Origin of the sequence: Collimonas sp. OK307, assembly GCF_900113705.1 — a bacterium.
Classification (GTDB): Bacteria; Pseudomonadota; Gammaproteobacteria; order Burkholderiales; family Burkholderiaceae_D; genus Collimonas.
This window is the reverse complement of the sequence record NZ_FOQI01000001.1, coordinates 401,348-516,690: the sequence shown is the minus strand read 5'-3', so window position 1 is coordinate 516,690 and position 115,343 is coordinate 401,348. Positions and strand designations below refer to the sequence as shown.

Sequence of the window (115,343 nt, the reverse complement as noted above, 5' to 3'; positions counted from 1 at the left end):
TGAATGTGGTGATGACCGACACCGGGCATTTCATCGAAGTGCAAGGTACGGCGGAAGGCGTTGCTTTCGACCGGCCTACCTTGAATAGCTTGCTGGATCTCGCACAAGGCGGGATCGGCGAGTTGATCCAGTTGCAAAAACAAGCCTTGGGCATGGCTGAATAAAAATGGTGCGCGGGCACGTTCTTGTGTCCGCGCTACCCCCTCATCTTCGATGGCGCGTGCGTAAGCGATATAATCCTGCCTATGTATATCGATTCCCACTGCCATATCAACTTCCCCGAGCTGTCCGCCAGGATGCCGGAAGTACTCGCCAAGATGGCGCAAAACCAGGTTACCCATGCATTGTGCGTATCGGTCGACCTGCCCGATTTTCCGCAAGTGCTGGAGCTGGCCAAGACCTATCCGCATATCTATGCTTCAGTCGGGGTGCACCCTGACTATGAAGATACGCCGGAACCTAGCGTCGACGATCTGATTCGTCTTTCCGATCATCCGAAAATCATCGCCATCGGTGAAACCGGCCTTGATTATTACCGTTTGCAAGGCGACCTGGAGTGGCAGCGCGAGCGTTTCCGCCGCCACATCCGGGCTTCGCGCGCGACCGGCAAGCCTTTGATCATCCACACCCGCGCCGCCTCGGCAGATACTATCCGCATCATGCAGGAAGAGGGCGCCGGCACCGATGCCGGCGGCGCCGGCGGCGTGATGCATTGTTTTACCGAATCGCTGGAAGTGGCCGAGGCGGCAATGGCGATGGGGTTCTATATTTCGTTTTCCGGCATCGTCACCTTCAAGAGCGCCAAGGAGTTGCAGGCCGTGGCGCTGGCGGTGCCATTGAGCAGCACCTTGATTGAGACCGATTCGCCGTATCTGGCGCCGGTGCCGCATCGCGGCAAGATGAACGAGCCTGGCTGGGTCATGCACGTCGGCGAATTCCTGGCTAATTTAAAGGGTGTGCCGGCGACGCAAGTGGCGCAGCAAACCACCGATAATTTCTTCAATTTGTTCAAACTGGCAAAGGATCAGGCGCATGCCTAACTTATTTAATCGCGCGGTCAATCACATGAACGCGCATTCGCAGTTTTCAGCATTTGTGTTACTGCTGTTGGCGCTGGCTTGTTTGCCGTCCGTGAGTTTTGCGGCTAGTGACAGCAAAACCGCCGACGCCTATGCCAAGGCAGTCCAGCTGGATGACGAGCGTGGCATGAAGAAACTTCTGGCGGCCGGCGTCGATCCGAATCTGATAGCGCAAAAGCAGCGTGGCGAAACCGGTTTGATGCTGGCCGTGCATGAGGATTCGAAGAAAGTGTTTGCGGTTCTGCTCAATGCGCATGGTATCGATCTCAACCTGCGATCGCGCAACGGCGACACCGCTTTGATGATTGCTTCTTACAAGGGCGATGTGGCGGCAGTCAAGGCTTTGCTGGACAAGGAGGCGGAGCCCAACAACACCGGCTGGACGGCGCTGCACTATGCCGCCGCGGTCGGTAATGATGAAATCGTGCAGATGCTGCTGGATGCCTCGGCCTACATCGACGCCGGCTCACCCAACAACACGACGCCGATCATGATGGCTGCGCGTGCCGGCAAAATCCAGACAGTCAAGCTGCTGCTCGATAGCGGCGCCGATGTCACCTTGAAAAACGATGTCGGCATGACAGCGATCGACCTCGCCAGAAAATTCGATCACAACGATATCGCCGACGGCTTGACGAGTCGCCTCAAGCAGGCCGGCAAGCTTTAACTTGATTTAACTTAAGTCAGGATGTGCGGCCCCACATCCTTGATATCTTTAGTGCCGGTCAGCGCCATGCTGACATCGAGTTCCTGCTGCAGGATCTGCAGCATCTTGGTGACGCCGGCTTCGCCCATTGCACCCAGGCTGTACAGGAAAGCACGGCCGATCATGGTGCCCTTGGCGCCCAGCGCGACCGCTTTCAGCACGTCCTGGCCGCTGCGGATGCCGCCGTCGAACCAGACTTCAATCTGATCGCCTACCGCATCGACAATCGCCGGCAGCGCCGAGATCGACGACACCGCGCCATCCAGTTGCCGCCCGCCGTGATTGCTGACGACGATAGCGTCGGCGCCGGTGGTGGCGGCGATCTTGGCGTCCTCGATATCCAGAATCCCTTTCAGAATCAGCTTGCCGCCCCATTGTTCCTTGATCCAGGCGATGTCGTCCCAGTTCAGGGTCGGGTCGAACTGGCTGGCAGTCCATTTGCTGAGGGTCATGATGCCGTCGGCGCCGGAGACGTGGCCGGCCAGATTGCCGAATGACTTGCGGCCGCCCAGGGCGCGCATGGCCCAGCCGGGTTTGCTGGCGAGATCGATCAGGTTGGCCAGGGTCATTTTCGGCGGCACCGACATACCGTTTTTCAGATCCTTGTGGCGTTGGCCGAGGATTTGCAGATCCAGCGTCAGCACCAGCGCCGAACATTTGGCCGCCTTGGCGCGCTCGATCAGCGATTTGATAAAACCACGGTCGCGCATCACGTACAGTTGAAACCAGAACGGCTTGGTGGTGACGCTGGCGACATCTTCGATAGAGCAGATGCTCATGGTCGACAGCGTGAACGGGATGCCGAATTTCTCGGCGGCGATGGCCCCCAGCATTTCACCGTTGGCCCATTGCATGCCGGTCAGGCCGGTAGGGGCGATGGCCACCGGCATCGTCACATCGTGGCCGATCATGGTGCTGCGGGTTGAGCGTTGATCGACGTTGATGGCAACCCGCTGGCGCAAATGCAGCGCGGCGAGGTCGCTGCTGTTGGCGCGGTAGGTCGATTCGGTATACGAGCCGCTGTCGGCATAGTCGTAAAATGCTTTTGGTACACGTTTCTTGGCCAGCAGCCGCAGGTCTTCAACGCAGGTAATCACAGGCATAGGATTCTCTTGGTGACTTGTATGGCGCTATATTAGATGAAAAGAATGCCGCCATAGTAGAAATCAATTGATGTCTGGCATGAATCGTTTTCAACCCATTTTCAACCCGTTTTCAACCCAAACGCTCAGCGGAGTTGGGCCAGCAGTTCCCGTGCCGCCAGCTTGCCGCTGCGTACCGCCGACTCCAGCGTCGCCGGATAGTCGCTGGCGGTGTAGTCGCCGGCCAGCATCAGCTTGTCCAGTCCGCTATCGTTGGCTGGCCGAACCAGTCCCGGGGTGCAGGCGAAGGTGGCGCGCTTTTCGGAAATGACCTTGGTCCAGGAAGGCGCTGCCAGTTGTGGTTGCTTGAAGGTTGCGGCCAGTTGTGCGGCGACGGCTTTTGCCAATTCTTCGTGGCCAGCTTGGATAGCTGCGGACGAGGCGCTGATGACTACCGCCAGCAAGCCAGCCTGAGTCGGATCGAGCTGACCGCGATCGAACACGAACTGACCCCAGGCTGCTGTGTTGCCAACATTTTTACCAGCATTTTCCGGGTCGTCCAGCAAAGCGAAGAAAGGCCGCGGCAGGCGCGTGTCGCTGGCATATTGCAGATAACAGGTGGTAATCGGTTCGTACTCAAAACTGCGTAAAGTGGCGAGAAGTGAGGCATCGGCACTGCCATCCAGCAGCGTGGCCGCGGTTTCCGGCGGTGTGGCGATCACGACGGCATCGAAATCCAGATTGGCGTCGTTGCCCTGTAGTTGCCATTGTTCGCCGTTGCGGCGCAATTGCCTGATGCTGCAGCCGGACTCGACATTACCGCCGCGCTCCTCGATGAATGCTGCGGCCCTTTGCGGAAACAGGCTGCTCAGGTCCAGCCGCGGCAGCAACATGTCCGATGCGCGTCTGCGGGCGCCGAGGCTATCGCGCAGCACCGCCAGGAAAACTTGCGCCGAGGCGTGCTCCGGCCTGGTGTTCAGTGCTGCGATGCACAGCGGCCGCCACATCAACCGGATCAAACGGTCAGTCTGGTCGAAGCGTTCCAGCAAGGTGCTGACGCTGCAATCGTCGTGCAACTGCCAGCCCATCCAGCGCGCCGCTGAAGAAAATCGCGCAAGCGCCAGTTTGTCCTGGCGCTCCAGGCCCCGTGCGCGCCAGAGGGCAAACAGCAGATGCAAAGGCGCCGGCAGACGCGGTGCGGTAAAGGTCATGCCGCCGCTATCGGCGGGGTAGCACATTTGCAAGGGCAGGCGCAGCATGGCGCTGGCCGGGTCGATGCCGACCTTGCGCATCATTTGCAGGGTTTGGCTGTATGCACCGAGCAGGATGTGCTGGCCGTTGTCCAGCGCGATCTCATTGATGTCGACCCGCCGCGCACGGCCGCCGAGTTGTCGGCTCGCTTCAAACAAGGTTACCTGATGACCAGCCTGCGTCAGCTCGACGGCGGCAGTGCAACCGGCCCAGCCGGCGCCGATGACGGCGATATGTTGTGCTTCTGCAGCCATTTTCAGAAAGAAGAAAAGACGGACGGCGACGTCAGGTCAGCCACGTACATAGGTTTTCCATGCCAGCCACAATTTGCGGATGGGTGTCAGTGAGATGCGTTGATTCAATACATGGAAACCGTCGCGCTCGATCTCGTTCAGCAAGGCCCGATAGATGGCGGCCATCATCAAGCCCGGCCGCTGTGCTCGCCGGTCTTGCCTGGGCAGCAAGGCAAATGCATCGTCATAGGCTTGCTGCGCGCGCGCCACCTGGAACCGCATCAGGTTGACAAAATTCTCGCTATAGCGCGCGTTCAGGATATCGGCAGCGGTGACGCCGAACTGCTGCAACTCATTGACCGGCAGGTAGATGCGGCCCTTGCGGCCATCTTCGCCGACGTCGCGGATGATGTTGGTCAGCTGGAATGCGAGACCGAGTTTTTCGGCAAACTGCAGCGTCTGCGGCTGGCTCACGCCAAAGATGCTGGCCGACAGGATGCCGACCACGCCGGCCACATGCCAGCAATATTGCTTCAAGCCCGGATAGTCCAGATAACGGGTCTGGTTCAGATCCATCTCCATGCCATCGATGATGGCTTGCAGGTGTTTGCCGTCCAATCCGTAAGTTTGCAGATGCGGTTGCAAAGCCTGGGTCACCGGATGGGATGGATTGCCGGCCAGCATGGCTGCGATTTCTTTGCGCCACCACATCAATTTGGTGCGCGCCACGCTTTCGTCGGTGCAGTCGTCGACTGTATCGTCGACCTCGCGGCAGAAAGCATACAGCGCCGTGATGGCGCGTCGCCGCTCTGCCGGCAAGAACAGAAAGCTGTAATAAAAACTGGATCCGCTCTGAGCGGCCTTTTGCTGGCAGTAATCGTCTGGGGACATGGATATGGGGAGCGGCTTAAAAACAATTTGCCCGAAGTATACGTAAGAACACGGATTGTTTGCTGATTTTTAGTATTTTCATTGATGCAGACTGTGATCCGGGCGACCGCGGCTCTCTATCGCATGCGCAAGGCACGCCAGAGCAACAGGCACCAGTCGCCTTTGTCCAGTTTCGGACGGTGACGGAACATGTCGTAGTCAACCGTTTCCAGCATCTCCAGGATGCGCAAGCCGCCCTGTATCACCAGCCGCAATTCCCAGCCGATCCGGCCAGGCAGCCTCAGCGCCAGAGCCTGGGCGCCGGTCATCATGTTGCGCGCGCGTTGCACCTCGAACTGCATCAGGCGGCGCCAGGCGTGATCCACCGTGCCGCTGGCCAGTTGTGCTTGCGACACGCCGAACCGCTGCAGGTCTTCCAGCGGCAGGTAAATCCGCGCCTTTTGCCAATCGATAGCGACGTCTTGCCAAAAATTAATCAATTGCAATGCCGAACAAATGTCGTCCGAATCGCGCAGGTTCTGTTCGGTGGCCGCGCCATACAGATGCAACATCAGGGTGCCGACCGGATTGGCGGAGCGTCGGCAGTAATCGAGCAAATCGGTGAACCGGCTGTAGCGGGTAGTGACCACGTCCTGCTTGAAGGCGGACAGCAAGTCACGGAATGGCGCCAGCGGCAGCCGGTATTCAACAATCACTTGTTCCAGGGTTTGAAACAACGGGCTTTCTGCGGCTTGCTTATGTTCTATTCTGTCTAAAGCTGCTTCGTAGGAGTGCAGTTCGCGCAGGCGCTGGTCGGCGCTGGCGTCGCCTTCGTCAGCGATATCGTCCGCGCTACGGGCAAATGCGTAGATGGCTTTGACTGCAGGACGCAAGCGGGCTGGCAGGAGCAGGGAAGCAACGGGAAAATTTTCGTAATGATTGATAGACATTAAGGCATTAGTTAAGAAACTTGGGACAGCAAGAAGATGGTGAAAGATAGAAAAAAAGCGGAGATATTTTATCAAAAGAACATTTTTTTCCTCTTGTTGTCAGATCCAAAAAAAGCTTTGGGCAAACTTGATCCGGCGCAATTATAATAACTGACTTAAAAGTTATTAACGTGCGGTCTGTAGCAACAATGCTGCCCAGAATAGTAAAGGAAAAACCGTGTTGACCCAGATAAATCCGCGTCCGGTTGCAGCGATCCCAGCGCTCATGCGCTCTCCAGGCTTGTTGCTTATTTGCACATTACTGCTGGGAGCTTGTTCCAAACACGTCGAAAAGGTTGAAGACATCCGCCCGGTGCGGGTGGTGGTGCTGAATCCAGCCAATGCCGACGTCACCTCAGAGTTTCCGGGCACCGTGCAAGCCCGTTATGAGTCGCAACTCGGGTTCCGCGTGGCGGGCAAGATTATTGCGCGGCAGGTCGATGTCGGCACCGTCGTCAAACGCGGCCAGGTGCTGATGCGGCTGGATCCGAAAGATCTGCAGCTGGCGCAAGCACAGTCGGTGGCTGCAGTTACCTCGGCTACCAGCAATCGCGATACGGCCAGGGCCGACTTGAAGCGTTACCAGGATCTGCGTGACAAGAATTTCGTCAGCCAGGCCGCATTGGATGCGAAAGAGTCGCAGTTCAAGGCAGCGCAAGCCACTTACGATCAGGCTGAGGCTGCATTAAAGACGCAATCGAACCAGATCGCTTACGCCACTCTGGAGTCGGACGTGGACGGTGTGGTCACTGCCATCAATGCCGAGGCGGGGCAGGTAGTTGCTGCAGGCACGCCGGTGGTTAGCGTGGCGCGTCAGGGAGCGAAGGAGGTGGTGGTGGGTGCTCCCGAAAACCAGGTCGACAAATTGCGCGGCAGCCACGACGTGCAAGTGCGCCTGTGGGCCGATCCCAAGCAAGTAATTCAAGGCACGGTACGCGAGGTATCGCCGATTGCCGATCCGGCAACCCGCACTTACGCTATCAAGATTGCGATCCCTGACGATACGCCTAACGTGAAGCTGGGAATGACGGCTTATGCCAGCTTCATCAGCAAGACCAGCGACGATGCGATCAAGGTTCCGTTGACGGCGCTTTTGCGGGTGCAGGACCATAGCGCGGTATGGGTGGTCGATGGTGGCGCAGTGCGCCAGGTGGTGGTGCAAGTTACCGGGCAGCATGGCAATGAGGTGTGGATTCAAGGCGCGCTGCGTGCTGGCCAGCAGATGGTTACCGCCGGCGTCAACCAGCTGAAGCCGGGACAAAAAGTCACTATTCTGAATGCGCCGGAAGGTAGTCTGCCTGCGCCTGAGAGCGTACCGAACCAGCCATTGGCGTCGAATGACGCATCGGTTTCCACCCCAGCGGGCGGAGCGGCCCGATGAGCGATGGCAAAAAGACCGGTTTCAATCTGTCGCGCTGGGCGCTGGAACACATACCGCTGACACGTTACCTGATGGTGGTGCTGGTGATCGGCGGCATCCTCAGTTATGGCCGCCTGGGGCAGGATGAAGATCCGCCGTTTACCTTCCGCGCGATGGTGGTGTCGGCTCAGTGGCCCGGCGCCACCGCCTTGCAGATGGCCGACCAGGTGACGGACAAGCTGGAAAAGAAGCTGCAGGAAACGCCGCACGTCGATACCATCCGCAGTTATTCCAAACCGGGCGAAACGCTGATCATCCTGCAGTTGCAGGAATCGGCCACGCCCAAGGAAACGGTCGATGCCTGGTATCAGGTGCGCAAGAAGATCAACGACATCAAGCTGACCCTGCCGCAAGGCGTGCTGGGGCCTTTCTTCAATGATGAGTTCGGTGAAACCTATAGCTCGATTTTTGCGGTCTCGGGCGATGGTTTCAACTATGCCGACGTCAAGGATTACGCCGATTTCGTCCGCCAGCAATTGCTGACCTTGCCGTCGGTTGCCAAGGTGGATTTGTTCGGCGTCCAGGATGAAAAAATATTCATCGAATTTTCGCAGAAAAAATTCTCGCAGCTGGGGATTACCGTACAAGACATCGTCAACCAGCTGAGCGCGCAAAATGCCTTGCAGTCGACCGGCGTGCTGGCGACTGCCACCGATAATCTGCAGATCCGCGTGAGCGGCGCGCTGGCATCTCCCAAGGATTTGGAAAACCTGCAGTTGCGGGCCAATAACACGACCTTCAGACTGGGCGATTTTGCCGTAGTCAAGCGAGAATACCAGGATCCGCCGCAGACCAAGATGCGCTTCAACGGCAAGGAAGTGATCGGGCTCGGCGTGTCGATGGAGAAGGGTGGCGACATTATCGAGCTCGGCAAGGATATGGAAAAGATCACGGCCCAGATCAAGGCCAAGCTGCCGGTCGGCATCGATCTGGAGCGGGTCTCGAACCAGCCGAAGATCGTCGCGGAATCCGTCAACGAATTCCTGAAGACACTGATGGAAGCGGTCTTGATCGTGCTGGCGGTGAGTTTCCTGTCGCTCGGTTTTCATACCAAGCCGTTCCGCATTGACGTGCGGCCCGGGCTGGTGGTGGCGTTGACGATTCCTTTGGTGCTGGCGATCACTTTCCTGTTCATGAATATCTTCAGCATCGATTTGCATAAGATCTCGCTGGGAGCGCTGATCATCGCCCTGGGTTTGCTGGTCGACGACGCCATCATCGCGGTGGAAATGATGGTGCGCAAGATGGAGGAGGGTTTGTCGCGCCTGGAAGCGGCGACCTTTGCCTATACCTCGACCGCGATGCCGATGCTGACCGGAACGCTGATCACCGCGGCTGGTTTCCTGCCTATCGGCCTGGCTAAATCGGCGGCGGGTGAATATACCTTTTCAATGTTCTCGGTGAATGCGCTGGCCTTGCTGATCTCGTGGCTGGTGGCGGTGCTGTTTACGCCGTATATCGGCTATCTGCTGTTGAAAGTGAAACCGGCAGCCGGCGCCGACGGTCATCACGAGTTGTTCAATACACCGTTCTATACGCGCGTCAGGAATGCGGTTAACTGGTGTGTCGAATGGCGCAAGACCACCATCGCCTTGACGCTGATGGTATTCACCCTAGGTGTGTTCGGTTTCAAATTCATCGAAGAACAGTTTTTCCCCGATTCCAGCCGGCCCGAGCTGATGGTCGAACTGTGGTTGCCGGAGGGTTCGTCTTTCGCCGCAACCGAAGCCCAGGCCAAGAAGTTTGAAGCTTTCATCCATGCCGCACCCGAGCTGGAAAGCATGACCACCTATGTCGGCAGCGGCAGCCCGCGCTTTTATCTGCCGCTGGACCAGATCCTGCCGCAAACCAATGTGGCGCAACTGGTGTTGCTGACCAAGAACCTGGCGGCGCGCGATGCCCTGCGCCTGAGAATTACCGAGGCATTCAAACATGGCTTCCCGGAGGTGAGAGGCCGCGTCAAATTACTTCCCAGCGGCCCGCCGGTGCCGTATGCGGTGCAATTCCGCGTCAGCGGCACCGACGCCGCCAAGGTCAGGACAATTGCCGATCAGGTCAAGAACGTCATGAATAGCAATCCGAATCTTGTCGGCCTGAATGACAACTGGAATGAGTCGGTCAAGGTGCTGCGGGTCGACCTCGACCAGGACAAGCTGCGCGCCCTCGGCATCGGTTCGCAAACTGTGATGCAGACCGTAAACACCTTGTTGACCGGCACCGCCATCGGCCAATATCGCGAGCACGATCGTTTGATCGACATCGTGGTACGGCAGCCGCTGGATGAGCGGGCCACCATCGACGCCTTGAACCAGGCCAACGTGCCGACCGCCAGCGGCAAGTCGGTGCCGCTGGCGCAAATCGCCACCGTCAAGCTGGTGTGGGAACCTGGCGTTGTGTGGCGCGAATGGCGCAATTGGGCTATCACGGTGCAAGCCGATGTGATCGATGGCGTGCAAGGACCGACTGTCACCGACCAGATCAATCCGCAGCTCGACAAGATACGGGCGCAGTTGCCGCCGGGGTATGTGATTGACGTCGCCGGCGCGGCCCATGACAGCGGCAAGGCGCAGGCGTCAATTGCCGCCAACGTGCCGCTGGTGATCTTCATCATCTTCACGTTGCTGATGCTGCAACTGCATAGCTTTTCACGTTCCTTGCTGGTATTCCTGACCGGACCGTTGGGTATTGCTGGTGCGGCGGTGGCGCTGCTGCTGTTGCAGCGGCCGTTCGGGTTTGTTGCGCAGTTGGGAGTGATCGCACTGTTCGGCATGATCATCCGCAATTCGGTGATCCTGATCGACCAGATCGAACACGATATCGCCAACGGCGTGGCGCCGTGGAATGCGATTGTCGAAGCGGCGGTGCGCCGTTGCCGGCCGATCATGCTGACCGCGGCGGCGGCGGTGCTGGCCATGATTCCCTTGTCGCGCTCAGTGTTCTGGGGGCCGATGGCGGTTGCGATCATGGGTGGCCTGATTGTTGCGACCGGCTTGACCCTGCTGTTTTTGCCGGCTTTGTATGCGGCTTGGTTCAGGGTTAAAAAGCCGGAGTAAAAATCACGCATTGGCTGCAGCAATTCAATCGTAAAGCGCAACAGTAGATATTTTCAAAGACCGCCCCTCCGGCGGTCTTTGCATTTTTACGTCTTGACGATGCGATTTTATTTGCCAGAAATTACAAAAAATATCAGCTGTCGATTGTTATTGTTTGCACAATTGTTTTTATTGCATCACGATGCTTCTTATGCAATAGTCGACCATGCCCGAGCCGGAGATGCTGACGAAAGTGCGCTCCGTATTCGGCAAATATAAAAATTAATGGAGACAGCAATGACAAGCGACTTCACTTCTGAGAGTGCAGGTGGCACATCTGCGACTACGCCCGTAAATTCACTACGGCGTAGAAAATTCCTGGCCGGCGGCGGCCTGGCGATGTTGGGAGGTTCTTCCCTCGGGGGTCTGCTTGCGGGTATCTCCCCGCAAGCTGCTGCGGAAAGCACGGCTAAACCCGTTAATCTGATTAAACGCGTTGATCCGCCCTCTGACATTGTCGCACTGGATGCGGTAGCGCTGTCGGCGGCTATCAAAGCGCGGCAAGTTTCTTGCCGTGAAACCATGCAAGCCTATCTCAAGCAGGTAGAGCGACTTAATCCCAAGGTCAATGCGATCGTCTCCCTGCAGGATGGCGATGCCTTGCTCAAACAAGCCGATCGATGTGATCAGCAATTGGCGCGCGGTCAATATCTGGGATGGATGCATGGCATGCCGCACGCCGTCAAAGATCTGGCGGCAACAGCCGGTATCCGTACTACTTTCGGTTCGCCGCTGTTCAAAGACAATGTCCCGCAACACGATGATATTTTTGTTGAGCGGATCAAGCGCCAGGGCGCCATTATTATCGGCAAAACCAATACCCCTGAATTCGGCTTGGGATCCAACACCGACAATCCCGATTTCGGCATTACCAAAAATGCCTATGACCAAAGCAAGATCGCTGGCGGCAGCAGCGGCGGCGCAGCTGTTGCGCTGGCACTGCAAATGGTGCCGGTGGCCGATGGCAGCGACATGATGGGATCATTGCGCAACCCTGCGGCATTCAACAACATTTATGGTTTTCGCCCGACTGTCGGCGTGGTGCCTTCAGGGCCGCAACCGGAATTATTCCTGGGACAGCTGGCAACCAATGGCCCGATGGGCCGTACCGTCGCAGACCTGGCCATGTTGTTGTCTACCCAGGCCGGCTACGATGCCAGGGCGCCGCTTTCGGTCCGGGAAAATCCAGCGCGTTTTGCAGAGCCGTTAAAGCACGACTTTCGCGGCACACGAGTGGGTTGGCTGGGCGATCTGAACGGTTATTTGCCGATGGAAACTGGCGTAATGGAACTGTGCAGTACTTCCTTCGCATCGTTTGAATCGATAGGTTGCAAAGTCGATGAAGCCAGGCTTGATTTTGCGCCGGAACGTATTTGGGAAATGTGGCTGACTTTGCGTCATGCGTCGCTTGCAGGCAGTCTCGGCGACAGTTATTTGAATCCTGCAAAACGCGCTTTGATGAAGCCGGAACTGATCTGGGAAATTGAAGGGGGCATGAAATTGCCTGTTACGGCCTTTTATAAAGCATCCGCTGCGCGAAGCGCCTTGTATGACGCCTTCAACAACATGTTCACACATTTCGATTTTGTGCTGCTGCCGACGGCCCAGGTATTTCCATTTTCCGTGAATGCGCATTGGCCTGACAAAATTGCCGGAAAAAATATGGATACTTACCATCGCTGGATGGAAGTGGTCATACCTGCATCGTTATCGGGTAGTCCCGCCATCAGTGTGCCGGTTGGTTTCGGTGTGCAAGGTTTGCCGATGGGCGTTCAAATCATCGGGAGGCGGGGTGCCGATCTGGCGGTATTGCAGTTGGCCCATGCATATGAACAGGCCACGCAATGGGTGCAACGCCGGCCACCTGCATTATTAAAAACCTGAGCAGAAAACTGCGCCAGCAATTTATCCCTGAGGTCCCTACGGAACCCTCATTCACGGCTCTACCTGCGCGAGTGCGGGGAAGGGCTATGAATATATAAACAGACGTTGCAAGAACGGAGGCAGCATCATGATTATCTATGGCGTGGCGGTACTCGCTATTTGCACTTTAATCGGTCAGTTTGCTGGGAGTCTTCTTGGCGTCTTGCTGGGAGTGCAGGCTAACGTCGGTGGTGTCGGCTTTGCGATGATATTACTGTTGGTGGCTACGGATTATCTGCAACGCGCAAAAAAAATGCCGGCAATCTCAGCGCAAGGCATTACTTTTTGGACCGCGATGTACATCCCTGTAGTGGTGGCGATGGCCGCGCAGCAAAATGTGGTTGCTGCGTTGAAAGGAGGGCCTGCGGCGATATTGGCCGGGGTGCTGGCCGTGGCGGTGAGTTTTGCGCTGATTCCGGTGATTGATCGTATCGGTAAAGCCAAATATGTCGTGGCCGACGCAGCTGAACAACCTGTCGGCCAAAATGAAAAGGAAGCGACATGAGCGAGGTGTTGACGAATTTATTGGCTAAAAATGGCTTGTTGACTGCCTTTGCAGTGATCGGGCTGACAATGTGGGTTTCTTATTTCTTGTCTGCGCGACTAACCCGCGGTCAGTTACACGGCTCGGCACTGGCGATCATCATAGGTCTGTTGCTGGCTTATATAGGCGGTGTCGCTACCGGCGGCAAGCAAGGTCTTATCGATCTCAAACCATTTAGCGGGATCGGCTTGATGGGGGGCGCCATGATGCGTGATTTTGCGATTGTTTCGACCGCCTACGGCGCCACGCTGAGCGATATGCGACGCTGCGGCCTGAGTGGCCTCATTTCACTCCTGGTCGGGGTATTCATGTCTTTTATCGTCGGCGCGGGAGTGGCTTACGCATTCGGTTACACCGATGCCGTCAGCATGACCACTATTGGCGCCGGCGCGGTAACTTATATTGTCGGCCCGGTCACAGGCGCTGCAATTGGCGCAAGTTCTGAAGTCATTGTGCTCAGCATCGCGGCTGGCCTGGTCAAATCTGTATTGGTGATGGTTGTTACGCCTTTTGTAAGCAAATACATCGGCCTGGACAATCCACGCACAGCCATGATTTTCGGCGGCATGATGGGGACTACCAGCGGTGTTTGCGGTGCGTTGGCTGCGGTCGATCCCAAGCTTGTGCCTTATGGTGCGATGACATCGACTTTTTATACGGGATTAGGTTGTCTGCTTGGTCCTTCGCTGCTGTTTTTTGCTACCAAAGCGCTGATGGCGCAATAAACTGAATAACGAGGGGTAAGTGAGTCGAAAATTGCTCTAGCCTATCGCCATATCGGACGGCTTGCAGTAGAATAGCGGGCTGTCCAATCTTGCTGAGCGGGATTGGACTGTATTTGATGGAAATGCGACCGTGGCGAAATTGGTAGACGCAACAGGTTTAGGTCCTGTCGAGAGCAATCTTGTGGAGGTTCGAGTCCTCTCGGTCGCACCAGCTCTGCCAATGTTATTGATTATTGGCGGCCAGCTGAATATGGAAGAACCCTCTGATGAGGGTTTTTTTACGCCTGCAATTTTTCCCCTTGAGTGCTTCGAGCAATCGCTCGAATTTTTGTTCTAATTTCCCCTGCAATAGCCGGCGGCAAATGGGCTCTCCGGCATACAATCAATCGTAATTTCTTTCCTGGAATAAATATGCGTACAAAATCCCTGGTGTTGATCGTATCGCTTGGTTTGGGTTTGGGGCTGGCAGCAATTACGATGGGCTCGGTACAGGCGGCGTCGGAGCAGGTGGGCGAGGTGAGCACCGCGTTTCGCTGGGTCGGGCGCAATGACCGGGTAGTGGTTGAGGCTTACGACGATCCCAAGGTGCAAGGGGTTACGTGCTATGTGTCGCGGGCTCGTACCGGCGGCGTCAAGGGTACGGTAGGATTGGCCGAAGACCGGGCCGAGGCTTCGATAGCCTGCCGCCAGGTCGCCGCCACAGTCCAGTTCGGCGCCAAGCTGCCGCTGCAGGAAGACGTGTTTACCGAACGCATGTCGGTGCTGTTCAAGCGCCTGCATATTGTGCGGTTGGTTGATCCCAAGCGTAATACACTAGTGTATCTGACCTATTCGGATAAATTGGTCGACGGCAGCCCGCAAAACAGCGTCACGGCGGTGCCGGTGCCGGCCAGCAATCCGATTCCGCTCAAATAGGCAGGCTCGATATATTGCCATTCATGGCGCTGTTAATAGTGTTATTTATAGCGCTATTGCGGCTCAGGAGTGATGCGTTTTGGCGCAACGGGCTGTTTTACGTATAGAATATCGGACTTTAGCGCGGCTGGGTTGGGGTTGAAATGATAACATTTCATCGCTTTACGCCCTATTTGCCTTAGCCGCACCACGGAATTTTTAATTTTTGGACGATCCACATGGCAACTGCAGTCGAAACTCTGGATAAACTTGAACGCCGCCTTACCCTCACTATCGCTCTGAGCGAAGTGCAAACCGAAGTCGAAAAGCGCCTGAAAGTTCGCGCCCGCACAGCAAAAGCGCCTGGCTTCCGCCCAGGTAAAGTGCCGATGAAGATGGTCGCTGCACAGTATGGCTATCAGGTCGAAACCGAAGTGCTGAACGACAAGGTCGGCAATGCTTTCAACACCGCTGCCAACGAAAACAACCTGCGCGTTGCCGGTTACCCGAAGATCGAGCCAAAGAATAGCGAAGGCGTAGCCGAAGGCACGCTGGCATTCGACGCTACTTTCGAAATCTATCCTGAAGTCAAGATCGGTGATCTGACCAGCGTTGAAGTCGAAAAGACCAAGGCTGAAGTCAGCGACGCTGAAATCGATAAAACCATCGATATCCTGCGCAAGCAACGCGTGCACTATCACGTCAAGGGCGAGCAAGGCGCGCACGGCGATGGCGGCAGCGATCTGACAGCCAAGAACGGCGACCGCGTGACGGTCGACTTCGTCGGCAAGATCGACGGCGTTGAATTCCAAGGCGGCAAAGCTGACGATTACGCTTACGTACTGGGCGAAGGCCGCATGTTGCCTGAGTTCGAAAACGCGACTATCGGTTTGAAAGTCGGCGAAGCCAAGACTTTCGAACTGGCTTTCCCTGCGGATTACCACGGCAAGGATGTAGCCGGCAAGACTGCAGAATTCACGATCACGCTGAAGAAGCTGGAATGGGCGCACCTCCCGGAAGTTGATGCCGAGTTTGCAAAAACCCTGGGCATCGAAGACGGCGACCTGGCAAAAATGCGCGCTGACATCAAGCTGAACCTCGAGCGCGAAGTCGGTTCCCGTGTCAAGGCCAAGAACAAAGACAGCGTCATGGATGCACTGATCAAGGTCAGCGACCTGGATGTCCCGAAAGCACTGGTCGAGCAAGACGTCGAGCGTCTGGTCGAAATGACTCGCCAGGATATGGCGCAGCGTGGCATGAAGGTCAACGACATGCCGTTCCCGCCAGAGCTGTTCACAGCCCAGGCTGAGCGTCGCGTTCGCCTGGGTCTGATCCTGGCTGAAGTGGTCAAGGAAAACAAACTGCAGGCAACTCCTGAACAAGTTAAGGCCCAGGTTGAAGATTTCGCCCAAAGCTACGAAGACCCACAACAAGTCCTGAAATATTATTTCAGCGATCGCCGCCGCCTGGCAGAGGTCGAAGCCCTTGTTTTGGAAGAAAACGTCGTTAACTACGTGTTGGGCAAATCGAAAGTGACTGAAAAAGCGGTCGCGTTCGATGAATTGATGAGCAACAACGGGCAACAGGCTTAATCGAGCCGCACTTTAGCCGCAGCCTAGCTGTACTTCGGCTGAATTCCAGGTTCAGACATCACGTCTGGACCTGTTCGGTGGATTGATTAAGTTTTGAGCGCTCTCCATAAGGAAAAATATGACAGGCTTTAATCGTAATTCGGCACTGGATACTGACATGCTTGGCATGGTGCCTATCGTGATTGAGCAGAGTGGCCGCGGCGAGCGATCCTATGATATTTATTCGCGTTTGCTGCGTGAGCGCGTGATTTTCCTGGTGGGTCCGGTCAACGACCAGACCGCCAACCTGATCGTGGCGCAATTGCTGTTCCTGGAAAGTGAAAATCCTGACAAGGATATTTCCTTGTACATCAATTCTCCTGGCGGTTCGGTATCTGCCGGCATGGCGATTTTCGATACCATGCAGTTCATCAAGCCGGATGTTTCGACTTTGTGTACCGGTATGGCAGCTTCGATGGGTGCATTCCTGTTGGCGGCTGGCGCCAAGGGCAAGCGTTTCTCGCTGCCTAACTCGCGCATCATGATTCACCAGCCGTTGGGCGGCGCTCAAGGGCAGGCTTCGGATATCGAAATCCAGGCACGCGAAATCCTGTATTTGCGCGAGCGCCTGAACGGTATCCTGGCTGACAAGACCGGCAGGACCATTGAGCAGATCAGCAAGGATACGGATCGGGATAATTTCATGTCTGCGGATGCAGCTGTGGAATATGGCCTGATTGATAAAGTCCTGGCGACACGCGCTTGATTGCTAAGTAATTGATGGAATGCTAGGCGCCCGGCCCCAAAGGTACGGGCGTTTTGCTTTTCAAAAAACGCCCGGGCGTGACGGATTTGGATTTCGCGGGTAATATAAAATCGTTACTGTGATTCCATACCGGATTTCAATACTGGATATCCGTGCAACAAATCAATGCTGCGGCCCACCCTCTAAAGTTTTAATTAAAGTCTGCCTTTTATGTCTGATAAAAAATCTTCCAGCGGCGAAAAACTGCTTTATTGTTCCTTCTGCGGCAAAAGCCAGCATGAAGTGAAAAAACTCATCGCCGGGCCGTCGGTATTCATTTGTGATGAATGTATCGATCTCTGTAATGACATCATTACCGATGAAGCCTCGAACGTCGAGACGCTGGATGGTCAAAAATCGGAGCTGCCGATACCGCAAGAGATTTGCGAACTGCTCGATCAATACGTGATCGGCCAGGAGCCTGCAAAGCGGATTTTGTCGGTGGCGGTGTACAACCACTACAAGCGCCTTAAGCATCTCGGTAAGAAGGACGACATCGAACTGGCAAAAAGCAATATTTTGCTGGTCGGCCCAACCGGCTCCGGTAAAACCTTGCTGGCGCAGACGTTGGCGCGCATGTTGAACGTGCCGTTCGTGATCGCCGACGCTACTACTTTGACCGAAGCCGGTTATGTCGGTGAAGACGTTGAAAACATCATTCAGAAATTGCTGCAAAATTGCAATTATGAAGTCGAGAAAGCGCAACGAGGCATCGTCTATATCGATGAAATCGACAAGATTTCCCGTAAGTCCGATAACCCGTCGATTACCCGCGATGTATCGGGTGAGGGCGTGCAACAGGCTTTGCTGAAGCTGATCGAAGGCACCATGGCTTCGGTGCCGCCACAAGGCGGGCGCAAACATCCTAACCAGGATTTCGTGCAAATCGACACCACCAATATACTGTTCATTTGCGGCGGCGCTTTTGATGGCCTGGCCAAGATCATTTCCGAGCGTTCGGAAAAGAGCGGGATCGGCTTTTCGGCGAATGTGAAGAGCCAGAGCCAGCGCACCTCCAGCGAAGTGTTGCTGGATGCCGAGCCAGAGGATTTGACGCGTTTCGGTTTGATTCCGGAGCTGGTCGGCCGTTTGCCGGTGATTGCAACGCTGGCCGAGTTGAATGAAGAAGCGCTGATCGAGATCCTGATCGCGCCGAAGAACGCGCTGGTCAAGCAATACTCGAAATTGCTGCAAATGGAAGGCGCTGAGCTGGAAATCCGGCCTGCCGCGCTACAAGCCATCGCCAAACGAGCGTTGGCGCGTAAAACCGGCGCCCGTGGCTTGCGTTCGATCCTGGAGCATGTATTGCTCGACGTAATGTACGACTTGCCAAGCCAGCAAAATGTCGCCAAGGTCGTGGTTGATGAAAATACCGTCAACAACGGTGCTAAACCATTGTTGATTTACCATGATCAGCCTAAGGTATCCGGCGCGAAATAATAAGTCTTCTTAAAAATTCGTCATTCCCGCATGCGTGGGGATGACGAGGACGCCTAGTCGGGGACGCCTGGCCGCCAAATTCAGGCAAATTTGTAAAACCATGTAAAAAGCAGGGGTTTAAGCAGGTTTTTGACCTAAAAGTAGTACAATTTAGCAAAATATACGATTTGGCTTCAATCGCAAAGCCACCCGAAGTTAACTTCGCGTGTGGCTTTTTTATTGGCCATCGCAAATGCATCGCAAGCGCATTACCAATAGAAGTGGTGATTTATTGTTGAAACCGGGGCTTGTGTTTCGGCCACTCGTGCCAACATCATTAATAAGTTTTTTTGATAGGGCTCACCATGACGACTTCTACATTTACTGAACAAACTCAGTTACCTCTGTTGCCTTTACGGGATGTCGTGGTATTCCCGCATATGGTGATTCCACTGTTCGTCGGCCGCCCGAAATCGATCAAGGCTCTTGAAGCCGCGATGGAGCAGGGCAAGAGCATCATGCTCGCGGCTCAGAAAGCCGCAGCCAAGGATGAACCGTCGCCGGACGATATTTATGAAATCGGCTGCGTTGCCAACATCTTGCAAATGTTGAAATTGCCTGATGGCACGGTCAAAGTGCTGGTGGAAGGGGCGCAACGTGCCCGTATTCATCACATCAGCGAACTCGACACGCATTTTGTCGCCGATCTGACACCGGTTGAATCCGAGTTGGGCGATGAGGCTGAGGTGGAAGCGATGCGTCGCGCCATCGTTCAGCAATTCGACCAGTACGTCAAACTGAACAAGAAAATCCCGCCGGAGATCCTGACTTCGCTGTCCGGCATCGATGATGCCGGCCGCCTGGCCGATACCATTGCCGCGCACTTGCCGCTGAAACTTGAGCAAAAGCAGGTAATCCTGGAGATTTTCAATATCGCCAAGCGTTACGAGCACCTGCTGGGTCAGCTCGAAGGCGAGCTGGATATCCTGCAAGTTGAAAAACGCATCCGCGGCCGCGTCAAACGCCAGATGGAAAAATCGCAGCGCGAATACTATCTGAACGAGCAGGTCAAGGCGATCCAGAAAGAATTGGGTGAAGGCGAAGAAGGCGCGGATCTGGAAGAGCTGGAAAAGAAGATCCTGTCCGCCAAGATGCCTAAGGAAGCGCTGGAAAAGGCGCAAAGCGAACTGAAGAAGCTGAAACTGATGTCGCCGATGTCGGCCGAAGCGACGGTGGTGCGTAACTACATCGATACGCTGGTCGCTTTGCCGTGGAAGAAAAAATCCAAGGTCAACAATGAACTGGGTAATGCGGAAAAAGTCCTGGAAGGCGATCACTACGGCCTTGATAAGGTTAAAGAACGCATCCTGGAATATCTTGCCGTGCAACAGCGCGTCGACAAACTGAAAGCGCCGATCCTGTGTTTCGTCGGTCCTCCGGGCGTGGGTAAAACCTCGCTGGGTCAATCGATCGCCCGTGCCACCAACCGTAAATTCGTGCGGATGGCCTTGGGTGGCGTGCGCGACGAAGCTGAGATCCGCGGTCATCGCCGTACCTACATCGGCTCCATGCCAGGCAAGATTTTGCAGAGCCTGTCCAAGGTCGGGGTGCGCAATCCGCTGTTCCTGCTGGATGAGATCGACAAGCTAGGCATGGATTTCCGTGGCGATCCGTCATCGGCCTTGCTGGAAGTGCTTGATCCTGAGCAAAACCACACGTTCTCGGATCATTACATCGAAGTCGATTTCGATTTGTCGGATGTGATGTTCGTGGCGACTTCGAATTCTTTCAACATTCCACCAGCGTTGCTGGACCGGATGGAAGTGATTCGTTTGTCCGGCTACACCGAAGACGAGAAGACCAATATCGCGCTGCGTTACCTGCTGCCTAAACAAATCAAGAACAATGGTTTGAAGGTCGAGGAAATCAGCCTTGCTGAAGGTGCAATTCGCGACATCATTCGTTACTACACGCGTGAAGCCGGGGTGCGTTCGCTTGAGCGGGAAATCTCGAAAATCTGCCGCAAGGTAGTGAAGTTGCTGCTGTTGAAGAAGCAAGAGAAGAAAGTGGCGGTCACTTCCAAGAACATCGATAAATTCCTCGGTGTGCGGCGCTTCGACTACGGTGTGGCCGAAAAGGAAAATCAAATCGGCCAGGTGGTCGGTCTGGCGTGGACTGAAGTGGGCGGCGAATTGCTGACCATCGAAGCTGTCAAAATGCCAGGTAAGGGTGCAATCATTCGTACCGGCACCTTGGGCGATGTGATGAAGGAATCGATCGAGGCAGCACGCACTGTCATGCGCAGCCGCGCCGCGAAGCTGGGCATCAAGGGTGAGGCGTTCGAAAAGAGCGATATCCATATCCACGTGCCCGAGGGCGCGACACCAAAAGACGGTCCGTCGGCCGGTGTCGGAATGACTACCGCCCTGGTCTCGATCTTTACCGGGATTCCGGTGCGTGCCGATGTCGCCATGACTGGCGAAATCACGTTGCGCGGCGAAGTCTTGCCGATCGGCGGCTTGAAAGAGAAGCTGTTGGCGGCACATCGCGGCGGCATCAAGACGGTATTGATTCCAGAGCAGAATGTGAAGGACCTGGCCGAGATTCCGGACAACGTCAAGAACAAGCTGGAAATCGTACCGGTGCGCTGGATCGACAAGGTATTGGAGGTCGCTCTGGAGCGGCAGCCGGTGCCGTTGACAGAAGAGGAAGCCATACTGGATGCGACGGTCGCCAAGAGTAGCGAGAAGGCCGATCCCAGTGTAGTCAAGCATTAAGTTGACACTAAGCTGGCAGGTTGTCCGCTTAAGCTGTTGAATCCACAGGCTTAATTTTGGTTGTTTAAAAAAGCGCTCGCAAGAGCGCTTTTTTTATATGCGCGTGCATTTAATGTTGAATTTAATATCGAATATATCAAGTTTGTGAAATCAGGTTAAACCCCGCCATATCGCCCGCAAACCGCTTGACACAAGGCTTTGCGGCTTGTTTAATATGTCCTTGCAGATTTTTTTTCGCACTCCGTCTGCGATGATTTTCCGAAAAAATGCTGGAACATCCACCATCTCGAATTTCAATCCATGTGAGGGGATCTAAGTGAATAAAACCGAATTAATCGATCACATCGCCAAGTCGGCAGATATCTCCAAGGCCGCGTCGGCACGCGCATTGGACGCTGTGGTCGCCGCAGTTAAAACCACTTTGAAGAAGAGCGGCTCCGTGACACTGGTTGGTTTTGGCACGTTCTCGGTGAGCAAACGTGCAGCGCGTACCGGTCGTAATCCACGTACCGGAGAGGCAATTAAAATCAAGGCAGCGAAAGTTCCTAAATTTAAGCCTGGCAAAGCGTTGAAAGATGCTGTAAACTAGCGTCTTTTGGCGTGGTGACAAACGCCAAATGTTTGACTGGCTAATCTGTCGTGTTTTATTCGGGTGGTTTTTGTTGATCCAGGTAAATCCGGCAACGAGGGTGCTTAGCTCAGTTGGTAGAGCGGCGCCCTTACAAGGCGTAGGTCGGGAGTTCGAGCCTCTCAGCACCCACCAACAACAGTCAGGCAGAAAAAACGAATTTTAAATGGGTTCATGAAACCGTAGGTTTTTTGAAGTCAGCTTAGATTTGTGAGTAGTTTTAGGAGTGGTAGTTCAGCTGGTTAGAATACCGGCCTGTCACGCCGGGGGTCGCGGGTTCGAGTCCCGTCCACTCCGCCAAAATACGAAAAAGGCGAACGAGAGTTCGCCTTTTTTCTTATGTCCATCTGGTTTGTATTGCAGCCTTACTTGATCTCGATTGGCCGACCATGTTTGAATTTGTCCGTACCCACCAGCGCTTGATGCAATTCCTGTTGCTGCTGTTGATCATCCCTTCGTTTGCTTTAGTCGGGCTGCAGAGTTATAGCAGTTTTGGCGATGGCGCCAACACGGTGGCGAAAGTCGCCGGCCAGCCGATCAGCCAGCAGGATCTGGACGCTGCCCTGCGCCAGCAAATGGATAGCATGCGCCAGGCGTTCGGCGATCGCTTCGACCCGAAGATGCTGGAAACACCCGAAGCCAAGCAAGGCGTACTGGATAACCTGATCTCGCAACGTGTGTTGGCCGCGACCGTCAACAGTGAGCACCTGTCCGTCTCCGATCAAAGCTTGCAACAAGCGATTCTCTCTGTGCCGGCATTGCAGGGCGCTGATGGCAAGTTCGATAACGAACGATACAAGTCTTTGCTGGCGGCACAAGGCATGGCGCCGACCATGTACGAGGCCCGTCTGCGTCAGGACATGGCTATGCAGCAATTGAATGGCGCGGTGCAAGCTACTGCATTTACACCTAAAACCGTCGCCACGCGCTTGTCTGATATCAACGATCAGGAACGTGACGTGCAGGAATTGCTGTTCAAGACTGCCGACTATGCCGCGCAGGTGAAAGTCACTGACGCCATGCTGCAGGACTATTACACCAAGAACGCCAAGGAATTCGAGATTCCAGAGCAAATCAAGGCAGACTATGTGCTGCTCGACAGTGCCGCGATTGCCGCGCAAGTGACGGTCAGCGATGCCGACATCAAATCCTATTACGATCAGAACCTGAGCCGTTACACAACGCCGGAAGAACGCCGCGCCAGCCATATCCTGATTTCGGTAAAGAAGGATGCACCGGCGGCCGAGCAGGCTGCGGCCAAAGCCAAGGCTGAGGGCTTGCTGGCAGAAGTGCGCAAGAATCCTGCTGATTTTGCCAAGATAGCCAAGGCTAACTCGCAAGATACTGCATCCGCTGAAATGGGCGGCGATCTCGGTTATTTCGGTAGCGGCATGATGGTCAAGCCGTTCGACGATGCCGCCAGCAAGCTGAAGCAGGGCGAGATCAGCGGTCTGGTGCAATCCGATTTCGGTTACCACATTATCGAACTGACCGGCATCAAGGTGGCTCAGGTCAAGCCGCTGGAAGAGGTCAAGGCGGATATCGGCGCGGAAATCAAGAAACAACTGGCGGCGCGCAAATTCACTGAAATGGCTGAGGCCTTCAGCAATACGGTATATGAGCAGGGTGATAGCCTGAAGGCAGTCGCTGACAAGCTGCATCTGCAAATTCAATCGGCAGCGAATCTGGGCCGCCAGCCGAATCCAGCCGTTGCAGCTACCGTTCCATACAACAATCAAAAATTCCTGACTGCGCTGTATTCAGACGAATCGCTGAAGAACAAGCACAATACCGAAGCGGTCGAAGTTGCGCCGAATACGTTTATCGCCGGCCATGTAGTTGAATACAAGCCAGTCACGAAACGTTCGTTTGAAGAAGTCCAGGCGATCATCCGCGACAAGGTTACCCGCACCGAAGAAGCCGCACTAGCCAAGAAGGCCGGCGAAGAAAAGCTGGCAGCTTTGAAGGCGCAAGACAATGCTAGTGGTTTTGGTGCAGCGCAAACTGTATCGCGCGCCAAGAACCAAGGTGTCGATCCGTTGGCATTCGAGGCGGTAATGAAGGCCGGTACCACTAAATTGCCAGCCTATGTCGGCGTGACACTGCCGCAGCAGGGTTATGTGCTGTATCGCATAGCCAAGGTCGGTCAGCCGGCAACCCAGGATCAGGCGCGTCGCGTCGCCGAGCAGCAGCAAATCACCGGCGTCCTGGCGAAGCAGGAAATGCTGGCTTATGTGGATGTGCTGAAAGAGAAAGCCAAGGTCAAGATCTTGAAGCCTGTGGCGGTTACGCCGGTTGATGGCGACGGTAAGTAAGACTGATTTGACTAAAGTGATTTGATTAAGCCGGATTGAAAAAAAAGCCCATTCAATGCAAGTTGAATGGGCTTTTTCTATATTTATGTGTAATAGATTAGACTTGGCCGGACATTTTTTGTGTGAGTCTTTGTCCGGAAACGACCGAGGCTGTGTGAAAACGCATCCGGTTAGTAAACTATTTCTCGATACAAGCGTCAAATCGATATTGCATATTTGACCGAGGCTTCGATGAAACGCTTTGTCCAGGGAACGGATCGCACGCAAAGCAATCTGCTACCAGAGCAGCTCGAGGATTACGTCAGTGAAGATAACCCAGTCCGAGTCATCGATGTCTTTGTCGATTCGCTTGATCTTGGATCGCTTGGCTTTGGCGGCGCGAAGCCAGCTCAGACCGGACGGCCGTCTTATCATCCCAGCGTGCTGCTGAAGATTTATATCTACGGTTATCTCAACCGTGTCCAGTCAAGCCGGCGCCTGGAACGCGAAGCACAACGCAACATCGAGGTCATGTGGTTGACGACTCGCCTGACGCCGGACTTCAAGACCATTGCCGACTTCCGCAAGAACAACGGTCCAGCGATCAGCAAGGTCTGTCGTCAATTTGTTCTGATGTGCCGCAATCTCGATCTGTTTGCCAATACCGATATCGCCATCGATGGCAGCAAGTTCAAAGCGGTCAACAATCGCGATAAGAACTTTACTGACAGGAAGCTTCAGGCACGAATCGAGCAACTCGAAGCCAACATTGCACGTTACCTCGAAGAGCTTGACCGTGCCGACCGTCAGCCGGAGTTAGTGCCTGAGGCCAGAGTCTCGCATCTGAAGGAAAAAATTGCCTCCATCAAGAAGCAGATCGAAGGATTCAACGAGATCAACAAGCAGCTGCAGCAGACGCCAGATAAGCAAATATCTCTGACAGATCCGGATGCCAGATCCATGGCCACGAGTGGCCGTGGCACAGGCATGGTGGGCTACAACGTCCAGACGGCGGTCGATACCAGAAACCATCTGATCGTGTCGCATGAGGTGACCAATGTCGGGCATGACCGAACGCAGCTGGCGTCGATGGCGGCACAAGCGCAAAACGCAATCGGAAAGCAAGATTTGACTGTGGTCGCGGACCGCGGTTATTTCAGCGGAGCGGAAATTCTCGCATGCGAGAAGCTTGGCGTGACGCCGCTGGTACCGAAACCTCTGACTTCGGGCAACCGGGCACAAGGCCTCTTCGATAAAACGGATTTCATTTATCTGGCGCAAAGCGACGAGTACCAGTGTCCGGCCGGACAACGAGCTATCTGGCGTTTCACAACAATCGAACACGGGTTGCGGTGGCATAAATATTGGTCGTCTGCCTGCCCGGCATGCCCAATCAAGGCGCAATGTACTACCGGCACCAATCGGCGTATCGCCCGTTGGGAACACGAGGATGTACTTGAGCGAATGCAGCGGCGCTTAAATGTCTGGCCCAATCCTGCCCGCTTACGCAGGCAGACCGTCGAGCATCCATTTGGCACACTCAAGGCATGGATGGGTGCAACTCACTTCCTGACCAGGTCACTCCCACGGGTGAGTACTGAAATGAGCTTGCACGTACTGGCTTACAATCTGAAGCGGATCATGGCAATACTGGGCACTCAGCGGTTGATTGCAGCAATGAGGGCCTGAGGGCCTTTTTGCATCTCTACGAGATACTGTTCCGGCTAATTGAACAGGCCTGTCGCAGCCGTTAAACATCTTTTTTTGTCGCCGTGCTCCGTGCTAATGTCTTACGTGCGGGTTCGTTTCTAAATTGGATCGAAGACGGACGCGCTCACCTGAGAAATGATTTTGCGTTTTAACACAGCCTCGACCCTGAAGAGCCATTCGATCTTCGACTCCGTGAAGGGCAGCTATCTGAGGTGGAGTTGTCTCTCCCCCTGCTCTTCGTGATCTTCGGCTTGTCGGCCATAACAGGGGTCAACTCACGAAACGGAAAAAATCGTACGTCAAGCTCACCCGGCTGTTGTGCAAGCCCACACAGTGACTAATTTGACAACAAACACCTCGCACCTACCTCAACCAATAGGCATGGGCGGATTTACCGGAGCCTTGACCTCACGCAAAACAAATGACGTGTAGACTTCTTTCACGCTCGGCAAGCCGTTGATGTGAGCCTCGGCAAATGCCCCGAACGCGGCGAGATCTTCGGCTACGACCATTAATTGATGGTCGTAGCGGCCTGATATGCGATGACAGGCGAGCACTTGGGGTATTGCTAGAACGGCCCGTTCGAAAGCCTGCAGGTGTTCCGTATCTTTTTTATCCAGGGAGATATGAACGAATGCAGTTACTTGATAGCCGAGCTTTTCCGAGTCCAATCTCGCGTGATATCCGCGAATCACCCCCTCCTCTTCCAGTCGCTTTACCCTACGCCAGCATGGCGAAGGAGTGAGCGATACGCGCTCAGCCAGATCTGCACTGGAAAGACGCGCGTCTTCCTGCAACGCTTCAAGGATCTTCCTGTCGGTTCGATCCAAATTCACTTTTGATGTAATCATTGCGCATTTCAAAAATAGGCGAAATATTTATTGCGTAGATACCTGAACTGCAGCAATGAATATAGCAAATTTTTTCCATCCAATCTAGATACAATTTGTGCATTGGCTAGCTAAGCCAAACAATAACGGAGCTATACGATGCGACAAAATTGGATAAAACAAAGTCTTCACGCCCGCAAGGCGTCTGTTGGTTGCTGGTTAACGCTGGCCAGTCCTGCGGTAGCCGAGGCTATTTCTCACTGTGGTTTTGACTGGCTGTTGATTGATGCAGAACATGCGCCAAACGACATAAGCGACATCACAGCGCAACTACGTGCGGTCGACGCCGCGCGCGCCAACGGGGCAAACGTTAATGCTGCTGTGCGGGTACAGGCCAATGATCCTGTTCTGGTCAAGCGCGCCATGGATTGCGGAGCGCAAACCATCTTTTTCCCGACCATCGAAACAGTGGAAGAGGCGACAGCAGCCATTGCCTCGACACGATTTCCACACAACGGTAATGGTGGCTTGCGTGGAATTGCTGGTTTGGTAAGAGCGGCGCGATATGGGCTTGATCCGGAATACACCAGCAACGCGAACCAGGAAGCATGTGCTGTCCTGCAGATCGAAACGGCCAAGGGTCTTCGCAATGTTGAAGGAATCGCCGCGCTGACTGGCACGGATTGTCTCTTTATCGGCCCAGCCGATCTATCTGCCAGTCTCGGCCATCTCGGGCAATCGAATCATCCGGAGGTTCTGGAGGCAGTTGAGCATATCTTGACCGTCTGCAAGCAAGCGGGCAAAGCTGCAGGCATTTTCGCCGCAAGCGCCGAAGAAGCCGCACAGTATCGGGATCGCGGATTTTCATTGATCTCTTTGCATTCTGATGTTGCTTGGCTGACCCGTGGCGCCAAGAATGCAATCGCTGACTACGAAGGTGCCGCTATATGAGTGATTACACTACAAACATCGCTATAGATGCACATGCGCGCGCCGCAGTACGAAGTTTGCGCGCATCAAAAATTCGCGAAGTGGCCAATGCGGGGATGGGTAACAACAATGTGCTTGCATTTTGGTTTGGCGAACCTGATGAACCGACGCTGAAAGAGGTCAGATCCGTCGCGATCGAAAGTCTTCATGCTGGAGATACTTTTTATGTTCAAACACTGGGCTTGCCCAGCTTGCGGGAACGCATTGCCGACTATGTAAGCACTTTTCACAAGCAACGCACGATCAACAACATTGCAGTCACCAGTTCGGGGATGTCTGCTCTGATGTTAGCGGTGCAGGCTTTGGTAGGTCATGGGGATCGAGTGGTGGCGGTAACACCGTTATGGCCCAACCTGGTGGAGATACCGAAGATCCTTGGCGCTCAAGTGACAACGGTCAGTCTCGGATTTGACAGTCGTGGCTGGCATCTCGATCTGGATAAGCTGCTGGACGCACTCACGCCCGGCACAAAGGTACTGATGATCAATTCGCCAAACAACCCTACGGGTTGGTCGATGTCGGCAGACGATCAGCGCGTCGTGCTTGCCCATTGCCGCAAGCACGGCATCTGGATCATTTCCGATGACGTCTACGAACGCTACTACTTTGATGGAGCGTGCGCGCCATCATTTATGGACATGGCGGATCCACGGGAAAGGGTTGTTAGCTGCAATTCTTTCTCAAAGACATGGCTCATGACAGGGTGGCGAATCGGCTGGATTGTTGCCCCCACTACGTTGCTTGGTGATATAGGAAATTTGATTGAGTACAACACGTCTTGTGCGCCAGCATTCGTCCAGCATGCGGCGGAATATGCGATGGTCAATGGGGAGGAATCCGTGAAACGCACTGTGGATAGGCTGAGAAATGCGCGTGATCACCTAGCATCCGGATTGTCTCGTATACCAAGGGTGCAAAATGCCCCAGTGCCAGCAGGCGCCATGTATTCATTCCTCAAAATTGATGGTGTTGACGACAGCCTTCAGTTTTGCAAAAGACTCGTTAGCGAGGCCGGACTGGGCTTGGCTCCGGGTATCGCTTTTGGCCCTGAAGGAGAGGGCTATTTACGGTGGTGCTTTGCCAGCAGTCACGAGCGATTGGACGAAGGGGTGAGACGTCTCTCCGCTTTTCTCAACAGATCGAGCTTGACCTGACAAGTCTCTTGATTAGCGAGGCTGACTTCCAACGCCAAGGCCGACGGACGATAAAGGCCTGAACGTCAACTGACTGAGATAAAGCAGGCCTTCATTTCACTGATTTCAGCGACGAGCCAATGACCGCAGGTGGCCGTTTTGAGCCGGTCGCGACAGGCTCAATTCAACCCGAGGCGGCCGCTCGACGGGGCGGAAAGCCAGATGTCAGCTGGATCACTCGCGACAGGTGTCAAGTAATCTGGCCACCCGAAATCCAAGATCATCTATTGCAAATGTCGGATGACTACGGCGACGATTCGTAGCAAGGCAGCCTCTTTCGGCATCAGACCAGCCGCCGCCACGAAACACACGATACGAACCATAGACCTCTGGATCGTATTGATCCGAACACCACTCCCAAACATTGCCGAGCGTGTCGTAAATTCCCCATTGGTTTGCTTGTTTTTGGCCGACGTCATGCGTGCGACCCTCGGAGTTTTCCCGATACCAGGCGATGTCATCAAGATTGCCATATCTCGGACCATTGCTTCCCGCACGGCATGCATATTCCCATTCTGCTTCGGTGGGCAGACGATAACCGCTGCTATGTGGGACGGGAGTGGCGCCCGTGCCGTCGTCATGCATGTCGTAACACTCTGAAAGACCCGCCACCTTTGAAAGCAAATTACAGAATTTGGCAGCATCATTCCACGAGACGTTTTCAACCGGGCATTGTGTTGTGGCTGGCGACAATGGCTGTCGCCCAGTCAGCGCGGCATATTCTGCCTGAGTTACAGGATAGCGACCGATTGCAAAACGTTGGAGCTCAACGCTCCATGTACGGCTGATCCTGTCGTCTCGCAATGCAATGACGCCAGAAGGAATTTGCACCATTTGAACGTCTGGCAATTCAGATTTCTGTTCCATTTTTCGATAAGGATGAGAGCAGACTCTTCAGGAAAATTCAGATATTACTATTATTTGCCGGCGCAACTGTCGATTGACAACGATTGGCCGGTTGCGGCCAATCGTATGACGGGTCGATCTGGATTTGACTTGGCACCTCATGTCAGGTCAAGTTTGAGCATTAGCCTGGAAGGTGTGGCCGTTGTTTAGCAGGGCGATGCTGCCCGGCTTGTAGTGGAGTGTAAAGTCTCGGGCAGCAACACGCTTGGCGCTTGTCTCGGATAAGGCGATCGGCGATTGCCGTTGACCTGAGCGGCAAGCGGCGTTTTCCGGAACGCCGTCGGGACAGTCAATTTTTGGGATGACGGTCAAATTTCGTGCAGCAAAAGTAACTGGGAGCTCAGCCCTTGCTAGTCTGGCGTGGTCCAACGCTATTTCGCGAGCAGTGGCTTTAATCCCGACCAGACGTTGTTTAGCATCACCGGATGCGCCTGGGCAACAGGGTGAATTCGATCTGCCTGAAACAACTCCGGTTTGTCGGCGATGCCGTCGAGCAGGAACGGCACCAGCGGCACCTTGGTTTGTTTTGCCACAGTCGCATACAGTGAAAAGAATTTCTCGGTGTAGTCTCTGCCGTAATTCGGTGGAATCCGCATGCCCACCAGCAGGACTTTTGACTTGGCCTGTTGCGCAGCGCCGATCATCGCCCGCAGGTTGCTTTCGGTTGCGCTCAGTTGCAAACCGCGCAAGGCGTCATTGGCGCCCAGCTCGATGATGACGATATCCGGCCGCTGCTGCAGGAGTGCCGGCAAACGCGTCTTGCCGCCGCTGCTGGTTTCGCCGCTGATGCTGGCATTGGTGATGGCGGTGTCGAATTTTTCCGCCTTCAGGCGCTGCTGCAACAGGGCAACCCAGCCGCTGCCGCGTGCCAGTCCGTACTCGGCCGAAAGACTATCGCCTAACACGAGTATCGATTTTGATGCAGAATAGGCATTGTTCGCCCATACTAGACCGATCAGGCCAAACAATAAGGTCGCCAGCCGCAAGCTGCGAATGACTTTGCTACGCAAGCCTCCGATCAAAGTCTGAAAACCTGTCCCCATTCCGGAGTCGATAATCTGCATGCAACAATCCTCTTCTGTTAATTCTGCAACGGTAATTTCCAAAGCCCCGGCCATCGACGTGCAACGTTTGACCAAACGCGTTGCCGACGCCAGCGGCGAGCTGCTGATCCTCGATGATATCAACTTTAACGTCCAGGGCGGTACCACGCTGGCAATTGTCGGCGCCTCGGGGTCTGGCAAGTCGACCTTGCTGGGCTTGCTGGCGGGGCTGGATACACCTTCCTCCGGCACCGTGCATATTGACGGCAGCGATATTTTTGCCCTGGATGAAGACGGGCGGGCAGGTTTGCGTAAAGACAAGCTCGGCTTCGTATTCCAGTCCTTCCAGCTGCTGAGCCATTTGAGCGCGCTGGAGAACGTCATGTTACCGCTAGAACTGCGGGGCGATAAAGACGCCAGGGAAAAAGCGCAAGCCAAGCTGGAACGGGTTGGCCTGGCGACACGTTTGCAACATTATCCGAAATATTTATCCGGCGGCGAACAGCAGCGGGTCGCATTGGCTCGCGCATTCGTGACCGAACCGCCGCTCTTGTTTGCCGACGAACCTACCGGCAGCCTCGATGCCGCTACCGGCGATGCCGTGATTCAACTGATGTTCGACTTGAACCAGGAGCGAGGTTCAACCTTGGTTCTGGTGACGCACGACACCTCGATTGCCATGCAATGCCGCCAGACCATCACGATCGCCGCCGGCCGCCTGCTGCGGCCAGGCGATACAAGTGCTGCGGATGCACAGATATTTCAGTAAGCCTGACAAGGGTTTCAACTAAGTTTGAAGTGTCAGCGAATAAATTGGAGGGAAGTACATGTCGGCTTGGCTTTCGGTAACAAAGGCGGTGCTTCCGTATGTGAGCGATATTATTTCGGTCGCGGTGCCGGTGTTTACCCGTCGCAAAGGAAATACGGAAGAGAGCCAGATTCAGATTTTGCAACAACAGGTGAGCGAGCTGCAGGTTGCATCGCTGCAGAATGTCGGCGACATCAAGGCGCTCGCCGAACAGTTGGAAACCGCGTTGCCATTGCTGGAGCAGGAAACCCAACGGGTCGACGCCAAACTGCGGCGCGCCAATCTCCTGTGCGGGCTTGCGCTCGGCGTCGGCGTGCTGGCCCTGGTGGTTGCGTTGATAGCTTTGTTGAGCAAGTGAAGCGTATAAGATAGGACGAAGAATATGGATCGCTTGCAGTCAATGCGGGTTTTTGCGAAGGTGGTCGAGCAGGGTAGTTTTGTTGCTGCGGCCCAGGTGCTGGATATGTCGAATGCGGTGGTGACGCGCCTGGTCGCCGATCTGGAAAACCACCTGGGGATCCGCCTGCTGCACCGGTCGACGCGCCGCATGGCCTTGACCGAGCCGGGCCAGGCCTACCTGGAGCGTGTACGGCAGATCCTGGATGAAATCGACGAGGCGGAAGCCGCGGCCTCGGTGCTGTCGGCCAATCCGGCGGGCACGCTGCACATCTATTCGCAGATCGGCTTCGGCCAGACCCAGCTGGCGCGCTTGCTGCCTCTTTATTCCAAACAGTATCCCGATGTCCAGCTGGATGTGACGCTGTCGGATCGTACCGTCGATCTGATCGAAGAGGGTTTTGACGTCGGTATTTTTTCGGTCAGCCAGAAATTCGACGCCAGCATGGTGGCGCGTCAACTGGGCATTGCGGAGGTACTGTTATGCGCTTCGCCAGGCTACATTGCGGAACATGGCGTGCCTCAGGCGCCAGAGGACCTTGCGCAGCATTCCTGCCTCAATTTCTCCCTGGAGCATGTACGCCATCACTGGACTTTCCAGTCGCCGCAAGGTACCTCGGTGATTCCTATCACCAGCAAAGTGATGTCGAACAATACCGACCTGCTGCGGCACTGCCTGTTGGCGGGGATGGGGATCGCCATGCGCAGTTCCTATACGCTCGGCGACGATATGGTGGCAGGGCGCGTGGTGCGGGTGCTGCCGGACTATCAGATCAACAAGGTGGCGGTGCACCTGGTGTATCCGAGCCGACGGTTGTTGTCGGCCAAGGTACGTAGTTTCGTCGACTTCATGATGGCGCAATTTCCGCATCCCGATTGCGATCCATGGCTGGCATCTTAACCGGCTATCCACGTAGGGCGGTCACCTGCGCCCACGCGTAAATTAGACGCCGGTCAGCCGCCGCAACAAATTGCCTTCCTGCTGCCACTGCCGGCGCTCCGGGGTGCTCTGAGCTTCGGCCTGCAGCTCCGCCGCGCTTTTTTCCATTTGCGCCAGCAGGATTCTTTCGGCCAGGTGCAAATCCATTTCTACCGGCGCCAGGAAAGCCACGACGTCACCGCGCTGTATCAGCAGGGTCGGAAAATTGTCGACGTCAAGGTCGCCGATCAGGTCGGCCTGGTCCTCTATATCGATCCAGGTGAACTGCGCTTGCGGGTGGCGTTGCGCCAGCGCCGTGAAGTTCGCGAAATACTCCCGGCAGCTGCCGCACCAGGCCGCGCAAAGGCAAGCAACCACCCAGCCATCGTTGGACAGGGTAGCGGCAAGTTCTTGGTGGTTGTCGTTGTTGAGAGTCAGGATCAGCATTGGCGATATTTTACAGCGAGAGCGCAAAATTCTGCTGGAATACCCGTGGTTTTGGGGATCTTGGGGCGTTTGTGCCGCGTCTGCACTGCGTTTGTCATTATTTAGCGCTGATTTGACCTGTGCCAATCAGGCAGAGTGCAGCCGAAGCAGCGTCCGGCGCGGTAAAATACGGCCTATGCAGACCATTCTTGCCATCGAAACATCTACCGAACTGGCTTCCGCCGCCTTATTGCGCGACGGCCAGGTGATCACCCGCGAATCGGCGGGCGTCCAAACCCATTCTCTTGCCATTCTCCCAATGGTGCAAAGCTTGCTGGCCGAGGCTGGCATCAGCCTGGCGCAATGCGATGCGCTGGCTTTCGGCGTTGGCCCAGGCTCCTTCACCGGCGTGCGCACTGCCTGCGGCATCGTGCAAGGGCTGGCATTCGGCGCCGATTTGCCTGTGTTGCCAGTGGTGACGCTGGCCGCCATGGCGCAAGCTTGCCGTGACCACAGCGGCGCCGGTGAAGTGCTGGCGATACTGGATGCGCGCATGGGCGAGGTCTATTGGGCGCAATACCGGTTTGCCGATAAGCTCTGGCAGGTGATCGTCGAGCCGACTTTATCTGCTCCGGAGCAGGTATCGCCCCTGGTCACAGAAAACGGCGTGCTGCAAGCCTGCGGCAATGGCCTGGCCGCATATGCAGAGGCATTTGCGCCGACGTCATTCGCTGCCGGCGGCTTGCCGGCCGTGATGCCGAACGCACGCCAGATCGCTCAGCTGGGCAGCGTTGCGCTGGCTCAGGGGCTGGGTTTAAGCGCGGTGGAAGCGCAACCTTTGTATTTGCGTAACAAGGTAGCTCTTACCACTGCCGAGCGCGCCGCCAAGGTGAATCCATGAGTGCGAATGTACAGTCAGCGCCCAATTTGTTGCGGCCGCTGTCATTTGCCGCCATGCGTATCGAAGACCTGGATGAAGTGGTGTCGATCGAAAAGAGTGTGTATTCCCATCCCTGGACCCGCGGCAATTTTATCGATTCGATCCAGAGTGGATATCAGTGCTGGGTATTGCGAGATGCCGGCCAGACTCTGTTGGGTTATTTTTTCGTGATGCAGGCGCTGGATGAGGCGCATCTGCTGAATATCAGCGTGCATGGGGATATGCATGGACGCGGCATCGGCAAGATGCTGCTGGATAAAGTCTGCCTCCTGGCGCATCAGCAAAAGATGCAATCGATATTGCTGGAAGTGCGGCCTTCGAATACGCGCGCGATTGTTATCTATCAGCGCTATGGTTTTGTCGAAATCGGCCGGCGTCGGGACTATTATCCGGCGGCTGGCGACAAGCGCGAAGAAGCCATTGTGATGAGGTTGGCCTTATGAGCGAGGTGAGCAGGCGCAGCGTTTTTCTCGACGAGATCGGCCTCGGTCCGCTATGGCTGCGGCGCGACGGCGGTTTACCCGATGCAGAGCAGATCGAGGTAGAAGGGCAGGTAGAGGCAGCGCCACAACAGGCGCTCGCGTCGGCAGTTGAAATGCCTGTTGCAGAGTCGCAGGTTGAAGCTGAAGTGGTAGTCCGGGCGCTCACCGTGCCGGTGGTGCCGCTGAACAGCGTTGCTGCTTCGGCCTGGGGTGATGACGATGCGCCAGTGGCGTCATCTGTAACGACCATAGCGACCGTAGCCACCACGATTTCACCAGCTGCCATGGATTGGCAGCAATTGCAAAAAGCCGTAGCCGGATGCACTGCTTGCGGGCTTTGCCATGGGCGTAAAAACACCGTGTTCGGCGTCGGCGACAACAAGGCCAAATGGCTGTTTATCGGCGAAGGCCCGGGACGCAACGAGGATATCCAGGGCGAGCCGTTCGTCGGCCCGGCGGGTAAATTGCTCGATAACATCCTGCTGGCGATGGGCTTGAAGCGCGGTGAAAATGCTTACATCGCCAATATCGTCAAGTGCCGGCCAACCGACGGCACCGGCCGCGACCGGGCGCCTGCAGCTGATGAGGTGGCGGCTTGCCTGCCGTATCTGCAACGTCAGATCGAACTGATCCAGCCGACCATTCTGGTTGCCTTGGGCAAGACTGCAGCCTTGTCCTTGCTCGGACTCGATCCGGCGACACCGGTCTCGAAACTGCGCGGTACCGTGCATCGTTATGCCGGCCGTCCTTTGGTGGTGACTTACCATCCGGCTTATCTGCTGCGTCAGCTGGCCGACAAAGGTAAAGTCTGGAGCGATTTGTGCCTGGCCATGAGTACCTATGCCAACGTCGATGAGTGATTTTTCCGCAGCGCATTTCGGCGCTTGCCAGGAACAGTTTCACCGGCGCTGGAATCACCTGTTCGATCCGCATGTCCGGGCATTGGCCTGGTTGCTGGATGCGCCAGATTTGCTTGATCCGCAGGCCGCGCAATGGCAAGGCAAGATCGCCAGCTACGCGGATCCCGACCTGGCCACATGGCTCACCGAGCTGGAGCAGATTCCGGAAAAGCTGCAGGCATTGCATCGCTACATAGGCAGTCTGCCATCGACCCGTCTGGGACTATACGCAGAAAAATTGCTGGCGTTCTACTTTGAACAAAGGCAAATACTGGTGGCGCATAGCGTGCAAGTCCGGGCCAGCAAGAACGACACCATAGGCGAATTCGATTTCTTGTTGCAGCTTAATGGCGGCCTGGTCCATTGGGAGTTCGCGACCAAGTTTTATTTGCTGGAAACCAGTGGCAGGAGTTTGCAGCCGGACGATTTTCTCGGTCCGAACCTGGCAGACTCGCTGGGCGCGAAAATGCAAAAGATTTTACAGCGCCAGCTGGTTCTATCGCAACATCCTGCGGCCCAGATCCATCTTAACGAACCGGTTACCTCAGCTCAGGCGTTGATAAAAGGCTGGTTGTTTTATCCCGATGCGCATTTACGCCTGCCCGCGGTGCTGGGTGTATCCGCCAATGCTTGTCGTGGCTATTGGTGCAGCCTGTCAGCCTTGCCGCTGGAGCCGTCAGCCACGTATCAGATATTACCTCGCCAGCGCTGGCTGGCGCCGGCAAAAACATCGCTTGAGCGTACGCTCAGTGCGGAGGACGCACGGCTGGCGTTGTCGGAACATTTTGCCGGTGATGCTGCGCCGGTATTGCTGGCCACCTTACGGCCAGAAGGCGACTACGGTCTGGAAACTGCCAGGGGTTTTGTGGTGCCGGACGACTGGGCGGGAAGGGCTGCAGCCCAGCGCCATCTGACTGTGGGTAAGGCGGGCTAACTGCCTGAGTTGATGGCCGGATAGATTTATCCAGCCGTTGCAGTGTTCGCTTAATGCAATGTTTAACTCAGTCAGTGTTTGACTTCGCCAATCAAGGCCAGCGAATCATGTTCGCGTTGATTCGCCGCATGCTTGCGCATGATCAAAATCATGATGGCGGCGACAAACGAGCCAAACAAGAAGATAACGATATTCACGTCGAGATTCATTTTGATCATCAGCGCATACAGCACCAGCATGGTCAATATCGACAGGTTTTCATTGAAATTTTGCACTGCGATCGAGTGACCCGCACTCATCAGCACGTGACCGCGATGTTGCAGGAGAGCATTCATCGGCACGACGAAATAGCCGGACAATGCACCAATAAGTATCAGCAAGGGATAGGCCAGCCAGACAGAATGCACCACCGTCATCGCCATGACGACCAGCCCCATCACGACTCCCATCGGCATCACTGTCAGCGATTTTTTCAATGGAATCATGCGTGCCGCCACGCCTGCACCAATCGCCACGCCAAATGCCACCACGCCTTGCAGTATGGCCGCTTTGTCGAGCGGCATGCCGAGCGATTTTTCAGCCCATTTCAGCACGATGAATTGCAGTGTTGCGCCGGCGCCCCAGAACAGGGTAGTGACTGCCAGCGAAATCTGGCCCAATTTGTCTTTCCACAGAATTGAACAGCAATTGGCAAAATCAACGATGAGCTTGCTGGGCCGATGTTGCTGGTGCGGGTAGCGGGCGCCGGTGTCCGGGATCTTCAGATTGAATATGGTGGCGACGATGTACAACATGCCGATCACCGTGAGCGCTGCATGGGTAGGGGTATTCAGATTCAGGTTGAGAATCGGTATGTGCCATTGCAGCAAGATTGCAGTGATATGAGGGCTGACCAAAGCGCCGCCCAGAACCGTGCCGAAGATGATCGAGGCCATGGTCAAACCTTCAATCCAGCCATTTGCGGCTACCAGTTTTTCCGGTGGCAACAATTCGGTCAGGATGCCATATTTGGCGGGCGAATAAGCAGCCGCGCCGAACCCGACAATGGCATAAGCGATCAATGGGTGGACATCGAAGAACATCAGCATGCAGCCGAAAATCTTGATCATGTTGGTGATGAGCATCACCCGGCCTTTAGGCAGAGAATCAGCGAAAGCGCCGACAAAAGCTGCCAACAGCACGTAAGACAAGACAAAAAATAATTTCAGCAGCGGTGTCATCCAGTCCGGCGACGACATTTCTGCCAGTACGGCGATGGCCGCTATGAATAGGGCGTTATCGGCCAGCGAAGAAAAAAACTGCGCCGCCATGATGGTGTAAAAACCGCGATTCATCCGCATCCCAGAATGTAACAATGTGTCCCCGGCCTGCTTTATACCATGAAAATATGACCGATTCGTGATTATGAGACATGCCAAAGACAAAACGTTCTGCAAAAAATCGACCGAATTATAGTGATTGCCAATTCATCATCGACGGCGCATCCGGTAAAATGGACGCTTCAACGCACTGCGCAAATTCTGCCCATTTCCCACCCATGCCAAGACCCCTAGTTGCCACCATAGATATTTCTGCGCTGCAGCACAATCTGCGTATTGCCAAATCGCATGCCCTTGATGCGAAGATCTGGGCGGTGGTCAAGGCGAATGCCTACGGCCATGGTTTGGAGCGCGGCATACGCGGTTTTGCGGAAGCGGACGGGCTGGCCTTGATTGAGCCGGAAAATGCAGTGCGTCTGCGCGAGCTGGGTTGGCAAAAACCTATCCTGCTCCTGGAAGGTATCTTTGACGCCGCCGATCTTGAGACAGTGGTCCGGGCCCGGCTCGAGTTCGCAGTCCATTGCATCGAACAGATCGTCTGGCTGGAGCGATCCGGGCTGAGCGGGCCAGTCGATGTCCATCTGAAAATGAACAGCGGCATGAACCGGCTCGGTTTCAAGCCGGAAGCCTATCGTGCCGCTTACCAGCGTTTGCGGGCGAACCCGGCGGTGCGCAAGATCACATTGATGACGCATTTTGCGAATGCCGACGATCCGCTGAATCCAGGTTTGCCATTGCAACAACAGGCGCAGCAATTCGAGCAGGGTATCTCGGGTCTCAGTGAAGAACGCAGCGTCGCCAATTCTGCCGCAGACCTGATGCATCCCGAATTGAAATCGGATTGGGTGCGGCCTGGCATCATGTTATATGGCGCCACGCCCGGCGGCGCCAGCGCCGAACAGTTCGGCCTGAAACCGGCGATGACGCTCACCAGCAAGATTATCGGCATCCAGCGGCTCGGCGCCGGCGAAGCGATCGGTTACGGCAGCCGATTTGTCGCGGCCGCGCCGATGGTCGTAGGTGTGGTCGCCTGCGGTTATGCCGACGGCTACCCACGCCATGCGCCGAACGGCACTCCGGTGCTGGTTGACGGTACGCGTACTACTACCGTGGGACGGGTATCGATGGACATGTTTTCAGTCGACCTGACCAATGTGCCGGGTGCCGCAGTCGGTAGTGCGGTGACCTTGTGGGGTACAGGCTTGCCGATCGATGAAGTGGCGCACGCGGCCGGGACAATCGGGTATGAATTGATGTGTGCCGTGGCTGCGCGGGTTAAAGTGGTGGACTTGTGACGGTGCAGCAGCGCGGACGGATAGCAAGCCCACTACTACTAATGATTATGGAATCGCATGGCCAAAGCTAAAACCAATTACACCTGCACCGAATGCGGCGGCGTCGCCAACAAATGGACCGGCCAGTGCCCGTCCTGCGGGCAATGGAACACGCTGGTGGAAACCATCGTCGAAGCGGTCGGCAACCGTTTTTCCAATCAGCATCAAGGCTTGGCGCAGACTGCACCGGTAATGACCCTGGCCGACATCGAAGCCATCGACGTACCGCGCTTCGGCACCGGTATCGAGGAATTCGACCGGGTGCTCGGCGGCGGACTGGTGGCCGGCGGAGTAGTGTTGATCGGCGGTGATCCGGGTATCGGCAAATCGACCTTACTGTTGCAAGCGCTGGCGAATTTGTCGAAAATCAAGAGTGTGCTGTACGTCAGCGGCGAAGAGTCCGGTGCGCAAATCGCCTTGCGCGCCAAGCGGCTGGCGGTGGATGCCAAGGATCTCAAGCTGCAGGCTGAAATCCAGCTGGAAAAAATCCTCAACACGCTGGTGGAGCATAAGCCCGAAGTGGCGGTCATCGATTCGATCCAGACTGTTTATTCCGATGCGCTCAGCTCGGCTCCGGGTTCGGTGGCGCAGGTGCGTGAATGCGCGGCGCAGCTGACGCGGGTTGCCAAGCAATCAGGCATCACCATCATCATGGTCGGCCACGTGACCAAAGAAGGCGCGCTGGCAGGGCCGCGCGTGCTGGAGCATATCGTCGATACGGTGCTGTACTTCGAAGGCGATACCCATTCCAGTTTCCGCCTGGTGCGGGCATTCAAGAATCGCTTCGGCGCGGTCAATGAGCTAGGCGTTTTTGCAATGACGGAAAAGGGCTTGAAGGGCGTCTCCAATCCGTCGGCGCTGTTCTTGTCGCAGCATGACAATCAAGTGCCGGGCTCTTGCGTGATGGTGACGCAGGAAGGCACGCGGCCGCTGCTGGTGGAAATCCAGGCTTTGGTCGATGCGTCGCACGTGCCGAATGCGCGTCGCCTGTCGGTCGGGCTGGAGCAGAACCGGCTGGCGATGTTGCTGGCTGTGTTGCATCGTCATGCCGGCATTGCGGCGTTTGACCAGGATGTGTTCATCAATGCGGTCGGCGGCGTCAAGATTACCGAACCCGCCGCCGATCTGGCGGTGCTGCTGGCGATTAACTCGTCGATGCGCAACCGGCCGCTGCCGCGTGGGCTGGTGGTGTTCGGCGAGGTCGGCCTGGCGGGTGAAATCCGGCCGGCGCCACGCGGCCAGGAACGTTTGCGCGAAGCCGCCAAGCTGGGCTTCTCGATTGCCATGATTCCCAAGGCGAATATGCCGAAACAAGAGATTGAAGGTTTGAAAGTGATTGGCGTCGAGCGTATCGATGATGCTTTGAGCAAGATACGCGACACCGAATAGTCAGGAATGTTGTTTCAATACATTCGAGTAAATACAGCCAGATTACAGCCAGATAAAGGACATCATCATGAAAACCAAAGCAGCTATCGCATGGAAAGCCGGTCAGCCACTGACGATCGAAGAAGTCGAACTGGGCGGCCCGCGTGCCGGTGAGGTGCTGGTCGAGATCAAGGCTACCGGCATCTGCCATACCGATTACTACACACTGTCCGGCGCCGATCCGGAAGGCATTTTCCCGTCGATCCTGGGCCATGAAGGCGCGGGTATCGTGGTGGACGTCGGCCCTGGCGTCAAAAGCCTGAAGAAGGACGATCACGTCATTCCGCTCTACACGCCCGAATGCCGAGAATGCAAATTCTGTTTGTCGCAAAAAACCAATCTGTGCCAGTCGATCCGCTCGACCCAGGGACGTGGCTTGATGCCGGACGCCACCAGTCGTTTCTCGATCGACGGCAAGCCGATTTTCCATTACATGGGGACCTCGACGTTTTCCAACTACATCGTGGTGCCGGAAATCGCCCTTGCCAAGATCCGTGAAGATGCACCATTCGACAAGGTTTGTTATATCGGTTGCGGCGTCACTACCGGCGTCGGCGCGGTGCTGTTTACCGCCAAGGTGGAAGCGGGCGCCAATGTGGTGGTGTTCGGGCTGGGCGGCATCGGCCTGAACGTGATCCAGGCGGCGCGCATGGTCGGCGCCGACAAGATCATCGGGGTTGATATCAATCCGGCCCGTCAGGAGATGGCGCGCAAATTCGGCATGACGCATTTCATCAATCCGACGGCAGTGGAGAACGTGGTCGACGCCATCGTGCAACTGACCGATGGCGGCGCCGATTACAGCTTCGAATGCATCGGCAACGTCACCACCATGCGTCAGGCGCTGGAATGCTGCCATAAAGGCTGGGGACAATCGATCGTGATCGGCGTTGCCGCCGCCGGCCAGGAAATCAGCACCCGGCCGTTCCAGCTGGTGACCGGCCGCGTCTGGAAGGGTTCGGCATTCGGCGGCGCCCGTGGCCGTACCGACGTGCCCAAGATCGTCGACTGGTATATGGACGGCAAGCTGAATATCGATGACTTGATTACCCATCGCTTGCCGCTGGAGCGCATCAATGAAGGGTTCGATTTGATGAAGAGCGGCGAATCGATACGTTCGGTGGTGATCTACTGATGGAGCTGATCAGCGAACATGCCTGCTTCGGCGGCACGCAGGGTTTTTACCGGCATGCGTCGAGCGAGATCGGTTTGCCTATGCGGTTTTCCGTGTTCCAGCCGCCGCAAGCCAGGTTGGGGCCGGTGCCCGTGCTGTTTTTCCTGGCCGGCCTGACCTGTACCGAAGAGACTTTCATGATCAAGGCCGGCGCCCAGCGTTACGCGGCGCAGTACGGCATCATGCTGGTGACGCCCGATACCAGTCCGCGCGATACCGGGATCGCCGGTGTCGACGCCAGCTGGGATTTCGGCAACGGCGCCGGCTTTTACCTGGACGCGACGCAAGCGCCGTGGGCAGCGCATTTCCGGATGTACTCTTATATATTGCATGAGTTACGGCAAACCATCGTGCAAGAGTTTCCGGCGCAAGCCGGCAGCATCGGTATCTTTGGCCATTCGATGGGCGGCCATGGCGCGCTGGTGCTGGCTTTGCGCAATCCGGATGTGTTTCGCTCGGTGTCGGCGTTTGCGCCGATTGCGGCGCCGGGAAATTGTCCGTGGGGGCAAAAGGCGTTTGGCAATTACCTGGGAACGGATCAAGCCGGCTGGCAGGATTACGATGCGACGCAATTGATGTTGCGGCTGCGACGACCGTTTCCGCAAGAGATACTGATCGATCAAGGCTTGGGGGATAAATTCCTGGCAGAGCAATTACTGCCGGAGCAGTTTGAGGCGGCCTGCCTGCAGGCCGGACAGAAATTGACGCTGCGCCGTCACGCCGGGTATGACCACGGCTATTATTTCATTTCCACTTTGATGGACGATCATCTGGCTTTCCATCAACGGATATTGACGGCAAACCAGATACCTTGAGGCAAAAAAATCCCCGCCTGACGAGACGGGGATTTTTGGTTTTATTCCGCGACTTTTTCAGCGCCACGTCGTCTGGACACCAGCCAGCCACCACCCAGCACTACCACAAAGCCAATCGCATAGACGGCATAGCTCAACCCTGGGAAGCTATCCCACAACGGCTTTGCTATCGGTTCCGTGACGATCATGTGCATTGCGGTATATACCAGGATTGCCGCGCCGATAAAGATCGTGGCTGGGAAGCGTTCGATCAGCTTGAGCGCCAGGGTCGAGCCCCACACCATGATCGGCACCGAAATCAGCAAGCCGATAATCACCAGGGCCATGCTGCCTTTGGCGGCGCCGGCCACACCCAGGACATTGTCGATGCCCATGACGGTATCGGCGATGATGATGGTTTTCAATGCGGCCGCCATGGTGGTAGCTTGCACGCCATGCGCTTCGCCGTCATCCGACTGCGTCAGCAAACGGTAGGCGATCCAGAGCAGGGCGATGCCGCCCACCAGCAACAAGCCTGGTATTTGCAGCAGCCACACGACGCCGATAGTCATCAACACCCGCATGACGACTGCGCCCGCGGTGCCCCAGATAATCGCTTTGCGGCGCAGGTGGTCCGGCAGGTTGCGGGCCGCCATCGCAATCACGATGGCGTTGTCGCCGGCCAGCACCAGGTCGATGACGATGATAGCCAGCAATGCGCCGAAGAATGCGCCGGCATTCCAGTCAGCCAGGCCCAGCATTGAAAGTAAAGCAGAAAAATCCATAAAGTCTCCAACAGGGTTAGCAAATAACCTCATGCATGGATAACAACAGGAATGGCGAGAAGAAGTATACGCGACACATTGCCTGCATGGTATCCATGCTGACAAAGGTCTTGCTCAACAGCGTCGCTGCCAAGGTAACCGGGCGCAGGCGTTGTGCCTGTTCCGTGATGACGACTACCTTGCAGAACATCGGACCGCAACTAATGACTAATATGTCGGCCAATATTCAGGAGCTACTCCCCTTTGAGAGGGTGCTGCACGCAGAATGCCGTGCAACTGGGCGCTATTGTACATCAGCAATGAAAAAAATGGGAGCGTAGCTTAGCAACCCGGTCAGCCATGGCGCCAGTATTCGGGCTGGGCATAAGCACGCCGCAGGAAATCGACAAATACCCGGATCCGCAAGGGCAGATGACGCCGTTGCGCGAAAACCGCGTAGATATCGTTGCCCGGCGCGGCAAATTCGTCCAGCACTGTGACCAGTTTGCCGGATTCGATCTCGCTGCCGACTTCCCACATCGAGCGCCACGCCAGCCCTTTGCCGGCCAGTGCCCAGTCATGCAGGACCTGGCCGTCGTTGCAGACCATGTTGCCAGCCACCTTGACGGTGACGATCTTGCCGTTTTGCCGGAAACTCCAGCCGCGCTGGCTGCCTTCACTGCTGATCGCCAGGCAATTATGCTTTTGCAGGTCGTCGACAGTACGCGGCATGCCGTGCCGCTTGATATAGGCCGGCGAGGCCACCACGATGCGCTTGTTATCCGCCAGCTTGGCGCCGATCAGCGACGAGTCCGACAACGACGCGATACGGATCGCGACGTCGATCCCTTCGCCGATCAGGTCGACCACCCGGTCGTTCAGGTTCAGGGTGAGGGTAACGTCACGATGTTCGGTAAGAAAGGAGGGCATAAGCGGCGCCACGTGCTGCCGCCCGAAGCCGGCCGGCGCCGAAATCAGCAGATGGCCGCTGGCATGGGCGCTGCGCTCGGAGACCGCCGATTCGGCATTGTCCAGGTCGGACAAGATGCGCTGGCAATCCTCCAGGAAGGCTTCGCCCTCGTTGGTCAGTGCGATTTTGCGCGTGGTGCGTTGCAAAAGTTTCACACCGAGGCGTTCCTCTAATGCATCCAGCCGCCGCCCGATCATGGCCGGGGCGATCCCTTCGGCGCGTGCCGCCGCGGACAGGCTGCCTTTTGCTGCCACCTCGACAAAGGTGGAAATCTGCTTGAATTGATCCATGTCGCCGCGGCTTTGAGTTTGTGGGAGGTCGGTGCTGTGCTGTGATATGCTCACTTGTGACTAAAACGCATAGATCAAATGATAAATCGTTCGACCTATGATGATTTAGTTTAAATATACTATATAGCGTAAAAATTAGATAATGCCATTCAGGATTTTGCATACCCGACATGGTCAAAAACAGAATTTCGCGGCGCACAATAGATGTGCTGCAGACGACACTGATCCTTATTAGAACAAACAGGAGTAAAGCATGACTCAACTGACACTGCCCGCAGGAATGGAAATCAACGGTTCGATCGAACCCGGCTACGCGGAAATTCTGACACCTGATGCGCTGGCCCTGGTAGCCAAGCTGAGCCGCGCTTTCGAAGCGCGCCGTCAGGAGTTGCTGGAAGTTCGCGTTGAGCGCGCCAAACGCCTGGATGCTGGTGAGCGCCCCGATTTCCTGCCTGAAACGGCGCATATCCGTAACGGCGACTGGAAGATCGCGCCGATACCGGCAGCGCTGGAATGCCGCCGCGTCGAAATTACCGGCCCGGTCGAGCGTAAGATGGTCATCAACGCCTTCAACTCCGGCGCCGACAGCTACATGACCGACTTCGAAGATTCGAATTCGCCAGTCTGGGACAACCAGATCACCGGCCAGATCAACCTGCGCGATGCGATTCGCAAAACGATTTCGCTGGAACAGAACGGCAAATCCTACAAACTGAACGACAAGGTCGCAACCCTGGTGGTCCGTCCACGCGGCTGGCACCTGGATGAAAAGCACGTGCTGGTCGACGGCAAGCGTGTCTCCGGCGGCATTTTCGATTTTGCCTTGTTCATGTTCCACAATGCCAAGGAACAGCTGGCGCGCGGCGCCGGTCCTTATTTCTACTTGCCGAAGATGGAGTCGCATCTGGAAGCGCGCTTGTGGAACGACATCTTCGTGATGACCCAGAACGAACTTGGCCTGCCACAAGGTACGATCAAGGCGACAGTCCTGATCGAAACCATCCTGGCCGCTTTCGAAATGGACGAAATCCTGTACGAACTGCGCGAACACAGCTCCGGCCTTAACGCCGGCCGCTGGGATTACATCTTCTCTTGCATCAAGAAGTTCAAGCTGGACAAGGATTTCTGCCTGGCCGACCGTGCCAAGGTAACCATGACAGCGCCATTCATGCGCTCTTACGCGTTGCTGTTGCTGAAGACTTGCCACAAGCGTAATGCACCGGCGATCGGCGGCATGGCTGCGCTGATCCCGATCAAGAACGATCCGGAAAAGAATGACATCGCCATGGGCGGCGTCCGTGTCGACAAGGCACGCGATGCGACCGACGGCTATGACGGCGGCTGGGTTGCCCATCCAGGCCTGGTCGAGCTGGCGATGACCGAATTCAAGAAGGTGCTGGGCGACAAGCCGAACCAGATCAGCAAGCAGCGTGAAGACGTCAACGTCAGCGCCGCCGATCTGCTCGATTTCAAACCGGAAGCGCCGATCACCGAAGCCGGCCTGCGTTATAACATCAATGTCGGTATCCATTACCTGGGCGCCTGGTTGGCTGGTAACGGTTGCGTGCCGATTCATAACCTGATGGAAGATGCCGCTACAGCCGAGATCAGCCGCGCGCAAGTATGGCAATGGATACGTTCGAGCAAGGGTGTGCTGGAAGATGGCAAGAAGGTCACTGCCGAGATGGTCGTCGCGATGATTCCTGAGGAATTGGTCAAGGTCAAGGCGCTGGTTGGCAATGGCGCTACTTATGACCGCGCTGCGAAGATCTTTGAAGAAATGTCGACTTCGGCTTCGTTTGCCGAGTTCCTGACATTGCCGTTGTACGAAGAAATCTAAATTGAAGTTTGCGGCTGATTGAGCCGCTTGCCGAGAAAAAGCCGATCGCCAGATCGGCTTTTTTTATGCGACCTCAATAGGTAATGGTGACGATCACTGCGTCGGTGTAGTTACCTGCCGGTTTGTTCTGAGCCCCGGGCACCCGGCCATAAACGGTGTAGTGACGGGTAGTCGGACCCAGGCTGAGAACGTAACCGTCGGTCATGGTGTTGGCGCCAGCTCCGGCGCTGCCGTCGCCCCAGATTATAGTGCGGCCGGTATCGGTAAACAAATTATAGTTAAGAGAATTGCTGACTGCGTATATCAGCGTGCGGGTGGCGAAGGTACCGCTGCCCGTACCTAACTCCATGGTGTAACTAACCAATACCCCCAGGCCGCTGCAGGTAACGGCAACATCGCCGGTGCCGTCGGAATTGCCAGCTCCGGGATAAGCGACGTAAACCGGAAAGGCAATGCCGGTAACGGCAACTGTGCACGTGGCAAGCAGCGCATGTGCGCTTAACGGCAGCGCGCATGCACTGATGAATGTCATCAAATTCATCATCCATTTTAAGCCATTTCTCATTTCATCTCCTGAGAGCAGATATAAGGCCCCAGCACCGGGAAATTCATTGCCCGCGGCGGCATCTCGATCGTGAAGCGGCACCTGATGCCCGTACTGTTGTCACGCACCACGATATCTGCCGGATAGTCGATCGTCGGCATGAAGACCTGACCGCGCAAGGCAACCTCCTGTGCTGCGCTGTTTCCTTTGATGTATACCCGGGTGCCGGTGGCTAGCGGTTTGTTGTTTTCGTCGAACAGGATCAATGTTGCGCTTTCATTTTGCTGTGCGTTGAATTTCAGAAGGCTTCCGGTCCTGTAGCCGGGAGTAACCGTTTTTTGCGCCAGGTCCAGCGTCATCGACAGCGGTAACCTGGCATCGTCCAGAGAGACTGTGTTGGGCTCGTAAGGAACCAGGCGCGGTATGAAGCCGACGCCATGTTTATCAGTCTGGCCGACCTTGATATTGTTGGCATAGATATCGATCGGTTGGTTGACGGGCACTTCCACCATCGCGAAACTTTGATCCAGCCAGCGTGTCGTCCTGACATGACCGCCGAGCAGGGCGATGCCGCCGCGGGCCTCAAGCTGCAGATTGTTTTGGGCATCGATGTGATTGGCGCTCAACATGTATTCGCCGTTGGTGCCGATGTAGTTGGCGCCGACATCTTCGCCGCCGTTGTCGAACACAGCCTTGCGCGCGCGATAACCCCAGCCGCCTTCCTGCGGGGCGGCTTGCTGGTATTCAGTGCTGAAGTATTTACTGCCTTGCTGGCCGCTGGCCACCATCTGCAGGAAGCTTTGATGTTCCAGCGGAATGACCCACACCACGTTGGCCGAGAGCGAACGATCCTGCGTCAACGACTTCAGCAAACCGATGTTGATGCTGCCGTTCTGGCGCAAGTTGAAGTTAAGGCCGGCATTGATGGCGCGCACATTATCCTGGCCGCGGTTGACCTGGCTCAGGTAGCCGAACGCCAGATTTGTAACTGCGCCCAGAGCGACATTAGCTTGCGCCTGGATTTGCTGTGCCGGCGCCAGGATATCGTCGCCCAGGCCCAGTTGCCAAAAGCGCGGACCGGCTGTTTGCGCGCGCACGGTTATCCCATATCGATTGCCTCGGCGGTCGAACTGCAAATATTGTTGCGTGTCGCTACCGCGTTCAGAGCTGCTGGCCGCCACGCCGCCGCTCAGCAAGCCGACGTCGCTGATAGCAACGGCGGCGGCAAAGGCCAGCGACTCGCGGCCGCGCATGACCTCGCCATGACCTTCTACCGTGCTGGCATCGCTGACGCCGTAACGCACTGTGGCGGAGCTGAACGCCTGGCCGTAATCGCTATTCTTGCTGCCGAAATTATTGCGTAGCGCGCCGACTTCGTAAGAGACGTCCTTGCTGCCTTGCCGTAAAAATTGTGCGCTGGTGATATAGCTTTGCGTGTACACCTGCTGGCGCCCGAGCACATCGTGCACCACCATTTGCACATTTCCCTGACCGGCATATACCGGCAGGTTGTTGATGGTGAACGGGCCGGTGTCGACCGTTTGTTTGAGGCGCAGGATATTATCCACGTAGATGTCGACCACGGAAGGCGCGGCCGCCGTGCCGCTGAATGCAGGTAGCGGGATTGCCTGGAATCCCGGAATGGTCGAGAATTTTGTCCGCCATTGAAGCCCTCCGAAATATACCGGGCGCGATAAAGAACTGGTGCCGGTGATGCTATCGCCCACCACCAATGTCGCTTGCTGTTGTGGAAAATCCCGCGTGTACTGGCTATCGAGCCGAAACAGCGCTCGCTGGCCGGTCAGGTCCTGGCCGACGAAACGGCTGGTGTAAATTCCGCCGCCGCTGAAAACCCCCACTTCCACCAGACCCGAGAGATTGGTTTGGCTTTGACCCTGGCTCTGGCTCTGGCTCTGGCTCTGGCTCTGGCTTTTGGCGTAGTTGACATCATAGTTCAGGAAGGCGCCGGTTTCCGCTGCCTGCAATAGCAGGGGGCGGTGATCGCCAAGATTGAACTCCGAATCGATGAAAGCGCTTGGCTGTGCACTGATGTTTAACGTCTGGGTGCTTGCCTCGATCTCTGCGTTGACACCGGGCAGCGCCGCCAGCGGATAATAGTTCTGCTGATGGCTGCTGATGGCGGCGACGTTCGGCAAGCGCAAGCGCGCGTCAATCAATAACTGCGACGGCACAATAATGCCGTTGGCCGCAGTACGTACAATCAGCGTTGCGTCCGTCAATTTTTTGTCATTGACGACAACCGCCAATATGATTTCCTGTTCTCTCACTGACTTGTCAGCTGCTGCCAGAGCCGGGATTTGACATGCGATCAGGCTAGCGACTAGATATCTGGTCAGTCTCCAGCATGAGGTGTTCTTCAATCTCGCCTTTGTCTGTCAAAATTTGCAGTCGGACCGTGCCGGCATGGATTTTTCCGTTTGCCAAAGGCCATTCCTTGTGCTGGCCCGGCAATACGTAAACAGGTACGCTGATTTTCTGGCTGTCCTTGCCATCATTGTTACTTAGCAGAATGCGAACAATCTTGGTGTGGACATTGCCATCATTGGCCGCCACCAGCACTAGTCCCTTTGCTTCCCGTTTTATTTTCCAGGAAATTTTTTCCTGTTTTTTCCGCGGGACGATAAATACCGGGATGCTGACTCTTAGCAAGGTCGTCAGACCGGGCGCCTGCGGACCGCTGGGCGGTACTTCGTCGATCAACAGGCGGTAGCTTTTTTCGGTGGTTGAATCCATTGGATGGCGCAGACCGAAACGCAGAAACTGGGTTTGTCCCGGCTCTAGCGCAAAGATCGGCGGATTCAACAGCAAGGCATCGGTATCCGCCACTACTTCCTGGCGGCCATCGGTGCTCCAGTCGACCGCATTGACCTGGATGCGCGCCGGCTGGTCACCAGTGTTCGTGATTTGCAGCACGCCGGCGCTGCGCTCGCTGCTGAGCTCGAAGCCGATCGGATTAACGGTGAACGATGCGGCCAGTGCATGGCCGGCCAAGCCGGCGCACAGGCCGGCGAGCAGCAGTTTCAGCATAAGCGCCATCGATCGCCCTGCCTAAAACGTGACGGTGGCAATGACCGAGTCGGTATAGGTTGCTGCGGCCTCTGACTGAGCCGCCGGAATGCTGGCGTAGATGGTAATCAGGGTCGGCAGGCCGGTGGCGGTGACGGGGGCAGGCGCAGTCCCGGCTGTACCACCCCAGGTTACGGTATGGCCGCTGTCGGAAAACAAGCCGTAGTTCAGAAAGGCTGTGGCGCCGGTGTTGGCAAGACGGCGCAGCGGCACGGCGCTGGTCGAGCCGGTATTGGCGTGAGCACCCGCGTCCAGGGTAATCACCGGACTGGCGCCGATGGTGCAAGTGGTGGTGACGCTGGCTGTCGCGGTCTGCGGTGTAGAGGCGTTGGCGACCACAGGATCGTAGGTGGTGGTGAAGCCGAGCGTGGAGATGACGCAGAGGTTGGCGATGGTGACCGTATTGGTCATGGTCGCCGTGGCGGTTCCTGCAGAGGCGGTGTTAGAAACAGTGCTGCATACAGTTGCTGACGCGATAATCAAAATGCCGTTCCGTACAAACTTTTTCATGACAAATCTCCCGATTGACATTTTATTGTGTTGTGGAAACCCAAGTAGTTGCTTGGACATTCATTGACTACGGCACGCCTCCTTCGCGGCCATTTTCTTTATAGAAATATTGCCTTATTTCATTATTAACGCCATAGGGGAATCACGTCAAGATATTTTGTTTTTTATGAAAGTCGCTTAAAAAAATAGGAGATCACTTAAATCTTTGAACGTGATTTAATTGTTAATAAATGTGTTTTTCTGCGCAACGAATTTATTATTGCTTTTAAAATGCAACAATAATATACTGACCACATCGGATCTAACGATTCGCCTTCAGCAGGAAACAAATCCATGCAATTCACCAAATTCACCGATTTCGGCTTGCGCGTCTTGATGTATCTGGCCGCGACGTCGGAACAAGGCGTGATTACCGTCGGCGAGTTGGCGAGTCAGTTCGACATCCCGAAGAATCATCTGAACAAGGTGGTCAACCGGATGGTCAAGCTGGGCTGGATTAGCGCCACTCCAGGCCGCAACGGCGGCTTGCGGATGGCGCGAGCGCCGGCAACCCTGCATCTGGGCGATATTCTCAGCGCACTGGAAGGGCATGTCGGCCTGGTCGATTGCGACAAGCCACCTTGCGTTTTAAGAGGGAGTTGTCATCTGAAGCGCGTGCTGGATATCGGCCAGCAGGAATTTTACGCAGGCATGAACCGGCACAACCTGGCGGAGCTGATCTTGCCGCCGACCTCTACTGTCATCACGCGCATGCATTTTCAGCCGACGGCAATGGCTTGATTCCGGCGAAAACGAACGCGCCGCCAGTGTCGCAATAGCGCGCATTTTTTTAGCTTAATTGTAGTATTTTAAATGTCACAATAGGAGTATTTATATGATTTCCGCTGCTTCCCGTCCCTATATCGTCGCTTCCGTTCCTGTCTTGCGTGAGCATGGCCTTACCATTACCCGTTGTTTCTACCAGCGCTTGTTTGCCGCTCATCCCGAGCTCAAGAATATATTCAACATGCCGAACCAGCAATCCGGTACGCAGCAACAGGCACTGGCTTCTGCCATCTTTGCTTACGCTGCGAATATCGATAATCCCGATGCATTGGCGCCTGTGATCAGCCGTATCGTGCAAAAGCATGTCAGCCTGGGAGTGCGCGAAGAACACTATCCGATCGTCGGCAAACACTTGCTGGATGCGATTGCGGAAATCCTCGGGGCAGCCGCAACGCCGGAACTACTGGCGGCCTGGGCCGAAGCCTATGGTTTGCTGGCCACGGCTCTGATCACCGAAGAGCGTAAACAATATCAGGCGCATGGCATCGAACCCGGCGAATACCGGTCGGTTACCGTGGTGCGCAAACAGAAGGAAAGCGAGACCGTTACTTCGTTCTACCTGGAAGCCACGGACGGCAAGGCGCTGCCGGCTTTCCAGCCGGGCCAGTACATCAGCGTCGCGGTGAATATCGAGCAACTGGCTTTGCGTCAACTGCGCCAGTACAGCTTGTCGGATGCGCCGGACAACGGGCACTGGCGCATCAGCGTCAAGCGCGAGGAGGGCAGCGCCACTGCCGACAACTCTTATCCGGCCGGCCTGGTATCGAACCTGCTGCACGACCAGTATCAGGAAGGCGACGTGCTGTGGGTCAGTCCGCCGTGCGGCGATTTCGTTTTGCCGCAAGACGACGACACGCCGTTGGTCCTGATCAGCGCCGGTGTCGGCGTCACGCCGATGATGAGCATGTTGCAGGGCAGCCTGCAACGGAGCCCGCAACGGCCGGTGAATTTTCTGTATGCCACGCTGAATGGACGTCACCATCCGCTCAAAGGAGAGTTGAGCAAGCTGAGTCGCCGGCATGGCCAGATGCGCTCGCACATTGCTTATGAAAAGCCGGCTGACGACGATCGCCTGCGGATGGATTATCAGCAACAGGGTTATTTGCAACTGGCGCAATTGCCCGACGCCTTGCTGCCGCATGATGGTTCCTACTACTTGTGCGGGCCGACTTCTTTCATGCAGATCCAGCGCAATGCTTTGCTGGCACGCGGTGTGGCCGCGCATCAGATCCAGCAGGAAGTGTTCGGCCCGTCCTTGCTGCAACATCTGCAATAACGATAGCACGGATGATGGTAATTACGCATCGTGTTTCTATGTGGTAATGTCTCACTCCTAAAATTTTATTTACGTTAGGAAGACGATGCGATTTCATTGGCTTTTTGCAGCACTGCTGGTACCAGGCATGACTCTGGCAGCAGAGGGGATGTGGACGTTGGATAATTTGCCGAAGGCGAAGATGCAGGCCGAATACGGCTTTACTCCGACTGACGGCTGGATCAAGCGCACCATGCTGGGTTCGGTGCGGATTGCCGGCGGTTGCTCGGCATCCTTCGTCTCAAAAGACGGGTTGGTGATGACCAATCATCACTGCGCTTCCGAGTGCCTGGATCAATTGTCGACGGCAAAAAAGAATCTGATCAAGAATGGTTTCCTGGCCAAGGGCCGCGAGCAGGAGTTGAGCTGCCCGGAAATCGAATTGAACCGGCTGGAACAAATCACCGATGTGACTACCGAGGTAAAGAGCGCGACCGCAGGCCTGGATGGCGCGGCATTCAAGAGCGCGCAAAATGCGGTCAAGGCCAAGCTGACTTCGGCCTGCGTCGGCCAAGATAAGGAAACCGTGCGTTGCGACGTCGTCGATCTGTATCACGGCGGCCAATACCAGGTCTACAAATACCATCGCTTCCAGGATACGCGCCTGGTCTGGGCGCCGGAAAAAGCCGCGGCATTCTTTGGCGGCGATCCGGATAACTTCAACTTCCCGCGCTACGACCTGGATATCACCTTGTTGCGTGCCTATGAAGGCGGCAAGCCGGCCAAGATCGAGAACTATTTTCCGTTCAGTAAAAGCGGCGCAGAGGAAGGGGAAATGGTATTCGTCACCGGCCAGCCTGGCTCGACCCAGCGTCAGCTGACCGTCTCGCAACTGACTACCTTGCGCGACCTGACGCTCGTCAACAGCGTGATTCGACTGGCCGAAATGCGTGGCGTGTTGGAGCAGTACGGCAAAAGCAGCCCGGAAGCGGCGCGTAACGCCGAGCATGCCTTGTTCGGTGTGGAAAATGGCTACAAGGCGCTGAGAGGGCGCCTTAGCGCTTTGCAGGATCCGGTACTGATGAAGCAAAAGCAGGACGATGAAACCGCCTTGCGTGAATTCGTCTCCAAACAGCCCGCGCTGCAAGCAAAAATCGGCGGCGCCTGGGATGCAATTGCGGCGGCACAGCAAGCCTATCGCCAGATTGAAGCGCCTTACGGCATGATTGAAGGCGGTCGTGGTTTCTCCAGCAAGTACGCCGGTTACGCGCGTGCCCTGGTGCGCGGTGCGGAAGAGCGCGCCAAGCCGAATGGCGAGCGACTGCCGGAATATGCCGACGCCAAGTTGCCGGAGCTGGAGCAAGAATTGTTTTCGAGCGCACCGGTGTATCCGGAGTACGAAAAAGTCATGTTGGCATTTTCGCTCACCAAGTTGCGTGAAATCCTCGGTACCGACGATCCTTTCGTCAAGCAGGTGCTCGGCAAGCAATCACCTGATCAGCTCAGCGCGGCATTGATCGATAACACCAGGCTGGGTGATCCGGCGGTGCGGAAGGCGCTGTGGCAGGGCGGCAAAGAGGCCATCCTGAAATCCAGCGACCCGTTCATCAAGCTGGAACTGGCGCTCGATCCGGCCGCGCGAGCAATCCGCACGCGCTATGAAAAAGAAGTGGAATCGGTACAGCAAAAGAATTCCGAACTGATCGCCCAGGCACGCTTTGCCCAGCAAGGCACCAGTGCTTATCCGGACGCCACTTTTACCTTGCGTCTGTCGTATGGTGAAGTGAAGGGATGGCAAGAGGGGGATAAGAAAATCCCGCCGTTCACGACACTCGGCGGTGCTTTCGAGCGTGACACCGGCGCCGATCCGTTTGCCTTGCCCGCTTCCTGGCATGCAGCCAAGAGCAAGTTGAATCTGTCGCAGCGCTATAACCTGGTAACGACCAACGACATCATCGGCGGTAACTCGGGCAGCCCCATGATCAATCGTAACGGCGAGATCGTCGGCTTGATTTTCGACGGTAACATACATTCGCTGGGCGGTGCGTTCTGGTTCGATCCACGCTTCAACCGTTCGGTTGCGGTACATAGCGGCGCGATTCTGGCAACCCTGGACAAAGTCTATGGCGGCGGCGACCTGGTCAAGGAAATCCAGGCACATTGACGCATCCTGGCTGAACCGGAGCAAGGTTCCTGAATTAGTATCTATAATGAATCCCTTCCGGTGGCGACGCCGGGAGGGATTTTTTCATTTCACATACCGGACATATCGGGCGATTCGGTCTTCGCGTAGTTGTCATGGAAGGAGAATGATTTTGGAGATATTGATCCTGGGGCTGGTGCTCTTTATCGGGCTCCATCTGATTCCCACTGTGCCGGCTTTGAAAACGCAGCTGGTCCACGCTTTTGGTGAAAATCGCTACAAGGGCCTGTTCGCCATGCTGGCGGCGCTGGGATTGATCCTGATCATAGTCGGGTACGGCAGGGCGCCCGCCGAACCGAGACTGTTCGCGTCATTTATCGGCGCCCGCCATGCTGCGCCATTGGTCATGATTGTCAGCTTCATCCTGTTCGCCGCCGCCAATATGAAAGGCCATATCCGGGCTTGGGTAAAGCACCCGATGTTGCTGGGGCTGGCGCTGTGGGCACTGGTCCATTTGCTGGCGAACGGGCATGCCAAAGCCACGCTGCTGTTCTCCGCTTTCCTGGCTTATGCCGTGATCGATTTGTGGTCCGTGATTCGCCGTAAGAGTTACAAGTCATTCACCCCGGTGCTCAAATTCGACGTGATTGCGTGTGTCTCGGGCCTGCTGTTAGCTTTGCTGGTGATGACATTTCACCGTCAATTGATGGGTGTGGCGGTGGTGCCTTGGGGCGTATGACTGTTGCTTCATTTCAGCGCTCTGGCACCAGCTGATTCAACAACAGACGGACTTCGGGGATCAACTCGCTCGCAGTCAGTCCGATCGGCCCGATGCCTTGCGCCACCAGTTGGTCGGCAGCGCTGCCGTGCAGCCATACCGCCGCCAGCGCGGCTTCCCATTGCGGCCATCCCTGCGCCAGCAACGCGCCGCAAATACCCGACAATACATCGCCGCTGCCAGCTGTGGCCAAGGCAGGATTGCCGGTTGCATTGACAACCACTGCGCCATCAGCGCGGGCGATGATGCTGCCGGCTCCCTTTAACACGACTACAGCATTGAAGCGGCTTGCCAAGGTGCGGGCGGCAGCGACGCGATCGGCCTGGATATCGCTGGCGCTGACTCCCAGCAGGCGCGCGGCTTCAAGCGGATGCGGTGTCATCAAAACGGCGTGCTGGCGTTGCGCGGCCTGAGTTTGCAGTTGCGGCTGGCGCGCCAGCAGGTTCAAGGCATCGGCGTCCAGCACCAGCCAGTTGAGGGCGTCAAGCGCACGCGTCAGCAATGCCAGCGCGGTATCGGCCGTGCCCATGCCGGGGCCGACTACCAGCACGGCCGACGAAAAATCGAGGTCGGCAGCGTGGCGGCACATGAGTTCCGGCTGTGCGCTGTCGTAAGCCGGCGGTTGATCCGCATAGCCGACAAACACCCGGCCCGCGCCGCATTTGGCGGCGGCGCGGGCTGCCAGGATTGGCGCGCCGGCCATTCCCGCGGCGCCGCCGATGACGGCGACATCGCCAAAACTGCCCTTGTGTGAATTGAGCCGGCGTGGCCGCAGGCATTCGGCGAACAGATCGGGCTGGTTGAGCCACATGCGTGGCGCGGGGAAGTGGTTTTCTGTAATGGCCAGTGTCGCCACTTCGACCTTGCCCGCGTAGTCGGGACCGTCGCAGGTGTGCAGGCCGGCTTTATCGGCGATGAAGGTGACGGTGTGGCTGGCTTTGATCACGATACCTGCAGCGCCGCCTACTACCACGCCGGTATCCGCGTTCAAGCCGCTTGGTACGTCCAGCGCCAGCACCGGGCAGGTCATCGCATTGACGGTTTGCACCAGGTTGCGCCAGTCGCCATCCAGCGTCCGGCTCAGGCCGATACCGAACAGGCCGTCTATCACCAGGGTCCACTGATTGCTGTCGATGTCGGCGAATTGCTCGGGCGGCATCAGGTGTACGCCGTGCTGTTGGGCGCGTATCAGTGCTTTGGCGGCGTCGGCTGGGAGTTGCGAGGGGGCGGCCTTGAGGAGTGCCACTACTTCGGCGCCTGCTTTTGCCAGGCCGGCGGCGGCTTCGAGGGCGTCGCCGCCGTTGTTGCCCGGGCCTGCCAGTATCAGGATTGCGGCTGAATGCGCGGGGCAGGGGAGCATGCGCAGGGCGGCTTGGGCTGCGGCTTGGCCGGCGCGTTGCATCAGGGTGTAGGGGGGCAGGTCGCGCAGGGCGGCTTGTTCGATTTTCCGGATTTCGGCGGACGGATAGATGGCGTTCATTTGGATTTTCTACTCCGTGTTTTCCGATATTCGGCTAACGATAGCGCGCTACTGTCAGGCCGTCCAGATCGACCTCGGGGATCCGGCCGCAGATCTGGTCTGCCAGGACCTTGGCTGCGCCTAGCGCCATGCTCCAGCCTGAGCCGCCGTGGCCGATGTTGACGAAAACATTGCTGGCGCCGGTGTGGCCGATGAGCGGTACTTCGTCGGCCAGCATCGGGGTGTGGCCGCACCAGAAACTGGCGCTGTTGAAATTGGCGGCGTCGGGGAACCAGTCGTGCGCTACCTTCAGCAGGGTGCGCAGGGCCTTGTCGTCGAATGACATGTCTTGCGCGCCGAATTCGGCGATGCCGGCCAGGCGCATGCGGGCGCCGATACGCGCCATGGTGACCTGGTAGGTGTCGTCCAGAACCGCCATCTGCGGCGCCACTTCATAATTTTTTACAGCTGCGGTGGCGGTGTATGTCTTGATCGCGTGCAGCGGCAGGCGCAGGCCCAGCGGCCGCAGCAACTGTGCGCTGGCGCTGCCGGCGGCGCACACCACGGCATCGGCCATCAAGACATTGCCGTCGATGTGCAAGCCTACCTGGTCGCCTTGCGGGACGATAGCGGTAACCTGGCTGTCGAAATGAAACTGTACGCCCAGCCCTTGCAGGATGGCTTTCAATTGTTTGGTAAACAGAGTGCAATTGCCCGAGCCCAGATCCGGAAAGTACAAACCGCCCGCAAGCTTGCCGGCGCCGGCCAGTGCCGGTTCCTGCAGCCGTACGGCTGCGTCGTCGAGCAGCGTATGCACCACACCGCATTCGGTCAGCAGCTCTTGCACAGGCGCCAGCGCCGCCAGCTCGGCTTCGCTGCGCAACAGCCGTAGCAAACCGAGGTTTTGTTCAAAGTCGAGCTGGAAATGCTGTTGTATCTGCTCTAGCAGTTCCTGGCTGTAAGAGGCCAGCCGTTGCATTTGATGGGTGTGCGAGCGAAACCGCTGAATCTCGGATTCAGCCATCCAGCGCCGCATCCAGCGCCACAGGGCAGGGTTGAAGCGGGCGTTGAGTACGTTCGGCGCTTCCTGGTTGAACATGCCTGCCAGGATTTTCCGGCGCATGCCCGGGACGGACCACGGCAGCGCCGCACCAGTCGACAATATGCCGGAATTACCCAGCGTCGACTGTTCTGCGACGTTGCTGCGTTGTTCTACTACGGCAACCTGATGTCCGGCTTCAGCTAGAAAATAAGCGCTGCAGACTCCCATCACGCCGCCGCCGATAACCACGATCTGTTTCTGTGTCTGCTGCTGTATCACTATTGTTCTCAAGGGGTTCTGCGTAGCACCACGCGTTGCAGGCGATCAGAATCATACCTTGAATTACTTGATAAGAGGACAGCAAAGAGCACAATTGCCTTGCCGCCGCCAGTCGCTACAGTTCAAACGCGCCGGCATCGTACGCTTTGCTATAGGTCTGCCAGTCCTTTTGCACTTGTGCCGCGCAGGTCAGGGCGGCATCCAGCAATTGTTTTTTCCATTTCTTGCTTGTGCCGAAAGCGATCAGCTCATCGGCATTCGCCGATCCCTGGCGGCCGGCGCTGCGTAACTGGGCCCAGGCAGCCAGATTGCCCATGACAGTCATGACCTGGCGGATTTCGTCGAGTGTGTGACGTGCATGCAAGACGGTTACCCGGTCTTCGCTGGGCTGGAGGCCGCGCAGCACATAAGATACCTTGCCGAGCATGACTGGTTGCAAAAATGCCATGGACACAGCCTGGCAACGCCGCTGTAGCGTCACTACACGCTGGGCCTGGCTCTTCCATTTGGGTTGCGTCACCTTCAAGTAAGGCGTTAATGAAGATGGCAGCGCCTGCTTCAGATCAAGCAGGTAATTGCCGTCCGGCGAACCCTTGCCTTGCACCAGGATGACATAACGCTCGACGCCAAGGCTGCCGGTGCCGGCGATGCGGCGTGCGACGTCAAGTACTTTGTAGAAATCGGGGTTGGCCTGTTCGCTGGCAAAACGCTTCATGAATGCGGTCACTTTGGCGCGCTGCTTGATGGACACTGGCAGCGCCTTCTTGTCATCCACACGCAGCGTGCGCAGTTTGCCTTTGCGTACGGTGCGAGTATCCAGATAGGCGGCACGTTGGCGGCCGCGCAAGCCACTCAGCAGGTCGCCGACCATGCCATGGGCGAGATCACGCTCGATCCAGCGGGGTTTGCCGTTGACCAGGGCGGCGCCGTAAGCGTCGATGAGACTGCGGCACATTAGCCTGCCGTCGGCAGCGCTTTCCGGCGCGCCGTGGGCGGCAACCAGTACGCTGGTCAGCAAGCGCACCATTTCCCAGCTAACCGGCGCCAGCACGGATTCGTCGAAATCGTTCAGGTCGAAATAAGCCAGGCGGTTGTCGCCCTTGTAGCTGCCAAAGTTTTCCAGGTGCAGGTCGCCGCAAATCCAGGCCGGGGGCGCTGATCGCATTACGCCGCTTTGCGGCAGGCGTTCATAGAACAGATGGCAAGTCCCGCGCAGGAAGGTGAAGGGATCGTTGCGGATATTCTTGTATTTCATCTGCAAACGTTGCGGATCGCGGCCCGCGTTGTATTCCTGAATGCGCTTGACTACATTCACCATGGCATGCCTCCTGAGGAAAGGGATTGGTCGCAACGCAACTACGACCAATCTTAATGCATGGACTTGACAAAATGCTGACAAAATTACCTGACTGTAATTACCAGACCTTATACACGCGGCCAGTCTGCGCTCCCTCAACGCTGCGGCTGTAGGCTTGGGCGACACGGCTGGCCGGGGCTGCCTCGAAGCCGTAAAAGAACGGGCCGTAGCTGGCCAGCGATTCTTCCAGCACGGTAGGGCTGACGACATTGATTCGGATACCGCGCTTCAATTCGATCGCGGCAGCGCGTACAAAACCGTCCAGCGCCGCATTGACCGTGCTGGCATTGACGCCTTGCAGGATCGGCTCGTCGCTGAGGATACCGCTGGTCAGTGTGATCGATCCGCCATCGTTCAAGTGATGCTGGGCCACCAGCGCCAGGTTGATTTGCCCCATCAGCTTGTCGCGCAGGCCGATCTCGAATTTCTCCGGCGTCAGCTCTTGCAGCGGGCCGAAATGCAATTTGCCGGCGGTCGAGACGACGGCGTCGACTTTGCCGAACTTCCCGAACAAGGCTTCGACGCTGCGGATGTCGGTCATGTCGACCTGGTATTGGCCGCTGCTGTTGCCGACCTCGATGATTTCATGGCGGTTTGTCAGTAACGCTACAACTGCCTTGCCGATGGTGCCTGTAGCGCCGATAACTGCGATTTTCATGATGTGCTCCGTATGAGTGAAATCTGGAGGTAATTATGATTGCTTCCTCGTGGTGGATAAATAACCTGATATTCTTATCACTTGCAACCAATGGTGTTTAATGTAATTTATGGACAGATTAACCAGCATGCAGATTTTCGTCCGCGTGGTCGAAAAAGGCGGATTTTCCGCAGCAGCGGAAGAGGCGCGAATCTCACCCACCATGGTGGGTAAACACGTGCGCCAACTGGAGGAGCAGCTCGGCGTACGCTTATTGAATCGTACTACTCGCCGCCAAAGCCTGACCGAGATCGGCCAACTGTATTTCGAGCGTTGCAAGCAAGCCTTGCTGGAGATCGAGGCGGCTGACGCTTCTGTCAAGCAAATGCAGTTGCTGCCACGCGGCGTATTACGGGTAACCGCGCCAGCCACGTTTGGCGGCCAGATGCTGGCGGCTGTGGTGCGCGCTTATCTGGAACGCTATCCCGACGTCGAACTGGATCTGTCTCTGAATGACCGGGTGGTGGATCTGGTGGAAGAGGGGTTTGAAGTGGCGATCCGGATTGGCGCGCTGCCCGATTCGAGCATGATCGCACGTCCTTTGCAGCCGTACCGGGCGATGGTGTGCGCTTCACCCGAATACCTGGCGCGTTGCGGCACGCCGCAGACGCCGCAACAACTGGTCGATCATAATTGCCTCAGTTTCGTGCACGGCAATCGTTATAACTTGTGGCAGTTTTCGCAGGGAGGTGTGCAGCAGGAGATTGAAGTGCATGGTAATTTTCGCGCCAATAACGGTTTGGCGCTGCGCACCGCAGCGCTCAATGGCATCGGCATCATCATGCAGCCGGAAGCTTTGCTGTGCGAGGAGGTCAATGCCGGCCGTTTGCAGCGTTTGCTAGTCGACTATGAGCTGGAACACCGGCCGATGCATATCGTGGTGGCATCGAATCGCAAGATGACGCCCAAGTTGAAATCGTTTATCGAATTCGTAGTCGCGCATTTCGGCAGGGACAACGAAACTGATAGCGTAGCGCTCACAGCGGTGGATTGAGCGTAGCAAACTGCGCGCGCAAAAAAGCCAGCAACGCGCGAAGCGAAGGCGACATGCTGCTGCGATGCGGATACACCATACTGAGCGGCGTTTCTTCACCGGTAAACTGATCGAGGATTATTTCCAGACGGCCTTCGACGACGTCTTGCCGCACATCCAGCCAGGATTTATAGGCGATGCCGATGCCTGCAACCGCCCAGGTCCGAGCGATTGCAGCATCGTCAGTCATGCGGTCGCCGCGCACCTTGACGTCAATCGCAGTCTTGCCCGAATAAAAGCGCCAGTTATTGAACAAGCCGTGCTGCAGGTAATACAGCAGGCAGTTATGGCTCGCCAGATCTTTCGGCAGGTTCGGCCTGCCGTGTTTTGCCAGGTAGGACGGTGCCGCCACCGCTACCCGGCGGCTGGGCGCCAGTATTTGCGATACCAGGGTCGAGTCGTCCAGCGGGCCGTAGCGGAAAGCTACATCAACCGGATCGCGAAACAAGTCGATTACACGGTCCGAAAATTGTAGCGATAATGTGACTTGCGGATGATTCTCCTGAAAGGCATCGAGCCAAGGCAACAGCACGTTACGACCGACATCGGACGGCATCGACAGCCGCAAATGTCCGCTTACCGGCCCGCTGGCATTCAGCAAGGCCTGGCCTTCCTGCAGCAGGGCCAACGCCTGCCGGCTATATTCCAGAAACAGGGTGCCTTCCGGCGTCAGGCGCATGCTGCGGGTAGAGCGCACAAACAGCCTGGTGTTGAGTTGCTGCTCCAGCCGTTTCAGGCTGGCGCTGGCGGTCGCCGGCAGCAGGTCAAGCTGGCGCGCTGCGTTCGACAGGCTGCCAAGATCAGCCGTGTGAATGAAAAGCTGCAAGTCGGTGGTTGAATACATTATCAAATTTTGATTGAAAGTGAATCAAATATCGCGCTATTTATAAAATAATTCAACATTATCATAATGGCTGTCATTCGACCTGATTCAGTTTGAACCGGTCTTTACCGCCAGGAGTTTGCTCATGAAAGCCATTGCATTAACCCAATATCTGCCTATAGATAATCCAGAATCGTTGTTCGATATCCAACTTGACAAACCGTCACCAAGCGGCCGCGACCTGTTGGTCGAAATCAAGGCCATCGCAGTCAATCCGGTCGACGTCAAGGTACGGGCGCCAAAAGACACCATCGAAAAAACGCCTCGCGTGCTGGGCTGGGATGCTGCCGGCGTGGTGCAGGCGGTGGGGCCCGACGTCAGCCGTTTCAAGGTGGGCGATCGTGTGTTTTATGCTGGTGACATCACCCGTCCAGGCGCCAATAGCGAGTTCCAGCTGGTCGATGAGCGCATCGTCGGCAACATGCCGCAATCGCTGTCCTTCGAGCAGGCCGCCGCTTTGCCGCTGACTACGATCACTGCATGGGAAGCGCTGTTCGACCGCTTGCACATATCGCCGACACCGGCCGCAGCGACAACACCGGCCAAGTCGATCCTGATCATAGGCGGCGCCGGCGGCGTCGGTTCGATTGCGATCCAGCTGGCGGTCAAGGTCGCCGGCTTGAATGTGATCGCCACGGCATCGCGTCCCGAGTCGGAAAAATGGGTGCGCGACCTCGGCGCGCAGCACGTAATCAACCATTTCGGCGATCTGGCGGCGCAGCTCAGGCAGCAAGGCTTCGAGCATGTCGATTACGTGCTGATCCTGAACGATACCGATCGTCATTTCCCGGCAGCGGCGGCAGTGATAGCGCCGCAGGGGATGATTTGCACTATCGTCGAAAACGATGCGCCGCTCGACGTCAGCCTGTTGAAATCCAAGAGCGCCGGTTTCATCTGGGAATTCATGTTTACCCGTTCGATGTTCCAGACCGCCGACATGCAGCAGCAGGGCAATCTGCTGGACCAGGTGGCGCGCCTGATCGACAACAATATCATTGTCACAACGGTGAATCAGGTGTTGTCGCCGATTAATGCCGCCAACCTGCGGCAAGCCCATGCTGCGCTGGAAACCGGGCGCGCAATCGGCAAGATCGTCCTCAAGGATTTTTAAAGATTAAATTATCTAAAATGCAATGATGGGCCGAGAGAGCTGGCGCTTTCCCGGCCCATCATGCTTTTTCCATGGGTCGGCAAGGTGATTTTGTCATCAGTTTGCGGGGCGGCAGGCGGGTCAGCACTGTATAATGACGGCTTCTGATTTAACCCGCAGCCATGCTGCATCAACTCCCTCCTCGCCATGTTGATTTTGCCCGGTTCCAATGCTCTGCCTGCCTTCCGTTCCCAACGTCTTCTTGCTCAGTTACAAGCGATCGACAGTAATGTCGTCGAAGTGACAGGGCGTTTCGACCATTTTGTCGATGCTTCGACCCCGCTCGACCAGGACGATATCGGGCGTTTGAATGCCTTATTGACCTATGGCGATCCGTATGCCGAGGCTGAAGGCGGTGAAGAATTCATCGTTATTCCACGCTTCGGCACTATTTCCCCATGGGCCAGCAAGGCCACCGACATTGCCCATAATTGCGGCATGGCGCACATCAAGCGCATCGAGCGCGGGATTGCGTATCAGGTAAAACTCAAGAGCGGTCTGCTGGGCGGCGCTAAGAAACTCAGCGACGACAGCGTACGCGCTATCGCTGATGTATTGCATGACCGCATGACCGAAACCGTCTTGCGCAGCGCCGAGCAAGCTGTCGATTTATTCCGCGAACTGGACGCCAAGCCATTAGCCTCCATCGATCTGCTGGCAGGCGGCAAAGGAGCCCTGGAACAAGCCAACACCGAACTGGGCCTGGCCCTGTCGGACGACGAAATCGATTATCTGCTGGCGGCCTTTACCAGCGCCAAGCGCAATCCGACCGACGTCGAACTGATGATGTTTGCGCAGGCAAACAGCGAGCATTGCCGCCACAAGATTTTCAACGCCGACTGGATCATCGACGGCGAAGCGCAAGACAAGTCCTTGTTCGCAATGATCAAGAATACCCATCAGTTGCAGCCGAAGGGCACCATCGTCGCCTACAGCGACAATTCATCGATCATCGAAGGCGCAACCGTCTCGCGTTTCTATGCGCGCGGCGCGGCGGAAGGCAATACCTACCGCGCTTCCGACGAGCTTACCCACATCCTGATGAAGGTTGAGACGCACAATCACCCGACCGCAATTTCGCCTTTCCCTGGCGCCTCCACCGGCGCCGGCGGCGAGATCCGCGATGAAGGCGCAACCGGGCGCGGCGCCAAGCCGAAGGCTGGCCTGACCGGCTTTACCGTATCCAACCTGCAGTTGCCAGATGCGTTGCAAGCTTGGGAAAATGCTGCTGATGTTACCGCTATCGGTCAGCAAGATGCAGGCCAGTACGGCAAGCCGGAACGAATCGCTTCAGCCCTGCAAATCATGATCGACGGCCCGCTCGGCGGCGCTGCGTTCAACAACGAGTTCGGCCGTCCCAACCTTGGCGGTTATTTCCGTACCTACGAACAAAACGTCGGCGGCAATGTGCAGGGTTATCACAAGCCGATCATGATCGCCGGCGGCATCGGCAGCATCTCCGACAAGCACACTAAGAAAAACGAGCTGCCAGTCGGCAGCCTGCTGATCCAGCTGGGCGGCCCCGGCATGCGCATCGGCATGGGCGGCAGCGCGGCGTCGTCGATGGCGACCGGCTCGAATACCGCCGATCTCGATTTCGATTCGGTCCAGCGCGGCAATCCGGAAATGGAACGACGTGCTCAGGAAGTGATCAACGCCTGCTGGGCGATGGATGACAAGAATCCGATTCTGTCGATCCATGACGTCGGCGCCGGCGGTTTGTCGAATGCCTTCCCGGAAATCACCAACGACGCCAAGCGCGGCGCGATTTTCGATTTGCGCAAAGTGCCGCTGGAAGAAAGCGGCATGGCGCCGAAGGAAATCTGGAGTAACGAATCGCAAGAGCGTTATGTACTGGCAATCGCACCGGAAAGCCTGCCGCTGTTCGAGTATTTCTGCCAGCGCGAGCGTTGCCTGTTCGCAGTGGTTGGTACCGCAACCGAAGAACGTCAGTTGAAGGTGATCGATCCGCAGCACGACAATAATCCAGTCGATATGCCGATGGACGTGTTGCTCGGCAAACCGCCGAAAATGCTACGCGACGTCAAGCACCTGAATCCAGCTTTGCCTGCGGTCGACCTGACCGGCATGGATTTGCTGGAAGTGTCGCAGCGCGTCCTGAAGCTGCCGACAGTGGCCGACAAATCGTTCCTGATCACCATCGGCGACCGGACCGTCGGCGCCACCTCGGTGCGCGACCAGATGGTCGGCCCGTGGCAAATCCCGGTGGCTGATTGTGCGGTCACAAGCATGAGTTTTGAAGGCTATCTGGGCGAAGCTATGGCGATGGGCGAGCGCACGCCGCTGGCTGTCATCAACGCTGCTGCATCCGGCCGTATGGCGGTGGGCGAAGCCTTGACCAACATTGCCGCCGCAGCGATTGCCGATATTTCCGACGTCAAGTTGTCCGCCAACTGGATGGCCGCTTGCGGCCAGCCGGGTCAGGACGCTGCCTTGTTCGATACCGTCAAGGCGATCGGCATGGAGTTGTGCCCGGCATTGGGCATCAGCATCCCGGTCGGCAAGGATTCGCTGTCGATGCGCACTACCTGGAAAGATGAAGGTCAAGCCAAGGCAGTGACTTCGCCGGTGTCGCTGATCGTTTCAGCATTCGCGCCGGTGAGCGACGTACGCCGTTCGTTGACACCGCAGATTCGTACCGATCTCGGCGATACCGCGATCATCCTGATCGACCTTGGCCGTGGCAAGAACCGCATGGGCGCTTCGGCGTTGACGCAGGTCATGCAGCAAATCGGCAATGAGACGCCCGATGTCGACAGCGCAGAAGACTTGAAAGCATTCTTCGCCGCGATTCAACAACTCAATAGCGAACAAAAACTGCTGGCCTACCATGACCGTTCCGACGGCGGCCTGTTTACCTCCCTGTGCGAAATGGCGTTTGCCGGCCACAGCGGGCTGTCGATCAATCTCGATATCCTGACGATGGAAAGCGAACATGCAGCCGACTGGGGCGATTCGAAAAACTGGACCGGCCAGGTGGCCGAGCGCCGCAACGAGATGACCTTGCGTGCCTTGTTCAGCGAAGAGCTGGGCGCGGTGCTGCAAGTGCGCGCCGAGCAGAAATCGGAAGTCATGAATGTGCTGCGCAGCTTCAATCTGGGCGCCTGCAGCCATATCATCGGCAAGCCGAATACACGCGACGTCATCGAATTCAGCCGCGACGCCAAGACCATCTACAGCCAGACCCGTATCGACCTGCAGCGTTTGTGGAGCGAAACCAGCTGGCGCATCGCCCGCCTGCGTGACAATCCCGCCAGCGCCGATGCCGAATACGACCGCATCCTGGATGCGGCCGATCCGGGCATCAGCCCGATCATCCCGTTCGATCTGCAAGACAATATCGCGGCGCCGTTCCTCAACCTGGCGGCCAAGCCGCGTGTGGCGATCTTGCGCGAGCAAGGCGTCAACTCGCATGTCGAAACCGCTTACGTGATGCACCAGGCCGGGTTTACCGCGGTCGACGTCCACATGAGCGACCTGATTGCCGGTCGCGCGCGGCTGGACGATTTCAAGGGTTTCATCGCAGTCGGCGGTTTCTCATACGGCGACGTGCTGGGCGCCGGCGAAGGCTGGGCCAAGACGATCTTGTTCAATGCCAAGCTGGCTGAGCAATTCTCGCTGTTCTTCCAGCGTGGCGATACGTTCGCACTGGGTGTCTGCAACGGCTGCCAGATGATGAGCAATCTGAAATCGATCATTCCCGGCGCCCAGGCATGGCCGAAATTCACCCGCAACAAGTCGGAGAAATTCGAAGCGCGCTTCTCGATGGTGCAAGTCGAATCGTCGCCGTCGATTTTCCTGCAAGACATGGCGGGCACGCAAAGCGCCATCGCCATCGCGCACGGTGAAGGTTTTGCCGATTTCTCGCAAACCGGCGATATCAAGGAAGCGCTGGTCGCCATGCGTTTCGTCGACAACAAGGGGCAGGTGACCGAAGGCTATCCGTACAATCCAAACGGTTCGCCGCAAGGTATTACTTCGGTGACTACGCCGGATGGCCGCTTCACGGTTTGCATGCCGCATGCCGAACGCGTGTTCCGCACGGTGCAGCAGTCGTGGCACCCGGATTCGTGGGGCGAGGATTCGCCATGGATGCGCATGTTCCGCAATGCGCGTAAGTGGGTTGGTTAATTAATTAATTAATCGTTCTGTTGCTGGCATCAGATAGCGTGGGCAGGTTTTTCTGCCCACGCTGAATTGACGCCTCAAATGGTTGATGTACCGCGTGGGCTATAAGTGCCCACCCTGCAAATTCGATATTGCGGTGACATAAAAAAAGCGCTCCGAAGAGCGCTTTTTTATTGACTGCGGTTTTAAGCGTAGATCTTATTGAATCTTGGCTTTGGCGCGCAGTTCTTGTTGGTAAGCTTGCAGCTTCTTCTGTTGCAGTGCTTCGGTGATTTGCGGTTTGACTTCAGCCAGGGTAGGGATCTTGGCGGCGCGTACTTCTTCCAGCTTGATCACGTGGTATCCGAATTGGGTCTTGACCGGTGTGTCAGTCAGTTGACCTGGTTTCAGTGCTACCAGCGCATCGGAGAAAGGCTTCACGAACGAAGCTGGCGTTGCCCAGCCCAGATCGCCGCCGTTAGCTGCCGAACCTGGATCTTTCGATTGCTTGGCCAGATCTTCAAACTTGCCGCCAGCTTTCAGCTTGGTGATGATGGCTTTGGCATCGGCTTCGTTTTCGACCAGGATATGGCGTGCGTGATATTCCTTGTCGCCGGCTGTTGCCTTGAATTTGTCGTATTCAGCCTGGATGTCTGCATCCTTGATCGGGTTCTTCTTGACGAAGTCGGCAACCAGGGCGCGGATCAGGATCGATTGACGGGCGATGTCGGCTTGTGCCTTGACGTCGGCGTTATTGCCCAGGCCCAGCTTGTCGGCTTCCTGAATCAACACTTCACGGTTGATCAGTTCGTCCTTGACCATGCTACGCAGTTCCGGGGTGTCCGGCTGGCCGCCTTGTGCCGACAATTGCTTGACCATCATGTCGGCGCGCGACGATGGGATTGCCTTACCGTTCACGACTGCAAGGTTTTGGGCCATAACTGGCAAGGTAGCAGCTGCAAAAAGTACCACCAGTAAACGTGAAGGTTTAAATGTCATTATCAAATCCTAGATTGGGGAGGTTGTTAATAAATTAATGCGAGGCAAAGGCAGAATAACCGAAGTGTGTTTAACGGACAATTGATTATTCTTTCAGATCGCTATGTCGCTATGTTTTAAGCAGTTTTAGTTTCAGATGGGGCTAGTGCAGTAATAGCCAATGCATGAATTTCTGCATGCATCATTTCAGCCAGGCAATCATACACCAGCCTATGCCGATTTAAGCGGTTTTGCCCTTCAAAAACTGCGCAAACTATCCGTACTTTGTAGTGTCCGCCGCCTGAAGCGGCACCGGCGTGTCCCACATGCAGCGCCGATTCATCCTCAACTATACATTCCAATGGTGAAAACGTAGCTGTCAATTTGTTACGAATCGTATCAAGGCGCTGGTTCATTCCGGATCCTTGATGTATTTCGACAGCAAGATGCTTTGCCCGATAATGAAGGCAAACATCAGTCCCATGCCGCCAAACAGTTTGAAATTTACCCAGGTCGCGGTAGGGAAATTAAACGCGATGTACAGGTTCAGGCAACCCATCGCGATAAAGAATGCGATCCAGGCAAAGCCTACACGCGGCCAGATCGGGTCGGGCAGGGCGATCTGTTTCTCCATCATGGTGCGAATCAGGTTTTTCTTGAGCAGCAGCTGGCTAACCAGTAATGCCGTCGCAAATGCCCAATACAGGACGGTCGGCTTCCATTTGATGAAGGTTTCGTTATGGAAGTAGATGGTGGCGCCGCCGAAGACGCAGATGATGATGAAAGACACCCACAACATCGCATCGACTTTTTTCCGGCGCAGCAGCAGATAGCCGATTTGCGCCACGGTGGCGATGATCGCCACCGCGGTCGCCAATAGCACCGGCGCTTGTGTCGCGGTAACCACGCCGCCAGACACAAAGCCGGATAAATACTGGCTGACCAGCGCTTGTGCCGCATCAGGGCTGCCTTCGCTCCATTTGAAGATGCCGAAGAAAAGGATTACCGGGAACAGGTCGAACAGGAACTTCATGTGTTTGGTGTGCTTTCAGTCAGGATAACTAATTAATGGTTGAATCTGAATCTTCAAATGGCTAATGGCCAATGGCCGAATCGTAAATCGGTGTTTGTGCCGCAGCGCTTCAGCCGGCCGGATCAAAACGCAGCGATGCCGAATTGATGCAATAGCGCAAACCGGTTGGCGGCGGTCCGTCCGGGAAGACATGGCCCAGATGAGCGTCGCACACCTTGCACAAGATTTCAGTGCGCATCATGCCATGAGTACGGTCGACACGCTCTTCGACATTATCGGGATTGATGGCCTTGAAATAACTCGGCCAGCCGCAGCCGGAATCGAATTTGGCGTCTGATTCGAACAAGGGCGTATTGCAGCACACGCAGGTGTAGATGCCGTGTTCGTGATGATCCCAGAAACGGCCGGTGAACGCCCGTTCGGTGGCGGCGTGACGGGTCACCTCATATTCCATCGGCTCCAGTTCGGCGCGCCATTCTGCGTCGGTTTTAATGACTTTGCTGCTGCTCATGGTTTCAATTCCAATCTATGACGAACAACTGACTTCCAGTCCGCGCGCCCAATCCGGCGGCAATTCTGCGTACTGCGCATGTTGCGGTTGTTCATCAAACGGGTTTTCAAGAATTTGCTGCAATTTCCGGACTTCTGAGAAGTCTTTATTCTGAGCGTGTTCGATTGCTGTTTGCGCCAAATAGTTTCGCAATACATATTTGGGGTTAGTTGCATCCATTGCAAGCTTGCGATTGCTATCCTGGCTATTTTCCATTTTCAGGCGAGCCCGGTATTGTAACGCCCATGCGTCAAATGCCGCCCGGTCTATGAACAGATCGCGTAAGCCAGCATCACGACTAGATTCATCGGCGTTGGCATCGTCCACACGCAAATTGCCGAGCCGGCGGAAAAACAGGGTGAAATCGACATGGCTGGCCTGCATCAGGGCAAACATGGCGTCCAGCAACTTGTCGTCGTCCGCCTGGTGCGTTACCAGGCCCAGCTTGGCGTGCAGCAATTCATCCAGTTTTGCGCCGTACAGGGCCTGGTAATTGCTGAGCGCGGCTTCGGTCGCCTCGACGCTGCCGATCAGCGGCAGTAAAGCCTGGCCCAGGGCAAAGCAGTTCCAATGGCCGATCTGCGGCTGCTGGTTGTAGGCATAACGGCCTTGCTGGTCGGTATGGTTGCAGATATGGCGCGGATCATAAGCTTCCATGAAGCCGAACGGGCCGTAATCCAGGGTTAGCCCGAGGATGGACATATTGTCGGTGTTCATCACGCCGTGCATGAAGCCGACTGCTTGCCACTGCGCCATCAGGTGCGCGGTGCGGCGCGTGACTTCGGCCAGCAGCGCCTGATAAGGATTCTCTGCTGTCAGCAGTTCCGGATAAAAACCGGCGATAACGTGATCAGCCAAGGCTTTCAGCGCTTCCGGCTGATTGTTGTAATACCAATGCTCGAACGAGCCGAAACGCACAAAGCTAGGCGCCATACGGGTCACCACCGCCGTAGTTTCCGGCCGTTCGCGCATCGCCAGCTGATCGGAACCGATCACCGCCAGTGCACGCGAAGTAGGGATGCCGAGTGCTGCCATCGCTTCCGAACACAGGTATTCACGGATCGACGAACGCAGCACGGCGCGGCCGTCGCCCATGCGCGAATATGGCGTGGCGCCGGCGCCCTTGAGCTGCAACTCCAGCCGGCCGCCATTAGCAGCAGCCACATCGCCCAGCAGAATCGCGCGGCCATCGCCCAGCTGTCCGGCCCAGACGCCGAACTGATGGCCGGAATACACCGCCGCCAGTGGCTGAGAGTCGTTGGCGCTGCGATTGCCGGCAAGCGTCTGGATGAAATCATCGTTGTCGAATGCCGTCGGCGCCAGCCCGATCAGCTGTGCCGCCTGCGCGCTGGCCGCAACCATGTACGGTGCTGGAATCGGCGTTGGCATCAGCTTGGTGTAAAAGGCGGCCGGCAAGCTCGCGAACGCGTTGGAGAAGCGCAGATGATCGAGTGCGGGCGCCTCGGGAAAAGCCAGACGGTTGTTCATGAAAGCCTTGATCCTGATTGCAATATGACGGGAAGCCTCAAGTATCGCACGGCTACGCCATCCTTACCTTGAGCGGCGGCGCGGGCTTTCTACTCTGCCGCACCGAACGCCCGGGTTGCGAGGGTCCGTGCATGTTCGCGGATGTCGATTTGCCATGGCTCGCTCAACTCCGCAAAGCGCAGCTGGTCGCCGGCAAAAAAGGCACGTGTAGCTTCTTCAAAGTCGGCTTGATTGCCTGCCATCGCGGACATGAACCGATACGCCGATTCTTGCGCCAGGCGCATCTGGTCGCGTTCTTCGTTACGGCGCCTGGCCTCTTCAACCAACTTGCGCAGCGCCACGGATGCACCGCCGGGTTGCTGGTTCAGCCAATCCCAGTGGCGCGGTAGCAGAGTCACTTCGCGGCCGATGACGCCCAGTTTCGGCCGACCGGGGCCACGTGCCGTTTGCTGGTCATCTGCGGCTTTTTCCGTTGCGGTTGCGCCGGCTTCGCTAGCGGACAGGCGTTGCAATACTTGTTCAGCGCTGCCGCGGAAGTCGATTTCGACCTGTTCGCTGGTGACATCGTCGAAGATCAGGATGGTGGCGGAGTCGTTCCTGTCGATCAGCTCCTTTACTTTGAGCGCTACCAGCGCCAGTTGCCCGGAGGCGATGCGGTTAGCGCCGGCAAAGGCGATGACGGGGTGTGGATTGGTGGTATTCATCTCGGATGGCTTTCATGAGCTGTATAGATGCGTTAATATTACCCTGGTTTAATTGACTGGTCAATATTACCTTGGTAAAAATACGACATCCTTGCCGGGCGAATCGGTAAAATGCCGGACCAGCTATCGTCATCGCGCGCAGTAACATTAATAAAACCAAGAACACTAAATGGAATTCACCTTCATCACCTTGCTGAATGGCCTCAGTTACGGCTTGCTGCTGTTCCTGCTGTCGTCGGGACTGACACTCATCTTCAGCATGCTGGGCGTGTTGAATTTTGCCCATGCGAGTTTTTATATGCTGGGCGCTTATTTCGCCTATGCAATCAGCGTCAAGCTCGGATTCTGGCCGGCGCTGTTGCTGGCGCCGCTGCTGGTTGGCATGCTGGGGGCGCTGGTTGAACGTTTTGGCCTGCGCCATGTGCGGCGTCACGGACAGGTCGCAGAATTGCTGTTTACTTTCGGCTTGTCCTATGTGGTGGTCGAACTGGTGCAACTGGCGTGGGGCAGATCGGCGTTGCCGTACGCGATCCCTGCACAGCTAGATGGGCCGCTGTTCACTTTTTATGCAACTACGTTTCCCATCTACCGTGGTTTCATGATGCTGCTGGCGTTGCTGGTTCTGCTGGCGGCCGCCTGCTTGCTGAAGCGTTCGCGTATCGGTTTGCTGATCCAGGCGGCGCTGACCCATCCGCAGATGGTCGAAGCCTTGGGACATAACGTGCCGCGTATCTTTACCTTGGTATTTGCCGCCGGCTGCGGTTTGGCTGGATTAGCCGGAGTGGTGGGCGGCAATGCCTTTGTCACTGAGCCGGGCATGGCGGCCGGGGTCGGCAGTATCATTTTCGTCGTAGTGGTGGTCGGCGGCCTTGGTTCTTTGCGCGGGGCGTTCATCGCCTCGCTGCTGATCGGGATTTTGCAGACCTTTGCCGTTGCGCTAGATGTGTCCGCAGCGAGCGGCTTGGCGTATTGGGGCGTGAAGGTCAATCCTGATGCAACGATATATCCGTTGCTGCAGCTGACGCTGGCCCAGCTTGCGCCTGTATTGCCCTATCTGCTGCTGGTGCTGGTCATGCTGCTGCGTCCGCGCGGCTTGTTTGGCGTGCGCGATTGATGGGCGGCCGCATGAATATGAGCATGACGGTGGAACGCAAATGGATCTGGGTGGCGTTTGCGCTGATATTGCTGGTCGCACCCTGGGTGTTTCCGCAAAGCGCGGCGCTGTCGATCTTGTCGCAATGTGGCAGCATGATGATCCTGGCGCTTTCCTTCAATATGCTGCTGGGGCAAACCGGCATGCTGTCCTTCGGCCATGCTGTGTATTCCGGCCTGGCTGCCTTTGTCGCCGTGCATGTGATGAGCCGGCTGGCCGGCGGCAGTCCCGCCGCGTTGCTATTGGTGCCGCTGATCGGCGGTTGCGCCGGCATGTCATGCGGCGTCGTTTTCGGCTTTATCACTACCCGTAAATCAGGCACGGCGTTGTCGATGATCAGCCTGGCGCTGGTTGAACTGGCGGCGGCCGCAGCCTTGATGTTTCCGGGATGGTTTGGCGGCGAAAGCGGGGTCAGTGCCGACCGCGTGCTTGGCGCGCCGTTTCTCGGCATCGACTTTGCATCGCAATTGCAGGTGTATTACCTGATCGCGTTCTGGCTTTTCGTTTGCACTGCAGCCATGTATGGACTGACTCTTACGCCGCTAGGGCGTATCGCCAATGCCGTGCGCGATAATCCGGAGCGGGCAGCATTCATCGGTCACGATCCGCGCCGGGTACGTTACATGATGTTCATCCTGTCTGCGTTCTTCGCCGGCGTCGGCGGCGCGTTGAGCGCCATCAATTTTGAAATCGTCAGTGCTGAAAACCTGAGCTTGCTGCGTTCGGCGCAGATCCTGTTGTTTACCTTCATTGGCGGCATCGGGTTTTTCTTCGGGCCGACGATAGGGGCGGTGGTTGGCGTGTTGTTTTCTGCTTTGCTGTCGACTTATACGCGCGGCTGGCAGTTGTATCTCGGGCTGCTGTTTGTGATCGTCGTCCTGTTTGCGCCAGGCGGCATCGCCGGCGTCTGGATGACGGCGGTCACCACCAGGCGGCGCCCGACAGCGGCGTTTCTGTTGCGTGTCGCCGGGGTGTTGCTGCTGACGGGCGGCGCCGTGCTGTTAATTGAAGCACTGTATCAGCGGGCGGCGGGCATATGAGTGAAAACGCAACGCCGAACATTCTGGAGCTACGCGATCTGCACAAGCAATTCGGTGACACGCGGATTATCTGCGGTGCGGATCTGCAATTGAGACAAGGTGAGAGATTAGCGTTGATCGGCCCCAATGGCGCCGGGAAATCGACCTTGTTCAATCTGATATCCGGCCGCACCGAGGTTAGCAGCGGCGAGGTTCTTTTGCATGGGCGGCAGATAAACAGCCTGAGCCCGTTCCAGATCAATCGACTCGGCCTGGCGCGTAGCTTTCAGATCACCAATATATTTCCGCAACTGAGCGTTCAGGAAAACCTGCGCGCTGCGGTGTTGTCGTCGCATGGCTATCGCCAGGTCTTCTGGCGTCGTTTGTCGACTCTGCGCGCGGTCAACCGGCGCACTGAAGAAGTGTTGCAGCAATGCGATCTGGAAGCGCATCGCGATACGCCTGGCCGCGACCTTGGTTATGCCGCCCAGCGCGCGTTGGAAATCGGTATCACGATTGCTGGCGATGCCGCTCTGATTTTGCTAGATGAGCCGACCGCCGGCATGAGCCGGGACGAATCCGCCGCCGCTGCCGAGCTGATCCGTCGTGTCAGCGCCGGTAAAACCTTGTTGATGATCGAGCACGACATGGAAGTGGTGTTCGGCCTGGTGGACAGGATTGCGGTGCTGGTCGAGGGACGGATCATTGCCTGCGATACGCCAGCTGCGATTCGCGGCAATCTGGCGGTGCAAGCGGCCTATCTTGGTCAGATCGACGCGGAGCCGATGCGATGAGCGCCATGCTTGAAGTGCGCGGCTTGAATGCCTTCTACGATCAAAGCCATGTCTTGCATGGTGTAGATCTTGATGTCGGGCCGGGCGAAATAGTCAGTCTGCTGGGGCGCAATGGTGCTGGCCGTTCCTCGACGCTGAAAGCGCTCATGGGAATGATGCGTAGCAGCGGCTCGGTGCGCTTCAACGGCACTGAACTGACCGGTTTGAAAACCTTCCAGATTGCCAGGCGCGGCCTGGCTTATGTACCGGAAGAACGGGCCGTGTTCCCGACGCTGACCGTGCAACAGAATTTGCTTCTGGGGCGGCAGCGCGAGCGAGTGGCAATCGAGGATATGTGGCAGTTGATGCCGCAGCTGGCGGCACGCAAGCATGTCGCGGCAGGTTTGCTATCCGGCGGCGAGCAGCAAATGCTTAGCCTGTGCCGCAGCCTGATGGGAAAGCCGCAGCTGATCATGGTGGATGAGCCGACTGAAGGCCTGGCGCCGCACATGGTGCAGACGGTGGCGCAGCATCTGCTGGCGTTGCGCGCGCAGGGACTGGGCGTGTTGCTGGTCGAGCAAAAACTCGGCATCACGCTTGAGATATCCGACCGCGTGCTGGTGATGGGGCATGGCCGGATTGTGTTTTCCGGTACGCCGGATGAATTGCGCGCGAATCCGGCGGTGCGGCAGAAATGGCTAGAGGTTTGATTGAGGAAAGTGGCAATCGGTTGTACTTGAACGAATTCAATCGTTCTAAAGATTAGACTTGGTTTTGTGCAAATTGCAGACTGTCTGAGAAGACAATGCCTTCTGTTGCAGGTCGATTGCCCCAACGCTATAATTGCCACGTCGGAAAAGGCTGACTTGGTTTGGTAAGCCCAAGTCCTTCCTGAAAAGGAAGCTCTGTCCCTGCCTCGTGCATGAGTCCCATCGACGAACATCGGACGCTGTGAAAGCGTCTATTGTCCGTCCGTGTGGTTCTCAAAACGACGAACTGCTCCGGTCGAACGGCCACTTAAGGAGTAGTTCATGCGCGATTTATTCATTTATGATGTTGTCATTGCCGGTGCAGGCCCTGTCGGCTTGTTTCTCGCCTGCGAGCTGCGCCTCGCTGATCTCTCGGTGTTAGTGCTGGAGCAAGCCGAGGATCCACATTCGCCCTTGAAGCGGCTCCCGTTCGGGATGCGCGGCCTTTCCCTTCCTGCCATCGAAGCCTTCTACCGTAGAGGGTTGCTGGACGACATCGCGGCGCCGCAACGCGCGAAAGATCAATCAGGCCACAGCAGCACCTCGACTGCGCATTGGATGCAGCAGTCGCGGCGTCCGGGCGGCCATTTCGCCGGCATCCAGTTCTACCACGATAACATCGACACCTCGAAGTGGCCGTGTCGGCTGCAAAGTCCGGTCGGCACCAGCATGGCGACCGACATGGAACACATCGAATCCGTCCTGGCCGCTCGTGCAAGCGCGATGGGGGTCGAGATCAGGCGTGGCCTCGGCGTGGTAGCCTTCGACCAGTCGGGCCAAGATGTCACCATTCGCGCCGGTAGCGAGACCTTTCGCGGACGCTGGCTGGTTGGATGCGATGGAGGTCGCAGCATCGTGCGCAAGGCTGGCGGCTTTGAGTTCGCCGGCACCGAACCTGAGTTCACAGGCTATTCCGTTGAAGTCGAGATGGCTGATCCGGATAAGCTCGTTCCGGGCCGCCACTACACACCTACGGGCATGTATACCTACCAAAAGCCCGGCACTATCGCGATGGTCGATTTTGACGGCGGCGCTTTCCACCGGACCCGGCCGATTACACTAGAGCATGTGCAGTCGGTGTTGCGACATATTTCCGGCACCGGTGTCACCGTGACGACCGTCCAGCTTGCGACCACCTGGACGGATCGCGCCTATCACGCGACGGCTTATCGCAACGGACGGGTGCTGCTCGCCGGCGACGCCGCGCACATCCATTCCCCGCTGGGCGGCCAGGGGCTGAACCTCGGGCTTGGCGACGCAATGAATCTCGGATGGAAGCTTGCGGCCACACTCCGTGGCGATGCGCCGGACAGCCTGCTCGACAGCTATTCCTCCGAGCGGCATCCGGTGGGATCGCAGGTACTTGACTGGTCGCGCGCCCAAGTCGCACTCATGCGCCCGAGCCGGAGTTCGCGTGCACTCGAAGCCGTCATCCGTGATCTCATCGAGACACGCGACGGCGCGACCTACTTCGCCGAGCGCGCCTGGGGCGTGTCTCTTCGTTACGATCTTGGCGACAGTCACCCGCTGGTCGGCCGCAGTGCTCCCGACTTTGCGCTGGCCGACGGCATGAAGCTCGGCGATCGCCTCAGAAACGGGAAAGGCCTCTTGCTGGACTTTGACGCTAATGCCGGGGCAGCGCTTCAAGCGCTGGCAAGCCGCTGGAATGGCCGGATCGTGTATGTCGCAAGTGATGCCGAGGATCGGCTTGGTTTGAGCGCCGTGCTGGTGCGCCCCGACGGCATCGTCGCCTGGGTCAGTGAGACTGCCCCTGACCAGGAGGAAGTTGCGCAGGCCGCATCGCGCTGGTTCGGTGATGCTTAAAAAATACGTGGAGAGCGAAACATCATCCGGTGGTTGGCGAAAGTCCGCATTATCGCAGTGCATCCCCGCTTGACCTGCCGCTTCAGACTGGTTGCTTGATAGCTTGATCTGACGAAAGCGCCGCTATGTATGGTAACGAACTGACAGAATGTACGGCCTGCGGAAAACTTACGTTACGGACATCAGTGATGCTCTATATGCGATAGAAAACGAATCAACTTGTTTTCTACTCAGCTGAACCTTGCCGATTCACATTTTTGTAACGCCAGCCGTGCAGACGGCAAACCGGAGAAACCGCATGAATACGTCACATTTGTATAAGAAATCCCTTCGCAGTGCCTTGATCATTGCCGCTTTTGGCGCCAGTCTTGCCAGTGGCGCGGCAATTGCCGCCTCAACGGATGCCGCAGCGCCGCAAGCCCACAGCGACGGCGTGAGTGCTACGGTGACAGATACCGCCATCACCGCTACCATCAAAGCAAAGCTGATGACAACTGACGGCATGAATAAATCAGACGTCAGCGTAGTAACCACCAATGGCGTAGTAACGCTAAACGGTGAAGTCAGCAGCGCCAGCGCAAAATCTACGGCCGAGGCTGTCGCCAAGCGGGTGGACGGCGTCAAGAGCGTTGACAATAACCTGACCACGCCATCCAACGGCGTGGCTGCAGACAAGGTCGACAAAAGCGTCGCCAAGACCAAGCGCGTTGTCTCCGATAGCTGGATTACCACCAAGGTGAAATCCGAAATCATGGCGAACAGCGTGACCAAGGGCTTTGACGTCAGTGTGAAAACAACCCACGGCGTGGTGGTATTGAGCGGTGCATTGGCAACGCAGGATGCCGTTGATCACGTGAAGGACATCGCTGAAAAGGTTAAGGGCGTGAAGAGCGTGGATACATCAGCTATCATCGTCGCCGCTAAATAGGTAGAGGTAAAGGAACAAAAGAAAAAGCGTGGCTTCCGGCCACGTTTTTTTTCATTTTGTTGAAAGCATCTTGGGTAGTAATCTTTCACGTCCCGTCTTGAAATACGGCGGAAACGGAAATCAAAAAAAGCCCTTGTGTGGACAAGGGCTAAACAACGGGTAAGAACCCACGTTGCTAGGGAAAATTTAGTGGTGACGGAGGAGGGGTAGTCGGGATTACAAGAGAATGAAGTTATCGATCTTTTTTGAGGTCGCGCTTCAGGTCGCCATAGTCTGCCTGAACCTGGCCGACGGTTTTTTCAATAATGCCCTTTTGTTCCAGATCCTTGTTGCCGATGACCTTGCCGGTAACTTCTTTCACTTTGCCTTCTGCCTCTTTAACGCGGCCTTTGACTTGATCTTTGTTCATGTGTAGCTCCTGGTAATTTTTATGACTCATGGATCGAAGCATCGCGCCAAGGTTTTGGCACACGCTAAGGCAAGCCTGCGCGCGCGCATAAGCGCGGTCTGTGCGTCAGTGCACATTAGCAAGAATAAATTTCGAGAAGTGCTGACTCCGATGCGATTTTCACTATGTCCCCTAGCGTACAGACCCGGCTCTGTTTCCGCGGTCAGATAGGGGCTCCATATCAATCATCGTAGGAGATCCAAATGTATATAGGCCTAGGTACCGTTGTTATTGTCCTTATCTTGTTTCTCATTTTGAGATAAGCGCAGCGAAGATTTTTATAAAGGAAATTTCACAGAATCCTAAACACTGGTTGAAAAGAAAAGAAAAAAAAGAAACAAAGGGCTGGCGCTACCGCCAGCCTTACCTTAAAGCTTCCCCATGACCAAGTCGTTTAACCCCAAAAAGAACCAGTTGCTTGCCGCTCTGCCCGAAGCTGAGTTTCAACGCTGGCTCCCGAAACTGGAAGTAGTCGAATTAACCCTGGGTAAAGTACTTTATGAACCAGGTGTGACACTGGACTACGCATACTTTCCAGTTACTGCCATTGTCTCGTTATTGTATGAAATGGAAAATGGGGCGTCGGCGGAAATTGCCGTTGTTGGAAATGAAGGTCTGATCGGGGTTTCACTTTTTATGGGAGGCGGATCTACGCCTAGTCGCGCTGTCGTGCAAAGTGGGGGGCACGGGTTCCGGCTCACCGCGCAAGCGATGAAAGAAGAGTTTGATCGTGCCGGCCCGGTACTGCATTTATTATTGCGCTATACCCAGGCATTGTTGACTCAGATGGCGCAGACAGCAGCGTGCAACCGGCATCATTCACTGGACAAGCAGTTATGCCGGTGGCTGCTATTGAGCATGGATCGTCTGGAGGGCGATGAACTGGTGATGACGCAGGAATTGATATCGAACATGCTAGGCGTGCGCCGTGAAGGCGTGACGGAGGCTGCTTCCCGTTTGCAGGCGGCCGGGCTGATTCATTATTCGCGCGGGCGCATAACCGTGTTGGACCGTCCGGGATTAGAAAAAAGAACGTGTGAATGTTATGCGGTGGTCAAGAAAGAGTGCGATAGACTGCTGCCACCCATATTGGCAAAATAGTTCGTCAATAGCGGACTATTCGCGCACAATTTATATTCGGGCAGCACTTGCAGGTACCACGCAGGTACCAACCACTGACTCTGCAATTTCCTGGATGTGACGCGTGACATTAAATCCCAAGTGCTTTGCCCAGTGCCGCCGTTGCTTTAGTGATGTTGCCTTCCTGGCAATCGTAAGCCGCCAGTTGTCCCGCTTCAATTAGTGCAATGCCTTCTGGTGTTTTGGCCATCCTGTCCAGGACACTGAAAGTCATTGCTCCGTCTTGATGTGGCAAGCCTGTGATTTCGACAAAAAATACCTCAAATGCGTCAGCGCATTCATCGTCAGTAAGCCCGACTGCCGAACCGCAATATTTAACGAATCCTTTGAAAAAAATCATGATGTCGTTAACGTTTTCGTGGAATGACTTTGGTGATATGTCGTGGACAGACATGCCGAAAATGGTGGCGGCATATTCGGCGACCCTGGCGTAGTCTTTATTCCTCTTTGGTGGTCCCTGCAAACCTCGTAACAAGGCGCTCGCTAAATCACTCAACTCAGATTGTTCGTTCATATCGCTCTCCTGGGAAAACACGCGTGTAGCGCGTATATGGTCTCGCTAGCTTAAAGACTAAAACGTGGGTTGGCCGACGTCTGTTCGTTATCACACTCAGGAATGTTGGTGTCGGTCAGCTGCTCATGTTGCTTTTTTGCCGGCGTTATCCGACATCTGCCAACAAAGCCGCGGTTGGTGGCACAATTGCATCCGCCAATTTTGCTAGATACTTGCCAACTAGCTGCCTGATTAATAACTCCATAGGTCGAAAATGTTGAAATACATCGTTCTTTTTTCCTGCGTGCTCGGTTTTAGCACGGCCCAAGCCGTCGATATCACCGGCGCCGGTTCTACCGCAGCAGCGCCGCTATATGCGAAATGGCAACAAGCTTATACCAAGAAAACCGGCAACAAGCTGGTCTATGAAGCCATCGGTTCCTCCGGCGGCATCAAGAAAATTAAGGAAAATGCCAGCGATTTCGGCGCCAGCGACGCCCCCATGTCGACCGCCGATCTCAAGAAATTCAATTTGCTGGATTTCCCTACCGTGATTTCGGGGGTGGTGCCGGTTGTGAATTTACCGGGCATCAAGGATGGCGAGTTGCATCTGAACGCGGACATTATTGTCGGCATTTATTCCGGCAAGATAGAAAAATGGAACGACGCTGCCATCACCAAAGAAAATCCAAAGCTGGCGCTGCCTAATTTACGCATCCAGCCACTGGCGCGCGCCGACGGATCCGGCACAACCTTTACGCTCACTGACTACCTCAGCCGCGTCAATCCGGAATGGAAAACGCAGTACGGCAGCAATTTCACTATCGCCTGGCATGCCAATGTAAAGGCCATCAAAGGCACGAATGATCTGGTGGCGACGTTGAAGAGAACGCCGGGTGCGATTGGTTATGCAGAATATGCGTACGTGGTCGAAAGCAACCTGAACTATGCGCAACTCAAGAACCGCGACGGGCAATACGTTCACCCGAATGCATTGTCATTCAAGTCGGCGTTGTCAAACAGCGGCTGGAAAAATACCGGGAATTTCGAGGAAATGCTGACCGATAAAGCTGGCTCTGGAAGCTGGCCGATCACCGGCGCCACTTACATCTACGTGCCGCGTGTTACCGGTCAGCCGGAACGTACTGCCGCGGTCATACAATTTTTTACCTGGGCCTTCATGGAAGGCGATGAATTGGCGAACAGCCTGGACTATATCCGCCTGCCGGATAGCGTGCAGGCCCGCGTAGTGCACGAGATGTCCAGCGTCGTCGATACAAAAGGCAATCGTCTGTCAGTACCGATCTTCGTCAAATAATATCGGTTACCAATAATCTTCTGTCACGAATTGGCCCGGCACCGCCCGCCGGCAAGGGCGCAAGCCACGCTCATAGAGAATCTCCCGGGTTGCGGTAATCATTTCCGGATTACCGCACATCATGATGCGCGAGGCTTCTACCGTGATAGGCAGGCCCGCCGCCGCTTCCAGTTCACCGCTAGTCAGCAGGGTCGTGATGCGGCCTTGCAGATTGCCTGCATCAGGTGATTGCGTATCGCGTGTGGTGGAGCGCAGCAGTTGCAGGCGCGCGCCGCCGGCCGCCAGTTCCGGCCGCAGGTGCAGTTTGGACAGCAACTCCTGATAGGCAAGCTCGTCGGCATTTCTTACGCAGTGCACCAGAATCAGGTTGCGGAATTTTTTCCATACCGCCGGGTCTTGCAGGATCGAGATAAACGGGCCAAGACCGGTTCCAGTGGCCAGCATCCACAAATCTTCGCCATCCACAAAGCGGTCCGCGGTCATGAAACCATAGCTGAATTTTTCAACCAGGATCGGATCGCCTGGCTTCAGGTCTTTCAGCTGTTCGGTGAACAGGCCGCCGGGGACTTGCACCAGGAAGTATTCCAGTTCGTCTTCGGTAACCGCCGAAGTGACCGAGTAGGCACGCCATAGTGTTTCATCGCCGGCCACCACGCCGAGCCGGGCAAACTGGCCTGGTGTGAACTGGTAACCGGTCGGACGCGTACTGCGGAACGACAGCAGTTTCTCGGTCCAGTAATGCACGCTGGTGACGGTTTCAGTACTGGCCTTGAGTTGGGAAACCGGTGCTTTCGGAGGCGTACTGCTCATGACTGAGGTCCCTGTAATTGTTCGTTGCGCGCGAGGCCGGGTACTGCGGTCGCTGCAACCGGGGCATTAAAGCGCAACGCTTGCCGCACCGCGAAGAACGCGAGTGTCGGCGCCGCTGCGAAGCAGATGAATAACCATTGTGCCGCATTTTCAGCACCGGGCAAGCCGCCCGGATCGGCCAGTCCGGCCAGCGATGTCACCATGCCTGCCAGGGCGGCGCCGATGGCGGTGGCAAACAGTTGCACGGTGGTGAGTGAATAGGCCGCCAGACTGCCTTCGTCCGGATGCGCGCTGCTTAATATCTTCGCCATCAAATGCGGCATGCCCATGCCTATGCCGAAGCCGACCAGTACCAGTGCGATGCACAGGGGCAGCAGGCCGTAGTCGTTCATCACCGCGGTTGACGGCAGCATGAACGACAGGGCCAGCAGCGCAACGATCACTACCAGCGGCCCGGCTTTCATGACAAACCTCGCACGGGCACCGCTGTAACTGGAAAACAGCAGGGCCGCCAGAGTCCAGCCGCAAGACATGATGCCGGTCAGATAGCCGGCCAGCAGCGGTGAATGCCCCTGGATCACTTGCAAGAAATACGGCACGTAGATTTCAGTGGTCAATCCCAGGATCATCAGGATCATGGTCGCGTACAGGGCGCCGATGCGGCTGCGCAAGGAAAATGCGCCGCTCGGCAGCAAGCGCGTTCCACCACGCTGCTCCAGCCAGGCAATCAATCCGATCAAGGCAATCCCAAATACGATGCCGCCGACATTCAATATGGCGCTGCTGAACAAGCTGGCCGCCGAGACCGACAATACCGCCGCTGCCAGCAGCAATATTTTCAAAATTGGAATGCTGTTCGGCTTTTCCTCAGAACGTGTTTCTGCCGGCACCTTCAGCGTGAACTGCACCAGAAACGCCAGCACGACAGCTGCCGGCAACAGCGCCCAGAACGCGCCACGCCAGCTGCCGGCCTGCGCAAACATGCCGCCGATGGCGGGGCCGGATAATGTTGAAATCCCCCACATGCCCGACATCAACGCCATTGCCCGCGACCATAATGGTGGCGCAAACACAACCCGGATCATGGCATAAGACAGCGCCACCAGAACCCCGCCGCCAAAGCCCTGCACGGTACGTGCCGCCAGCAGCCAGACCATATGCGGCGCCAGCGCACAGCCGGCGGAACCCAGCGAAAACACCAGCAGTGCCAACAGGCAGGCGGGGCGATAGCCGATCCATTCGACCAGCCGCGAAGCCACGCCGGCGGCGATGATGGAGGCCACCACAAACAATGAAGTGGCCCAGGCATAGTATTCCAGGCCGCCGATATCCTTGACTACCGATGGCAGGATGGTGGTGACGATATATACATTGGTGGCGTGCATGCCGATGCCGCCGGCCAGCGTGATGGAACGTAAGGCATTGCGTCCGGAGAGTAGATCAGCCCAGCTTGCGGGCGGGGTGCTGGGGTCGATTGAAGTTGGGGGCGCCGACATGAAAGAAGTTTGAAATTGCAGAATCTGAATTTTACCGCTTCGACAACATTGCTGCTGCCGAGCGGAAAATCCGGGTTGCAAATCAAAAGCTGCCGGTAAATTGATAACGTGAAGCCGGATGCCATAACGACGCCACCGACGCCACTTGCCCCTGCGACAAGGTGCGGCGTTTGAGTACCAGGCAAGGCTCTTGCGCGGCCATGCCTAGCAGCTCCGCAATCTCAGCCGGCGGCAGGCAAGCTTCAATCGCAAACCGCACCCCTTGCAACGGCGCCACGCGCATCAGGTAGGCATTTGGCGTCTGACTGGTGAAGTCCTGCGCCAGATAATCTTCAGCGATTGCCGGGTTGACATAACGGTCTTCGACCTGGATCGGCAAGGCGTTCTCAAAGTGCACCACCACTGAATGGAACAGGCTTTGCTGCGTCGGCAGTCCGAACTGGCGGGCCAGGGCTTCGTCGGCTTTGCAGCGTTCCAGTTGTTGCAGCTCGCTGCGGTGCACATGGCCGCGTGCCGCAATTTCCTCTGCAATGTTGCGGATTTCGACCAGTGTGGACTGGTATTTTTGCTGCGCCACAAACGTCCCGGAACCTTGTACCCGTAGCACAATCTGCTCATCGCTGAGCTCGCGGATGGCGCGGTTCACTGTCATCCGCGACACCCCGAATTCGCGCCCAAGTGCTTCCTCGGTCGGGATCGCTTCGCCTTCTTTCCAGATGCCGGCCTGGATCTGGCTCAATACATAGGCCTTGATGCGCTGGAAGGCCGGGAGGGTATCGGACGTCATGGCGTGCGGTCCTGTAAAGACCGTGATTTGTTGTTTTTTTGCGGCATATTGGCGCTCATTTCCCAGGGTTCTGACCAAGAAAAAAACTTGGATTGTCTTGACACATGAGTTTAGCATACGTACTATTTGTATATACATTTAGCTTAATAAAGATTATATTTGTATGATCAAATAATCGGCATGTCGATTTTTGCGGGCATGCTTAGCTAGGAAGGCGCAGTGCCCGGCCAGATAAAAAAATAACAAAATCACATGTTCCAAATCCTTCCAGGAGACAAAATGAATGCATTTTTAAACGCGCTGATACGAAAAAAATCAATCAACGACGATGCGCGCACAAACCATGGCAGCGGCGAACTGAAGCGTAGCCTGGGCTTGTTTTCTTTGGTGATGCTGGGCGTCGGCGCTACCATCGGCACCGGTATTTTCTTTGCGATGGCCGAAGCGGTACCGAAGGCGGGGCCGGCGGTGATCTGGTCTTTTGTGATTGCGAGTATCGCGGCTGGCTTGACGGCGCTGTGCTACGCCGAGTTGTCGTCCTTCATTCCGGCCTCCGGCTCTGCCTATTCCTATACTTATGTCAGTGTCGGCGAATTTCCAGCATATATCGTAGGGTCTTGCCTGTTGCTTGAATACGCACTGGCTGCGAGCGCCACGGCCATCGGCTGGTCTGAGTATTTAAATAATTTTTTGCAACACGCGATCGGCTGGTCGATCCCGCTGCATTTGCGCAGCCCGTTAATGGTGAGCGGTGCGAACGGCCTTGAAATGCATTGGGGTAATTTCAATCTGCCGCCTATCATTCTAGTCAGCATGTGCTGTCTTTTGCTGCTGCGCGGCGCCAAAGAATCGGCTACGGTCAATGGCATCATGGTGCTCATCAAGATTGCCATCCTGGTATTTTTTTCCGTGATGGCGTTCACCGCTTTCAATAGCCATAATTTTGTTCCCTTCAACCCGCACGGGATGCTTGGACATGCTGGCGAGAAGGGAATGGGGATTGTTCCGGCCGCAGGCACTATCTTCTTCTCGTTCATCGGACTCGATACAGTGGCTACGGCCGGTGCTGAAACCGATAACCCGAAGCGCAATGTGCCGTTAGGCATCATGTTGGCGCTGCTGATTGTGGTGGCAGCCTATATCCTGGTGGCGACGGCTGCCATGGGGGCGCAACCGGTGGCGGCCTTTATCGGACAGGAGGCTGGTTTGTCAGCAATTCTGGAAAACGTTACCGGGCAAAAATGGCCTGCCATTTTGTTGTCTGCCGGCGCCATTATTTCGGTGTTCAGCGTGACCTTGGTACTGATTTACGGTCAAACCCGTATCTTGTTCGTGATCGGCCGCGATGGTTTGATTCCCAGGATTTTCCAAACCATACACCCGCGAACCCTGTCGCCGGTGGCGAACACATTGATCGTGTCGGTCATGGTGGGTTTGATTGCCGGATTCGTGGATTCAAGCTATCTGTGGGATATGGTCAGCATGGGAACCTTGGTGGCTTTCGCCCTGGTTTCTATCGGAGTGACGGTCATGCGCCGTAAATCTCCCGAACTGGTGCGCGGGTTCACCTTGCCTTTCGGACCTTGGGTGATTCCGGGTCTGAGCGTGGTTGCCTGTGCCTGGATCGTGGTGGGCTTAAGCAATGTGACTTACACCATATTTGCCGCGTGGATCGGCTTTACGGTGCTGGGCTACGCCATGTATGGCATCCATAACTCTAAACTTGCCTTAAAAAGGATTTGAATCATGCAAACCTGTTTGGTTGGCTATACGCCAGACGCCGCGGGTGAAGAAGCGCTGGCTTTGGCGCGAACCTGGGTTCGTGCACATGGCTGGTCGCTGGTGGTCTGCGTGGTGGCGCCGGAAGCCTGGGGCCATCCGTCGCTGGCCAGGCTCGACGTCGAGTACGGCAACTTCCTGGCGCAGCATACCCAAGCCGCCATCGACAAGGCACAGGCTTTGCTGGGCGCCACGCCGAATGCGCGCTACATCAAATTCGCCTCGGCTTCGGCCAGCGCCGGTTTGCTGGAGGCCGCCAAACAGGAAAACGCCGATCTGATCGTGCTCGGTTCTGCGCGCAACGGCCCTGAGGGACGTGTCTCGATCGGTGGCATGATCGGTGAAATCATGCACAGCTCCGAGCTGCCGATTGCCATCGCGCCACGCGGCTACAGCGCCAGCGCGAGTGCAGTAGTAGGGCGATTCACCTGTGCCTATTCGGGGCTGGAGGCTGCCAGCGGCACGGTGCTCGAAGCGCTCGGCATCGCCACCGCGATGGAGGCGCCGTTGCGCCTGGTCAGCTTTGCTGTGCGAGACCGCCAGATGTACCCGCCGCTGATCGGCTATCAAGCCGAGGAAAGCCTGGCCGAGGCTTGGCGCGAACAGGCGCTGGCCTCGCTCGAACGGGTGAAGAAACAACTGACCCGTCAGCAACCGCCGGTGGCGATCGCCGTTACTGTGAAAGAAACCTGGGAAGAAGCCCTCAGCAGTTTCGACTGGTTACCCGGCGAGATGCTGATCCTGGGATCAAGCCGGATGGGAGTGCTCAAACGTGTATTCCTGGGCTCTAACGCTAACAAGATTATCCAGGCTTCGCCGGTACCCGTGATGGTGCTGCCACGGGCGTCGTAACGGTTTTGCAACGGGCTTTCAACGGATTTCAAACGGGTTTTAAATTCAAGCGGCGGATTGCCGCAATGTGTCTACTCTTTATATATATATTAAAAGGAAACTATCATGACTAACAATCTCGATCCTCGCTTCGATCCTACTCGTGTGATCCGTGCGCCGCGCGGCAGCCAGCTGAACTGCAAGAACTGGCTGACCGAAGCCGCCTACCGCATGCTGCAAAACAACCTCGACCCTGAGGTGGCTGAAGACCCGAAAAACCTGGTGGTGTACGGCGGCATCGGCCGTGCCGCGCGCGACTGGGCTTGTTTCGACCAGATACTGGCCTCGTTGAAAGAGTTGAACGACGACGAGTCGCTGCTGGTGCAATCCGGCAAGCCGGTGGGCGTGTTCAAGACCCATCCTAATGCGCCGCGCGTGCTGATCGCCAATTCCAACCTGGTGCCGAAATGGGCCAATTGGGAACATTTCAACGAACTCGACCGCAAGGGCTTGTTCATGTACGGCCAGATGACCGCCGGCAGCTGGATTTACATCGGCAGCCAGGGCATCGTGCAAGGCACTTTCGAGACTTTTGTCGAAGCCGGCCGCCAGCATTTCAATAACGATCTGGGCGGCAAGTGGATCTTGACCGCCGGCCTGGGCGGCATGGGTGGCGCACAGCCGCTGGCGGCGACGCTGGCCGGTGCGGTATCGCTCAACATCGAATGCCAGCAAAGCAGTATCGACTTCCGCCTGCGCACCCGCTATGTCGACAAGCAGGCCAAGGACATCGACGACGCCATCGCGCTGATCAAGCAGCACACCGCCGCCAAAGAAGCGGTGTCGATCGCCTTGCTGGGCAACGCTGCCGAGATCCTGCCTGAACTGGTGCGCCGCGCCAAAGCCGGTGGTTTGAAGCCGGACCTGGTAACCGACCAGACTTCCGCACACGATCTTATCAACGGCTATCTGCCGAGCGGCTGGAGCGTAGCGCAGTGGAAGGCTGCCCAGCGCGACCAGACCAAGCATGCAGAACTGACCGAAGCCGCCGCCAAGAGCTGTGCCGTGCACGTGCAAGCCATGCTCGATTTCCAGGCCATGGGCATCCCGACTGTCGATTACGGCAATAACATCCGCCAGGTGGCGTTTGACATGGGCGTTAAAAACGCCTTCGATTTCCCCGGTTTTGTGCCGGCTTATATCCGTCCGCTGTTTTGCGAAGGCAAGGGACCGTTCCGCTGGGTGGCGCTGTCGGGCGATCCGGAAGACATCTACAAGACCGACGCCAAGATCAAAGAACTGTTTCCAGAAAATAAACACACCCATCGCTGGCTCGACATGGCGCGCGAACGCATCGCCTTCCAGGGTTTGCCGGCGCGTATCTGCTGGCTCGGCCTGGGTGAGCGCCACCGCGCCGGCCTTGCGTTCAACGAGATGGTCAGGAATGGCGAGTTGAAAGCACCTATCGTGATCGGCCGCGACCATCTCGACACCGGCTCGGTAGCCAGTCCTAACCGCGAGACGGAATCGATGAAAGACGGCACCGACGCCGTCAGCGACTGGCCGTTGCTGAACGCGTTGCTGAATACCGCCGGCGGCGCTACCTGGGTCAGCCTGCACCACGGCGGCGGCGTTGGCATGGGTTACTCACAGCATTCCGGCATGGTGATTGTGGCCGACGGTACCGACGCTGCGGCCGAGCGCCTGGCGCGAGTACTGGTCAACGATTGCGCCTCGGGCGTGATGCGCCACGCCGACGCCGGTTATGACATCGCAATCGCCACTGCAAAAGAACATGGCCTGAATCTGCCGATGATCAATCGCTGATCAATGCGTTGGCGATTGGTGTAGTGTTCCGAGCGGGGCGCAACACCATGGCTGCTTTACCCATAGAATGAATTGAATTAACTATTGCCTCGCACTATTTTGAAAGAAGTGATCATGAAAACATTATTGACTCTGCAACCTGGAAAAATCTCTCTGGCAGAGATTCGCAGTATTTGGGCCGACGGCGTGCCGCTCCAGCTGGCACCGTCCGCCTACGAAGCAATCAATGCCTCGGCCGCTACCGTCGCCAGAATCGTTGAGCGCGGCGATGCCGCCTATGGCATCAATACCGGCTTCGGCAAACTGGCCAAGACCCGGATTCCGGATGATCAGCTGGAACTGCTGCAACGTAACCTGATCATGTCGCACTCGGTCGGCACCGGCGAATTGATGGCCGATGAGACGGTACGCCTGGTCCTGGCGATGAAAATCGGCAGCCTTTCGCGCGGCTTCTCCGGTATCCGGGCCAAAGTAATCGATACCATGCTGGCGATCTACAACGCCGGCATCATGCCCTGTATCCCGGTCAAGGGTTCAGTCGGCGCATCCGGCGATCTGGCGCCGTTGTCGCATATGACGCTGGCGATCATGGGCGAAGGCCAGGTACGGGTCGACGGCAAACTGGTGGATGCCAAGGAAGCGCTGGCCAAGGCCGGCATCACGCCGATCGTGCTGGCCTCGAAGGAGGGTCTGGCGTTGATCAACGGCACCCAGGTCTCAACCGCATTGACGCTGCACGGTTTGTTCCTGGCAGAGCGCGTACTGGAAGCCGCGACCGTTACCGGCGCCCTGGCAGTGGATGCTGCGCGCGGCAGCGACGCACCGTTCGACCCGCGCGTGCATGAAGTACGCGGCCAGCCGGGACAGATTGCCAGCGCGAAAATTTATCGCCAGCTATTGAGCGGCAGCGCGATCCGGCAATCGCATCTGGTCAACGATGAGCGTGTACAAGATCCGTACAGCTTGCGTTGCCAGCCGCAAGTGATGGGCGCTTGCGTCGACCTGATCGGCAATGCCGCGCGCACGCTGCTGATCGAGGCGAATGCCGTGACTGACAATCCTTTGATTTATTCCGAGCACGACGAAGTCATTTCCGGCGGTAATTTTCACGCTGAGCCGGTGGCGTTTGCGGCTGACACGCTGGCGTTGGCGATCGCCGAGATCGGCGCTTTGTCCGAACGTCGCATCGCGTTGCTGATCGATTCATCGATTTCCGGCCTGCCGCCATTCCTGGTGAACGAGCCGGGCCTGAATTCCGGTTTCATGATCGCCCACGTTACCGCCGCGGCCCTGGCCTCGGAAAACAAATCCATGGCGCATCCGGCCAGCGTCGACAGTTTGCCGACGTCCGCTAACCAGGAAGACCACGTCAGCATGGCCACCTACGCCGGTCGCCGTCTGCATGAGATGGCGCACAATACCGCAACCATCGTCGCGATTGAATTGCTGGCGGCGGCACAGGGTGTGGATTTCCATCAGCCGCTGGCCACCTCACCGTTGTTGACCCAAGTGCAGCAGCGCTTGCGTGACAAGGTCGGGTTCTACGACAAGGACCGCTTCTTTGCGCCGGATATCGAAGCCGCCAAGCAGATGGTCTTGCAAGGTGCGGTCAGCGCCAGCTGCAGTTCCTTGTTTGCGGATTTATACAAACAATAAAGACAAGTCGATAAAATGAAACTCATCAAGTTCGAAGACTTGCATGCCACGCCGTGGAAAAACGGCGGTGGCGTGACGCGTGAGTTATACGGCTATCCGGCGGCAGCCTCGTTCGATGCGTTTTTGTGGCGGGTGAGTATTGCCGACGTCGCACAGACCGGCGCGTTTTCAAGTTTTCCCGGAGTCGACCGGGTGATTACGCTGCTGGAAGGCGAGGGCATGCAATTGCTCGCCGATAACGGCAAACAAACATCGCTGACGATGCCGTTGCAGCCATATTGCTTTCGCGGCGAAGAGCAGATAACCGCACGTCTGGAAGGCGGGCCATGTAAAGATTTCAACCTGATGCTGCGGCGCGGTGCTGCTAGCGGCGCGGTCGAGATCTCGCGTGCCGATCGAGTTCTGCCGCCGGGCTGGGAACTTCTGTTTTGCGTGCAAGGCCGCTGGGACGTGCGAAGCGAGAACCCGGATTCGGGGCAAGCGACGCTGGCGCCAGGCCAGACCCTGGTGCGCGAAAGCGAAACGGGCGCGCTGGCCTTGCGTGCGCTGAACGCCGACAGTGTTTTAATCAGCGTGACAATTAATCTAAACGCCAATCACAACATCAATCTGCAACCGGGATACCAACATGCCGCAGAGTCCAGTTAAGCAAGTGCAGTCTGCCTACGGCATCTGGCATAACGCCAGGATCGCCCCGGCCGGCAATCCGGACCAGACCATCAGCGATGCTGCCATCGTGGTGCGCAACGGCGTCATTGCCTGGATCGGCAGCGAGGCGGAGATGCCTGCGGAATTTATCGATGCCCGCTTGCCGCGGCACGATGTCGCCAACCGCTGGATCACGCCTGGTTTGATCGATTGCCATACGCATCTGGTGTATGGCGGCAACCGCGCCGATGAATTCGCCTTGCGCCTGGCCGGCGCCAGCTATGAAGAAATCGCACGTCGTGGCGGCGGCATCGTATCCACCGTGCGCGCCACCCGCGAGGCCGACGAAGAAAGCCTGTTCCGGCAAGCGGCAAGAAGGCTGGAGGCCTTGCTGGCCGAAGGCGTGACGACGATCGAAATCAAATCCGGCTACGGCCTGGATCTGCAGACCGAGCGCAAAATGCTGCGCGTCGCGCGGCGCCTTGGCGCATCTTATCCGGTCACTGTGTACACTACTTTTCTTGGCGCCCATGCGGTGCCGCCGGAATATCAGGGCCGTGCCGACGCCTACATCGATCTGGTCTGCAACGAAATGCTGCCGGTGCTGCATGCTGAAGGCTTGATCGACGCGGTCGACGTGTTTTGCGAAAACATCGGTTTTTCCGTGGCACAGAGCGAAAGGGTATTCGCGGTTGCCAGCAAGCTCGGCTTGCCGGTAAAAATGCATGCCGATCAACTGTCGAATATTGGAGCGACGCAGCTGGCTACACGCTTCAAAGCCCTGTCGGTCGATCATCTGGAGCATCTGAGCGAAGCCGATGTGATCGAAATGCAGCAGAGCGGCACGGTGGCAGTGTTGCTGCCTGGCGCCTACTATTTCATACGCGAAACCAAACAGCCACCGCTCGAATTGCTGCGGCGCCACCGGATACCGATGGCGATTTCCACCGATAGCAATCCGGGCACATCGCCAACCACGTCGTTGCTGCTGATGTTGAACATGTCTTGCACTTTGTTCCGCATGACGGTAGCTGAAGCGTTACTGGGCGTTACCGGCAATGCTGCCCTGGCACTCGGTAAAGCTGATCGGCACGGCTTGCTGGCGGCGGGCCGTGCTGCCGATTTTGTTATCTGGTCAGTCGATTCGCTGGCCGAACTGGCTTACTGGTCCGGACTCAATCCTTGCAGCGCGGTAGTGCGCTGCGGCCTGTCTGGCAAGGCAACGTAGAAGGAGTATTTTCATGAAACAACTGATCGCCGACCGCGCCCTGCTGCCTGAAGGCTGGCGCAACAATGTACTGCTGGAATGGGACGATAAGGGCATCCTGACGCGCGTCAGTCCCGATGCCGCGGAAATCGCGCTGGCTCCCAGAGCCGTCGGCCCGGTGTTGCCGGGCATTGCAAATCTGCATTCGCATGCGTTTCAACGCGCGATGGCAGGACTGACGGAATATCGCTCCGACCTGAACGACAATTTCTGGAGCTGGCGTACCTTGATGTACAAGTTTGCCGGCAAGTTGTCGCCGGTCGACCTGAAGGCGATTGCGGTGCAACTGTATATCGAGATGCTGCAAGCAGGCTATACCTCGGTCTGCGAATTCCACTATTTGCATCACGGCAGCGATGGCAAGCCGTATGCCAATCCGGTGGAAAACATGGTTTGCCTGATTGAAGCCGCACAGGAAGTCGGCATCGGCCTGACTTTGCTGCCGGTGATGTACCAGTACAGCGGTTTCGGCGCGCAAGCGCCGCATGCGGGGCAAGCCTGCTTCATCAATTCGCCGGAGTGGATCATGAGCGCCTTGCAAATCTTGCAAGCATCGCATCCGCAGCATGCCGGCTTGCGCTACGGTGTCGCACCGCATTCATTGCGCGCAGTGTCGCCGCAATCGCTGCAGGAACTGCTGACGCAGCTCAGGCAATGGGATGCGCAAGCACCGGTACACATCCACATTGCAGAACAAAACAAGGAAGTCGAAGACTGCGTCGCGGCCTTAGGTGCGCGGCCGGTGGCCTGGCTGCTGGACAATGTCGAGGTGGATCGCCATTGGTGCCTGGTGCACGCTACCCAGATGACAACGCCTGAAACGGAAAAGCTGGCGCGCAGCGGCGCCGTCGCCGGCATTTGTCCGACTACCGAAGCCAATCTGGGCGACGGCATTTTCAATGGCGTTGCCTATGCGGCTGCGCAAGGTGCGTGGGGCATAGGCTCTGACAGCCACGTTAGTACCAGCGTCAGCGAAGAATTGCGTTTGTATGAGTACAGCCAGCGCCTGCTGCATCGCCAGCGCAATATGCTGGTCGGCAGCGAGAGCGCATCGGCGGGCGGGTACATGTATCGGCAGGCGCTGCACGGCGGCGCTACCGCCAGCGGTCGCCAGGTGGCAGGCCTGGCGGTCGGGCAGCGCGCCGATTTGCTGGCGCTGGATCCGCAGCACGCGGACCTGGGCGGCAAACATGGCGAGCAATTGCTCGACAGCTTTGTGTTTTGCAATCACGGGCAAACGCCGGTGCGCGATGTCATGGTCGGCGGCAACTGGGTCATCCGCGACCACAAGCATAGCCGGCAGGAGCAGAGCGCCTTGTCCTATGCGCGTACCATGAAGAGATTGCTGGACTAAAATGTCGTATTGGGTGGGTTGAAAGGATTGATGATGGGTTTCTCTGTGGAAAAATTTCTGTTTCATCGCGGCAGATTGCCGTTGCTGGTGTCGATGCCGCATGCCGGCGAGTACATTCCGCCGGATATCCGCGCCAACATGAGCGCCGTGGCACTGGACATTGCCGATACCGACTGGCACATGCCGCAGTTATATAATTTCCTGGAGCAGCTCGGCGCGTCGACTTTGGTAGCGACCCACTCGCGTTACGTGATCGATCTGAATCGCCCGGAAGACAACGTCAATCTCTACCCGGGGCAGGATACGACCGGACTGTGTCCGGTGGATACCTTCCACAAGGAACCGCTGTATCAAGCCGGTAAAAATCCAGATGAAGCCGAAATCCAACGCCGCGTCACCGAATACTGGCGGCCCTATCACCAGCAACTGGAGCAAGAATTACAGCGGCTGCGTGCCGAGCATGGCGTAGCGATGCTGTGGGATGCGCACTCCATCGCATCCGTAGTGCCGCGGTTCTTCGAAGGGCGTTTGCCCGACTTGAACCTGGGCACCGGCGCCGGCAGCTCATGCGCGCCGGAACTGACGCAGCAATTGCAGGCGGTTGCCGCCCAGGCGGCCGATGCTGGTTACAGCCATGCGGTGAATGGCCGTTTCAAGGGCGGCCATATCACGCGCCACTATGGCAAGCCGGAACAGAATATCCACGCGGTACAGCTGGAGCAGACGCAAATCAGTTATATGGAAGAACAACTGCCATTTGCTTTCGACGAGCAGCGGGCGGCGCGGGTGCGGCCGACTTTGCAGCGCTTTATGGAAGTGATGCTGGCGTGGGCGGATAGCCACGCCGTGAAGTGAACATTCATAGCCAATAACCGATCGAGCGCGCAGCCCATTCCTTGACGCGGTCCGAAAATGGCCGCTGCTGCCATTGCTCTAGCGTGATTTGCCTGGAACCACGGATGTCTTCGCGGAATGCTCTCTCCATTTGGCGCCCGAACTGCTCATCGATGACAATCACGTTTGCTTCATAGTTGTGGAGGAAGCTGCGGATGTCCATGTTGGCGGAGCCGACCGTAGACCAGCTGCCGTCGATGACCGCGGTTTTGGCGTGCAGCACCGCTATCTGCAGCTGATAAATGCGGACGCCGGCGTTCAGCAGTTGCGTATAAAACGATTGGCCGGCATGGAACATCAGTCCGACATCGGACACCCCCGGCATGATGAGAGTGACATCCACCCCGCGCCGCGCGGCAGCGACCAATGCGTCCACCAGCTGGCGGTCGGGGGTGAAGTAGGGCGTGGTGATATGGATGCTTTTACGGGCTTGCTGGATCGCCAGAATGTAGGCTTTGTACAGGCTGTAATCGCTGTCCGGCTGGCTGCTCAGCACATGCACCGCCTTGTTGCCGGCTTCGGCCAGTTTCGGAAAATAATCCAGGTCCGGTAAATCCTCGGCGTATTGCGTGGCCCAGGTTTGCATGAACAGCAATTGCAACGAGGCGACAGCGGGGCCTTCTATCTGCACATGGGTGTCGCGCCAGCCAATAGCGCCAGCGCCGCTATTGGCGCGGCGGCCGGCGCGAAACAGCGAGCTGTTGGCGTAGGCGGCGCTGATGTTGACGCCGCCGGTGAAACCGATCTTGCCGTCCACCACCAGGATCTTGCGATGGTCGCGATGATTCAGCTGCCAGTGGCCAAAGCGTTTAAGCGGATTGACCGGATTGAATTCGATCAGCCTGATGCCGGCCGCGCGCATACGATCGAAAAATTCGGTGGGAGTGTCGATGCTGCCGACACTATCGTAGATGATGTTGACTTGCACCCCGTCATGTTGCTTTTCTATCAGCAGGTCCGCAAATTGCTGGGCGAGCTGGTCCTGATCGAAAATATACGTTTCAAAATTGATCGTGGTTTTGGCCTGCCTGATGGCAGCAATCATCGCAGTCAAGGTTTCCGGCCCGTCGAACAGCAAGGTTACCTTGTTGCCTTTGACCAGCGGGCTGCCGGTAGCCGCCGCCTCCATTGCCGCCAGGTTGTCGAGCCTGGATGCGGCGCCGTCTTGGCTATTGGCCGTTGTGGTTACCTGCAGCACAGAAGCGCTCAAGTTGCTGACGTCGGGCAAAGTCGAGCAAGCTGCTGTCAAGATGCACAGCAGCGCCACGGCGTATCGGAGAAAAGATTCACGTAACTGAGCGTTCAACATGTTTTCCATCGTGCGCCGGCTGGCGTTGGTATTTTGCTCGGTTTGGCTTGCAACACTTTGTTATTCCTACATTGCTTCTAACATCTAGGCGGCCGGCTTGTCCTGTTCCAGCGGAGCGACTCTCTTGGGTGGAATGAAGAAATCCTTGGGCCCGCTCCTGAAACGTGCGAACACCGCCCTGGCCAATGTCATTCCCTGACGGAACCGGATCTGGCGTGCGCGCATGGCCACGAACAAGGCCAGAGAAAAGCTGACCCAGAGGTTCACGGTACCGATTCCCAGCACGCCAATGACGGAGACCACCGCTGTCCGCCAGCCCATCTGGTTATCCAGGCCGACCAGTGCGGTGGCAAAGTTAGTGGCCGAAAACGTAATGTGACGGATATCGATAGGCAAGCCGAGCATGAACCCGATGGTGCCTATCGTGCCGAGCAATATACCGAAGTAGAAATTACCCATCAGTCCGCCCAGATTACGTTCAAGGTATTCGCCGAACCGGTCCAGCCGTTGCTGGCCGAGCAACTTGCGCAACCAGCGCGCGCGCGCCACGCGCTTTCCCATGTGTGTGTAGAGCGCCTTGTTATCGTAGTAGCCCGAGATCAGGCCGGCCAGGAACAGGCAGACGCCGGCAATCGCCGCATGGAACAGCGCCAGGCTGGCGAACGGATTGATATCGTGCAGCAGGTGAGCCGCCTTGTCGGGCGAAACCAGATGATGGCCGGACAGCGAGTGATAGGCGAGGGCGATCAGGTAGGCTACCGGAAAAGCCAGCAGCAAATTGCCCGCCACCGCGATAAATTGGGTGCGTATCACTTTGACGATAAGCTCCACCAGGCTATCGAGATCGATATTGCGGCCGTCGCGGCTGTGCAAGCCGGAAGCGATGCGCGATGCGGTCATCGCCGGTTGCTTGGTGGCGACCGTGAAGTGCAGCACATGGATCAGCATGAAGCCGACCGAATAATTCATGCTGAATAAAAATGCTTCCACCAGCGGTGCAGCGCGCAGATAAGATGCCAGTATCTTGATCAGCGACATGAAGCCGATGATCAGCCCGGCGCCGGAAGCGGAGCGGAACATCGCACCATATTCCTGCCGGTCCTCGGCAATATAGTGTTCGCCGGTGCGGCTGGCGTTTTCGGTGACATTGCGTGCCAGCAGGTTGATATTGTCGGCGAACAGTTCGCGCACCGCATATTTGCGGTTATGCCCTTCGATCAGTTCCTGGCCTAGCGCCAACGCCTGGTTGCGTTTGGCGGCCTGACTGGCCTCTGCCGTGTTTTGATCCTGCGTTTCTTCTGCAGCTTCGGCTTTGGTTTCACCGACATCGACCAGGCTCAACAGCTTGCGCAGGCGCGTGATGCTTTGCTCCAGCCTGACCAGCAGATAGGTCAGGGATACGCTACTCCCCATGCGCAAGGCGTTTTTACGGATTTTGAGGACGATGGTCTCGCATTGATCCAGCATCACCGCCAGATGGCGGGCATCTTCCAGCGGCGGCAACTGCCCCGGATCGGCTGCCGACTCGCTCGTCGCCAGATGGTGGCGATAGCTGTTCAGGTACAGGTGCAGTTCGACGTTCTGCATCAGGAACGGCGATTCGAATTCGTCAATACTGGGGTAGAGCCTAAGCAGCGCGGGCTCCAGCCCCATGGCGCTGATGCGATAGGATAGAGTCTGGATCGCTTCCAGCAATTCGCCCACGGTTTTATGGCGATCGACGGCATCGCTGGCGGCATTGTTCTCAGCATCGGTATAGGGCGCCGCCTGGCTTAACAGGTCATACAGGCTCAGCCAGTCTGCTGCCGGCACTGCATTGATCCACAGATAATCGGTTTCGATCGGCAGCAGGCGATCAAGGCAATCGCGCAAATAATTGTCATCCAGCGCCGGCGGCAAGATGCGAAATGACAGGCGCTGAAAAAGTTCGGTGAAAAAGCCGGCGTTCGGCAAGATGCCGGTATCGGTATACAAACTGATCTGGCGGCGCGTCGAAAACAGGCGCAGCACGTAGTGGCGCAGGGCGCTGGCCTGGGCCGGTTCGCCATGCAGCAATTGCACCAACACTCGCACATTCTCGGCCGCCTGTTCGCCTTGCTCCGGTTTACCGGGGCGCAAGGTCTTTATCAAGGCCACCAGATGGTCGATGTTGTCGGAGTTCGGATCGGCAGTGATGAGTTTTAGTGTTGACAGCATGTAAATTTTTATAAAATGCAAAGTAGATAGTGTACGTTTAGTTTATCGAAACGGGTTGCGAACGCATGAATGAATGCTATGTTTCGCGTTGTCATAGAAAGAATCCATGAAAATCTCAAAATCTCTGTACTTGGGTAGATTCCTGACCTGCTGGTTCCTGCTGTTTATCCTGGCGGCTTGCCAAAGCATGCCGTCAACGCCTGGTGTTCAGTGCGGTCCCTCTGCTGCGGACGCCGGGCAGATCGATCAGCTGTTGACCCTGATAGATCAACGCCTGGCAGTTGCGCCGATGGTGGCCAAAGCGAAATGGAACTCCGGCGGCGCCATCAACGATCCGCCACGTGAGCAACTGATACTGGACGATGTCACTGCTCAGGCTGAAGGCTTGAATGCGGCTTTTGTAAGACGTTTCTTCCAGGCCCAGTTCGAGGCCGGTAAAACCCTGCAGCTAGGTTTGCATGCGCAATGGCGCCAGCAAGGTGCAGGCCGTTTTGCCGATGCTCCTGATCTGGGGCGAGATGTGCGGCCGGTGCTGGACAAGCTGACGCCGCAATTGATTGCCGCGCTCGGCAAGATTCAACCGCTGTTGGCGCAGCCTGGCATACCAGCCTATATCGACATGCGCGCAAGGGTTTTGGTGCGCGACGATCTGGACGGTTTGCCGCGCCGTGTGGCGCTTCAGGGCTGGATGGGGAATTAAAGGCGAAGAACTAAGGGTGGATATTCAGTTCGGACCTGATCAAGGTTTGTTGTACCTGGTCGCATGACGCATGTGCTGTTTGTAATCGGCATGCGGCGTGCCAAAGGCTTCCAGTCCGCGCTGATAGCCGTATTGCCATTGCGCCTCGACGTGCTCCACATAAGTTTCATAGCGGGTTGGCATGAGCAGGCGCAAGCGATTCTTCCGCCAGGATAGTTTTTGCTGCATGCCGTTCTTGTGGAAAACGCTTTCCACATCCGAAGAATCGATCCAGACGTCGGCATGCTGGCGGTGGACATGGCGCAGTCGCTGGTTGCCGTCGACACCCAGCACCGCGCGCCAGGCAGGGATGGCGGTTGCCTGGTTAAACGGTGCTTTCAGTTCCATCACTACCCGTTGCGCCAGTTTATTTGCCAGCTCGATGGGGAACAGATCGACCACGCCGCCAGTGTAATGGCTGGACTGATGCGAGTGGCAGCGAAAATAAAACATGTCTGAAATGGAAATCCGCACCGCATCGCCGATAGGCATATGCACGTCGGTCAGCAATTGCGGTGCGATCGCATTGTCGCCCCACAGCGGCTCGCTCATGGGAGATCGCATGCCGTTGAGCAGCGCCGCTGTGAGCGGATTGCAAAATACGGTCTCGGCAAATAATTTGCGGCCGGCCCGGCGTTGTCCGATCTCCGCTTTTGAAAACAATATTTTCCCACCGATAATGGCCACCGCGACAGGATCTGCCGATTGCGGCTGGAGCGGCGGCAAGGGCAATTCTGCCGGTATATCGAAAAAATAATCGCTGAACAGGTCTGGAATTTTGGCTGCGCGCTTTACCGTAAGGCGGCGTTTGACCGCATGAATAAAGGAACGGCCGATGGCGGCCTTAGGCGTCGACTGCAGGCCGCAGAGAAATTGATACATCGCTGGCGAGCTGATCCACGCCTTGCGCTGCGCATCGTCCGGCAACGCCTGGATCACGGCGGCGGCGATGGAGCCGCCACAACTGGCCAGCAGCAGATCAGGTTTGTTACCAGTCTCGACTGCTGCTGCGTACATGCCCAGGTAATAGCCAAAGCGAAAACCACCGCCAGCCATCACCATGCAACATTGATATTTTCCGGTTCGGGTTTCGGTTTCGGTCATGGGCTGGGATTATGCACTAACAACGCGCCCAGAACCTTCTGGTTTGCAGATCGTCGCGCTCGTGTTGCATGCGGTCGCGGATATGCGGCGGCTGCCGGTGTTGGCCCATAGCGTTAAGCCATTCGATGCGTCGTCCTAGTGCCAGGCAATCGACACCGGCCTCGGTGGTGATGGTGCCTATGGCGGGTTCGATAACGGCAGCTGACGGTGCAGCCTGGGCTAGCTGGGGCGGCGGTTGGCGTAGCGTGCGTTCGATCGTCGCCTGGTCGACGCCGGGGATGACGGCGTTATCGGTAATCTGTACGGGTTTGGCTTTGCTGCCTTGAGGACAACCCTTGTCGGTATAGACGATCTTGCCGTCGATGGTGCATTTGGCAATGACGCCGACGTTCTCCAGCAATGGTCGGTTAGCACCTGTCGATGGCGCTGCTGGCGGGGCGCCCGCCGCCAATGTCGCGGCGACAGGCGTGGGTGGTGCAGGAATTGTCGCGAACGGTGCGGCGCTGGCGGTTTTTGCCGGACTATCAGGATTCTTGCTGCTACCGGTATTGCGTGAATGGTCGATAGCATACAGAACGCCGCTGGCAAGGGCGATGGCCAGGAAGAACGCGCCAAAAATCCGGATTGCAGGATGCATAGGTTTACTCAAGAGGTAATACCATCAATCGGCCGCCATGGCTGGCCTGCCATGACATAGGCAAGGGGAGGGGCGCATGGCGGCTTCGCAAGTGCGGTTCAGGGCAGCAGCTGACCGCGAATTTCACCGCCGGGATTGGCTGCGCTGTGGACGTTGATATACAGGTTGCCGGCCATGTAGCTGGCATATTGAGCGTCGGTTAACTTGGCGCCGGCCGGTACCGACCAGGTATTGTCGCCAGTCTTGGTCAAGGGCACCAATACCGGACCGTTCTTACCCATTGCCGCTTCATGGATATGCGCCATTTTTCCCTCTATGCCATTGGTGGTGACGCTGCCGCTAACCGATTTGTCGGCTGCAATCACGATAGTGCCGCTGCCGGTTGCCGCCGAACCGGTCGGTGGCACTTCATGGCCGCCGTCGAGGGTAACCTTGCTGGTGTGGCCCGATTCCATCGACATCGTCGAGCATGCTCCAAGCAGCAATGCCAGTGCAACAGAAGCGAACAACGATGGCCTTATGTTTTTTAACAGGGGAGTCATTTGTTTTCCTTTGTTCTGGTTATCGGGAGGGGGAAAGCAAACATTAGTGTAGTCCGCTTTCATCTTCGAGGAAATTTTTATGTATTTGCTTGACCTTGTAGTAGCTACAGGGTTTTTAATGAGGGTATGCAATCGCAAAAAAGCGGTACATTATCTGCACGCCACACTCCAAGGACAAACATGAGCGCAGGCCATTCACACGCCTTACCGACCAGCCAGAATGAGAAATATATCTGGATCGCATTAGGACTTACCACGCTCTTCCTGATAGTCGAAGTTATCGGCGGCCTGATCACCGGCAGCCTGGCGCTGATCTCGGATGCGGCGCACATGCTGACCGATACCATGGCCCTGGCAATCGCACTGGTGGCGATCCGCATCGCCAGGAAAGCGCCCGACGCCAAACGCACCTTTGGCTATCATCGTTTTGAAATCCTGGCAGCCGCGTTTAACGCAGCATTGCTGTTCATGGTGGCGATGTATATCTTGTACGAGGCTTACCAGCGCTTCCGCAGTCCCGCTGAAATCCAGTCGACAGGGATGCTGGTCATTGCCGTCTTCGGCCTGATCGTCAACCTGATCAGCATGCGCCTGCTCAGCGGCGGCAAGGATGCCAGCCTGAACGTCAAGGGCGCGTATCTGGAAGTCTGGAGCGATATGCTGGGTTCGGTCGGCGTAATTATCGGTGCGTTGGTGATCCGCTATACCGGTTGGGCCTGGGTCGATTCGGTGATCGCCGTATTGATCGGTTTCTGGGTGTTGCCGCGCACCTGGATATTGCTGAAGGAGAGTATCAATATCCTGCTGGAAGGGGTACCGGAAGGCATGGATATTGAAAAGGTACAAGCCGCGTTGCGCGCAGTGCCGGGAGTCCTGAGCGTGCATGACTTCCATCTGTGGGCGGTCACCAGCGGCAAGGCCAGCCTGACCGCGCATGTGGTGTACGACCCGGCTTATTCGACAGAGCAGTTGCTGCCGGCGCTGAAAGAGATCCTGGCGTCGCAATTCGCGGTGTATCACACCACGCTGCAGTTTGAGATACACCCTTGCGCCCACACGGCGGATGGCTGCAACTACAGCGCGCCAGAAGAACATCACCTGCATGCCTGAGGCTGCATCGACCTGAAAGCCTGTCCGGATACCGCTCGGTATCCGGCTCCCGGTTCCGGCTCCCGATATCCGGCTCCCAATTCTTCCCTCGTACTGAGTCAAATCCTGAATGCGATTGCAATCGCGCTCTCATAAAATTCAAAATATTTAATTGATAATCAGAATCATTCGCATTATCATTGGTGTTTTAGGGAAATGCCGCCTGCTTTAAACGCCATTCAAACCATGAAAACAATCAATCAATCGGCTCAGGGATAACAGATGACAACTCCTAGCGCTGCGATACGCCCAGCGGCAGATCCGTTTTCACGCACATCACTTGTTCAGCCGTCATTCCGAGTGATGAGCATGGCGGTGGCCATGGCGTTATCGGCCGCTGCGCCACAGTTGGCGCTGGCCCAGCAGCTGGCGGCCACCGGCAATGAAGCGGCGTTGCCGGAAGTGGTTGTCACCGGGGGCAGCGATCAGCAAATGCCGACTGAAAAAACCGGCAGCTACACCGTGCGCAAGAGCAATGCAGCAACCAAAATGGACATGTCATTGCGCGAAACGCCGCAGTCGGTATCGGTGATCACGCGCGCTAAAATGGATGACTTCAAACTCGATAATGTCGATCAGGTACTGGCCGGCACCACCGGCGTCACTGTCGAAAAAGTCGAAACCAATCGCACCTATTACACGGCGCGCGGCTTCGATATCACCAATTTCCAGTTCGACGGAGTCGGCATTCCTCTCACCTTCGGCCTGCAGAATGGCGACCTGGATACCGCCCTTTACGATCGCGTCGAGGTAGTGCGCGGCGCCAACGGACTGACTTCTTCCACCGGCAACCCGTCGGCCACCGTGAACTTCGTACGCAAGCGTCCGACGTATGATTTCCAGGCATCTACCGGCATCAACTACGGTTCCTGGAACACGCGTCGCATCGATGCCGATGTCTCCGGCGCGCTCAACGACGCCAAGACCGTAGCGGCGCGCGTAGTGGTGGCGCACGAAGACGGAGCTTCCTACCTGGATCGCTACCAGCCGAGCAAGAATATATTCTATGGCGTGGTCGAAGCCAACCTGAGCAACGACACGTTGCTGACTTTGGGCTACAGCGATCAAAAAAATGACGGCAAGGGCGCTATATGGGGGGCACTGCCGCTGTATTACACCGACGGTTCACCGACCCATTATGGCGTCGGCACCAGCACGTCGGCTAACTGGTCGTCCTGGAACTCGGAAGAACAGCGCGCTTTTGCCGAACTGAACCATCGTTTCAGCAACGACTGGCAATGGAAAACCACCCTCAGTTACAACAAATTGAGTACCGACGGCAAGCTGTTCTATGTCTACGGTACCCCCGACCGGGTCACTGGCGAGGGCTTGTTCAGCTATCCGTCCCTCTACAGTTCAGACAACAAGCAAACCGTCATCGACAGCTATGTCAACGGCAAATATTCGCTGGGCGGACGCCAGCACGACCTGACCGTTGGCGCCAGCTGGTCGCGTTCGACACTGGACGATATCTCGCATTACGGACAAGGAATAGGTACGCCGCTCACAGCCACAGGCGCATTCGACGGCAGTTACCCGGAGCCGGGCTTCGATGCCTCGATTGACGGCAGTGCCTATACCGACAAGCGCAAGACCTTGTATGGCGCGACGCGTCTCAATCTGGCCGACAATCTCAAGCTGCTGCTCGGCGCCAACTATACCGATGCCAGCACCACCGGCATTGCCTACGGCGTCAGCCACCAGGCCAGCGCCAGTTCCACCACGCCGTATGCCGGCCTGGTCTACGATTTGATCCGGAATGTATCGGCCTACGCCAGTTACACCGAGATTTTCAACCCGCAGTACCAGACCGACATTACCGGCGCCACGCTGAAGCCGGTCGAAGGCAAGAGTTACGAGCTGGGCTTGAAGAGCGAGTTTTTCAATCGCAAGCTGAATGCCTCGGCAGCCGTGTTCAGGGTAGAGCAAAGCAATTCGGCGGAACAGGCTGGCTACGTTGGCGCCAAGGCGTATTACCGAGGCATTGAAGCGCATTCGGAAGGACTGGAGCTGGAGCTGTCCGGCGAACTGGCCAGGGGCTTTCAGGGCAGCCTCGGCTACACCGTGATGACGATCAAGGACCAGGATGGTAATTCGGTGAAGAATTACGTCCCGAAACAAACCTTGCGGGCGGCGGCAACCTATCAGGTTCCACAACTGGAACAGCTGAAAATTGGCGCCAGCGTCACCTGGCAGGGTAATACCAGCCGTACCGATGCACTGACAGGGGAGCAGACCGTCCTGCAGAGCGTCACCACGGTGCAGCAAGGCTACGCGCTGCTCAACCTGATGGCGCGTTACGACATCAGCAAACAGGTCAGCGTGATTGCCAACCTCAACAACGTCACCAACAAAAAATACATCTCCAGCCTCTACTTCTCGCAAGGCTACTACGGCGCGCCTGTCAACGGCAGCGTTGCGATTAACTGGAAATACTGAAGCCGATCATGACAATACGTCCTTTCATGGTGATCCTGCACCGCTGGTTCGGACTGGCGGCAGCGGTGTTCCTGTTTATCGCTGGCGCCACCGGCGCCGTCATTTCCTGGGATCACGAACTCGACGCCTGGCTCAATCCGCAGCTGTTCCATGCCCGCAGCGCCGACCAGCCGGGCGCGGGCAAGAGCCTGCCAGGCCTGGAACTGGCGAACCGGGCGGAGGCGCAGGACCCACGCATGCGGGTAACCTATGTGATGACGGCAAGCGAGCCGGGACATACCAGCACCATGATGGTGGAAGGACGTATCGATCCTGCCAGCAAACAGCCTTACGATCTTGGCTTCAACCAGATAGCGGTCGATCCGGTCAGCGCTGAAATACAAGGCAAGCGCATGTGGGGCGCCATCTCCCTAAGCCGCGAGAACCTCCTGCCATTCTTGTACAAGCTGCACTACACCATGCATCTGCCCGAGGTTGGCGGGATTGAACTTGGCACCTGGCTGATGGGCATCATTGGCATCGTCTGGGCGCTCGACTGTTGCATCGCCTTATGGCTGTCTTTTCCGAATTGGCGCAGCTGGCGCAAATCGTTCGCGTTCCGCTGGCGCCGGGGTGGTCATAAATTGAATTTCGATTTGCATCGCTCAGGTGGCGTCTGGCTTTGGATGTTGCTGCTGATCCTGGCGGTAACCTCGGTTTCCATGAATCTCTATAACCCGGTCATGCGGCCAATTGTGCAAACCTTTTCGACGTTGACGCCGGATCCGTTTGACAGCCGTAAGCCAGTCGCGCCGGCGCTCGCCGCCAAGGTCGAGCCCGGCGTAAGCCGTGAGCAGGTGGCGCAACTGGCCCGCGAGGACGGACAGCGCCGCGGCTGGACGGTGCCGGTCGGCGGCGTGTTCTACTCTTCAGCCTTCGGTTTGTACGGCGTGGGGTTTTTCGAGGCCGGCAACGACCATGGCGATGTCGGCCTGGGCAACAGCTGGCTGTATTACGACGCTGGCGACGGTCATGCCGCAGGCGCAAAAATCCCCGGTACCGGCAGCGCCGGCGATATCTTCATGCAGGCGCAGTTTCCCTTGCATTCGGGCCGCATCCTCGGTTTGACCGGGCGCATCCTGATTTCCTTGATGGGTGTTGCGGTGGCGTTGCTGAGTGTTACCGGCGTGATCATCTGGGCTCGCAAACGACGCGCGCGCTTGTTGGCGGCGCGCCAGGCACGCCGGGTGGGCATGCAGTGCCCATGTATCACCGCGATAACCGGAATACGGGACCGCGCAACACCGAAATAGGCATGTACATGACGTGAATTCACGCGCGGGTACAGGTGTCCACCCTAGGCAATCTCGACCCGATTCTTGCCAGTGCGTTTGGCGCGATACAGCGCCTGATCGGCCAATTCCACCAGTTTTTCCTGGGAACTGCCGCGTTGCGGCACCACGCTGGCGCCGCCAACGCTGACGGTGACCCTGGCATCGTTGCTGGAAGATTTATGGGGGACGTTCAGCGCATGCACTGCCGCGCGCAGGTTGTCGGCCTGAATTTCCATATTTTCACGTGACATGGACGGCAGCACCAATATAAATTCCTCACCGCCTATGCGCGCAGCGAGATCGGTCGGGCGCCGTGCAAAATCGCCGATACCTTCTGCCACTTGCTTGAGCGCGGTATCACCGGCCAGGTGGCCATAGGTGTCGTTATACATCTTGAAATCATCGACGTCGATCATAAGCAACGATAACGTACTTTGCTCGCGTTCCGCACGCCGCCATTCGGCGCTGAAGTATTCGTCGAAATAACGCCGGTTGGCGAGACCGGTCAAACCATCCGAATTGGTCAGGCGCTGCAGTTCCAGATTGGTTTCCAGCAGCTGCTGCTGGCTTTGCCGCAGCGCGCGATAGGCCTCATCACGTTGCAACAGGTTCATATAAGAGCGTGAGTGATAGCGAATCCGCGCCACCAGCTCTATCGTGTCGGGCAGCTTGACCAGATAGTCGTTGGCGCCGGCGGTAAACGCGGCGCTTTTGACCGTCGGATCTTCGCGGGTGGACAGCACGATGATAGGGACGTTGCGGGTGGCCGGGTTGGCGCGGTACTGGCTCACCAGGGTCAAACCGTCAATGCCTGGCATCACCAGGTCCTGCAAGATGACCGTGGGACGGGTTCTCTGGGCGGCTTCGATCGCCTCGTCGGGATGGGCGCAGTAGTGGAAATCGATGTTAACCTGATTCGCCAGTGCGCGCCTGACGGCTTCACCCACCATGGCCTGGTCATCCACCAGCAGCACCATGACCGGATAATCGTCCGGCGATTGATTGATGTCGAGATTTAGTTCTTTAGGCATGACTCACTCCGTATCTGTACTGATTGTGGCTATCGTTTATTTATAATACTGACCAGCTTGCCGGCAATTTGATTGACTGGGAGGATGGCGTCGGCGGCGTTTAGCGACGCTGCCGCTTTCGGCATACCGTAAACAGCGCTGGATTTCTGATCCTGGGCGATGGTGTAATAGCCTTTGTCGCGCATGGCTTTCAACCCTATGGCGCCGTCTCGTCCCATACCCGTCAGCAGGACGCCCACCGCTTTACCTGCCCATAATTCGACGACACTCTGGAAGAATACATCGATCGACGGTCGGTAGGGATAGCCGCTGGGCTGCTCGGTATATCCCAGCTGGAACGGCCGGGTCAAGCGCAGGTGATCGTCGGTTCCGGCCAGCAGTACGCAACCTGGCGTCGGACTATCGCCCGCCTTTGCCAGCCGTACCGGCATGGCGGACTGGCTGCCGAGCCAGTCCGCCATGCCGGAGGCGAATTGTGCGTCCACGTGTTGCACCACCACCAAAGCCGCCGGAAAATCCGCCGGCAGCTGCGAAAGCAGGACTGCCAGCGCTGCCGGGCCGCCGGCAGACGCGCCGATGGCAATCAGGTATTTTGAATCTGGCGGGGACAAAACCGGCTTTTTACTGTAAACGGGGGTGGCGGCTGTGTTCGTAGCTACGGCCGATTCTGCCGCCGGCGCCGGCACGCTATGCTCAGGCGTTGACTGGCGCTGATTGAGCAGCTTTTCGATAGAGTCGATCTTGGACAGCAAAGAGTTGACATCGTTGCGTGGATAACCGATCAAGGTGCTCGGGGTATCGATCGCATCGATCGCGCCGTGGGCCATCGCGTCATATACCGCTGAAACATTGGCGCCGACATCGCCGGTGACTATCAGGATCGCGCACGGCGTATGCGCCATGATATGGCGAGTGGCGCTGACACCGTCGAGCACCGGCATGATCAAATCCATCAATATCAGGTCTGGCGTCTGCCATGCACACAATTCGATGGCGCGCTTGCCTTCCTCTGCAATCCAGATGATCTCATGGCCAGGGCGCTGCAGCAGAGTGCGGCGTAGCGCTTCTACTGCAATCGGCGCATCGTTGACGATACCGATTTTCATGAATGGGCCTCTCCGATCAGGTCTGCCACCGCTTGCAGCAAGGTCTCGTCGTGAAAACTGGCTTTGGCCAGATAATAATCGGCGCCGGCTTCAAGGCCGCGCTGTCGGTCTTCCTGCCGGTCCTTGTAAGATACGATCATCACCGGAATAGCTCTCAGCTGCAGACTTTTCTTGATCAGAGTGACCAGTTCAATGCCATCCATGCGTGGCATGTCGATATCGGTCACTACCAGGTCGAATGGCTCGCTGCGCAATGCGTTCCAGCCGTCCATTCCGTCCACCGCAACCCGCACCGTATAGCCGCGGCTACTTAGCAGCTTGCGTTCCAGCTCGCGCACGGTAAGCGAATCGTCGACCACCAGCACCCGTTTGCTGGTCCTGGCCTGCTGTCGGCTGGCGTTGTTCTGGATTTTGTCGAGCTGGCCATGCGCAATCAGTTTTTCGGCTGAATTCAGCATGTCGACAACGTCCAGTATCAATACCGGCGCGCCGTCTTCCATCAACGCAGCTGCCGCCACATCCTTGATCTTGCCCAGGCGTGTATCCAGCGGTTGCACCACCAGCATGTGCTCGCCCAGCAAACGGTCGACTTGCAGGCCATAGGTCTGTGTCTGATCGCCGATTACCACCAGCGCAATCCTGTCGTCAAGCCCGTCATCGGTCGCGGCATCGCCGCTCTGTAAAATCTGGCTGGCGGAGATCAGGCCGATCTGGCGCTTTTCAAACGTAAAGTGTTGACGGCCTTCCAGCGATTCGATCTGATCCTTCTCCAATATCATGGTGCGGTTGACGTAAGCCAGAGGGAAGGCGTAGGCCTCGCCGCCGATGTTGACCAGCAAGCTGCGCACCAGCGACAACGTCAAAGGCAGTTGCAATTGAAAACGCATGCCTTGGCCTGCATCGCTGAAAATCTGGATCGTGCCGCGCATGCGTTTGAGCATGTTGTGGACCACGTCCAGGCCGACGCCGCGCCCGGAAATTTCCGTGACGGTGTCGCGCATGCTGAAGCCTGGCAATAACAGGAAGTGCAGCAGTTCAGCGTCACTCAGGCGGCTTGCAGTTGCGCTGTCGACCAGGCCGCGCCGCACCAGGGAAGTGCGCAATTGCTCCAGGTCCATGCCGTTACCGTCGTCGCTGATCGTGATTTGCAACAGACCGGCATGGTGGCGCGCAGTCAATGTAATCAGGCCTTCATCGTTCTTGCCCGCGGCGCGTCGCTGCTGTGGCTGTTCGATGCCATGGTCCAGCGCATTGCGCAACAGATGCACCAGCGGTGCGTCCAGTTGCTCCAGGATGTCGCGATCGACCTGCGTGGTTTCGCCGTGGATCTCCAGCCTTACCTGTTTACCTAAAGTGCGTCCGAGATCGCGCACCATGCGATCGTAGCCCACCACCCGATCGGCAAACGGCCGCATGCGGCAAGCCAGCGCCTGATCGTACAAACGCTGGGCGCGACTACTGTTGCGCCGCTCGAACAGCTCCAGTTCGGTCAGGCGTTCTGCCAGCATTTTCTGGCTGGCATCGACATTCTGGCGGACAGCTTGCAATGCCTTGTGTTGTGCGCCAACAAGATTGTTCTCGCGCAGCGTGTCATGCAAGATTTCCAGCGATTGCGCGGTACTCTGCTGCAATCGTTTAAGGCGCTGCAACGATTCGTTGAATACCGGCAGCCAGCGCGATTCCACCAACGATTCACCGGACAGGCTGACCAGCTGGTTCAAATGCGCAGCGGTGACACGTAACATGCGGTCTGACTGTTCTTTGTTCTTACCCTGATTGCCACTTTGCGGGATTTCGCCGGCATCGTCCAGATCTACTGCCGCAGCGACAGTTGTTTCCAGTTGACGGGAATGATCGTCAGCCTGCCGCAAACTGTCTTCAAGGCCTCGCAGGAACGTCTCGATTTCCTTGCGGCCGCTACCTGCCTGCCATAATTCGATGTCCTCGGCGCTGATGGCTATCCTTTGCAGCAGATCGACACCGTGCAATAGCTGGTCGATGCGGCGTGGCCCCAGTTGCACTTTTCCCTGCTGCGCAGAAACGAAGCAGTCTTCCATTACATGGGTGACATCGACGCCCGCCTGGATGCCGACAATCCGCGCCGCGCCCTTGATCGAATGGGCTGCCCGCATGCAGGCTTCCAATTGTTCCGGTGAAGCCGAGCGTTCGATGGCTAACAGGCCGCTGCTCATGACCTGCGCCTGGGTTTCTACCTCCAGGCGAAACAGATCAAGCATGGAAGCGTCGCGTATGTCGTCGACGTTCATGCCAGGCTCCGATCTAGCGCGTTAAACAGCAGTTCCTGCTCCAGCAAACCTACGCTATGCCCATTCCAGTGGATGATTGCATGAGTGAAATGGCCGGCTGCGCGCGTCAGCGTGGTGGGCACCGCTTGCCGGGCGGAATCGGCGACGCGCAGGGTGCCGTGCACTTCATCCGCTGTAAAGGCGGTAGTTTGGCCGTTGTGCCGAACTATCAGCATGCGCCGCAATAGTTCCTGGCGTTCGTTGCGCCCGTTGCGTTCGTCGCCGTTGCCGATGCCGATGCCGAGCATCGCCGCCAGGGAAACGCAAGTCACCAGCGCGCCGCGAATATTGGTAATGCCCAACACGATGGCGTTTTGTCGGTGAGGCAGGCGATGTATGGCGCGCTGTTCGGTGATTTCTTCCAGCAGCGCAGTCGGCAGCGCCAACCATTCTTCGCCGATGCGAAACAGCAGCACGGAGCGCAGGTCTGCGGCGCTTTGCGGTTGTTTTTCTGCTTGTTCTTCGGCCTGTTCAGAGAGGTTGTCGCCAATCTCATCTATTTGCAAGCGGTCCAGCAGCTCGGCCGCGGCGCGCGCATGCACCGGGCAGTTGCGACAATCGATATGCAGAATCAACTGCTCGCATGAAGCATCGCCGCGTACGCCGATCCGGTTCCAGCAATCGTCGATCTGCGTCATGGCGGTGTTGACTTGATAATGAAGGGATGTACTCATGATTCTGTCGAACGCCGTACGCGTTGCTGCAATAATCTGGCGCCGGCGAAATCTCCTTGCACTTGCAGCAATGCCGCCAGATGCGTCATGGCTTCAGCATGGGCGGGTTCCAGATACAGGACTTTTCGATAGCAGTCGGTGGCGGCCTGTTTACGGTCGGCCGCATCATGGACCACACCCATCAGATAGTAGAGCGCGGCTGATGCACCATGACGCTGTATCAGTTGTTCGCACAGGTTGGCGGCTTCGCTCAGCTTGCCTTGATCCGCCAGTAGTTGCGCCGTTGCCAGGGTCGTTTGCGGTAATAATGCCGGCGCCGTATCTGCGCTTGCTTTGATTTTTTCCTGTTTTTCCTGAATGATGCGCTCTGCAGCGGGCCTCGACCTCGGTCGCAATAGTGACATTGGCGGTTGACGAGTGAAGACGGCGGTAGCCGGCGGCGCCGCCGGTTTTGCTAATTCCTGTGCAGGAGCACCTTGCCGGAAAGCGAAGGACATTGGCGCTTTGACCTGTGTCAGCGCGTGTTGCGTCATCAAAGCGCTTTCCGCAGGACCGACAAATAGCAGACCTTCAGGCGCCAACCGCTGGAGCAGGATGGTGACCGCCTGATGCTGGATGGCGCGATCGAAATAGATCAACAGATTGCGGCAAAAGATAATGTCGTAGGGGACTTGCCCGGCCAGCAGATCGGCAGCAAACAGGTTGCTTTGCATAAAATACACTTGTTGCCGGACCGTTTCCGACAGCGCATAACCTTGCTCATTGAGCGCAAAATATTTATATCGAAACGTCAAGAAGTCACCGCGAAACGAATTCTTGCCGTATACAGCCTGGCGGGCGATATCGAGCGATCGCTGACTGATGTCGATGGCGTCGATACGGAAGTGCCGCGGCGACAGGCCGGCGTCCAGCAGCGCCATCGCAATCGAATACGGTTCTTCACCAGTGGAGCAGGGCAGGCTCAGGATACGCAAGGGCTGGCCGCCGCTGAGCGGCCGTTGCGGTAGCAGATGCGTCATTTCGATAAAGGCTTCGCGATTCCGGAAAAACCAGGTTTCCGGAACGATTACCGACTCGATCAATTGCAACTGTTCCCGTTCCGAGACCTGTAGCAACAGCCAGTAGGCATCCAGCTCATCGATACCGCAACTGCCGCATCTTTCCTGTAACGCGCGCTCCAGCATGGGCCGGCCTATGGATTGGATATCCAGGCCCATGGTGCGTTTCAGCAGGATTTCAAATTTTTCCAGCGGCATCATTGCACCTCGGCCGGAAACAATTGTGCACGCACGTCGGGCGGCAGCAAGTCTTGTATCCGGACCGCTTGAATCAGGCCGCGCGCATCGTCGGTAACCGGGCCCAGATAAGGCGCATTACCGTGATCGAGGCCGCTATCGCGAAATTCGGAGCGTTCACGACGCATGATTTCGCTGGCTTTTTCCAATACCAGTCCGAGCAGGCGGTTACCCCCACCAGGCACAGGGTAATGCACCAGTACCATGCGAGTGCTGAGGCGGCGCAGAGCCGGGCGCCCCAGCGCCAGCAGGCTGAGATCGATCACCGGCACCGACTGGCCGCGATAGGTGAATACGCCAGCGACCCAAGGCGCTGTCGCCGGCATTTGTTTCAGGTTGACCAACGACAGCACTACAGCCACCTGACGGGTATCAAGTGCGTAATAATCTTTGTCGATCTGGAACAATAAAAAAAGCATGGTTTATTCTATCTGCACATTTCCGCATCAGCCTCAGCCGAGCTTCAACTTGAAGCGCGAGACGCCGTTGCGCAAGCCATTCGCAGTCAGCGTCAACTCGTCAATCGCCTGGCTCGACTGGCGCAGCGATTCCACGCTTTGATGCGCGGCTTCGCTTAATTGTTCCAGCGCCTGGCTAATCTGCTCGGCGCCAATGGCTTGAGCCTGCACCCCTTCGTTGACCGATTGAAAACGCGGCGTCAACGCCTGCACCTGTTGGATGATCTGCGATAGCTGGACGCCGACATTCTGCACATCGGCGATACCGCGCCGTACTTCTTCGGAAAATTTATCCATCCCCATCACGCCGGCCGATACGGCAGACTGGATCTCTTTCACCATCTGCTCGATGTCGTAAGTAGCAACCGCGGTCTGGTCGGCCAGGCGGCGGATTTCGGTCGCCACCACGGAAAATCCGCGACCGTATTCGCCGGCTTTTTCGGCCTCGATGGCGGCGTTCAGCGATAGCAGGTTGGTTTGCCCGGCGACCTTGGTGATGGTCGTCACGACTTGATTGATATTGCTGGCTTTTTCGTTGAGGATGGCTAGCTTGGCGTTGACCAAACCGGCCGCATCCATCACGTGATGCATGGTGTCTTCCATCTGCGTCAGGCCAGCCTGGCCGGTGCCGACCAGTCTGGCAGCTTCCTCGGCGCCAGACGAAACTTCATTCATGGTGCTCACCAGTTCGCGCGATGTGGAATAGATTTCCCGGGAAGTGGCGCCGATTTCGGTGGTAGTGGCGGCGGTTTCGTTGGCTGTGGCTTGCTGCTGTTTGGCGGTGGCGGCAATCTCCACTACCGAGGTGGTGACCTGAATTGCCGATTTCTGCGCTTGCCCGACCAGGCCGGTCAGCTCGTCGGACATGCGGTTCAGACCGGTTTCCAATGCTTGAAATTCATCATGGCGATTGAGGTTGAGACGTTGCGACAGGTCGCCGGAACGAATCACTTCCAGGGCAGCAATCAGGTTTGTCATCGGGCGCGTGATAGCACGCAGCAGAAAGACGCCGCAGATCAGCGCTGCCGCCAGGGCAATCACCAGCGCTGCCAGCAAAGTACTCTTGGTGACCAGCACTGCAGCCTCGATTTTATCTACCGAGCGGACTTCGGATTGCTGGTTAAAGTCGCGCAATTGCGTGGCGGCTTTGCGCCCTTGCTGCCAGGCCGGTTCCAGTTGTTCCGTCAGCAGGCTGCGAGCTTGCGCATTCTTTTGCAAATCATCCAGTTTCAACACC

General features: G+C 56.8%; 101 protein-coding genes and 3 tRNA genes (2 of these 104 running past the window's edge). 60 read left to right on the top strand and 44 right to left on the bottom strand.

Going from position 1 to position 115,343, the window contains the following annotated elements; all coding sequences use genetic code 11:
* The 3 genes from rph to BM205_RS02280 all read left to right on the top strand — a co-directional run.
* A protein-coding gene (gene rph, locus BM205_RS02290) for a ribonuclease PH (protein WP_092412101.1) crosses the window boundary here: on the top strand, window positions 1-164 show its 3' portion. The gene continues 571 nt to the left of window position 1, outside the view; 164 of the gene's 735 nt are visible here — the last part of the coding sequence; its start codon lies beyond the left edge, outside the window; the stop codon is at window positions 162-164.
* Between the two features lie 81 nt (window positions 165-245).
* Window positions 246-1,040 (top strand): TatD family hydrolase, encoded by a 795-nt coding sequence (locus BM205_RS02285; protein WP_092412099.1) that lies wholly within the window; start codon window positions 246-248, stop codon window positions 1,038-1,040.
* A complete protein-coding gene (locus BM205_RS02280) occupies window positions 1,033-1,746 on the top strand; it encodes an ankyrin repeat domain-containing protein (RefSeq protein ID WP_092412097.1) in 714 nt (237 codons plus the stop codon). The genes BM205_RS02285 and BM205_RS02280 overlap by 8 nt, the downstream gene beginning before the upstream one ends.
* 11 nt (window positions 1,747-1,757) lie before the next feature.
* On the opposite strand, the gene BM205_RS02275 is transcribed toward BM205_RS02280, so the two are convergent.
* The 4 genes from BM205_RS02275 to hpnC form a co-directional block, all read right to left on the bottom strand.
* The gene (locus tag BM205_RS02275; protein ID WP_092412095.1) at window positions 1,758-2,888 is read right to left on the bottom strand and encodes an alpha-hydroxy acid oxidase; all 1,131 of its coding nucleotides are present in this window, start codon (window positions 2,886-2,888) and stop codon (window positions 1,758-1,760) included.
* A 125-nt stretch (window positions 2,889-3,013) separates the two neighbouring features.
* A complete protein-coding gene (gene hpnE / locus BM205_RS02270) occupies window positions 3,014-4,372 on the bottom strand; it encodes a hydroxysqualene dehydroxylase HpnE (protein WP_092412093.1) in 1,359 nt (452 codons plus the stop codon).
* A gap of 36 nt (window positions 4,373-4,408) precedes the next feature.
* Entirely contained in the window at window positions 4,409-5,242 is an 834-nt protein-coding gene (gene hpnD / locus BM205_RS02265; RefSeq protein WP_092412091.1) for a presqualene diphosphate synthase HpnD, read from the bottom strand.
* A gap of 116 nt (window positions 5,243-5,358) precedes the next feature.
* Window positions 5,359-6,171 (bottom strand): squalene synthase HpnC, encoded by an 813-nt coding sequence (hpnC, locus tag BM205_RS02260; protein WP_092412089.1) that lies wholly within the window; start codon window positions 6,169-6,171, stop codon window positions 5,359-5,361.
* Between the two features lie 217 nt (window positions 6,172-6,388).
* Here hpnC and BM205_RS02255 point away from each other — a divergent pair, with 217 nt between their 5' ends.
* The 16 genes from BM205_RS02255 to BM205_RS02180 all read left to right on the top strand — a co-directional run bounded on the left by BM205_RS02255 (window position 6,389) and on the right by BM205_RS02180 (window position 25,991).
* Window positions 6,389-7,591, top strand: a complete 1,203-nt coding sequence (locus BM205_RS02255; RefSeq protein ID WP_092412087.1) for an efflux RND transporter periplasmic adaptor subunit — start codon at window positions 6,389-6,391, stop codon at window positions 7,589-7,591.
* The gene (locus tag BM205_RS02250; RefSeq protein WP_092412085.1) at window positions 7,588-10,683 is read left to right on the top strand and encodes an efflux RND transporter permease subunit; all 3,096 of its coding nucleotides are present in this window, start codon (window positions 7,588-7,590) and stop codon (window positions 10,681-10,683) included. Before BM205_RS02255 ends, BM205_RS02250 begins: the two co-directional genes overlap by 4 nt.
* A gap of 276 nt (window positions 10,684-10,959) precedes the next feature.
* Entirely contained in the window at window positions 10,960-12,606 is a 1,647-nt protein-coding gene (locus BM205_RS02245) for an amidase (RefSeq protein ID WP_254783696.1), read from the top strand.
* Between the two features lie 127 nt (window positions 12,607-12,733).
* Window positions 12,734-13,150 (top strand): malonate transporter subunit MadL, encoded by a 417-nt coding sequence (madL, locus tag BM205_RS02240; RefSeq protein ID WP_092412083.1) that lies wholly within the window; start codon window positions 12,734-12,736, stop codon window positions 13,148-13,150.
* The gene (madM, locus tag BM205_RS02235) at window positions 13,147-13,914 is read left to right on the top strand and encodes a malonate transporter subunit MadM (protein ID WP_092412081.1); all 768 of its coding nucleotides are present in this window, start codon (window positions 13,147-13,149) and stop codon (window positions 13,912-13,914) included. The genes madL and madM overlap by 4 nt, the downstream gene beginning before the upstream one ends.
* 124 nt (window positions 13,915-14,038) lie before the next feature.
* Window positions 14,039-14,125 (top strand) — tRNA-Leu (locus tag BM205_RS02230).
* A 200-nt stretch (window positions 14,126-14,325) separates the two neighbouring features.
* Window positions 14,326-14,829: a CreA family protein gene (locus tag BM205_RS02225; RefSeq protein WP_092412079.1), complete on the top strand. Its 504-nt coding sequence runs from the start codon at window positions 14,326-14,328 to the stop codon at window positions 14,827-14,829.
* 218 nt (window positions 14,830-15,047) lie between these two features.
* Entirely contained in the window at window positions 15,048-16,400 is a 1,353-nt protein-coding gene (tig, locus tag BM205_RS02220; RefSeq protein WP_092412077.1) for a trigger factor, read from the top strand.
* Window positions 16,401-16,518: 118 nt separating this feature from the next.
* Complete coding sequence (gene clpP, locus BM205_RS02215; protein WP_092412075.1) at window positions 16,519-17,145, top strand: ATP-dependent Clp endopeptidase proteolytic subunit ClpP; 627 nt, start codon at window positions 16,519-16,521, stop codon at window positions 17,143-17,145.
* A gap of 210 nt (window positions 17,146-17,355) precedes the next feature.
* Window positions 17,356-18,624 (top strand): ATP-dependent Clp protease ATP-binding subunit ClpX, encoded by a 1,269-nt coding sequence (gene clpX / locus BM205_RS02210; protein ID WP_092351637.1) that lies wholly within the window; start codon window positions 17,356-17,358, stop codon window positions 18,622-18,624.
* Window positions 18,625-18,968: 344 nt separating this feature from the next.
* The gene (lon, locus tag BM205_RS02205) at window positions 18,969-21,380 is read left to right on the top strand and encodes an endopeptidase La (protein ID WP_092412073.1); all 2,412 of its coding nucleotides are present in this window, start codon (window positions 18,969-18,971) and stop codon (window positions 21,378-21,380) included.
* Window positions 21,381-21,696: 316 nt separating this feature from the next.
* Window positions 21,697-21,969, top strand: coding sequence for an HU family DNA-binding protein (locus BM205_RS02200; RefSeq protein WP_092351641.1), 273 nt, complete (start codon window positions 21,697-21,699; stop codon window positions 21,967-21,969).
* 98 nt (window positions 21,970-22,067) lie between these two features.
* Window positions 22,068-22,143, top strand: a tRNA-Val gene (locus tag BM205_RS02195).
* Window positions 22,144-22,231: 88 nt separating this feature from the next.
* Window positions 22,232-22,308, top strand: a tRNA-Asp gene (locus tag BM205_RS02190).
* Between the two features lie 89 nt (window positions 22,309-22,397).
* A complete protein-coding gene (locus tag BM205_RS02185; protein ID WP_092412071.1) occupies window positions 22,398-24,323 on the top strand; it encodes a SurA N-terminal domain-containing protein in 1,926 nt (641 codons plus the stop codon).
* A 231-nt stretch (window positions 24,324-24,554) separates the two neighbouring features.
* Window positions 24,555-25,991 carry an IS1182 family transposase gene (locus BM205_RS02180; RefSeq protein WP_092412069.1) on the top strand — a complete coding sequence of 479 codons (1,437 nt, stop codon included), beginning with the start codon at window positions 24,555-24,557 and terminating at the stop codon, window positions 25,989-25,991.
* Window positions 25,992-26,380: 389 nt separating this feature from the next.
* On the opposite strand, the gene BM205_RS02175 is transcribed toward BM205_RS02180, so the two are convergent.
* The gene (locus BM205_RS02175; protein ID WP_092412067.1) at window positions 26,381-26,863 is read right to left on the bottom strand and encodes an Lrp/AsnC family transcriptional regulator; all 483 of its coding nucleotides are present in this window, start codon (window positions 26,861-26,863) and stop codon (window positions 26,381-26,383) included.
* A gap of 138 nt (window positions 26,864-27,001) precedes the next feature.
* Here BM205_RS02175 and BM205_RS02170 point away from each other — a divergent pair, with 138 nt between their 5' ends.
* Both BM205_RS02170 and BM205_RS02165 read left to right on the top strand, forming a co-directional pair.
* Entirely contained in the window at window positions 27,002-27,793 is a 792-nt protein-coding gene (locus tag BM205_RS02170; protein WP_092412065.1) for an HpcH/HpaI aldolase family protein, read from the top strand.
* A complete protein-coding gene (locus tag BM205_RS02165) occupies window positions 27,790-28,986 on the top strand; it encodes a pyridoxal phosphate-dependent aminotransferase (protein ID WP_092412063.1) in 1,197 nt (398 codons plus the stop codon). Before BM205_RS02170 ends, BM205_RS02165 begins: the two co-directional genes overlap by 4 nt.
* 213 nt (window positions 28,987-29,199) lie before the next feature.
* Here BM205_RS02165 and BM205_RS02160 read toward each other — a convergent pair whose 3' ends face one another.
* A complete protein-coding gene (locus tag BM205_RS02160; RefSeq protein ID WP_092412061.1) occupies window positions 29,200-29,892 on the bottom strand; it encodes a formylglycine-generating enzyme family protein in 693 nt (230 codons plus the stop codon).
* 410 nt (window positions 29,893-30,302) lie between these two features.
* Window positions 30,303-30,995 (bottom strand): arylesterase, encoded by a 693-nt coding sequence (locus BM205_RS02155; RefSeq protein ID WP_092412059.1) that lies wholly within the window; start codon window positions 30,993-30,995, stop codon window positions 30,303-30,305.
* On the opposite strand from BM205_RS02155, the gene BM205_RS02150 reads away from it, so the two are divergent.
* The 3 genes from BM205_RS02150 to BM205_RS02140 are packed head-to-tail and all read left to right on the top strand — an operon-like array spanning window position 30,994 to window position 33,079.
* On the top strand, window positions 30,994-31,743 hold the full coding sequence (locus BM205_RS02150) for an ABC transporter ATP-binding protein (RefSeq protein WP_092412057.1): 750 nt from the start codon (window positions 30,994-30,996) through the stop codon (window positions 31,741-31,743). The genes BM205_RS02155 and BM205_RS02150 overlap by 2 nt on opposite strands.
* 58 nt (window positions 31,744-31,801) lie before the next feature.
* Entirely contained in the window at window positions 31,802-32,140 is a 339-nt protein-coding gene (locus BM205_RS02145) for a hypothetical protein (protein WP_092412055.1), read from the top strand.
* A gap of 24 nt (window positions 32,141-32,164) precedes the next feature.
* Entirely contained in the window at window positions 32,165-33,079 is a 915-nt protein-coding gene (locus BM205_RS02140) for a LysR family transcriptional regulator (protein WP_092412053.1), read from the top strand.
* Between the two features lie 42 nt (window positions 33,080-33,121).
* Here BM205_RS02140 and BM205_RS02135 read toward each other — a convergent pair whose 3' ends face one another.
* Complete coding sequence (locus tag BM205_RS02135; RefSeq protein WP_092412051.1) at window positions 33,122-33,544, bottom strand: thioredoxin family protein; 423 nt, start codon at window positions 33,542-33,544, stop codon at window positions 33,122-33,124.
* A 175-nt stretch (window positions 33,545-33,719) separates the two neighbouring features.
* Here BM205_RS02135 and tsaB point away from each other — a divergent pair, with 175 nt between their 5' ends.
* From tsaB to BM205_RS02115, 4 genes are read left to right on the top strand one after another with little or no spacing between them, the layout of a single operon-like run.
* Entirely contained in the window at window positions 33,720-34,424 is a 705-nt protein-coding gene (gene tsaB / locus BM205_RS02130; RefSeq protein ID WP_092412049.1) for a tRNA (adenosine(37)-N6)-threonylcarbamoyltransferase complex dimerization subunit type 1 TsaB, read from the top strand.
* Entirely contained in the window at window positions 34,421-34,906 is a 486-nt protein-coding gene (gene rimI / locus BM205_RS02125; RefSeq protein WP_092412047.1) for a ribosomal protein S18-alanine N-acetyltransferase, read from the top strand. Before tsaB ends, rimI begins: the two co-directional genes overlap by 4 nt.
* Window positions 34,903-35,805: a uracil-DNA glycosylase gene (locus BM205_RS02120; RefSeq protein WP_092412045.1), complete on the top strand. Its 903-nt coding sequence runs from the start codon at window positions 34,903-34,905 to the stop codon at window positions 35,803-35,805. Before rimI ends, BM205_RS02120 begins: the two co-directional genes overlap by 4 nt.
* The gene (locus BM205_RS02115; protein WP_254783695.1) at window positions 35,798-36,778 is read left to right on the top strand and encodes a DUF1853 family protein; all 981 of its coding nucleotides are present in this window, start codon (window positions 35,798-35,800) and stop codon (window positions 36,776-36,778) included. Before BM205_RS02120 ends, BM205_RS02115 begins: the two co-directional genes overlap by 8 nt.
* A gap of 71 nt (window positions 36,779-36,849) precedes the next feature.
* Here the strand turns inward: BM205_RS02115 and lplT are convergent, their stop codons facing one another.
* Window positions 36,850-38,112: a lysophospholipid transporter LplT gene (gene lplT / locus BM205_RS02110; protein WP_092412041.1), complete on the bottom strand. Its 1,263-nt coding sequence runs from the start codon at window positions 38,110-38,112 to the stop codon at window positions 36,850-36,852.
* Between the two features lie 203 nt (window positions 38,113-38,315).
* Here lplT and alr point away from each other — a divergent pair, with 203 nt between their 5' ends.
* The 4 genes from alr (at window position 38,316) to fghA (ending at window position 42,848) form a co-directional block, all read left to right on the top strand.
* Window positions 38,316-39,392, top strand: coding sequence for an alanine racemase (gene alr / locus BM205_RS02105; RefSeq protein WP_092412658.1), 1,077 nt, complete (start codon window positions 38,316-38,318; stop codon window positions 39,390-39,392).
* Between the two features lie 57 nt (window positions 39,393-39,449).
* Entirely contained in the window at window positions 39,450-40,820 is a 1,371-nt protein-coding gene (radA, locus tag BM205_RS02100) for a DNA repair protein RadA (RefSeq protein WP_092412039.1), read from the top strand.
* A gap of 67 nt (window positions 40,821-40,887) precedes the next feature.
* Entirely contained in the window at window positions 40,888-41,994 is a 1,107-nt protein-coding gene (locus BM205_RS02095; RefSeq protein WP_092412037.1) for an S-(hydroxymethyl)glutathione dehydrogenase/class III alcohol dehydrogenase, read from the top strand.
* Window positions 41,991-42,848 carry an S-formylglutathione hydrolase gene (fghA, locus tag BM205_RS02090; protein ID WP_092412035.1) on the top strand — a complete coding sequence of 286 codons (858 nt, stop codon included), beginning with the start codon at window positions 41,991-41,993 and terminating at the stop codon, window positions 42,846-42,848. The genes BM205_RS02095 and fghA overlap by 4 nt, the downstream gene beginning before the upstream one ends.
* A 41-nt stretch (window positions 42,849-42,889) precedes the next feature.
* On the opposite strand, the gene BM205_RS02085 is transcribed toward fghA, so the two are convergent.
* The 3 genes from BM205_RS02085 to BM205_RS02080 form a co-directional block, all read right to left on the bottom strand.
* Complete coding sequence (locus tag BM205_RS02085) at window positions 42,890-43,612, bottom strand: TerC family protein (protein ID WP_371326444.1); 723 nt, start codon at window positions 43,610-43,612, stop codon at window positions 42,890-42,892.
* 16 nt (window positions 43,613-43,628) lie between these two features.
* Window positions 43,629-43,835 carry a hypothetical protein gene (locus BM205_RS23935; RefSeq protein ID WP_139227199.1) on the bottom strand — a complete coding sequence of 69 codons (207 nt, stop codon included), beginning with the start codon at window positions 43,833-43,835 and terminating at the stop codon, window positions 43,629-43,631.
* Window positions 43,836-43,945: 110 nt separating this feature from the next.
* Entirely contained in the window at window positions 43,946-44,851 is a 906-nt protein-coding gene (locus BM205_RS02080; protein ID WP_092412033.1) for a LysR family transcriptional regulator, read from the bottom strand.
* Between the two features lie 253 nt (window positions 44,852-45,104).
* On the opposite strand from BM205_RS02080, the gene aceB reads away from it, so the two are divergent.
* Window positions 45,105-46,691 (top strand): malate synthase A, encoded by a 1,587-nt coding sequence (aceB, locus tag BM205_RS02075; protein ID WP_092412031.1) that lies wholly within the window; start codon window positions 45,105-45,107, stop codon window positions 46,689-46,691.
* A 73-nt stretch (window positions 46,692-46,764) separates the two neighbouring features.
* On the opposite strand, the gene BM205_RS02070 is transcribed toward aceB, so the two are convergent.
* The 4 genes from BM205_RS02070 to BM205_RS02055 all read right to left on the bottom strand — a co-directional run bounded on the left by BM205_RS02070 (window position 46,765) and on the right by BM205_RS02055 (window position 50,832).
* Window positions 46,765-47,256 carry a Csu type fimbrial protein gene (locus tag BM205_RS02070; RefSeq protein WP_092412029.1) on the bottom strand — a complete coding sequence of 164 codons (492 nt, stop codon included), beginning with the start codon at window positions 47,254-47,256 and terminating at the stop codon, window positions 46,765-46,767.
* The gene (locus tag BM205_RS02065) at window positions 47,253-49,502 is read right to left on the bottom strand and encodes a fimbria/pilus outer membrane usher protein (protein WP_175511118.1); all 2,250 of its coding nucleotides are present in this window, start codon (window positions 49,500-49,502) and stop codon (window positions 47,253-47,255) included. Before BM205_RS02065 ends, BM205_RS02070 begins: the two co-directional genes overlap by 4 nt.
* A gap of 67 nt (window positions 49,503-49,569) precedes the next feature.
* Entirely contained in the window at window positions 49,570-50,283 is a 714-nt protein-coding gene (locus tag BM205_RS02060) for a fimbrial biogenesis chaperone (protein WP_175511117.1), read from the bottom strand.
* Between the two features lie 21 nt (window positions 50,284-50,304).
* On the bottom strand, window positions 50,305-50,832 hold the full coding sequence (locus BM205_RS02055; RefSeq protein ID WP_254783694.1) for a spore coat U domain-containing protein: 528 nt from the start codon (window positions 50,830-50,832) through the stop codon (window positions 50,305-50,307).
* 333 nt (window positions 50,833-51,165) lie between these two features.
* Here BM205_RS02055 and BM205_RS02050 point away from each other — a divergent pair, with 333 nt between their 5' ends.
* The 4 genes from BM205_RS02050 to BM205_RS02035 all read left to right on the top strand — a co-directional run bounded on the left by BM205_RS02050 (window position 51,166) and on the right by BM205_RS02035 (window position 55,794).
* Complete coding sequence (locus tag BM205_RS02050) at window positions 51,166-51,612, top strand: RrF2 family transcriptional regulator (RefSeq protein ID WP_092412021.1); 447 nt, start codon at window positions 51,166-51,168, stop codon at window positions 51,610-51,612.
* A gap of 94 nt (window positions 51,613-51,706) precedes the next feature.
* A complete protein-coding gene (hmpA, locus tag BM205_RS02045) occupies window positions 51,707-52,933 on the top strand; it encodes an NO-inducible flavohemoprotein (protein ID WP_092412019.1) in 1,227 nt (408 codons plus the stop codon).
* A gap of 85 nt (window positions 52,934-53,018) precedes the next feature.
* A complete protein-coding gene (locus tag BM205_RS02040) occupies window positions 53,019-55,076 on the top strand; it encodes a S46 family peptidase (RefSeq protein WP_092412017.1) in 2,058 nt (685 codons plus the stop codon).
* Window positions 55,077-55,227: 151 nt separating this feature from the next.
* A complete protein-coding gene (locus BM205_RS02035) occupies window positions 55,228-55,794 on the top strand; it encodes an NnrU family protein (RefSeq protein WP_175511116.1) in 567 nt (188 codons plus the stop codon).
* A 13-nt stretch (window positions 55,795-55,807) separates the two neighbouring features.
* On the opposite strand, the gene BM205_RS02030 is transcribed toward BM205_RS02035, so the two are convergent.
* The 4 genes from BM205_RS02030 to BM205_RS02015 all read right to left on the bottom strand — a co-directional run bounded on the left by BM205_RS02030 (window position 55,808) and on the right by BM205_RS02015 (window position 60,628).
* Window positions 55,808-57,313, bottom strand: a complete 1,506-nt coding sequence (locus BM205_RS02030; RefSeq protein ID WP_092412013.1) for an NAD(P)H-hydrate dehydratase — start codon at window positions 57,311-57,313, stop codon at window positions 55,808-55,810.
* A 34-nt stretch (window positions 57,314-57,347) separates the two neighbouring features.
* Window positions 57,348-58,625 (bottom strand): FAD-dependent oxidoreductase, encoded by a 1,278-nt coding sequence (locus BM205_RS02025; protein ID WP_092412011.1) that lies wholly within the window; start codon window positions 58,623-58,625, stop codon window positions 57,348-57,350.
* A gap of 103 nt (window positions 58,626-58,728) precedes the next feature.
* Window positions 58,729-59,931 carry a DUF2252 domain-containing protein gene (locus BM205_RS02020; RefSeq protein WP_092412009.1) on the bottom strand — a complete coding sequence of 401 codons (1,203 nt, stop codon included), beginning with the start codon at window positions 59,929-59,931 and terminating at the stop codon, window positions 58,729-58,731.
* Window positions 59,932-60,028: 97 nt separating this feature from the next.
* Window positions 60,029-60,628, bottom strand: a complete 600-nt coding sequence (locus BM205_RS02015) for a short chain dehydrogenase (RefSeq protein WP_092412007.1) — start codon at window positions 60,626-60,628, stop codon at window positions 60,029-60,031.
* Between the two features lie 109 nt (window positions 60,629-60,737).
* On the opposite strand from BM205_RS02015, the gene BM205_RS02010 reads away from it, so the two are divergent.
* Window positions 60,738-61,661, top strand: coding sequence for a LysR family transcriptional regulator (locus tag BM205_RS02010; protein ID WP_092412006.1), 924 nt, complete (start codon window positions 60,738-60,740; stop codon window positions 61,659-61,661).
* Here the strand turns inward: BM205_RS02010 and BM205_RS02005 are convergent.
* On the bottom strand, window positions 61,645-62,544 hold the full coding sequence (locus BM205_RS02005; RefSeq protein ID WP_217646003.1) for a LysR family transcriptional regulator: 900 nt from the start codon (window positions 62,542-62,544) through the stop codon (window positions 61,645-61,647). The genes BM205_RS02010 and BM205_RS02005 overlap by 17 nt on opposite strands.
* 124 nt (window positions 62,545-62,668) lie before the next feature.
* Here BM205_RS02005 and BM205_RS02000 point away from each other — a divergent pair, with 124 nt between their 5' ends.
* Both BM205_RS02000 and purL read left to right on the top strand, forming a co-directional pair.
* Complete coding sequence (locus tag BM205_RS02000) at window positions 62,669-63,694, top strand: zinc-binding alcohol dehydrogenase family protein (RefSeq protein ID WP_092412003.1); 1,026 nt, start codon at window positions 62,669-62,671, stop codon at window positions 63,692-63,694.
* A 186-nt stretch (window positions 63,695-63,880) separates the two neighbouring features.
* A complete protein-coding gene (gene purL / locus BM205_RS01995; protein ID WP_092412001.1) occupies window positions 63,881-67,885 on the top strand; it encodes a phosphoribosylformylglycinamidine synthase in 4,005 nt (1,334 codons plus the stop codon).
* Between the two features lie 195 nt (window positions 67,886-68,080).
* Here the strand turns inward: purL and BM205_RS01990 are convergent, their stop codons facing one another.
* From BM205_RS01990 to BM205_RS01965, 6 genes are all read right to left on the bottom strand, one after another.
* Window positions 68,081-68,860 carry a peptidylprolyl isomerase gene (locus BM205_RS01990; protein ID WP_092411999.1) on the bottom strand — a complete coding sequence of 260 codons (780 nt, stop codon included), beginning with the start codon at window positions 68,858-68,860 and terminating at the stop codon, window positions 68,081-68,083.
* Between the two features lie 116 nt (window positions 68,861-68,976).
* A complete protein-coding gene (locus tag BM205_RS01985) occupies window positions 68,977-69,255 on the bottom strand; it encodes a BolA family protein (protein ID WP_092411997.1) in 279 nt (92 codons plus the stop codon).
* Window positions 69,252-69,872, bottom strand: a complete 621-nt coding sequence (locus BM205_RS01980) for a septation protein A (protein WP_092411995.1) — start codon at window positions 69,870-69,872, stop codon at window positions 69,252-69,254. Before BM205_RS01980 ends, BM205_RS01985 begins: the two co-directional genes overlap by 4 nt.
* Window positions 69,873-69,981: 109 nt before the next feature.
* On the bottom strand, window positions 69,982-70,383 hold the full coding sequence (gene msrB, locus BM205_RS01975) for a peptide-methionine (R)-S-oxide reductase MsrB (RefSeq protein ID WP_092411993.1): 402 nt from the start codon (window positions 70,381-70,383) through the stop codon (window positions 69,982-69,984).
* A gap of 15 nt (window positions 70,384-70,398) precedes the next feature.
* On the bottom strand, window positions 70,399-71,910 hold the full coding sequence (locus BM205_RS01970) for a protein adenylyltransferase SelO (protein ID WP_092411992.1): 1,512 nt from the start codon (window positions 71,908-71,910) through the stop codon (window positions 70,399-70,401).
* An 89-nt stretch (window positions 71,911-71,999) separates the two neighbouring features.
* Entirely contained in the window at window positions 72,000-72,614 is a 615-nt protein-coding gene (locus BM205_RS01965; protein WP_092411990.1) for a DUF2239 family protein, read from the bottom strand.
* A gap of 169 nt (window positions 72,615-72,783) precedes the next feature.
* On the opposite strand from BM205_RS01965, the gene BM205_RS01960 reads away from it, so the two are divergent.
* The 6 genes from BM205_RS01960 to BM205_RS01935 all read left to right on the top strand — a co-directional run bounded on the left by BM205_RS01960 (window position 72,784) and on the right by BM205_RS01935 (window position 79,060).
* Window positions 72,784-73,728 (top strand): branched-chain amino acid ABC transporter permease, encoded by a 945-nt coding sequence (locus tag BM205_RS01960; RefSeq protein WP_092411988.1) that lies wholly within the window; start codon window positions 72,784-72,786, stop codon window positions 73,726-73,728.
* 11 nt (window positions 73,729-73,739) lie between these two features.
* Window positions 73,740-74,807: a branched-chain amino acid ABC transporter permease gene (locus BM205_RS01955; RefSeq protein ID WP_254783693.1), complete on the top strand. Its 1,068-nt coding sequence runs from the start codon at window positions 73,740-73,742 to the stop codon at window positions 74,805-74,807.
* Complete coding sequence (locus BM205_RS01950; RefSeq protein ID WP_092411986.1) at window positions 74,804-75,580, top strand: ABC transporter ATP-binding protein; 777 nt, start codon at window positions 74,804-74,806, stop codon at window positions 75,578-75,580. The genes BM205_RS01955 and BM205_RS01950 overlap by 4 nt, the downstream gene beginning before the upstream one ends.
* On the top strand, window positions 75,577-76,269 hold the full coding sequence (locus tag BM205_RS01945) for an ABC transporter ATP-binding protein (protein WP_175511115.1): 693 nt from the start codon (window positions 75,577-75,579) through the stop codon (window positions 76,267-76,269). The genes BM205_RS01950 and BM205_RS01945 overlap by 4 nt, the downstream gene beginning before the upstream one ends.
* 321 nt (window positions 76,270-76,590) lie before the next feature.
* Window positions 76,591-78,132 (top strand): FAD-dependent monooxygenase, encoded by a 1,542-nt coding sequence (locus BM205_RS01940; protein ID WP_092411984.1) that lies wholly within the window; start codon window positions 76,591-76,593, stop codon window positions 78,130-78,132.
* A gap of 298 nt (window positions 78,133-78,430) precedes the next feature.
* Window positions 78,431-79,060: a BON domain-containing protein gene (locus BM205_RS01935; protein WP_092411982.1), complete on the top strand. Its 630-nt coding sequence runs from the start codon at window positions 78,431-78,433 to the stop codon at window positions 79,058-79,060.
* 232 nt (window positions 79,061-79,292) lie between these two features.
* On the opposite strand, the gene BM205_RS01930 is transcribed toward BM205_RS01935, so the two are convergent.
* Window positions 79,293-79,469 (bottom strand): CsbD family protein, encoded by a 177-nt coding sequence (locus BM205_RS01930; protein ID WP_092411981.1) that lies wholly within the window; start codon window positions 79,467-79,469, stop codon window positions 79,293-79,295.
* Between the two features lie 420 nt (window positions 79,470-79,889).
* Here BM205_RS01930 and BM205_RS01925 point away from each other — a divergent pair, with 420 nt between their 5' ends.
* Window positions 79,890-80,609, top strand: a complete 720-nt coding sequence (locus BM205_RS01925) for a Crp/Fnr family transcriptional regulator (RefSeq protein WP_092411979.1) — start codon at window positions 79,890-79,892, stop codon at window positions 80,607-80,609.
* A gap of 109 nt (window positions 80,610-80,718) precedes the next feature.
* Here the strand turns inward: BM205_RS01925 and BM205_RS01920 are convergent, their stop codons facing one another.
* Window positions 80,719-81,162 carry a hypothetical protein gene (locus tag BM205_RS01920; protein WP_092411977.1) on the bottom strand — a complete coding sequence of 148 codons (444 nt, stop codon included), beginning with the start codon at window positions 81,160-81,162 and terminating at the stop codon, window positions 80,719-80,721.
* Between the two features lie 253 nt (window positions 81,163-81,415).
* On the opposite strand from BM205_RS01920, the gene pstS reads away from it, so the two are divergent.
* On the top strand, window positions 81,416-82,459 hold the full coding sequence (gene pstS, locus BM205_RS01915; protein WP_092411975.1) for a phosphate ABC transporter substrate-binding protein PstS: 1,044 nt from the start codon (window positions 81,416-81,418) through the stop codon (window positions 82,457-82,459).
* Window positions 82,460-82,465: 6 nt separating this feature from the next.
* Here the strand turns inward: pstS and BM205_RS01910 are convergent, their stop codons facing one another.
* From BM205_RS01910 to hutC, 3 genes are all read right to left on the bottom strand, one after another.
* Window positions 82,466-83,269, bottom strand: a complete 804-nt coding sequence (locus tag BM205_RS01910; RefSeq protein ID WP_092411973.1) for a ferredoxin--NADP reductase — start codon at window positions 83,267-83,269, stop codon at window positions 82,466-82,468.
* Entirely contained in the window at window positions 83,266-84,765 is a 1,500-nt protein-coding gene (locus tag BM205_RS01905; RefSeq protein WP_092411972.1) for an MFS transporter, read from the bottom strand. The genes BM205_RS01910 and BM205_RS01905 overlap by 4 nt, the downstream gene beginning before the upstream one ends.
* 82 nt (window positions 84,766-84,847) lie before the next feature.
* Complete coding sequence (hutC, locus tag BM205_RS01900) at window positions 84,848-85,552, bottom strand: histidine utilization repressor (RefSeq protein WP_092411971.1); 705 nt, start codon at window positions 85,550-85,552, stop codon at window positions 84,848-84,850.
* Window positions 85,553-85,831: 279 nt separating this feature from the next.
* Between hutC and BM205_RS01895 the strand changes: the two genes are divergently transcribed.
* From BM205_RS01895 to hutG, 8 genes are all read left to right on the top strand, one after another.
* Window positions 85,832-87,295, top strand: a complete 1,464-nt coding sequence (locus BM205_RS01895; protein WP_092411970.1) for an amino acid permease — start codon at window positions 85,832-85,834, stop codon at window positions 87,293-87,295.
* A 3-nt stretch (window positions 87,296-87,298) separates the two neighbouring features.
* A complete protein-coding gene (locus BM205_RS01890; RefSeq protein WP_092411969.1) occupies window positions 87,299-88,183 on the top strand; it encodes a universal stress protein in 885 nt (294 codons plus the stop codon).
* A 105-nt stretch (window positions 88,184-88,288) separates the two neighbouring features.
* The gene (hutU, locus tag BM205_RS01885; protein WP_092411968.1) at window positions 88,289-89,989 is read left to right on the top strand and encodes a urocanate hydratase; all 1,701 of its coding nucleotides are present in this window, start codon (window positions 88,289-88,291) and stop codon (window positions 89,987-89,989) included.
* Between the two features lie 114 nt (window positions 89,990-90,103).
* Window positions 90,104-91,645, top strand: a complete 1,542-nt coding sequence (hutH, locus tag BM205_RS01880) for a histidine ammonia-lyase (protein WP_092411967.1) — start codon at window positions 90,104-90,106, stop codon at window positions 91,643-91,645.
* Window positions 91,646-91,660: 15 nt separating this feature from the next.
* Window positions 91,661-92,293 carry a HutD/Ves family protein gene (locus tag BM205_RS01875; protein ID WP_092411966.1) on the top strand — a complete coding sequence of 211 codons (633 nt, stop codon included), beginning with the start codon at window positions 91,661-91,663 and terminating at the stop codon, window positions 92,291-92,293.
* Window positions 92,274-93,521: an imidazolonepropionase gene (gene hutI / locus BM205_RS01870; RefSeq protein ID WP_092411965.1), complete on the top strand. Its 1,248-nt coding sequence runs from the start codon at window positions 92,274-92,276 to the stop codon at window positions 93,519-93,521. Before BM205_RS01875 ends, hutI begins: the two co-directional genes overlap by 20 nt.
* 13 nt (window positions 93,522-93,534) lie before the next feature.
* Window positions 93,535-94,914 (top strand): formimidoylglutamate deiminase, encoded by a 1,380-nt coding sequence (locus tag BM205_RS01865; RefSeq protein WP_092411964.1) that lies wholly within the window; start codon window positions 93,535-93,537, stop codon window positions 94,912-94,914.
* 33 nt (window positions 94,915-94,947) lie between these two features.
* On the top strand, window positions 94,948-95,769 hold the full coding sequence (hutG, locus tag BM205_RS01860; RefSeq protein ID WP_092412650.1) for an N-formylglutamate deformylase: 822 nt from the start codon (window positions 94,948-94,950) through the stop codon (window positions 95,767-95,769).
* Window positions 95,770-95,773: 4 nt separating this feature from the next.
* On the opposite strand, the gene cls is transcribed toward hutG, so the two are convergent.
* Together cls and BM205_RS01850 are read right to left on the bottom strand one after the other, a co-directional pair.
* Window positions 95,774-97,117, bottom strand: coding sequence for a cardiolipin synthase (cls, locus tag BM205_RS01855; protein ID WP_254783692.1), 1,344 nt, complete (start codon window positions 97,115-97,117; stop codon window positions 95,774-95,776).
* An 84-nt stretch (window positions 97,118-97,201) separates the two neighbouring features.
* The gene (locus tag BM205_RS01850) at window positions 97,202-99,313 is read right to left on the bottom strand and encodes a site-specific recombinase (RefSeq protein WP_092411962.1); all 2,112 of its coding nucleotides are present in this window, start codon (window positions 99,311-99,313) and stop codon (window positions 97,202-97,204) included.
* Window positions 99,314-99,419: 106 nt separating this feature from the next.
* On the opposite strand from BM205_RS01850, the gene aroQ reads away from it, so the two are divergent.
* Entirely contained in the window at window positions 99,420-100,013 is a 594-nt protein-coding gene (gene aroQ / locus BM205_RS01845) for a gamma subclass chorismate mutase AroQ (RefSeq protein ID WP_092411961.1), read from the top strand.
* A 39-nt stretch (window positions 100,014-100,052) separates the two neighbouring features.
* Here aroQ and BM205_RS01840 read toward each other — a convergent pair whose 3' ends face one another.
* The 3 genes from BM205_RS01840 to BM205_RS01830 form a co-directional block, all read right to left on the bottom strand.
* Window positions 100,053-101,156 carry a patatin-like phospholipase family protein gene (locus BM205_RS01840; protein ID WP_254783691.1) on the bottom strand — a complete coding sequence of 368 codons (1,104 nt, stop codon included), beginning with the start codon at window positions 101,154-101,156 and terminating at the stop codon, window positions 100,053-100,055.
* Window positions 101,157-101,172: 16 nt separating this feature from the next.
* Window positions 101,173-101,793, bottom strand: coding sequence for a hypothetical protein (locus BM205_RS01835; protein WP_092411959.1), 621 nt, complete (start codon window positions 101,791-101,793; stop codon window positions 101,173-101,175).
* Between the two features lie 98 nt (window positions 101,794-101,891).
* Window positions 101,892-102,335 carry a CHRD domain-containing protein gene (locus BM205_RS01830; RefSeq protein ID WP_092411958.1) on the bottom strand — a complete coding sequence of 148 codons (444 nt, stop codon included), beginning with the start codon at window positions 102,333-102,335 and terminating at the stop codon, window positions 101,892-101,894.
* Window positions 102,336-102,515: 180 nt separating this feature from the next.
* Here BM205_RS01830 and BM205_RS01825 point away from each other — a divergent pair, with 180 nt between their 5' ends.
* The 3 genes from BM205_RS01825 (at window position 102,516) to BM205_RS01815 (ending at window position 107,215) form a co-directional block, all read left to right on the top strand.
* Window positions 102,516-103,445 (top strand): cation diffusion facilitator family transporter, encoded by a 930-nt coding sequence (locus BM205_RS01825; protein WP_092411957.1) that lies wholly within the window; start codon window positions 102,516-102,518, stop codon window positions 103,443-103,445.
* A gap of 261 nt (window positions 103,446-103,706) precedes the next feature.
* Window positions 103,707-105,923 (top strand): TonB-dependent siderophore receptor, encoded by a 2,217-nt coding sequence (locus BM205_RS01820; protein WP_092411956.1) that lies wholly within the window; start codon window positions 103,707-103,709, stop codon window positions 105,921-105,923.
* An 8-nt stretch (window positions 105,924-105,931) separates the two neighbouring features.
* Window positions 105,932-107,215, top strand: coding sequence for a PepSY-associated TM helix domain-containing protein (locus tag BM205_RS01815; RefSeq protein ID WP_371326443.1), 1,284 nt, complete (start codon window positions 105,932-105,934; stop codon window positions 107,213-107,215).
* Between the two features lie 44 nt (window positions 107,216-107,259).
* Here BM205_RS01815 and BM205_RS01810 read toward each other — a convergent pair whose 3' ends face one another.
* The 7 genes in view from BM205_RS01810 to BM205_RS01780 are tightly spaced (at most 33 nt apart) and all read right to left on the bottom strand, a layout consistent with a single transcriptional unit that may run on beyond the window.
* The gene (locus tag BM205_RS01810) at window positions 107,260-108,267 is read right to left on the bottom strand and encodes a GGDEF domain-containing response regulator (protein WP_092411955.1); all 1,008 of its coding nucleotides are present in this window, start codon (window positions 108,265-108,267) and stop codon (window positions 107,260-107,262) included.
* Between the two features lie 29 nt (window positions 108,268-108,296).
* A complete protein-coding gene (locus tag BM205_RS01805) occupies window positions 108,297-109,373 on the bottom strand; it encodes a chemotaxis response regulator protein-glutamate methylesterase (RefSeq protein ID WP_092411954.1) in 1,077 nt (358 codons plus the stop codon).
* A complete protein-coding gene (locus BM205_RS01800) occupies window positions 109,370-111,640 on the bottom strand; it encodes a hybrid sensor histidine kinase/response regulator (RefSeq protein WP_092411953.1) in 2,271 nt (756 codons plus the stop codon). The genes BM205_RS01805 and BM205_RS01800 overlap by 4 nt, the downstream gene beginning before the upstream one ends.
* Complete coding sequence (locus tag BM205_RS01795) at window positions 111,637-112,353, bottom strand: chemotaxis protein CheW (RefSeq protein WP_092411952.1); 717 nt, start codon at window positions 112,351-112,353, stop codon at window positions 111,637-111,639. The genes BM205_RS01800 and BM205_RS01795 overlap by 4 nt, the downstream gene beginning before the upstream one ends.
* The gene (locus BM205_RS01790) at window positions 112,350-113,612 is read right to left on the bottom strand and encodes a CheR family methyltransferase (RefSeq protein WP_092411951.1); all 1,263 of its coding nucleotides are present in this window, start codon (window positions 113,610-113,612) and stop codon (window positions 112,350-112,352) included. The genes BM205_RS01795 and BM205_RS01790 overlap by 4 nt, the downstream gene beginning before the upstream one ends.
* Window positions 113,609-114,067 carry a chemotaxis protein CheW gene (locus BM205_RS01785; RefSeq protein ID WP_092411950.1) on the bottom strand — a complete coding sequence of 153 codons (459 nt, stop codon included), beginning with the start codon at window positions 114,065-114,067 and terminating at the stop codon, window positions 113,609-113,611. Before BM205_RS01785 ends, BM205_RS01790 begins: the two co-directional genes overlap by 4 nt.
* Window positions 114,068-114,100: 33 nt before the next feature.
* Window positions 114,101-115,343, bottom strand: partial view of a methyl-accepting chemotaxis protein gene (locus BM205_RS01780; RefSeq protein WP_092411949.1) — the 3' portion only. It continues 386 nt past the right edge of the window; only the last 1,243 of its 1,629 coding nucleotides appear in the window; the start codon falls outside the window, past its right edge; it ends in the stop codon at window positions 114,101-114,103.

Coding starts and splice junctions, on each gene's coding strand:
- BM205_RS02120 (WP_092412045.1), top strand. CDS start 34,903: ATGAGCGAGGTGAGCAGGCGCAGCGTTTTTCTCGACGAGATCGGCCTC.
- BM205_RS01960 (WP_092411988.1), top strand. CDS start 72,784: ATGGAATTCACCTTCATCACCTTGCTGAATGGCCTCAGTTACGGCTTG.
- BM205_RS02155 (WP_092412059.1), bottom strand. CDS start 30,995: ATGCAGATTATCGACTCCGGAATGGGGACAGGTTTTCAGACTTTGATC.
- hmpA (WP_092412019.1), top strand. CDS start 51,707: ATGATTTCCGCTGCTTCCCGTCCCTATATCGTCGCTTCCGTTCCTGTC.
- BM205_RS01920 (WP_092411977.1), bottom strand. CDS start 81,162: ATGAACGAACAATCTGAGTTGAGTGATTTAGCGAGCGCCTTGTTACGA.
- BM205_RS02030 (WP_092412013.1), bottom strand. CDS start 57,313: ATGAACGCCATCTATCCGTCCGCCGAAATCCGGAAAATCGAACAAGCC.
- BM205_RS01835 (WP_092411959.1), bottom strand. CDS start 101,793: ATGCATCCTGCAATCCGGATTTTTGGCGCGTTCTTCCTGGCCATCGCC.
- BM205_RS02150 (WP_092412057.1), top strand. CDS start 30,994: ATGCAACAATCCTCTTCTGTTAATTCTGCAACGGTAATTTCCAAAGCC.
- BM205_RS02080 (WP_092412033.1), bottom strand. CDS start 44,851: ATGGATCAATTCAAGCAGATTTCCACCTTTGTCGAGGTGGCAGCAAAA.
- BM205_RS02010 (WP_092412006.1), top strand. CDS start 60,738: ATGGACAGATTAACCAGCATGCAGATTTTCGTCCGCGTGGTCGAAAAA.
- BM205_RS02015 (WP_092412007.1), bottom strand. CDS start 60,628: ATGAAAATCGCAGTTATCGGCGCTACAGGCACCATCGGCAAGGCAGTT.
- BM205_RS02040 (WP_092412017.1), top strand. CDS start 53,019: ATGCGATTTCATTGGCTTTTTGCAGCACTGCTGGTACCAGGCATGACT.
- hutC (WP_092411971.1), bottom strand. CDS start 85,552: ATGACGTCCGATACCCTCCCGGCCTTCCAGCGCATCAAGGCCTATGTA.
- BM205_RS02170 (WP_092412065.1), top strand. CDS start 27,002: ATGCGACAAAATTGGATAAAACAAAGTCTTCACGCCCGCAAGGCGTCT.
- BM205_RS02085 (WP_371326444.1), bottom strand. CDS start 43,612: ATGGATTTTTCTGCTTTACTTTCAATGCTGGGCCTGGCTGACTGGAAT.
- purL (WP_092412001.1), top strand. CDS start 63,881: ATGTTGATTTTGCCCGGTTCCAATGCTCTGCCTGCCTTCCGTTCCCAA.
- BM205_RS02115 (WP_254783695.1), top strand. CDS start 35,798: ATGAGTGATTTTTCCGCAGCGCATTTCGGCGCTTGCCAGGAACAGTTT.
- BM205_RS02140 (WP_092412053.1), top strand. CDS start 32,165: ATGGATCGCTTGCAGTCAATGCGGGTTTTTGCGAAGGTGGTCGAGCAG.
- pstS (WP_092411975.1), top strand. CDS start 81,416: ATGTTGAAATACATCGTTCTTTTTTCCTGCGTGCTCGGTTTTAGCACG.
- BM205_RS01825 (WP_092411957.1), top strand. CDS start 102,516: ATGAGCGCAGGCCATTCACACGCCTTACCGACCAGCCAGAATGAGAAA.
- BM205_RS01850 (WP_092411962.1), bottom strand. CDS start 99,313: ATGCTGTCAACACTAAAACTCATCACTGCCGATCCGAACTCCGACAAC.
- BM205_RS01820 (WP_092411956.1), top strand. CDS start 103,707: ATGACAACTCCTAGCGCTGCGATACGCCCAGCGGCAGATCCGTTTTCA.
- BM205_RS02180 (WP_092412069.1), top strand. CDS start 24,555: ATGAAACGCTTTGTCCAGGGAACGGATCGCACGCAAAGCAATCTGCTA.
- clpP (WP_092412075.1), top strand. CDS start 16,519: ATGACAGGCTTTAATCGTAATTCGGCACTGGATACTGACATGCTTGGC.
- BM205_RS01905 (WP_092411972.1), bottom strand. CDS start 84,765: ATGTCGGCGCCCCCAACTTCAATCGACCCCAGCACCCCGCCCGCAAGC.
- BM205_RS02160 (WP_092412061.1), bottom strand. CDS start 29,892: ATGGAACAGAAATCTGAATTGCCAGACGTTCAAATGGTGCAAATTCCT.
- BM205_RS02055 (WP_254783694.1), bottom strand. CDS start 50,832: ATGAAAAAGTTTGTACGGAACGGCATTTTGATTATCGCGTCAGCAACT.
- BM205_RS01910 (WP_092411973.1), bottom strand. CDS start 83,269: ATGAGCAGTACGCCTCCGAAAGCACCGGTTTCCCAACTCAAGGCCAGT.
- BM205_RS01830 (WP_092411958.1), bottom strand. CDS start 102,335: ATGACTCCCCTGTTAAAAAACATAAGGCCATCGTTGTTCGCTTCTGTT.
- BM205_RS02225 (WP_092412079.1), top strand. CDS start 14,326: ATGCGTACAAAATCCCTGGTGTTGATCGTATCGCTTGGTTTGGGTTTG.
- msrB (WP_092411993.1), bottom strand. CDS start 70,383: ATGAGCAGCAGCAAAGTCATTAAAACCGACGCAGAATGGCGCGCCGAA.
- BM205_RS01865 (WP_092411964.1), top strand. CDS start 93,535: ATGAAACAACTGATCGCCGACCGCGCCCTGCTGCCTGAAGGCTGGCGC.
- BM205_RS02285 (WP_092412099.1), top strand. CDS start 246: ATGTATATCGATTCCCACTGCCATATCAACTTCCCCGAGCTGTCCGCC.
- hpnE (WP_092412093.1), bottom strand. CDS start 4,372: ATGGCTGCAGAAGCACAACATATCGCCGTCATCGGCGCCGGCTGGGCC.
- BM205_RS01945 (WP_175511115.1), top strand. CDS start 75,577: ATGAGCGCCATGCTTGAAGTGCGCGGCTTGAATGCCTTCTACGATCAA.
- aroQ (WP_092411961.1), top strand. CDS start 99,420: ATGAAAATCTCAAAATCTCTGTACTTGGGTAGATTCCTGACCTGCTGG.
- lon (WP_092412073.1), top strand. CDS start 18,969: ATGACGACTTCTACATTTACTGAACAAACTCAGTTACCTCTGTTGCCT.
- hutI (WP_092411965.1), top strand. CDS start 92,274: ATGCCGCAGAGTCCAGTTAAGCAAGTGCAGTCTGCCTACGGCATCTGG.
- clpX (WP_092351637.1), top strand. CDS start 17,356: ATGTCTGATAAAAAATCTTCCAGCGGCGAAAAACTGCTTTATTGTTCC.
- BM205_RS01800 (WP_092411953.1), bottom strand. CDS start 111,640: ATGAACGTCGACGACATACGCGACGCTTCCATGCTTGATCTGTTTCGC.
- BM205_RS01785 (WP_092411950.1), bottom strand. CDS start 114,067: ATGCTTTTTTTATTGTTCCAGATCGACAAAGATTATTACGCACTTGAT.
- BM205_RS02020 (WP_092412009.1), bottom strand. CDS start 59,931: ATGGTGAATGTAGTCAAGCGCATTCAGGAATACAACGCGGGCCGCGAT.
- BM205_RS02005 (WP_217646003.1), bottom strand. CDS start 62,544: ATGTATTCAACCACCGACTTGCAGCTTTTCATTCACACGGCTGATCTT.
- aceB (WP_092412031.1), top strand. CDS start 45,105: ATGACTCAACTGACACTGCCCGCAGGAATGGAAATCAACGGTTCGATC.
- BM205_RS01985 (WP_092411997.1), bottom strand. CDS start 69,255: ATGAACCAGCGCCTTGATACGATTCGTAACAAATTGACAGCTACGTTT.
- BM205_RS01795 (WP_092411952.1), bottom strand. CDS start 112,353: ATGAGTACATCCCTTCATTATCAAGTCAACACCGCCATGACGCAGATC.
- cls (WP_254783692.1), bottom strand. CDS start 97,117: ATGTTGAACGCTCAGTTACGTGAATCTTTTCTCCGATACGCCGTGGCG.
- BM205_RS02000 (WP_092412003.1), top strand. CDS start 62,669: ATGAAAGCCATTGCATTAACCCAATATCTGCCTATAGATAATCCAGAA.
- BM205_RS01790 (WP_092411951.1), bottom strand. CDS start 113,612: ATGATGCCGCTGGAAAAATTTGAAATCCTGCTGAAACGCACCATGGGC.
- BM205_RS01925 (WP_092411979.1), top strand. CDS start 79,890: ATGACCAAGTCGTTTAACCCCAAAAAGAACCAGTTGCTTGCCGCTCTG.
- BM205_RS01890 (WP_092411969.1), top strand. CDS start 87,299: ATGCAAACCTGTTTGGTTGGCTATACGCCAGACGCCGCGGGTGAAGAA.
- BM205_RS02135 (WP_092412051.1), bottom strand. CDS start 33,544: ATGCTGATCCTGACTCTCAACAACGACAACCACCAAGAACTTGCCGCT.
- BM205_RS02165 (WP_092412063.1), top strand. CDS start 27,790: ATGAGTGATTACACTACAAACATCGCTATAGATGCACATGCGCGCGCC.
- lplT (WP_092412041.1), bottom strand. CDS start 38,112: ATGAATCGCGGTTTTTACACCATCATGGCGGCGCAGTTTTTTTCTTCG.
- alr (WP_092412658.1), top strand. CDS start 38,316: ATGCCAAGACCCCTAGTTGCCACCATAGATATTTCTGCGCTGCAGCAC.
- radA (WP_092412039.1), top strand. CDS start 39,450: ATGGCCAAAGCTAAAACCAATTACACCTGCACCGAATGCGGCGGCGTC.
- hutG (WP_092412650.1), top strand. CDS start 94,948: ATGGGTTTCTCTGTGGAAAAATTTCTGTTTCATCGCGGCAGATTGCCG.
- BM205_RS01875 (WP_092411966.1), top strand. CDS start 91,661: ATGAAACTCATCAAGTTCGAAGACTTGCATGCCACGCCGTGGAAAAAC.
- BM205_RS02245 (WP_254783696.1), top strand. CDS start 10,960: ATGACAAGCGACTTCACTTCTGAGAGTGCAGGTGGCACATCTGCGACT.
- rimI (WP_092412047.1), top strand. CDS start 34,421: ATGAGTGCGAATGTACAGTCAGCGCCCAATTTGTTGCGGCCGCTGTCA.
- hpnC (WP_092412089.1), bottom strand. CDS start 6,171: ATGTCTATCAATCATTACGAAAATTTTCCCGTTGCTTCCCTGCTCCTG.
- BM205_RS02070 (WP_092412029.1), bottom strand. CDS start 47,256: ATGAGAAATGGCTTAAAATGGATGATGAATTTGATGACATTCATCAGT.
- tsaB (WP_092412049.1), top strand. CDS start 33,720: ATGCAGACCATTCTTGCCATCGAAACATCTACCGAACTGGCTTCCGCC.
- BM205_RS01935 (WP_092411982.1), top strand. CDS start 78,431: ATGAATACGTCACATTTGTATAAGAAATCCCTTCGCAGTGCCTTGATC.
- hutU (WP_092411968.1), top strand. CDS start 88,289: ATGACTAACAATCTCGATCCTCGCTTCGATCCTACTCGTGTGATCCGT.
- BM205_RS01950 (WP_092411986.1), top strand. CDS start 74,804: ATGAGTGAAAACGCAACGCCGAACATTCTGGAGCTACGCGATCTGCAC.
- BM205_RS02095 (WP_092412037.1), top strand. CDS start 40,888: ATGAAAACCAAAGCAGCTATCGCATGGAAAGCCGGTCAGCCACTGACG.
- BM205_RS02280 (WP_092412097.1), top strand. CDS start 1,033: ATGCCTAACTTATTTAATCGCGCGGTCAATCACATGAACGCGCATTCG.
- BM205_RS01980 (WP_092411995.1), bottom strand. CDS start 69,872: ATGAAGTTCCTGTTCGACCTGTTCCCGGTAATCCTTTTCTTCGGCATC.
- BM205_RS02050 (WP_092412021.1), top strand. CDS start 51,166: ATGCAATTCACCAAATTCACCGATTTCGGCTTGCGCGTCTTGATGTAT.
- BM205_RS01955 (WP_254783693.1), top strand. CDS start 73,740: ATGAATATGAGCATGACGGTGGAACGCAAATGGATCTGGGTGGCGTTT.
- BM205_RS02175 (WP_092412067.1), bottom strand. CDS start 26,863: ATGATTACATCAAAAGTGAATTTGGATCGAACCGACAGGAAGATCCTT.
- tig (WP_092412077.1), top strand. CDS start 15,048: ATGGCAACTGCAGTCGAAACTCTGGATAAACTTGAACGCCGCCTTACC.
- madM (WP_092412081.1), top strand. CDS start 13,147: ATGAGCGAGGTGTTGACGAATTTATTGGCTAAAAATGGCTTGTTGACT.
- BM205_RS01815 (WP_371326443.1), top strand. CDS start 105,932: ATGACAATACGTCCTTTCATGGTGATCCTGCACCGCTGGTTCGGACTG.
- BM205_RS01810 (WP_092411955.1), bottom strand. CDS start 108,267: ATGCCTAAAGAACTAAATCTCGACATCAATCAATCGCCGGACGATTAT.
- hpnD (WP_092412091.1), bottom strand. CDS start 5,242: ATGTCCCCAGACGATTACTGCCAGCAAAAGGCCGCTCAGAGCGGATCC.
- BM205_RS01930 (WP_092411981.1), bottom strand. CDS start 79,469: ATGAACAAAGATCAAGTCAAAGGCCGCGTTAAAGAGGCAGAAGGCAAA.
- BM205_RS02185 (WP_092412071.1), top strand. CDS start 22,398: ATGTTTGAATTTGTCCGTACCCACCAGCGCTTGATGCAATTCCTGTTG.
- BM205_RS01805 (WP_092411954.1), bottom strand. CDS start 109,373: ATGAAAATCGGTATCGTCAACGATGCGCCGATTGCAGTAGAAGCGCTA.
- BM205_RS01970 (WP_092411992.1), bottom strand. CDS start 71,910: ATGAACAACCGTCTGGCTTTTCCCGAGGCGCCCGCACTCGATCATCTG.
- BM205_RS01940 (WP_092411984.1), top strand. CDS start 76,591: ATGCGCGATTTATTCATTTATGATGTTGTCATTGCCGGTGCAGGCCCT.
- BM205_RS01965 (WP_092411990.1), bottom strand. CDS start 72,614: ATGAATACCACCAATCCACACCCCGTCATCGCCTTTGCCGGCGCTAAC.
- BM205_RS02060 (WP_175511117.1), bottom strand. CDS start 50,283: ATGCTGAAACTGCTGCTCGCCGGCCTGTGCGCCGGCTTGGCCGGCCAT.
- BM205_RS01895 (WP_092411970.1), top strand. CDS start 85,832: ATGAATGCATTTTTAAACGCGCTGATACGAAAAAAATCAATCAACGAC.
- BM205_RS01840 (WP_254783691.1), bottom strand. CDS start 101,156: ATGACCGAAACCGAAACCCGAACCGGAAAATATCAATGTTGCATGGTG.
- BM205_RS02145 (WP_092412055.1), top strand. CDS start 31,802: ATGTCGGCTTGGCTTTCGGTAACAAAGGCGGTGCTTCCGTATGTGAGC.
- hutH (WP_092411967.1), top strand. CDS start 90,104: ATGAAAACATTATTGACTCTGCAACCTGGAAAAATCTCTCTGGCAGAG.
- madL (WP_092412083.1), top strand. CDS start 12,734: ATGATTATCTATGGCGTGGCGGTACTCGCTATTTGCACTTTAATCGGT.
- BM205_RS02275 (WP_092412095.1), bottom strand. CDS start 2,888: ATGCCTGTGATTACCTGCGTTGAAGACCTGCGGCTGCTGGCCAAGAAA.
- BM205_RS02250 (WP_092412085.1), top strand. CDS start 7,588: ATGAGCGATGGCAAAAAGACCGGTTTCAATCTGTCGCGCTGGGCGCTG.
- BM205_RS01990 (WP_092411999.1), bottom strand. CDS start 68,860: ATGACATTTAAACCTTCACGTTTACTGGTGGTACTTTTTGCAGCTGCT.